General features: G+C 62.8%; 108 protein-coding genes (1 of these 108 cut by a window edge). 23 read left to right on the top strand and 85 right to left on the bottom strand.

The annotated features are described in order from the left end of the window. The first annotated feature begins 238 nt into the window (after positions 1-238). Entirely contained in the window at positions 239-2,263 is a 2,025-nt protein-coding gene (locus ACIPZF_RS02810) for a mechanosensitive ion channel family protein (protein WP_400795028.1), read from the top strand. Between the two features lie 98 nt (positions 2,264-2,361). Here ACIPZF_RS02810 and ACIPZF_RS02815 read toward each other — a convergent pair whose 3' ends face one another. Both ACIPZF_RS02815 and ACIPZF_RS02820 read right to left on the bottom strand, forming a co-directional pair. Beyond that, a complete protein-coding gene (locus ACIPZF_RS02815; protein ID WP_400795030.1) occupies positions 2,362-3,288 on the bottom strand; it encodes a class I SAM-dependent methyltransferase in 927 nt (308 codons plus the stop codon). Positions 3,289-3,319: 31 nt separating this feature from the next. After that, positions 3,320-4,216, bottom strand: a complete 897-nt coding sequence (locus ACIPZF_RS02820; RefSeq protein WP_400795032.1) for a DMT family transporter — start codon at positions 4,214-4,216, stop codon at positions 3,320-3,322. 133 nt (positions 4,217-4,349) lie between these two features. On the opposite strand from ACIPZF_RS02820, the gene ACIPZF_RS02825 reads away from it, so the two are divergent. The 3 genes from ACIPZF_RS02825 (at position 4,350) to ACIPZF_RS02835 (ending at position 7,509) form a co-directional block, all read left to right on the top strand. Beyond that, a complete protein-coding gene (locus tag ACIPZF_RS02825; protein ID WP_400795034.1) occupies positions 4,350-4,787 on the top strand; it encodes an Lrp/AsnC family transcriptional regulator in 438 nt (145 codons plus the stop codon). Positions 4,788-5,237: 450 nt separating this feature from the next. Then, positions 5,238-6,764 (top strand): NCS1 family nucleobase:cation symporter-1, encoded by a 1,527-nt coding sequence (locus tag ACIPZF_RS02830; RefSeq protein WP_400795036.1) that lies wholly within the window; start codon positions 5,238-5,240, stop codon positions 6,762-6,764. Positions 6,765-6,780: 16 nt separating this feature from the next. Then, entirely contained in the window at positions 6,781-7,509 is a 729-nt protein-coding gene (locus ACIPZF_RS02835; protein WP_400795038.1) for an aspartate/glutamate racemase family protein, read from the top strand. Positions 7,510-7,617: 108 nt separating this feature from the next. On the opposite strand, the gene ACIPZF_RS02840 is transcribed toward ACIPZF_RS02835, so the two are convergent. The 3 genes from ACIPZF_RS02840 to ACIPZF_RS02850 form a co-directional block, all read right to left on the bottom strand. Further along, a complete protein-coding gene (locus ACIPZF_RS02840) occupies positions 7,618-8,811 on the bottom strand; it encodes a D-amino acid dehydrogenase (protein ID WP_400795040.1) in 1,194 nt (397 codons plus the stop codon). A 45-nt stretch (positions 8,812-8,856) separates the two neighbouring features. After that, a complete protein-coding gene (locus ACIPZF_RS02845) occupies positions 8,857-9,519 on the bottom strand; it encodes a histidine phosphatase family protein (protein WP_400795041.1) in 663 nt (220 codons plus the stop codon). A 204-nt stretch (positions 9,520-9,723) separates the two neighbouring features. After that, entirely contained in the window at positions 9,724-10,626 is a 903-nt protein-coding gene (locus tag ACIPZF_RS02850; protein WP_400795043.1) for a LysR substrate-binding domain-containing protein, read from the bottom strand. A 123-nt stretch (positions 10,627-10,749) separates the two neighbouring features. On the opposite strand from ACIPZF_RS02850, the gene ACIPZF_RS02855 reads away from it, so the two are divergent. Genes ACIPZF_RS02855 through ACIPZF_RS02875 form a run of 5 tightly spaced genes read left to right on the top strand, consistent with a single transcriptional unit; the run spans position 10,750 to position 17,175 of the window. Continuing rightward, positions 10,750-12,252 carry an MFS transporter gene (locus tag ACIPZF_RS02855; RefSeq protein WP_400795045.1) on the top strand — a complete coding sequence of 501 codons (1,503 nt, stop codon included), beginning with the start codon at positions 10,750-10,752 and terminating at the stop codon, positions 12,250-12,252. 37 nt (positions 12,253-12,289) lie between these two features. Further along, a complete protein-coding gene (locus tag ACIPZF_RS02860; protein WP_400795046.1) occupies positions 12,290-12,979 on the top strand; it encodes a DUF6875 domain-containing protein in 690 nt (229 codons plus the stop codon). Between the two features lie 55 nt (positions 12,980-13,034). Next, entirely contained in the window at positions 13,035-14,420 is a 1,386-nt protein-coding gene (locus tag ACIPZF_RS02865; protein ID WP_400795048.1) for a tryptophanase, read from the top strand. A 29-nt stretch (positions 14,421-14,449) separates the two neighbouring features. Next, complete coding sequence (locus tag ACIPZF_RS02870; protein WP_400795049.1) at positions 14,450-15,700, top strand: hypothetical protein; 1,251 nt, start codon at positions 14,450-14,452, stop codon at positions 15,698-15,700. Between the two features lie 26 nt (positions 15,701-15,726). Further along, on the top strand, positions 15,727-17,175 hold the full coding sequence (locus ACIPZF_RS02875) for a 4-hydroxyphenylacetate 3-hydroxylase family protein (protein WP_400795051.1): 1,449 nt from the start codon (positions 15,727-15,729) through the stop codon (positions 17,173-17,175). Positions 17,176-17,195: 20 nt separating this feature from the next. Here ACIPZF_RS02875 and ACIPZF_RS02880 read toward each other — a convergent pair whose 3' ends face one another. The 14 genes from ACIPZF_RS02880 to ccmA all read right to left on the bottom strand — a co-directional run bounded on the left by ACIPZF_RS02880 (position 17,196) and on the right by ccmA (position 27,433). Then, positions 17,196-17,534, bottom strand: coding sequence for an FKBP-type peptidyl-prolyl cis-trans isomerase (locus tag ACIPZF_RS02880; protein WP_400795053.1), 339 nt, complete (start codon positions 17,532-17,534; stop codon positions 17,196-17,198). A gap of 96 nt (positions 17,535-17,630) precedes the next feature. Continuing rightward, a complete protein-coding gene (locus ACIPZF_RS02885) occupies positions 17,631-18,038 on the bottom strand; it encodes a GFA family protein (RefSeq protein ID WP_400795055.1) in 408 nt (135 codons plus the stop codon). Between the two features lie 77 nt (positions 18,039-18,115). Continuing rightward, complete coding sequence (locus tag ACIPZF_RS02890) at positions 18,116-18,904, bottom strand: PhzF family phenazine biosynthesis protein (protein ID WP_400795057.1); 789 nt, start codon at positions 18,902-18,904, stop codon at positions 18,116-18,118. A 46-nt stretch (positions 18,905-18,950) separates the two neighbouring features. Next, positions 18,951-19,889, bottom strand: a complete 939-nt coding sequence (locus tag ACIPZF_RS02895; protein WP_400795059.1) for a 2-hydroxyacid dehydrogenase — start codon at positions 19,887-19,889, stop codon at positions 18,951-18,953. A gap of 222 nt (positions 19,890-20,111) precedes the next feature. Next, on the bottom strand, positions 20,112-20,534 hold the full coding sequence (locus ACIPZF_RS02900) for a hypothetical protein (protein WP_400795061.1): 423 nt from the start codon (positions 20,532-20,534) through the stop codon (positions 20,112-20,114). A gap of 12 nt (positions 20,535-20,546) precedes the next feature. Next, a complete protein-coding gene (ccmI, locus tag ACIPZF_RS02905) occupies positions 20,547-21,725 on the bottom strand; it encodes a c-type cytochrome biogenesis protein CcmI (RefSeq protein WP_400795063.1) in 1,179 nt (392 codons plus the stop codon). Further along, complete coding sequence (locus ACIPZF_RS02910; RefSeq protein ID WP_400795065.1) at positions 21,718-22,194, bottom strand: cytochrome c-type biogenesis protein; 477 nt, start codon at positions 22,192-22,194, stop codon at positions 21,718-21,720. The genes ccmI and ACIPZF_RS02910 overlap by 8 nt, the downstream gene beginning before the upstream one ends. Beyond that, entirely contained in the window at positions 22,191-22,727 is a 537-nt protein-coding gene (locus tag ACIPZF_RS02915) for a DsbE family thiol:disulfide interchange protein (protein WP_400795067.1), read from the bottom strand. Before ACIPZF_RS02915 ends, ACIPZF_RS02910 begins: the two co-directional genes overlap by 4 nt. Next, entirely contained in the window at positions 22,724-24,697 is a 1,974-nt protein-coding gene (locus ACIPZF_RS02920; protein ID WP_400796074.1) for a heme lyase CcmF/NrfE family subunit, read from the bottom strand. The genes ACIPZF_RS02915 and ACIPZF_RS02920 overlap by 4 nt, the downstream gene beginning before the upstream one ends. 11 nt (positions 24,698-24,708) lie before the next feature. Further along, positions 24,709-25,152: a cytochrome c maturation protein CcmE gene (gene ccmE, locus ACIPZF_RS02925; RefSeq protein WP_400795069.1), complete on the bottom strand. Its 444-nt coding sequence runs from the start codon at positions 25,150-25,152 to the stop codon at positions 24,709-24,711. Beyond that, entirely contained in the window at positions 25,149-25,325 is a 177-nt protein-coding gene (gene ccmD / locus ACIPZF_RS02930) for a heme exporter protein CcmD (RefSeq protein ID WP_400795071.1), read from the bottom strand. Before ccmD ends, ccmE begins: the two co-directional genes overlap by 4 nt. After that, positions 25,325-26,089, bottom strand: coding sequence for a heme ABC transporter permease (locus ACIPZF_RS02935; RefSeq protein ID WP_400795073.1), 765 nt, complete (start codon positions 26,087-26,089; stop codon positions 25,325-25,327). Before ACIPZF_RS02935 ends, ccmD begins: the two co-directional genes overlap by 1 nt. Before the next feature lie 46 nt (positions 26,090-26,135). Beyond that, positions 26,136-26,813 carry a heme exporter protein CcmB gene (gene ccmB / locus ACIPZF_RS02940; RefSeq protein ID WP_400795075.1) on the bottom strand — a complete coding sequence of 226 codons (678 nt, stop codon included), beginning with the start codon at positions 26,811-26,813 and terminating at the stop codon, positions 26,136-26,138. Beyond that, on the bottom strand, positions 26,801-27,433 hold the full coding sequence (gene ccmA, locus ACIPZF_RS02945) for a cytochrome c biogenesis heme-transporting ATPase CcmA (RefSeq protein ID WP_400795077.1): 633 nt from the start codon (positions 27,431-27,433) through the stop codon (positions 26,801-26,803). The genes ccmB and ccmA overlap by 13 nt, the downstream gene beginning before the upstream one ends. 132 nt (positions 27,434-27,565) lie before the next feature. Here ccmA and ACIPZF_RS02950 point away from each other — a divergent pair, with 132 nt between their 5' ends. The 3 genes from ACIPZF_RS02950 (at position 27,566) to ACIPZF_RS02960 (ending at position 32,294) form a co-directional block, all read left to right on the top strand. Beyond that, positions 27,566-29,110, top strand: coding sequence for a flagellar hook-length control protein FliK (locus tag ACIPZF_RS02950; RefSeq protein WP_400795079.1), 1,545 nt, complete (start codon positions 27,566-27,568; stop codon positions 29,108-29,110). Then, complete coding sequence (locus tag ACIPZF_RS02955; protein ID WP_400795081.1) at positions 29,107-29,460, top strand: EscU/YscU/HrcU family type III secretion system export apparatus switch protein; 354 nt, start codon at positions 29,107-29,109, stop codon at positions 29,458-29,460. Before ACIPZF_RS02950 ends, ACIPZF_RS02955 begins: the two co-directional genes overlap by 4 nt. Before the next feature lie 86 nt (positions 29,461-29,546). Next, positions 29,547-32,294: a dermonecrotic toxin domain-containing protein gene (locus tag ACIPZF_RS02960; RefSeq protein WP_400795082.1), complete on the top strand. Its 2,748-nt coding sequence runs from the start codon at positions 29,547-29,549 to the stop codon at positions 32,292-32,294. Between the two features lie 42 nt (positions 32,295-32,336). On the opposite strand, the gene ACIPZF_RS02965 is transcribed toward ACIPZF_RS02960, so the two are convergent. The 61 genes from ACIPZF_RS02965 to ACIPZF_RS03265 form a co-directional block, all read right to left on the bottom strand. Continuing rightward, the gene (locus ACIPZF_RS02965; protein ID WP_400795083.1) at positions 32,337-32,732 is read right to left on the bottom strand and encodes a DUF2802 domain-containing protein; all 396 of its coding nucleotides are present in this window, start codon (positions 32,730-32,732) and stop codon (positions 32,337-32,339) included. A 1-nt stretch (position 32,733) separates the two neighbouring features. Next, positions 32,734-33,213, bottom strand: coding sequence for a chemotaxis protein CheW (locus ACIPZF_RS02970; protein WP_016393802.1), 480 nt, complete (start codon positions 33,211-33,213; stop codon positions 32,734-32,736). A gap of 42 nt (positions 33,214-33,255) precedes the next feature. Next, positions 33,256-34,137 carry a CheW domain-containing protein gene (locus ACIPZF_RS02975; RefSeq protein ID WP_400795084.1) on the bottom strand — a complete coding sequence of 294 codons (882 nt, stop codon included), beginning with the start codon at positions 34,135-34,137 and terminating at the stop codon, positions 33,256-33,258. Next, on the bottom strand, positions 34,134-34,925 hold the full coding sequence (locus ACIPZF_RS02980) for a ParA family protein (protein WP_400795085.1): 792 nt from the start codon (positions 34,923-34,925) through the stop codon (positions 34,134-34,136). The genes ACIPZF_RS02975 and ACIPZF_RS02980 overlap by 4 nt, the downstream gene beginning before the upstream one ends. Positions 34,926-35,065: 140 nt before the next feature. Beyond that, positions 35,066-35,914 (bottom strand): flagellar motor protein MotD, encoded by an 849-nt coding sequence (motD, locus tag ACIPZF_RS02985; RefSeq protein ID WP_400795087.1) that lies wholly within the window; start codon positions 35,912-35,914, stop codon positions 35,066-35,068. Positions 35,915-35,917: 3 nt separating this feature from the next. After that, a complete protein-coding gene (locus ACIPZF_RS02990) occupies positions 35,918-36,658 on the bottom strand; it encodes a flagellar motor protein (protein ID WP_400795089.1) in 741 nt (246 codons plus the stop codon). Beyond that, the gene (locus tag ACIPZF_RS02995) at positions 36,658-37,785 is read right to left on the bottom strand and encodes a chemotaxis response regulator protein-glutamate methylesterase (protein WP_400795091.1); all 1,128 of its coding nucleotides are present in this window, start codon (positions 37,783-37,785) and stop codon (positions 36,658-36,660) included. Before ACIPZF_RS02995 ends, ACIPZF_RS02990 begins: the two co-directional genes overlap by 1 nt. A 46-nt stretch (positions 37,786-37,831) precedes the next feature. After that, positions 37,832-40,033, bottom strand: a complete 2,202-nt coding sequence (locus tag ACIPZF_RS03000; protein WP_400795093.1) for a chemotaxis protein CheA — start codon at positions 40,031-40,033, stop codon at positions 37,832-37,834. Between the two features lie 12 nt (positions 40,034-40,045). After that, positions 40,046-40,834, bottom strand: a complete 789-nt coding sequence (locus ACIPZF_RS03005) for a protein phosphatase CheZ (protein WP_400795095.1) — start codon at positions 40,832-40,834, stop codon at positions 40,046-40,048. 18 nt (positions 40,835-40,852) lie between these two features. Then, entirely contained in the window at positions 40,853-41,227 is a 375-nt protein-coding gene (locus ACIPZF_RS03010; RefSeq protein ID WP_104881405.1) for a chemotaxis response regulator CheY, read from the bottom strand. A 103-nt stretch (positions 41,228-41,330) separates the two neighbouring features. Continuing rightward, a complete protein-coding gene (fliA, locus tag ACIPZF_RS03015) occupies positions 41,331-42,071 on the bottom strand; it encodes an RNA polymerase sigma factor FliA (RefSeq protein ID WP_387527675.1) in 741 nt (246 codons plus the stop codon). Continuing rightward, positions 42,068-42,901 (bottom strand): flagellar synthesis regulator FleN, encoded by an 834-nt coding sequence (gene fleN / locus ACIPZF_RS03020; RefSeq protein ID WP_275637906.1) that lies wholly within the window; start codon positions 42,899-42,901, stop codon positions 42,068-42,070. Before fleN ends, fliA begins: the two co-directional genes overlap by 4 nt. Before the next feature lie 93 nt (positions 42,902-42,994). Beyond that, positions 42,995-44,302, bottom strand: coding sequence for a flagellar biosynthesis protein FlhF (gene flhF / locus ACIPZF_RS03025; protein ID WP_400795098.1), 1,308 nt, complete (start codon positions 44,300-44,302; stop codon positions 42,995-42,997). Positions 44,303-44,313: 11 nt separating this feature from the next. Beyond that, the gene (gene flhA / locus ACIPZF_RS03030) at positions 44,314-46,443 is read right to left on the bottom strand and encodes a flagellar biosynthesis protein FlhA (protein ID WP_400795100.1); all 2,130 of its coding nucleotides are present in this window, start codon (positions 46,441-46,443) and stop codon (positions 44,314-44,316) included. Positions 46,444-46,652: 209 nt separating this feature from the next. After that, on the bottom strand, positions 46,653-47,795 hold the full coding sequence (gene flhB, locus ACIPZF_RS03035; RefSeq protein ID WP_400795101.1) for a flagellar biosynthesis protein FlhB: 1,143 nt from the start codon (positions 47,793-47,795) through the stop codon (positions 46,653-46,655). A gap of 2 nt (positions 47,796-47,797) precedes the next feature. Next, positions 47,798-48,574 carry a flagellar biosynthetic protein FliR gene (fliR, locus tag ACIPZF_RS03040; RefSeq protein ID WP_400795103.1) on the bottom strand — a complete coding sequence of 259 codons (777 nt, stop codon included), beginning with the start codon at positions 48,572-48,574 and terminating at the stop codon, positions 47,798-47,800. 7 nt (positions 48,575-48,581) lie between these two features. After that, the gene (fliQ, locus tag ACIPZF_RS03045) at positions 48,582-48,851 is read right to left on the bottom strand and encodes a flagellar biosynthesis protein FliQ (protein ID WP_400795105.1); all 270 of its coding nucleotides are present in this window, start codon (positions 48,849-48,851) and stop codon (positions 48,582-48,584) included. A gap of 20 nt (positions 48,852-48,871) precedes the next feature. Further along, positions 48,872-49,627: a flagellar type III secretion system pore protein FliP gene (gene fliP, locus ACIPZF_RS03050; protein WP_400795107.1), complete on the bottom strand. Its 756-nt coding sequence runs from the start codon at positions 49,625-49,627 to the stop codon at positions 48,872-48,874. Further along, positions 49,627-50,070, bottom strand: coding sequence for a flagellar biosynthetic protein FliO (gene fliO / locus ACIPZF_RS03055; protein WP_400795109.1), 444 nt, complete (start codon positions 50,068-50,070; stop codon positions 49,627-49,629). The genes fliP and fliO overlap by 1 nt, the downstream gene beginning before the upstream one ends. A gap of 12 nt (positions 50,071-50,082) precedes the next feature. Beyond that, positions 50,083-50,547: a flagellar motor switch protein FliN gene (gene fliN / locus ACIPZF_RS03060; RefSeq protein ID WP_400795111.1), complete on the bottom strand. Its 465-nt coding sequence runs from the start codon at positions 50,545-50,547 to the stop codon at positions 50,083-50,085. A gap of 47 nt (positions 50,548-50,594) precedes the next feature. Beyond that, positions 50,595-51,563 carry a flagellar motor switch protein FliM gene (gene fliM / locus ACIPZF_RS03065; protein ID WP_400795113.1) on the bottom strand — a complete coding sequence of 323 codons (969 nt, stop codon included), beginning with the start codon at positions 51,561-51,563 and terminating at the stop codon, positions 50,595-50,597. A 9-nt stretch (positions 51,564-51,572) separates the two neighbouring features. Continuing rightward, a complete protein-coding gene (fliL, locus tag ACIPZF_RS03070) occupies positions 51,573-52,070 on the bottom strand; it encodes a flagellar basal body-associated protein FliL (protein WP_400795115.1) in 498 nt (165 codons plus the stop codon). 200 nt (positions 52,071-52,270) lie between these two features. After that, positions 52,271-53,560, bottom strand: a complete 1,290-nt coding sequence (locus ACIPZF_RS03075; protein ID WP_400795117.1) for a flagellar hook-length control protein FliK — start codon at positions 53,558-53,560, stop codon at positions 52,271-52,273. Between the two features lie 72 nt (positions 53,561-53,632). Further along, positions 53,633-53,980 (bottom strand): Hpt domain-containing protein, encoded by a 348-nt coding sequence (locus tag ACIPZF_RS03080; RefSeq protein WP_400795119.1) that lies wholly within the window; start codon positions 53,978-53,980, stop codon positions 53,633-53,635. Between the two features lie 60 nt (positions 53,981-54,040). Further along, positions 54,041-55,732, bottom strand: coding sequence for a SpoIIE family protein phosphatase (locus ACIPZF_RS03085; protein WP_400795121.1), 1,692 nt, complete (start codon positions 55,730-55,732; stop codon positions 54,041-54,043). 8 nt (positions 55,733-55,740) lie between these two features. Continuing rightward, positions 55,741-56,046, bottom strand: coding sequence for an STAS domain-containing protein (locus tag ACIPZF_RS03090; RefSeq protein ID WP_400795123.1), 306 nt, complete (start codon positions 56,044-56,046; stop codon positions 55,741-55,743). Between the two features lie 190 nt (positions 56,047-56,236). Next, a complete protein-coding gene (gene fliJ, locus ACIPZF_RS03095) occupies positions 56,237-56,689 on the bottom strand; it encodes a flagellar export protein FliJ (RefSeq protein ID WP_400795125.1) in 453 nt (150 codons plus the stop codon). Positions 56,690-56,692: 3 nt separating this feature from the next. Next, positions 56,693-58,054, bottom strand: a complete 1,362-nt coding sequence (fliI, locus tag ACIPZF_RS03100) for a flagellar protein export ATPase FliI (protein WP_400795127.1) — start codon at positions 58,052-58,054, stop codon at positions 56,693-56,695. Then, positions 58,044-58,808 carry a flagellar assembly protein FliH gene (fliH, locus tag ACIPZF_RS03105; protein ID WP_400795129.1) on the bottom strand — a complete coding sequence of 255 codons (765 nt, stop codon included), beginning with the start codon at positions 58,806-58,808 and terminating at the stop codon, positions 58,044-58,046. The genes fliI and fliH overlap by 11 nt, the downstream gene beginning before the upstream one ends. A 145-nt stretch (positions 58,809-58,953) precedes the next feature. Continuing rightward, the gene (fliG, locus tag ACIPZF_RS03110) at positions 58,954-59,973 is read right to left on the bottom strand and encodes a flagellar motor switch protein FliG (protein ID WP_400795131.1); all 1,020 of its coding nucleotides are present in this window, start codon (positions 59,971-59,973) and stop codon (positions 58,954-58,956) included. After that, on the bottom strand, positions 59,966-61,744 hold the full coding sequence (gene fliF / locus ACIPZF_RS03115; protein ID WP_400795133.1) for a flagellar basal-body MS-ring/collar protein FliF: 1,779 nt from the start codon (positions 61,742-61,744) through the stop codon (positions 59,966-59,968). Before fliF ends, fliG begins: the two co-directional genes overlap by 8 nt. Positions 61,745-61,759: 15 nt before the next feature. After that, positions 61,760-62,092: a flagellar hook-basal body complex protein FliE gene (gene fliE, locus ACIPZF_RS03120; RefSeq protein WP_346613980.1), complete on the bottom strand. Its 333-nt coding sequence runs from the start codon at positions 62,090-62,092 to the stop codon at positions 61,760-61,762. Positions 62,093-62,198: 106 nt separating this feature from the next. After that, positions 62,199-63,560 (bottom strand): sigma-54-dependent transcriptional regulator, encoded by a 1,362-nt coding sequence (locus ACIPZF_RS03125; RefSeq protein WP_400795135.1) that lies wholly within the window; start codon positions 63,558-63,560, stop codon positions 62,199-62,201. After that, positions 63,560-64,777 carry a sensor histidine kinase gene (locus ACIPZF_RS03130; protein ID WP_400795137.1) on the bottom strand — a complete coding sequence of 406 codons (1,218 nt, stop codon included), beginning with the start codon at positions 64,775-64,777 and terminating at the stop codon, positions 63,560-63,562. Before ACIPZF_RS03130 ends, ACIPZF_RS03125 begins: the two co-directional genes overlap by 1 nt. Positions 64,778-65,166: 389 nt before the next feature. Further along, the gene (gene fleQ, locus ACIPZF_RS03135; protein ID WP_400795139.1) at positions 65,167-66,642 is read right to left on the bottom strand and encodes a transcriptional regulator FleQ; all 1,476 of its coding nucleotides are present in this window, start codon (positions 66,640-66,642) and stop codon (positions 65,167-65,169) included. A gap of 165 nt (positions 66,643-66,807) precedes the next feature. Next, entirely contained in the window at positions 66,808-67,104 is a 297-nt protein-coding gene (fliT, locus tag ACIPZF_RS03140; protein ID WP_400795141.1) for a flagellar protein FliT, read from the bottom strand. Positions 67,105-67,118: 14 nt separating this feature from the next. Beyond that, positions 67,119-67,514: a flagellar export chaperone FliS gene (gene fliS / locus ACIPZF_RS03145; protein WP_387527634.1), complete on the bottom strand. Its 396-nt coding sequence runs from the start codon at positions 67,512-67,514 to the stop codon at positions 67,119-67,121. 134 nt (positions 67,515-67,648) lie between these two features. Beyond that, positions 67,649-69,046: a flagellar filament capping protein FliD gene (gene fliD / locus ACIPZF_RS03150; RefSeq protein WP_400795144.1), complete on the bottom strand. Its 1,398-nt coding sequence runs from the start codon at positions 69,044-69,046 to the stop codon at positions 67,649-67,651. 78 nt (positions 69,047-69,124) lie between these two features. Continuing rightward, positions 69,125-69,484, bottom strand: a complete 360-nt coding sequence (locus ACIPZF_RS03155) for a flagellar protein FlaG (RefSeq protein WP_400795146.1) — start codon at positions 69,482-69,484, stop codon at positions 69,125-69,127. Positions 69,485-69,553: 69 nt separating this feature from the next. Beyond that, positions 69,554-70,396 (bottom strand): flagellin domain-containing protein, encoded by an 843-nt coding sequence (locus tag ACIPZF_RS03160; protein ID WP_400795147.1) that lies wholly within the window; start codon positions 70,394-70,396, stop codon positions 69,554-69,556. Positions 70,397-70,568: 172 nt separating this feature from the next. Further along, complete coding sequence (locus ACIPZF_RS03165; RefSeq protein WP_400795149.1) at positions 70,569-74,072, bottom strand: glycosyltransferase family 2 protein; 3,504 nt, start codon at positions 74,070-74,072, stop codon at positions 70,569-70,571. A 48-nt stretch (positions 74,073-74,120) separates the two neighbouring features. Further along, the gene (locus tag ACIPZF_RS03170; protein ID WP_400796077.1) at positions 74,121-75,257 is read right to left on the bottom strand and encodes a DegT/DnrJ/EryC1/StrS family aminotransferase; all 1,137 of its coding nucleotides are present in this window, start codon (positions 75,255-75,257) and stop codon (positions 74,121-74,123) included. A 178-nt stretch (positions 75,258-75,435) separates the two neighbouring features. Continuing rightward, on the bottom strand, positions 75,436-76,017 hold the full coding sequence (locus tag ACIPZF_RS03175) for an acyltransferase (RefSeq protein ID WP_400795151.1): 582 nt from the start codon (positions 76,015-76,017) through the stop codon (positions 75,436-75,438). Positions 76,018-76,054: 37 nt separating this feature from the next. Next, positions 76,055-76,894 carry a hypothetical protein gene (locus ACIPZF_RS03180; protein WP_400795153.1) on the bottom strand — a complete coding sequence of 280 codons (840 nt, stop codon included), beginning with the start codon at positions 76,892-76,894 and terminating at the stop codon, positions 76,055-76,057. 176 nt (positions 76,895-77,070) lie between these two features. Next, positions 77,071-78,018, bottom strand: a complete 948-nt coding sequence (locus ACIPZF_RS03185; RefSeq protein ID WP_400795155.1) for a ketoacyl-ACP synthase III — start codon at positions 78,016-78,018, stop codon at positions 77,071-77,073. 202 nt (positions 78,019-78,220) lie between these two features. Continuing rightward, the gene (locus ACIPZF_RS03190; protein ID WP_400795157.1) at positions 78,221-81,631 is read right to left on the bottom strand and encodes a glycosyltransferase family 2 protein; all 3,411 of its coding nucleotides are present in this window, start codon (positions 81,629-81,631) and stop codon (positions 78,221-78,223) included. Between the two features lie 216 nt (positions 81,632-81,847). Further along, on the bottom strand, positions 81,848-85,414 hold the full coding sequence (locus tag ACIPZF_RS03195) for a glycosyltransferase (RefSeq protein ID WP_400795159.1): 3,567 nt from the start codon (positions 85,412-85,414) through the stop codon (positions 81,848-81,850). A gap of 76 nt (positions 85,415-85,490) precedes the next feature. Next, positions 85,491-87,074: a flagellar hook-associated protein 3 gene (locus ACIPZF_RS03200; protein ID WP_400795161.1), complete on the bottom strand. Its 1,584-nt coding sequence runs from the start codon at positions 87,072-87,074 to the stop codon at positions 85,491-85,493. 13 nt (positions 87,075-87,087) lie between these two features. Continuing rightward, the gene (flgK, locus tag ACIPZF_RS03205; RefSeq protein WP_400795163.1) at positions 87,088-89,121 is read right to left on the bottom strand and encodes a flagellar hook-associated protein FlgK; all 2,034 of its coding nucleotides are present in this window, start codon (positions 89,119-89,121) and stop codon (positions 87,088-87,090) included. A 12-nt stretch (positions 89,122-89,133) separates the two neighbouring features. After that, positions 89,134-90,297: a flagellar assembly peptidoglycan hydrolase FlgJ gene (gene flgJ, locus ACIPZF_RS03210; RefSeq protein WP_400795165.1), complete on the bottom strand. Its 1,164-nt coding sequence runs from the start codon at positions 90,295-90,297 to the stop codon at positions 89,134-89,136. Between the two features lie 11 nt (positions 90,298-90,308). Continuing rightward, positions 90,309-91,418 (bottom strand): flagellar basal body P-ring protein FlgI, encoded by a 1,110-nt coding sequence (locus tag ACIPZF_RS03215; RefSeq protein ID WP_400795167.1) that lies wholly within the window; start codon positions 91,416-91,418, stop codon positions 90,309-90,311. Between the two features lie 12 nt (positions 91,419-91,430). Then, the gene (gene flgH, locus ACIPZF_RS03220) at positions 91,431-92,126 is read right to left on the bottom strand and encodes a flagellar basal body L-ring protein FlgH (protein WP_400795169.1); all 696 of its coding nucleotides are present in this window, start codon (positions 92,124-92,126) and stop codon (positions 91,431-91,433) included. A 36-nt stretch (positions 92,127-92,162) separates the two neighbouring features. Beyond that, positions 92,163-92,948 (bottom strand): flagellar basal-body rod protein FlgG, encoded by a 786-nt coding sequence (flgG, locus tag ACIPZF_RS03225; protein WP_054900084.1) that lies wholly within the window; start codon positions 92,946-92,948, stop codon positions 92,163-92,165. Between the two features lie 47 nt (positions 92,949-92,995). Next, positions 92,996-93,736: a flagellar basal-body rod protein FlgF gene (gene flgF / locus ACIPZF_RS03230; protein ID WP_400795171.1), complete on the bottom strand. Its 741-nt coding sequence runs from the start codon at positions 93,734-93,736 to the stop codon at positions 92,996-92,998. 281 nt (positions 93,737-94,017) lie between these two features. Beyond that, complete coding sequence (locus tag ACIPZF_RS03235; protein ID WP_400795173.1) at positions 94,018-94,203, bottom strand: hypothetical protein; 186 nt, start codon at positions 94,201-94,203, stop codon at positions 94,018-94,020. Between the two features lie 72 nt (positions 94,204-94,275). Then, on the bottom strand, positions 94,276-95,637 hold the full coding sequence (gene flgE, locus ACIPZF_RS03240; protein WP_400795175.1) for a flagellar hook protein FlgE: 1,362 nt from the start codon (positions 95,635-95,637) through the stop codon (positions 94,276-94,278). 30 nt (positions 95,638-95,667) lie between these two features. Further along, the gene (flgD, locus tag ACIPZF_RS03245; protein ID WP_400795177.1) at positions 95,668-96,375 is read right to left on the bottom strand and encodes a flagellar hook assembly protein FlgD; all 708 of its coding nucleotides are present in this window, start codon (positions 96,373-96,375) and stop codon (positions 95,668-95,670) included. A gap of 15 nt (positions 96,376-96,390) precedes the next feature. Then, complete coding sequence (gene flgC / locus ACIPZF_RS03250) at positions 96,391-96,834, bottom strand: flagellar basal body rod protein FlgC (RefSeq protein ID WP_012315561.1); 444 nt, start codon at positions 96,832-96,834, stop codon at positions 96,391-96,393. Between the two features lie 2 nt (positions 96,835-96,836). After that, positions 96,837-97,247 carry a flagellar basal body rod protein FlgB gene (flgB, locus tag ACIPZF_RS03255; protein ID WP_400795179.1) on the bottom strand — a complete coding sequence of 137 codons (411 nt, stop codon included), beginning with the start codon at positions 97,245-97,247 and terminating at the stop codon, positions 96,837-96,839. A 505-nt stretch (positions 97,248-97,752) separates the two neighbouring features. Then, the gene (cheR, locus tag ACIPZF_RS03260; protein ID WP_400795181.1) at positions 97,753-98,580 is read right to left on the bottom strand and encodes a protein-glutamate O-methyltransferase CheR; all 828 of its coding nucleotides are present in this window, start codon (positions 98,578-98,580) and stop codon (positions 97,753-97,755) included. 51 nt (positions 98,581-98,631) lie between these two features. After that, a complete protein-coding gene (locus ACIPZF_RS03265) occupies positions 98,632-99,561 on the bottom strand; it encodes a chemotaxis protein CheV (RefSeq protein ID WP_400795183.1) in 930 nt (309 codons plus the stop codon). A 78-nt stretch (positions 99,562-99,639) separates the two neighbouring features. Between ACIPZF_RS03265 and flgA the strand changes: the two genes are divergently transcribed. The 4 genes from flgA to ACIPZF_RS03285 all read left to right on the top strand — a co-directional run bounded on the left by flgA (position 99,640) and on the right by ACIPZF_RS03285 (position 102,198). Beyond that, positions 99,640-100,392 carry a flagellar basal body P-ring formation chaperone FlgA gene (flgA, locus tag ACIPZF_RS03270; RefSeq protein WP_400795185.1) on the top strand — a complete coding sequence of 251 codons (753 nt, stop codon included), beginning with the start codon at positions 99,640-99,642 and terminating at the stop codon, positions 100,390-100,392. A gap of 150 nt (positions 100,393-100,542) precedes the next feature. Next, complete coding sequence (flgM, locus tag ACIPZF_RS03275; RefSeq protein ID WP_400795187.1) at positions 100,543-100,857, top strand: flagellar biosynthesis anti-sigma factor FlgM; 315 nt, start codon at positions 100,543-100,545, stop codon at positions 100,855-100,857. Positions 100,858-100,906: 49 nt separating this feature from the next. Then, complete coding sequence (locus ACIPZF_RS03280; RefSeq protein WP_400795189.1) at positions 100,907-101,374, top strand: flagella synthesis protein FlgN; 468 nt, start codon at positions 100,907-100,909, stop codon at positions 101,372-101,374. 80 nt (positions 101,375-101,454) lie between these two features. Next, the gene (locus ACIPZF_RS03285) at positions 101,455-102,198 is read left to right on the top strand and encodes a flagellar brake protein (protein ID WP_400795191.1); all 744 of its coding nucleotides are present in this window, start codon (positions 101,455-101,457) and stop codon (positions 102,196-102,198) included. A gap of 178 nt (positions 102,199-102,376) precedes the next feature. Here the strand turns inward: ACIPZF_RS03285 and ACIPZF_RS03290 are convergent, their stop codons facing one another. From ACIPZF_RS03290 to bkdR, 3 genes are all read right to left on the bottom strand, one after another. Next, positions 102,377-103,720, bottom strand: coding sequence for an MFS transporter (locus ACIPZF_RS03290; RefSeq protein WP_400795193.1), 1,344 nt, complete (start codon positions 103,718-103,720; stop codon positions 102,377-102,379). Between the two features lie 127 nt (positions 103,721-103,847). After that, positions 103,848-105,089 (bottom strand): glutamine synthetase family protein, encoded by a 1,242-nt coding sequence (locus tag ACIPZF_RS03295; RefSeq protein WP_400796080.1) that lies wholly within the window; start codon positions 105,087-105,089, stop codon positions 103,848-103,850. 186 nt (positions 105,090-105,275) lie between these two features. Continuing rightward, positions 105,276-105,761, bottom strand: coding sequence for a Bkd operon transcriptional regulator BkdR (gene bkdR, locus ACIPZF_RS03300; RefSeq protein ID WP_400795195.1), 486 nt, complete (start codon positions 105,759-105,761; stop codon positions 105,276-105,278). Between the two features lie 197 nt (positions 105,762-105,958). Here bkdR and ACIPZF_RS03305 point away from each other — a divergent pair, with 197 nt between their 5' ends. From ACIPZF_RS03305 to lpdA, 4 genes are read left to right on the top strand one after another with little or no spacing between them, the layout of a single operon-like run. Beyond that, positions 105,959-107,191 carry a 3-methyl-2-oxobutanoate dehydrogenase (2-methylpropanoyl-transferring) subunit alpha gene (locus ACIPZF_RS03305; RefSeq protein WP_400795197.1) on the top strand — a complete coding sequence of 411 codons (1,233 nt, stop codon included), beginning with the start codon at positions 105,959-105,961 and terminating at the stop codon, positions 107,189-107,191. A 1-nt stretch (position 107,192) separates the two neighbouring features. Beyond that, positions 107,193-108,251: an alpha-ketoacid dehydrogenase subunit beta gene (locus ACIPZF_RS03310; RefSeq protein WP_400795199.1), complete on the top strand. Its 1,059-nt coding sequence runs from the start codon at positions 107,193-107,195 to the stop codon at positions 108,249-108,251. Then, positions 108,252-109,514: a dihydrolipoamide acetyltransferase family protein gene (locus tag ACIPZF_RS03315; RefSeq protein ID WP_400795200.1), complete on the top strand. Its 1,263-nt coding sequence runs from the start codon at positions 108,252-108,254 to the stop codon at positions 109,512-109,514. Between the two features lie 2 nt (positions 109,515-109,516). Continuing rightward, complete coding sequence (lpdA, locus tag ACIPZF_RS03320) at positions 109,517-110,896, top strand: dihydrolipoyl dehydrogenase (RefSeq protein WP_400795202.1); 1,380 nt, start codon at positions 109,517-109,519, stop codon at positions 110,894-110,896. Positions 110,897-111,071: 175 nt separating this feature from the next. On the opposite strand, the gene ACIPZF_RS03325 is transcribed toward lpdA, so the two are convergent. Both ACIPZF_RS03325 and ACIPZF_RS03330 read right to left on the bottom strand, forming a co-directional pair. After that, positions 111,072-112,070, bottom strand: a complete 999-nt coding sequence (locus ACIPZF_RS03325; protein WP_400795204.1) for a diguanylate cyclase domain-containing protein — start codon at positions 112,068-112,070, stop codon at positions 111,072-111,074. Positions 112,071-112,302: 232 nt separating this feature from the next. Beyond that, positions 112,303-113,097: a LysR family transcriptional regulator gene (locus tag ACIPZF_RS03330; RefSeq protein ID WP_400795206.1), complete on the bottom strand. Its 795-nt coding sequence runs from the start codon at positions 113,095-113,097 to the stop codon at positions 112,303-112,305. Between the two features lie 122 nt (positions 113,098-113,219). On the opposite strand from ACIPZF_RS03330, the gene ACIPZF_RS03335 reads away from it, so the two are divergent. The 3 genes from ACIPZF_RS03335 to ACIPZF_RS03345 all read left to right on the top strand — a co-directional run. Continuing rightward, positions 113,220-113,957, top strand: a complete 738-nt coding sequence (locus ACIPZF_RS03335) for an AzlC family ABC transporter permease (protein ID WP_400795208.1) — start codon at positions 113,220-113,222, stop codon at positions 113,955-113,957. Beyond that, positions 113,954-114,280, top strand: a complete 327-nt coding sequence (locus ACIPZF_RS03340) for an AzlD domain-containing protein (protein ID WP_400795210.1) — start codon at positions 113,954-113,956, stop codon at positions 114,278-114,280. The genes ACIPZF_RS03335 and ACIPZF_RS03340 overlap by 4 nt, the downstream gene beginning before the upstream one ends. Before the next feature lie 83 nt (positions 114,281-114,363). After that, positions 114,364-115,060, top strand: partial view of an endonuclease gene (locus tag ACIPZF_RS03345; protein ID WP_400795212.1) — the 5' portion only. It continues 275 nt past the right edge of the window; 697 of the gene's 972 nt are visible here — the first part of the coding sequence; its start codon is at positions 114,364-114,366; the stop codon falls past the right edge of the window.

Raw genomic sequence — 115,060 nt, forward strand, 5'->3', positions numbered from 1 at the left:
AAGCTGCTGCACCTGGTTTACGGGGTGGTGAAGTCGGGGATACCGTTTGACCCCAAAATCGCTCTTGCAGGGTGAGGGTCAAGACGGTATCTACAGGCTCCGCGCGGTACCTGTAGGAGCGGCTTCAGCCGCGATGAGGCCGGAATTAACACCAGATACCATCGAACTTTCCACCCTCACCACCAATCAGTTCCTTGAGTAACCCTGCCCCGCTCATCCCGGCCCAAGGAGTACTCCAGTGCTGCGCTACTTCACCACCCTGCTGCTCGGCTGCCTGCTGAGCACCCACCTGCTGGCCGCAGACCCCGCCCCCGCCGAAGAACCACCCGCCGAACCGGAAGCGGTCCTGCAAGGCGGCCTGCTCGGCGCCCTGGCAGACGGCCTGGACAGCGCCGCCCAGGAGCTGGACCTCGACGCTCACCTGGTCGACGCCTGGCGCCTGCGCACCGACCGCGCCGCCAAGGAAGTGGAACGCCTGGTCGACCGCCATTCGGCCAGCGACTCGCTGCAACTGGCGGGCAACTTCATCCTGCTGACCCTGACCTGGGCCGCCAGCTTCGCCTTGTTGACCACACTCGGCCGCTGGGTCGCCAAGCGCCTGTCAGGCACCCCATGGCTGAGCGCACGCCAACGCGCCAGCAGCCTGCTCGGCTACCTGCTGCCGTATACCTTGCCGGCGCTGGCCAGCCTGCCGTTGACACTCTACGTCAGCCGTTTCCTCGACCCGTCGGTGGCCCGCGCGCTGGGCCTGAGCCTGGCCTATGCGACCAGCAGCGGCCTGTTCTCGACCTCGATCATCCTGTGCCTGGTCACCCTGTTCGATGCCGGCCACAAGCGCGCGGCCGTGGCGGCGATCAAACGTCTGGCGCCGCGGCCGCTGTTTCTGATCGGCTTTCTGGCGGCCTGGAGCGATGCCTTGACCAGCCCGCAGATCGCCCGCCAGCTGGGTGGCAATATCACCGCCAGTATCGCCGTGATCACGGGCCTTGCCGCCACCTTCATCTTCGCCAGCCTGGTACTGCGCCTGCGCCGCCCGGTCGCCCACCTGATACGCAACCGCGACTACAAGGACCGCGTGCAGCACCGCGCCGTGCAGGAGACCCTGCGGATCTTTTCGGTGGTGTGGTACTTGCCGATCCTGCTGATGATTCTGGTTTCGGCCATTCACTTGATCGGCGCAGGCGAAGAAAGCCAGAAGGCGCTGCAGAACGCCTTGCTGACCACGGTACTGCTGGTTTCCACCGTGTTCCTCAGTACCCTGCTGCAACATCTGCTGGCCCCCCGCGAAATAGATCCGGCGCAGCGGGTGCGGCCTTACAAGGAGCTGCTGCGCAGCCTGGCACACGCACTGTTGCGCATCGCCATGGCCGTGGCCTTCATCGAGCTGCTGGGGCGCATCTGGGGTTTCTCGGTCATCGACTTCGCCCTGAGCAACCGCCTGGGCCAGGCGATCAGCAATTCGCTGTCGAGCATAGGCCTGATCCTGCTGGTCACCTGGCTGCTCTGGGTGGTGCTCGATACCGCCATCCAGGAAGCGCTCAAGCCCGCCGTGGGGCGCCGTTCCTCCCGCCAGCCGAGTACGCGGGTGCGGACTATCCTGCCGATGCTGCGCAACGCCATCAAAGTGATCCTGATCGTCATCTGCACCATCACCACCATGGCCAACCTGGGCATCAATGTCGCGCCATTGCTGGCCGGTGCCGGGGTGATCGGCCTGGCCATCGGTTTTGGCTCGCAACAGCTGGTGCAGGATGTGATCACCGGCCTGTTCATCCTGATCGAGGACACCATCTCGATCGGCGACTGGGTGGTGCTCGACTCCGGCCATGCCGGCACCGTCGAGAGCCTGACCATCCGCACCCTGCGCCTGCGCGATGGCAAGGGCTTCGTGCACTCGGTGCCGTTCGGCCAGATCAAGGCGGTCACCAACCAGTCGCGGCAATTCGCCTATGCGTTCTTCTCGGTGCAGTTCACCTATGACAGCGATGTGGACGAGTCACTGGCGTTGATCAATGAGGTGGGGCAATCGATCAGCGACGACCCGCTGCTGCGCATCAACCTGCAGGGGCCGCTGCAAGTGTTCGGGGTCGACCGCATGGACTTGAACGGGTTCGTGCTGACGGCGCAGTTCCGCACCATTTCTGGCGGGCAGTATGCGGTGAGCCGGGCGTTCAACGAACGGCTGAAGAAGCGCGTGGACCAGACGGAGAATGTGAGTTTTGCCCAGGTGTATCCGCTGCCAGTGCGGGCTGTTTCAGCCTGACGGGCCTTTTCGCGGGGCAAGCCCGCTCCCACATTGGAGGGTATGCACTTCATCTGTGGGAGCGGGCTTGCCCCGCGAAGAGGCCGGTACAGGCAAAATCAACGTTGGCGGAAGACCAAAGCCTTCAACCCCCCCGCCGGATCCGCATCTGGGAACTCCGGCGGATTCTCCAGTCGCTCAACGAAGGCCAAGGTCGGCGCCTGCTCGGCCATCCCTTCGATCAGAAACTCCGGCCCGATGCCCGGATCATTCACACACGCCAACACCGTCCCACCCTCGCTCAGCAACTCCGGCAAACGCCGCAGGATCTTCGCGTAATCCTGGGTCAGCACAAAACTGCCCTTCTGGAACGTCGGCGGGTCGATGATGATCAGGTCGTACGGCCCAAACTTGCGCACCTTGCCCCACGACTTGAACAGCTCATGCCCCAGGTACGCCACCCGCGACGCATCGTGGCCATTGAGCCGGTGGTTGTCGCGGCCACGGGACAGCGCCGACTTGGCCATGTCCAGATTGACCACCTGCTCGGCACCCCCGGCAATCGCCGCCACCGAGAAGCCACAGGTATAGGCGAAGAGGTTGAGTACCCGCTTGCCGGCTGCCTGTTCACGCACCCAGCGACGGCCGTAGCGCATGTCGAGGAACAAGCCAATGTTTTGCCGCACACCCAAGTCGAGCAGGTAGGTCAGGCCATCCTCGACCACTTCGCGTTGCTGGCAGGGCTCGCCCCACAGCCATTGGCCAGGGCTGTCTGGCAGGTAGCGGTGCTGCAGCAGGATCGCCTGCCCCGTCCATTGCGGGCGCTGGGCAAGGTTGCGCAACATGGCTTCCAGTTCCTCCAACTGGCCGTCTGGCGGCTCGCGGAATAGCGCCACCGAAAGCACACCCTGCAGCCAGTCCACGGTGACCTGTTCCAGCCCCGGCCAGCAACGGCCGCGGCCATGGAACAGGCGCCGGGTTTCCTGCGGGGCGGGGTCGAGGGCGGTGAGCAGATGCTGTTCGAGGGTCTGGATCGGCGAAGTCATGGCGGGTCGCAAGCTGGTAAAAGGGAGCATTCTACCCTTTGGCCGTAACCTGCGCCGAACGGAACCACCAACCCTGCTGCATCCCCGCCGCCGCCAGCAGGATCAACGCCACGCCCAGCCACTGCAGCGGCGCCAGCCGATGCCCGAACGCGACCCAGTCGACCAGGATCGCGGCAATCGGGTAGATGAACGACAGTGCGCCGGTCAATGCCGTCGGCAGGCGCTGGATGGCGCTGTACAGCAGCACATACATCAGCCCGGTGTGGACGATGCCCAGGGTCAGCAAACTGGCCAGCGCCGAGGGCTCGCCAGGCAGGCCACCGAGCTTGACCCATGGCGCCAGCAACAGCACTCCGGTGGCCACCTGAATCAGAGCGATCAGATGCGGCGGCGTGCCTTTCAGGCGTTTGATGATCAGCGCGGCGACGGCATACAGAAACGCCGCCCCCAAGGCCAGGCCAATGCCCAGCAGGTAGTCCTCACCACTCCCCTGCCCTGTGCCATGGGCGCTGACGATCGCCAGCATGCCGAGGAACGCCACGCTCAGCCAGGTGACTTTGGCAGCGGTGATCTTCTCGCCAAGAAACACTGCCGCCAGCCCTACCAGCATGAACGGCTGGACGTTGTACACCGCCGTACCGATGGCAATCGATGCCCGCGAGTAGGAGGCGAACAGCAGCACCCAGTTGCCGACGATGGCCACGCCGCTGACGATTGCCAAAAGGAAGGCCGTGCGACTGATCACGCCCGGTTTGAGGAAACCAAACGCTGCGCAAATCACCAGTAAGGTGCCGGTGCCGAACACGCAGCGCCAGAACACCACTTCCAGCACCGGCTGCCCGGACACCAGCACGAACCAGCCGATGGTCCCGGAAATCAGCATGGCGGCGACCATTTCCAGCGAGCCACGGCGCAATGAACTGTCCATCTCACACCTCCAATCGAAGATGGCCACAGTATGCAGAGGCCGACCGCCACCCTTCCAGCGGATAACCAAGGTGGTTTGGCCATTAAACCTTTACTATCAAGGCGAATTCCCGATTCAACCTGATGAGGCGCACATGACCGATGCCATCGACCAACTGCTGATCAATGCCCTGATGGAAGACTCCCGCCGCTCGCTGAAAGCGTTGGCGCAAATCAGCGGTCTATCCGCCCCCAGCGTCAGCGAACGCCTGCGCCGTCTGGAAGAACGCGGTGTGCTGCGTGGTTACACCGTGGATGTGGACCCGCGCAGCTTCGGTTACCAGCTGCAGGCGATCGTGCGTATCCGCCCGCTGCCCGGGCAGCTGCAGGAGGTGGAGCGGCAGATCGTGGCCATTCCCGAGTTCACCGAGTGCGACAAGGTCACGGGCGAGGACTGCTTCATCGCCCGGCTGCATGTGCGTTCGATGGAGCAGCTCGACACCCTGCTCGACCGCATCAATGTGCTGGCAGAAACCAACACGGCAATCATCAAGAAAAGCCCCGTCAAGCGACGTCTGCCACCGATGGACTGAGCCAAACAGGAACCTGAGCATTTTTTGTACACATGAATGTCACCTTAGGTGCCATTTTTGTGTGCACGATTGCTAGCAATGCACCGATACGTTACACAACTTTTGCAACTAAATCTGACCACAAGATCAAGTAATTACATATTTCAAAATTAAACCTGTTCATTTGGTCAAGTTATAGTTATTTGATTTCATAAACTTACCTACAGTTAAGATAGATTCTGAATAGTGGCAGCCTGAACACCGGTTTTTGCCTGGCATGGAACTCGCTTTTGTGTGTTCGTGTTTTGTATACACGTCGAACAAAACATAAATACACAAGAACCCGCGACGCCGGACCAACCCCCGGCAGCCGCGCCCAGAACCCAGTGATGCCAACGCTGCACCGACGAGATGGCGAGCCCGTGCGCATGCCCGCTCATCGCAGTCCACGTGCATCAGGAGCCTGCAGGAATGAACCTCGACCTTGCCCCTGAATTATCCGTCGCCAGCACCCATCCCTCCTCCCCATTGGCCGGCCATGCGCCACAACTTGAACTCAGCCCGCGCCTGCACAACCGCGACCTCGCCCCGACCAAGGTCGAAGGCCGCCGTTGGGGCGGTTACAGCATCTTCGCGCTGTGGACCAACGATGTGCACAACATCGCCAACTACTCCTTCGCCATGGGTTTGTTCGCTTTGGGATTGGGTGGTTGGCAGATCCTGTTATCGCTAGCAATCGGTGCGGGGCTGGTGTACTTCTTCATGAACCTTTCCGGCTACATGGGGCAGAAGACCGGCGTACCGTTCCCGGTGATCAGCCGTATCGCCTTCGGTATCCATGGCGCGCAGATCCCGGCGCTGATCCGCGCGGTCATCGCCATTGCCTGGTTCGGCATCCAGACCTACCTGGCCTCGGTGGTGCTGCGGGTGCTGCTCACGGCGGTGTGGCCGCAGCTGGCGGCCTACGACCACAACAGCATCCTCGGCCTTTCAAGCCTGGGCTGGGTGTGCTTCGTAGCGATCTGGCTGGTGCAGCTGGTGATCCTCGCCTACGGCATGGAGATGGTGCGCCGTTACGAGGCCTTCGCCGGCCCGGTGATCCTGCTGACCGTGGCCAGCCTGGCGGTGTTCATGTACTTCAAGGCCGATGCGCGCATCGCCTGGTCGGTGGCCGAGCCGCTGAGCGGTTATGAAATGTGGCGCAACATCTTCGCCGGCGGCGCGCTGTGGCTGGCGATCTACGGCACCCTGGTGCTCAACTTCTGCGACTTCGCCCGCTCTTCGCCGTGCCGCAAGACCATCCGCGTCGGCAACTTCTGGGGCCTGCCGGTGAACATCCTGGTGTTCGCGATGATCACTGTGGTGCTGTGCGGCGCGCAGTTCCAGATCAATGGTCAAATCATCGACAGCCCGACCCAGATCGTCGCCAGCATCCCCGACACTGCGTTCCTGGTACTCGGTTGCCTGGCCTTCCTGATCGTCACCGTGGCGGTGAACATCATGGCCAACTTCGTCGCCCCGGCCTTCGTGCTCAGCAACCTGGCGCCGCGCCACCTGAACTTCAAACGCGCAGGCTTGATCAGCGCCACCCTGGCGGTGCTGATCCTGCCGTGGAACCTCTACAACAGCCCGCTGGTGATCGTCTACTTCCTGTCCGGCCTGGGCGCGCTGCTCGGCCCGCTGTATGGGGTGATCATGGCCGACTACTGGCTGCTGCGAAAAGGCTGCATCAACGTGCCGGAGCTGTACAGCGAACACCCGGCCGGCGCCTACCACTACAGCAAAGGGATCAACCTGCGTGCCGTGGCCGCCTTCGTGCCCGCCGCGCTGCTGGCCATCGTCCTGGCGCTGGTGCCCAACTTCCATGCCATCGCGCCGTTTTCCTGGCTGATCGGTGCCGGCATCGCCGCCGCGCTGTACCTGCTGATCGCCCCGCGCAACCGCCAATACGCTGATGTCAGCGGCGAATGCATCGCCGTCGACCACAGCAGCCACTGATCAAGGAGCAGAGCCCATGCGTATTCTGATCGCCAACGTCAACACCACCGCCGCCATCACCGAAGCCATCGCCGAGCAGGCCCGCAGCGTCGCCTCGCCCGGCACCGAGATCATCGGCCTGACGCCGTGGTTCGGTGCCGAGTCGGTGGAGGGCAATTTCGAGAGTTACCTGGCCGCCATCGCCGTGATGGATCGGGTGCTGGCCTACGAAGGGCCTTACGATGCCGTGATCCAGGCCGGTTATGGCGAACACGGCCGCGAAGGCTTGCAGGAGCTGCTCAACGTGCCGGTGGTGGACATCACCGATGCCGCCGCCAGCACCGCGATGTACCTGGGCCACGCCTACTCGGTGGTGACCACCCTGGACCGTACCGTGCCGCTGATCGAGGACCGGCTGAAGCTTTCCGGGCTGTACGACCGTTGCGCGTCGGTGCGCGCCAGCGGCCTGGCGGTGTTGGAACTGGAGGAAGATCCGCAGCGTGCCGTCGAGGCCATCGTCGAACAGGCCGAGCGTGCGGTGCGCGATGACAAGGCCGAAGTGATCTGCCTGGGCTGCGGCGGCATGGCCGGGCTGGATGAGCAGATCCGCCAGCGTACCGGGGTGCCGGTGGTGGATGGCGTGAGTGCGGCGGTGACCATCGCCGAGTCGCTGGTGCGGATGGGGTTGAGTACCTCCAAGGTGCGGACCTATGCCACACCGAGGGCGAAGAAGGTGGTGGGCTGGCCGATGCAGTTCGGGCGTTAAAAGTATTTCGTCAATACCGGCCTCTTCGCGGGGCAAGCCCGCTCCCACAGGGATTGTGATTGACCTTGTGGGAGCAAGCGGGCTTGCCCCGCGAAAGGGCCGGTACAGTCAGCCCATCATCCTGGCCAGCCGCTGCGCGCTGCCACAGGCCAAGGTAAACCCCAATGCCCCATGCCCCAGGTTCAACCAGAGGTTCCGGTAAGCCGTACTCCCAATGATCGGCACCCCGGTCGGTGTCGCCGGCCGCATCCCCGCCCACTCCACCGCCTGCCCATAATCCGCCGCATCCGGCAACGTCTCCCGAGCCAACCGGCGCATGCTTGCAAGCCGCCGCGCATCCACCGACTCGTCGAAGCCGACGATGTCCACCATCGCCGCCACCCGCAATTGCCGATCCAGGCGTGCATAGACGATCTTGCGCTCGTAATCGGTGATGCTGACCTCGGGCGCTCGATGCGCCATGCTGATTGGCGCCGTCAGGCTGTAGCCCTTGAGCGGATAGACCGGCAATCGCAAACCCGGTAACGCCAGCGCCGCACTGCGATGCCCGGCGCACAACACCAGGCGTTGCACATCGACGCGCTCGTCGCCGCGCTGCAGCGAAACGACCTGATTCTGCTGCGTATCTAACCGCGTCACTGCCTTGCCCAACAGAAATCGACACTGCCCGGATGCGCGCAAGCGCTCGGCCAGGCGTTCGCAGAAACGGTGACAGTCGGCGACTTCCTCATCGGGCGTCAGCACCCCGCCCACGAACGGCGCGTCGGCCAATGCCGGTTCCAAGGCGTTGAGCTCGGTGGCATCGAGTACCCGCTGGCTGAGTGGATCCAGCAAGCGCTCACGCCCATGGGCAAACGCCCGCTCACTGCGAAAAGCAACCAATTTGCCGTTCCGCCGCCAGGCAAAGTCGCCTAACCCATCGTCCTCACGCCAGCGCTCCAATGTGACCTGACTTTCCAGCGCCAACGCCAGCAATTGTTCGCTGTTACGCCGATTGACACTGCTGCGGCATGCCAACACGAACGCCATCAACCAGCGCCACTGCGCCGGGTCCAGGCGCAGGCGCAAACGCAGCGGCGAATCCCCCTGCAGCATCCAGCCCAGCGCCTGCCACGGCACACCGGCATCGGCCAGGGGCGCTACGTAGCGGTACGACAGCTGCCCGCCATTGGCAAAACTGGTGGCAGAGGCCAGGCTGTCGCGCGCCTCTATCAGGTCTACCGACAGGCCCTCGCGCACCAGCGCATAGGCCGTCGTCAGGCCAATCACCCCACCGCCAATGACCGTTACGTTCTGCTTCATGCAATGCCCCTGTTTCGGCTTCCTTGCCGAGACAGTAACAGCGGATCAGGTCGGGCAGCTATGCTCGCCGCCATTCAGGCCCTGGCGCACGTTGCGACTGAGCAGGCTGGCCTTGCCGTCGTGCCAGGTCAGGGTGAGCACATACAGGGTGTCGAAATCATCACCGCTCCAGTCCTCGGTGATCACCCGCTCATCGCCCAGTGCCTTGCCGGCCACGGTGTTGATCAGCTCGGGCAGATAGCCGTGGGACCAGGCCGTGTAGACCGTGGCGTTGCGGTATTTATCGCTGAGCAGTTCGTCAGCGAGGTCTTCAGTATCGTTGGCGCCATAATCGATGTTCACCGGCAGGCCCAGGCGGATGGCGCTGGGGGTGATGGTCATCAGCGGGCGGATGTAGCTGTAGCTTTCGTCGTTGCTACCTTCCTCCACATGCCGTGACGGGTTGGCAGCGAACACGTAATCGGCGTCGCCGAAGCGCTCCGGCAGCAATGTGGCCAAGTCCAGGGCGCGGTTGAGCCCCTGGCAGTTCAACTGTCCCAGTCCCTCGCCGGGTTTTTCGGCATGGCGCAGAAACACCAGCGTCTGGGTGCCGTCGACCGGCTCCGCGCGGCTTTCGACCACATCCAGTGCCAAGGGCACGGCTGCTGCGATGAGCGCGAAGCTCAGCAGCAGATGGCGACGGCGTCGAAGGAATGTTGGCAACTTCATGTAGGCAGGCTCTTTGGCAGACAGTATCGGGTTGACCCGCAGCGGGCTGTCCCTGCTGTGGATGCCATCCATGGCCAACGAGTAGGTGTCAGAGTGCCTTCAACCCGTTTGGTTCCTCGGTGAGTACATATGCCGTTCCCTGGGCAATGCACAGGGTAGAGCCGCTGTGTTGCTGAATGATGTCCGCCAAGGCCTGCGCCGGGCTCAGCGCATCTGCTCGGCCCAGCACTTTTCTATCCAGTCCCCCAGTGCCCGCACGCGTTTGGCTTCGTAGCGATTGTTCAAACGCACCAGGTGCACCGGTAAACCAACCAGCCCCCACTCCGGCAGCAACTCGACCAATTCGCCGCAACGAATGCCCTCCTCGAACAACCAGCGAGGCCCTGGATGGATGCCGGCTCCTTGGCGCACCGCCTCGAGGATCGCCCCGGCATTGTTGAGGTAGAACACCCCGTGAAGCTCGACGCACACTTCCTTGCCATTGCGGCTCAAGCGCAAGCGAGTGCGATGCCGCTCCTGGCCCAGGGAGTAGAGGATCGCCCGGTGGCCAATCAGCTCCTGTGGCCTGGCAGGCCGCCCGTGCGCCTGCACATAACTGCGGCTGGCGCACAGCACGTTGGGCATGTCGCCGATCTTGCGGGCGACCAGGTCGGAGACCGGCAACTCCCCCACCCGCAGCGCCAGGTCGATGGCTTCGCCGCTCAGGTCCAGCCGGGAATCGGACAGCACCAGGTCGATGATCACCTGTGGGTGCAGTTGCTGAAACGCCGTCAGCCACGGCACCAGGTGCCGTTCGCCGAAGTTGACCGGGGCGGTCATGCGGATGGCGCCAGCGATCTGCGGCGAGCCACCGTCGAGGTCCGCGATCACCCCTTCCATCTCGTCGATCAGCGGGCGCATCTGTTCATACGCCCGCGACCCCGCCTCCGAGAGCGTGACCTGCCGGGTGGTGCGGTTGAGCAGCCGCACGTTCAGGCGCTTTTCCAACGCAGCGATGCGTCGGCTCACCGAGGACGGTTCCAGGTCGAAGTCATCGGCGGCCTTGGTCAGGCTGCCGCGCTCGACGATACGGAAAAACAAGCGCCATAGCGAAATGTCATCATTCATGCACGAACCGCAATTCTCTTTTGATTATTGTTCCCTTCAAGTGCATTTATCCCTCAAATACCATCGCCAAGTCCAGGAACAGACAAGTTAAGGAACCAAGGAATGGCGGCCCGGAACGACTCCATGCGGCGTGCATTGGTATTACTGGCAGTGTGCACGGCCGGTTTGATATTGCCTCTCGAATACACCGGGCCGGCGATGGCCCTGTCGGCGATCGGCAACGACCTGGGCGGCAGCGCGATCGCCCTGGCCTGGGTGGTCAATGCGTTCGCCCTGAGTTTCGGCAGCGCGATCATGGCGGCCGGCACCCTCGCCGACCTGTACGGTCGCAAACGCATGTTCTGCTGGGGCATCGGCAGCTTCACGATTCTCTCGGTCATCGTCAGTTGCGCCCAGGATGTGGTGTTCCTCGACGTGCTGCGGGGGCTCCAGGGCATCGCAGCGGCGCTGACCATGGCCGGGGGATCGGCCACCCTGGCGCAGGAATTCGAAGGCCATGCCAGGACCAAGGCCTACGGCCTGCTGGGCACCGCGTTCGGCCTTGGCCTGGCCTTCGGGCCGGTGATTTCGGGCCTGCTGGTCGAGTTCTTCAACTGGCGTGCGATATTCCTGCTGGGCGCCGTATTCGGCGGCCTGGCCTGGCTCCTGGCCGCGCCACGGATGCGCGAAACCCGCGATCCTGGCGCACGCCACCTGGACTGGGCCGGCGTGCTGGCCTTCAGTGCCATGCTGGTGGTACTGACCTTCGCCATCATGCAGATTCCGGCCCATGGCTGGTACAGCGTCACCGTGCTTGCCCTGCTCGGCGCTGCGGTTCTGCTGTTGCTGCTGTTCATCCGCATCGAGCAGCGCCAACCACGCCCGATGCTCGATCTTTCGCTGTTCGGCGACCGGCGTTTCGTTGGCGTTCAGTTGCTGCCCATCGCCACGGCCCTGAGTTTCATCGTCTTGCTGATCCTGCTGCCGCTGCGTTTCGTCGGTGTCGAATCGCTGGGTACCGGGCAGGCCGGCCTGCTGATGATGGCGCTGTCGCTGCCGATGCTGATGGTGCCGTTCCTCTCGGCGATGCTCGCCCGCCATATCGCCGCCGCCAACCTCTGTTTCGTCGGCTTGCTTCTGGCCGGTATGGGCCTGATCTGGCTGGCCACCGTCGATGTCGGCAGCCACTGGCTGGTGTTCTGCTGGCCGATGCTGCTGATCGGTGTCGGCTCGGCGATCCCCTGGGGGCTGATGGACGACCTGTCGATCAAGGTGGTATCGGTCGAACGCGCAGGCATGGCGACCGGCATCTTCACCACCATGCGCGCCTGCGGCGAGGCGGTTTGCGTGGCGGCGGCACTGGCCGTGCTCAACAGCCTGCTGCAAGGCCAGCTCGCGGGCGCCCTGCCAGGGCAGGACGTTGCCATGGTCGCGGCGGAGCTTGCGACCGGCAACTTCGCGGCGGCGCAGTCGAGCAGCCAGCCCCTGCCCGCTTCCGGGCTCATGAGCCTCTACTCGCAGGCGTTCCAGACACTGTGCTACGGCCTGGCCGCGTTGACACTGACCGCAGCGTTGGTCAGCCGCTGGGCGCTGCGTGAAATCGCTCCTGTGCCCACCCCCCATGCCGCGCCGCGCACTGGCCGGTAAAGGTCTGCAAGTTCACCGACCTGTTAAGGAAGTCATGATGGAACGTGACAACAACGCTTGTGGCCAGCTCACCCTGGTCCCGATTGCCCGTGCCTTGGAAGGCGTATCCGATGTCTGCTCCGAGCAGATGGCCGAGATCGCCCAGTGGTGTGTCTCGTACCTGTGCAACCCGCACCCGGAACTGGGCCGCACAGGGGCCGTGTGCCCGTGGACCCCGCCCTCGATCAAACGCGAAACCTTCTGGCTGGTCGATATCGACTTCACGGGCCGGGCGGAGCAGGCGGTGTGCCGGGACATTCTCGGCCTCATCGAAAGCTTCAAGCACCATGCGCCCCAGGCTGGCAACGCCAGCCAGTTCAAGGCGATCGTCGGTGTGCTGCATGGCCTTGAAGACCCCGCGCGGGTGAACCACTTTCACGCCCTGCTCAAGCCTCAGTTCCTCGAAGCGGGCCTGATGCTGGGCGAATTCTATTCGCTGTGCCCCAAGCCCGGGTTGCGCAGCGACACCTTCAATCCGCTTCGCTCACCGGTGCCGCTGCTGGTCATTCGGGAAATGGTCGAACTCGACATCGCCTTTCTCGCCGACCAGCCGCAATTCGTCGAAGCCTACCTGCGTGCCCATGGCATGCGCGCGAAAGTCGGCATCAACGCCGTGCTGCACCAGCAAAGCCGCCTGTGCCTGAGCCCCGAGCAGGTGGATGTGCTGCGGCGCATCGTCGCCAGCTGAGTACCTTGGACACTATCGATCCCATAGCCATGGAGGCCTGGAAATGCCCGTACGCATGCCTGAACCGTTTCGAATCAAGATGGTTGAACCGCTGAAGACCACCACCCGCGAATACCGCGAGCACGCCCTGCGCCAGGCGGGCCTGAACCCTTTCCTGCTGCGCGCCGAAGATGTGTTCATCGACCTGCTCACCGACAGCGGCACCGGTGCCATGAGCGACCGGCAATGGGCCGCGATGATGACCGCCGACGAGTCGTACGCCGGCAGCAAGAGCTTCTTCAGGCTCAGCGACACCGTGCAGCGCCTGTTCGGCTACCCCTACACCATCCCGGTGCACCAGGGCCGTGGTGCCGAACAGATCCTCTTCCCCTGCCTGGTGGAGCGGGCCAGAGCGCGCGGTGCATCGGCGCCGGTGTTCCTCTCCAATCACCACTTCGATACCACCAAGGCGCATGTGGAGATCGCCGGTGCGCAGGTCAGAAACCTGATCTGCCCCGCCGCCCTGGACACCGCCCGGCATGATGACTGGAAAGGCAATTTCGATCTCCAGGCGCTGGCGAGCGAGATCGAAATGAGCGGTGCTCACCAGGTCGCCGGCGTGGTGATCACCATCACCTGCAACAGCGTAGGTGGCCAGCCGGTGGCGATGGACAACATCCGTGACGCCGCTTCGATGGCACGCCAGCACGGCATCCCGGTGATCATCGATGCCGCCCGGTTCGCCGAGAATGCCTATTTCATCAAGCAGCGCGATGCCCGCTACCGCGACCACTCCATCACCCAGATCGTCTGGGAGATGTTCCAGCACGCCGATATCTTCACCATGTCGGCGAAGAAGGATGCGATGGTCAACATCGGCGGCTTGTGCTGTTTCCGGGAAGACCAGGCGCTGTTCGCCGAGGCGCAGCTGCGTTGCGTGCCCATGGAAGGTTTCATCACCTACGGTGGCCTGGCCGGGCGTGATATCGATGCCATGGCCGTAGGTCTCGAGGAAGCCTGCGACGAACACCACTTGGCCAGCCGCATCCACCAGGTGAGCTACCTGGCCGATCGCCTGCAACAGGCCGGCGTGCCGATCCAGACGCCAGTGGGTGGCCACGCCGTGTTCGTCGACGCCGGCAAGATTCGCCCGGACGTGGCGGGGCATCACTTCCCGGCGCAGATGCTGGTCAACGCGCTGTATCTCGAAAGCGGTGTGCGCGCAACGGAGATCGGTTCGCTGATGATGGGCCGGCATCCCGTGACCCGCGACCAGGAACCGGCGCTGTTCGAGCTGATGCGCCTGACCATCCCGCGACGCACCTACACCGATAACCACATGGACTTCGTCGCCGACTCGCTGATCGAGGTGGTCGACCGCGCGGCCTCGCTGCGCCCGCTCGACTTCGTCTACGAGCCTGCGGTACTGCGCCAGTTCACCGCGCGCTTCAAGGAAGTCTGAACCCCAGCCAACGAATCAGGAAGATTCCCATGGGCCAACCGAATACCCGTTTGACCACCGCCTTAGCTGCCAACCGCACGGTCGAGGAGTTCATCGAGCTGGCGCGGGAAATGCGCCACAAGCTCCGTGAAGAACAGGAGGTGAGCGACGCGCAAGGCACCTACAGCCCAGCCCTGGACGAATGGTTCCGGGAGCATGGCTTCTATCGGTTGCTGCAACCGAAAGGTTATGGCGGATTCGAACTCGGCCTGGCCGATTTCTACCGGATCATGATCGAGATATCCCGCGGCCACCCCGCCCTGGGCTGGAACCTGACGTTGGGCGCCGCCCATAGCCTGACCTTCGCCTCCCACTGGCCGAAGGAGGTACAGGATGAAGTGTTCGGCGCCGATGGCCATTTCGTCGCACCTCACCGGGCGTTTCCCGGCGGCACCTGCCACCGGGCACGGGGTGGCTACCGGCTCAGCGGCACCTTCAACTACTGCACCGGCGTGACCTATTCGACGCACGTCATCGTCACCGTGGTCGACGCGGATGCCGGCCCCGCTGCACCTCACCTCAACTGCCTGGTGCCGCGTTCCGACTACAGCATCCTCAAGGACTGGGGCGGCAGCGAAACCTTGGGGATGCGTGCCAGTGGCTCGAACAGCATCCGCCTGGACGATGTGTTCGTGCCTGAACGCATGGTGACTGCCTTCTCGGGGTTCTTCGCCGGCCAGGATGTCACCACGGGCACCCACGGCACACGCTTGCACGGCAACCCATTGTACCTCGGCTACCTGATGCTGCCGTACCACGCCAATCTGCTGGCACCGGTGATCGGCGCCGCCCGTGCCGCGCTGGACGAATACAAGGCCCTGATCAAGGCCACGCCACAACCGTTCGCACCGCAGCATAAACGCGCCGAAGACCCGAACTTCCAACGCGCCTACGGTCAGGCCATCGTCCTCACCGAGGCGGCCGAAGCCACCTTGCTGCAGGTCTGCGAGCAGCACCAGCGCCTGGCCCACCGTTGGCGCGAACGCGGGCAAGGCATTTCGGTCGTGGAAAACGTCAGGGCCTGGGGCACGCTGCAGCAGGCCGGCAGGCAGGCCTGCGAGGCGGTCGAGCTGCTGTTCCGAACGGCCGGCACTGCGCAGGCGCGCTGCGATTCCAGATTACTGCGCTACTTCAGCGACGTGTCGATGTACCGCGGCCACGTTGGCGCGCAGTGGGAAACCTTTGCAACCTATGTCGCCCGCGCCGAACTGGGAATGCCCCTGGAGTTTCTTCAGCTATGAACAGTGCACCCACTCAAGGAGCGTCGATGTCTCGAACCGGCAAGCAGTACCTGAACGCTGTAGACGATGGGCGCGAAGTCTTCATCAACGGCGAATGCATCACCCGCCACAGCCACCACCCGGCCTTCCGTGGAGCGGTCGAATCGGTGGCGCAACTCTACGATTATCAGGCCAGCAACCTGCAAGAGATGACCTTCGAGACCGATCGGGGGCTGCGGGTCAGCAAGGCCTGGGAGCTGCCGCAACGGGCCGAGCAGCTGGTCGGCCGCGCCCACGCGTCATTGGCCTGGGCACGCCAGAGCATGGGCTGGCTGGGCCGCAGCCCGGATCACGTGTCGGCGGCCCTGGCGGGCATGATGACCCACCTCGAGGTGTTCGAGGCTTACTCGCCAGACCGCGCAGCGGCACTGAAGGCCTATTTCGAATACGCCCGCGACCGTGACCTGTACCTGACCTACACCATCGTCAACCCGCAAGGCGACCGCTCTCGAAGCCCGGGTGAACATGAGCGCAACCTCTACCACACGCTGGGCGTGGTCAAGGAAACCGACGCCGGCATCATCGTCAAGGGCGCCAAGATGCTCGGCACCGCGGCGGTGCTGGCGGACGAATTGCTGGTGGGCGTGCAGAACCCATTGAAAGCGGGGGTCGATGACCGCTATGCACTGTCGTTCGCCATGCCGCTGAATGCCCCCGGCATCAGGATCCTCTCGCGCAACTCCTACGCGGAAGGCAAGAACAGCTTCGATCACCCGCTGAGCAGCCGCTTCGACGAGAACGACGCCTTGATCTACTTCGACGATGTGCTGGTGCCCTGGGAGCGGGTGTTCGTGTACCGCGACACCGCCATGTGCCGCCGCCAGTTCCACGGCACCGCCGCCGAAGTGCTGATGGACACCCAGAGCCTGGCGCGGCTCACGGCCAAGCTGCATTTCCTCACCGGCCTGGCCCAGCGCATGACGGAAATCACCGGGGTCAGCGACTTCCCGGCCGTGCGCGAAATACTCGGCGAACTGGCCTGCAACACCCTGATGATCGAGGGGCTGTTCAAGGCGTTGGTGCACTGCCCGGTGCAGCACGGCAAATATCAGGTTCCGGATAAAAAGCACCTGTACATGTGCCAGGCGGTCGCGCAAACCGTGTACCCGAAATTCATCGAGGCCATTCGCAAGCTGGCGGGTGGCGGCGTGATCATGCTGCCGTCGAGCATCCACGACCTGTCGCACCCGCAGGCCCGTGAGCTGATCGAGCAAACCCAGTATTCATCGATAGCCACGCCCGTGGAACGGGTGCAGTTGATGAAGCTGGCCTGGGACGCCATTGGTTCGGAGTTCGGCTCGCGCCACCTGCAATACGAGATGTTCTACTCCGGGCCGCATTTCGTGGCCCTTTCCCGGGTCCACAGCGAGTACGACTGGGAAGCCGCCAAGCGCCTTGCGGCGTCGGCCCTGGCGGATGCTTCCACCTACCAGTAAATCCTCATGACGCGGGCTGATCAGTCATCCCGCGTCAACACTTCGAGCAGTTCGATTTCGAAAATCAGGTCCGAATTCGGCGGGATCGCACCCACGCTACGCTCGCCGTAGCCCAACTGCGCTGGCACCTGCAGCTTGCGCTTGCCGCCCACGCGCATGCCCATCAGGCCTTGATCCCAGCCCTTGATCACGCGGCCGGTGCCGATCACGCACTGGAAGGGTTTGCCGCGTGACCAGGACGAATCGAACTCGCTGCCATCGGCCAGCCAGCCGGTGTACTGGGTGGTGATCAAGGCACCTTTGACGGCAGCCTTGCCGTCGCCCTCGACGAGGTCGGTGATCTGCAGTTCGCTGCTCATGGGCATGCTCCAACGGTAAAAATCAGGGGCGCCGTTTTCTCAGGAATGCACGGATTTGGCAAGCATGCTGGGCGACCAGATGTCTTACCAGGAATCTCAGCCGAGTTGCTCGAAGGCTTGTTCGCCTGTCAGCTCGGTGGTCTGGTTGGCGAAGCAGTACCAGGCCGGTTTTTGCTCGATGAAAATCTGCAGCTTGAATTCCCAGCCCTCGTCGCCGTCCAGCAGCCCCACGGGTATCGCGTAGGAATTCTTGTCTTTGAGCCGGTAGTAAAGGTGTGTGCCACAGCGGCCACAAAAGCCTCGCTGGGCCCACTCGGAGGAGTCGTAGACGCTGGCAGCACGCCCCTCGAAGCGTGGCGGCTGGCTGCAATCCACGACCAGCAATGGACCGCCTGTCCACTTGCGGCACATGCTGCAATGGCAGGCGCTGACGTGGTTGTTGTCGAGGGTAACGTGCAGGTGGGTCTCGCCGCAGAGGCAACTGCCGTGCTTTTCCTGGGCCATGGTAGGGCTCCTCGCATCGGGTGGGAGGACAAGTATAGATTGCCTGCGCGATACGGCTTGCCCCACCACCGTTTCGATCAGATGAACACGCTGCCGCGCAGATACAAGGCCGCCCGCCCGCTGATGATCACTCGGCCGTTGCCTGGCAGTTCACACAGCAACTGGCCCTTGCGCGCGCCGCCCTGCTCGCAACGCAGGGTGCTCATGCCCAACCGGTCCGCCCATACAGGTGCCAGCGATGTGTGCGCAGAGCCTGTGACCGGATCCTCGTTGACCCCCACCCGCGGGCCGAACCAGCGAGTAACGAAATCGTAGCCACGCCCTTGCGCAGTCACGGCAATGCCACGTACATCAAAGGTCGACAAGGCGACGAAATCGGGCTGCAGCGAGTCGAGCAGCGAGGCGTCATCGATCACCACCACATAGTCGTCGGACCGATACACGGTGTTTGCACGGCTCAAGCCCAGCGCCTTCAGCAACCCTGCAGGGACTTCAACTGCCACCGGCTGTTTTGCCGGGAAGTCCATGCTCAACAACCCATCGTGGCCTCGACTGACGCGCAGTTCGCCGCTGCGGGTGTTGAAGCGCAGCACCTGGGTTTGCTCACCCAGCTGTTCGAACAGCACATAGGCCGACCCCAGCGTGGCATGACCGCACAGGTCGACTTCGACCGTTGGTGTGAACCAGCGCAGGTCGAAACTTTCACCGTTACGTACGAAGTAAGCCGTTTCCGACAGATTGTTTTCTTCGGCGATACGTTGCAGCACGGCGTCCGGCAGCCAGCTGTCCAGCGCAATCACTGCAGCAGGATTGCCACCGAACGGCTCGGCGGAAAAGGCATCGACCTGGAAGATTTCGAGTTGCATGCAAACGCTCCTTGTAGCCCGGGCGGCGCCGGGTGGATTGAAAGTGTTACGCGTGAACAGGCGTGAGTACCGGCTCACCGGCAAAAAAGGCCTGCAGGTTGCGCAGCACCAGGGTCACGGTATCGCGCGCGGCTTCCGGCGACTGGCCAGCAACATGAGGGGTGAGCACAGTATTGGCGAGGGCCTTGAGGGCGTCGGGCACGTGCGGCTCGTCATCGAACACGTCGAGCGCGGCACCGGCGAGCTGGCCGTGCTGCAGGGCGGCAATCAGGGCCTGGGTGTCAACCACGCTGGCGCGGGCGATGTTCACCAGGTAGCCCTCGGCGCCCAGTGCGTCGAGCACTTGAGCATCGACCAGGTGTCGAGTATTCGCGCCACCGGGGGTTGCTACCACCAGAATGTCGACGGCATCGGCCAGGTGCTGCGGGCTGTCGTACCAGGTGTAAGGGACGTCCTGGCGCGGTGTGCGGCTGTGGTAGCTGATGTGCATGTCGAAGCCGAGGCTGGCACGTTTGGCGATGGCCAGGCCGACGGCGCCCAGGCCGAGAATGCCGAGGCGCTTGCCACTCACCGAAGGGCTGATCACCCGATTCCACTCGCCTCGACGGGTGCTGGCATCGGCGCTGGGGATATTGCGCAACAGCGCCAGCAGCATGGCCAGGGTGTGGTCGGCCACAGCGGCGGCATTGGCACCGGCGCCGTTGGTGACGGTGATGCCACGGGCCGCGGCGGCGGTCAGGTCGACCTGTTCGTAACCGGCGCCGATGACGCAGATGATCTGCAACTTGGGCAATGCTTCGATTTCGTCCGCGGTCAGGCCCAAGGGGCCACGCGTGAGTACGGCATCGATTTCAGCAGCATGGCGCACAATGGCGTCGGCACGGAGTTGCGGGGACGGGGCACGGATCAGACGGTAGCCGGCCTGTTCGAGCAGGGGCAGGTAATCGTCGACGGTTTCTACCAGTACCAGGACTGTTTTGCTCATGCCGCTCCTCCTTGGAGATCAAAGGGCATTATGCGCAATCTGCGGGTGCATGCCGATGGGTTTTTGGCGCTCTTGAGATCGAGCGCCGCCCGCGCGGCGCATCGCGGATGAATCCGCTCCTACATTTTTTGCCGTGGGAGCGGATTTATCCGCGATGCGCCGCGCGGGCGGCGCTCGATCTCAAAGGCGTCACGTGATCTGTGCAAGCACCAACCGTCAAACCTACTGCGCGAACGCCCGCCCCAGCCCGCCCGGCACACCACTGCTATCGGTCTCCTGCCATGGGCCATCCGGGCTCAGCGACCAGCTCCAGCCGTTATTCTCATAGCGGTAATAGGTGCGCTGCCGGTAGAAGGTGTTGGGCTTTTTCTCAAGCACATAAACACCCAGTTTGGGGTCCCAATGGCTGGCACCGCCCGGTGGCGGCGCAAAGCTCGCGGACGTCCGTGGCATCGGTTTTGGAATGGCCGCTGGCTTGCTCGGCTGCGTGGAGGGCTGGCCGCCGGGCAAGGGCTTGACCACCGGCCCCTTCTGCGGCGGCACCGTCTCGATGGGCGGTGCCGGCTGTTCGTACGGCTCACGCACGGTACACGCGGACAAACCCAGGGCCAGGGTGATCAAGGTCAGGCGGACGGCGTTTCGCATGGCAGGGTTCTCTTACTGGTCTGGGCTGTCGATGGTCAGGTGCTGGGTGCCCTGGGTGCTGGTGGCCAACGGTGCGCCCTGGCCGATCCACTCGCCCCGGGTGGGCTGGCCGGCGCGCGATACACGTGCAACCAGTTGGACTTCGGCGAAGTCGGACAGTTTCATCTGCGGCATCATCGCATCGGCGTCAGACAGCTCGACCTCCAGCGGCAGCTGCGCCACGGTCACCCGCTTGGCTGCCAGCGGCATCGGTGGGCCATTGCTGGCGCGAGCGAAGATGAACACCGTGTCGTCAGGTTTGACCTTGTCCTTCAGCGCCGCCGCCAGCTCCACGCGTACTTTCAGGCGCGCGGCAACCGAGGCCGCAGGTTTGCCCAGGCGCTCGGCCGCTCGGTCGATGCCGCCTTGCAGCGCCGCACGCGAAGCGTCGCCCTCAGGGAGTTGCGCCAGCAGGCGCTTCCAATAGTCGATGGCCTCCTGGTAGCGCTCGCCTTCAAATGCAGCGATGCCGCGCAGGCCAAGGCTGGTGACCTCGTTCGGATCAGCCTTGAGCGCCTCGTCGGTCAGCGCCTGCACCTGCGCGCTCCATTGTTTGTTAGCGGCGAAATACAAGGCCTGGGCCAACTGGCCCAGCAGTTCAGGCTGGCGCCCGGCCAACGCCAGGGCCCGCTCGTAAGCCTTGGCCGCATCCGCCGGGCGCTGCTCGGCCATGTAGGCACGGCCGAGGAAGTAAAGGCCTTCGGCGGAGTCCGGCTGGGCCTCGACGGCGCGCTCCAGGCGCGTGGTCATCTCTTCCATCGACTTGGGCGCGGCGGCGAACTCCTGGGTCAGTTCGACCTTGTCGGCGGCACCAAAATGCAGGTAAAGCCCCAGCGCCATCACCGGCACCAGCACGGCGGCCAGCAATGGCAGCACCTTGCCCAAGTGGCCTTGGCGCGGTGCCTCGGCGCCTTCCGTGTCGGCCAACAGTTCACGGGCAGCTTCGTCGCGGCCTGTGGCCAGTTGCGTTGCGTCCAGCACACCGGCGGCCTGCTGGGCCGCCAGCTCGGCAACGCGTTCCTGGTACAGGGCAACGTTCAGTGCGGTTCGGTCTTCTTCCTGCTGACGGCCACGGCCGCGCAGGATCGGGATCAGCAAAAAGCCGAGGGCGGCGAGCAGCAACAGGCCCGCGCTAAGCCAGAATTCAGTCATGGTTGCGTTCTTTTTCCAGCAGTTTGGCGAGACGCTCGCGTTCTTCGACGGACAGCTCATGCGAGCCTTGGGCAACCGGGGTGCGGCGCCTGCGGACGATCACCGCCAGGGCCACGAAGCCACCAACCAGTAGCAGACCCGGGCCGAACCAGAGCAGCCAGGTTCGCCCGCTGAGCGCTGGCTTGTAGCGCACGAAATCACCGTAGCGGTCGACCATGAAGTCGACGATCTGCTGGTTGCTCTTGCCTTCGCCGAGCATGCGGAAGATCTCGCGGCGCAGGTCGGCGGCGATCGGTGCGTTGGAATCGGCGATGTCCTGGTTCTGGCACTTGGGGCAGCGCAGTTCCTTGGTCAGTTGCTGATAACGCTCACGCTCGGCGTCGTCGCGGAACTGGTAGGTATCGATGGCCGCCTTGGCCACGCCAACCAGGCTCAAACCGAGCACGGCGGCGGCAAGCCAGCGCTTCATCGCTTGGCCTCGTCGACCAGGCCCTGGTACAGCGGCGCCAGCTGCTCACGCCACACCGAGGCATCGACGATGCCGACGTGCTTGTAGCGGATGATGCCTTTGGCGTCGATCAGGAAGGTTTCCGGCGCGCCGTACACGCCCAGGTCCAGGCCCAGGCTACCCTGCTCGTCGCGGATATCCAGCTGGTACGGGTTGTGGAAATCGGCCAGCCACTTAACCGCTGCGGCATTGTCGTCCTTGTAATTGATGCCGTAGATCACCACGCCCTGCTGGGCCAGCTGGTTGAGGTACGGGTGCTCGACCTTGCACGACGGGCACCAGGTGGCCCAGACGTTGACCAGCGCCGGGCGCCCCTGCAGGTCGGCCTGGGTCAGGGTGCGGTCACCCTGGGTCGAGGCCAGGGAAAACGCCGGGAATGGCTTGCCGATCATTGCCGAAGGCAGCTCGTCTGGCTTGAGGAACAGCCCTTTGTAGAGGAAAACCGCCATCAGCAGAAACACCGCCAACGGCACCACCATGATCCAACGCTTCATGCAGCTGCTCCAGACACGCCCAGGACATCACGCACCCGGGTCTTGACCTTGACGCGGTAGCGTCGGTCGAAGGCCGCCAGCAAACCGCCCAGGCCGGTCAGCAGACCGCCCAGCCAGATCCAGCGAACGTAAGGCTTGATATGCACGCGCACGGCCCAGGCGCCGTTATCCAGCGGCTCGCCGAGGGCGACGTAGAGGTCGCGGGTGAAGCCGGCATCGATGCCGGCCTCGGTCATCATCGACTGTTGCACCGTGTACAGGCGCTTCTCCGGATGCAGCGTGGTCACTTCACGGCCGTCGCGGCTGACCACGATGGTGCCTTTGTCGGAAATGAAGTTCGGGCCTTCGAAGTGCTTGGCGCCCTGGAACAGGAATTGGTAACCGCCCAGTTCCACGCTTTCGCCCGGGGCCAGGCGCAGGTCACGCTCGGCGCTGTTGTTGCTCGACAGCACCACGCCCAACGCACACACCGCCAGGCCCAGGTGCGCCAGCTGCATGCCCCAGTAGCTGCGGGTGAGGCCGCGCACGCCTTTGGCCAGGCCTTTGTGGCGGGTCTTGTCAAATATGTCGCGCAGGCCACTGAGCACCACCCAGGCGGCCAGGGCGAAGGCGGTGAGCGTTGGCCAGTCGAAATCGTCGACGATGAAACCAGCTACCGGCGCCAGCACCGCGCTGCCGATCAGCACCGGGGTCAGCATGCTGGCCAGCCATTTGCCGGGTGTGTCCTTCCAACGCACGACCACGCCGACACCGAGGACGATCATCAGCAGCGCCATCAGCGGCAGGAACAGCGCGTCGAAGTACGGCGGGCCGACCGACAGCTTGGCTCCGGTCAGGGCATCGAGCACCAGCGGGTAGAGCGTGCCGAGCAGGATCATCGACGCCGCTACCACCAGCACCAGGTTGTTGGCCAGCAGCAACGTCTCGCGCGACCACAGGGCAAAGCCGACCTGGCTCTTGACCACCGGAGCGCGCAGGGCGAACAGGGTCAGCGAACCACCCACCACGAACAGCAGGAAGATCAGGATGAACACGCCGCGCGACGGGTCGGCGGCAAAGGCATGCACCGAGGTCAGCACGCCGGAACGCACCAGGAAGGTCCCCAGCAGGCTCAGCGAGAAGGCGGCGATGGCCAGCAGCACGGTCCAGCTTTTGAACACCCCGCGTTTTTCCGTCACTGCCAGCGAGTGGATCAGCGCGGTGCCCACCAGCCAGGGCATGAACGAGGCGTTTTCCACCGGGTCCCAGAACCACCAGCCGCCCCAGCCCAATTCGTAGTAGGCCCACCAGGAGCCCAGGGTGATACCCACGCCGAGAAACGCCCAGGCGACGATGGTCCAGGGTCGCGACCAGCGTGCCCAGGCGGCATCCAGGCGCCCACCCAATAACGCGGCGATGGCGAAGGCGAAGGCCACCGAGAAGCCCACGTAGCCCATGTACAGCATCGGCGGGTGGACGATCAGGCCGAAGTCCTGCAGCAGTGGGTTGAGGTCGCGGCCATCGGTCGGCACTTGCGGCAACAGGCGCTGGAACGGGTTTGAGGTAATGATTAGGAAGCTCAGGAAGCCCACGCTGATCATGCCCATCACCGCCAGCACACGCGCCAGCATCACCTGCGGCAACTGGCGCGAGAATACCGACACGGCAAAGGTCCAACCGCCGAGGATCAGCGCCCACAACAGCAACGAGCCTTCATGCGCGCCCCACACGGCGCTGAACTTGTAGTACCAGGGCAAGGCGCTGTTGGAGTTGCTGGCCACATAGGCGACCGAGAAGTTGTCGGTCATGAAGGCGTGGGTGAGGCAGGCGAAGGCGAAGGCCAGGAAGGCAAACTGCCCCCAGGCCGCCGGGCGCGCCAGGCTCATCCACAGGCTGTCGCCGCGCCAGGCGCCGAGCAGCGGTACCGTGGCCTGCACGACGGCAAAGCAGATCGCCAGGATCATCGCCAGCTGGCCGAGTTCGGGGATCACCAATGCGGCGTTCATGGCTTGGCCTCCGCCTGGCCGCTCTCTTTCAGGGCCTTGGTGACCTCTGGCGGCATGTATTTCTCATCGTGCTTGGCCAGCACCTCATCGGCCACCACCACGCCCTCGGCATTGAGCTTGCCCAGGGCGACGATGCCCTGCCCTTCGCGGAACAGGTCGGGCAGGATGCCACGGTAGGTGATCGGCACCGATTTGTTGAAATCGGTGACCACGAAGCGCACGTCGAGCGAATCGCCCGAGCGCTGCAGCGAGCCCTTCTCGACCATGCCGCCAGCGCGAATGCGGGTGTCCAGCGGCGCCTCGCCATTGGCGATCTGCGTCGGGGTGTAGAACAGGTTGATGTTCTGTTGCAGGGCGCTCAAGGCAAAGCCGACGGCCACCGCGACCCCGGCCAGCAGGCCGAGGATCAGGAACAGGCGTTTCTTGCGCTGCGGATTCACAGGTTGTTCTCCCGGCGCAAACGGCGCGCCTCTTCTTGCAGGTAGCGACGGCGGGCCAGCAGAGGCGCTGCGACATTCACCGCCAGCACCGCCAGGCAGATGCCATAGGCCGACCAGACGTACAGGCCATGGTGGCCCATGGCGAGGAAATCGCCGAATGAAGAAAAGCTCATCACGCGGCCCTCCGACCCAGGCTGTTCATCACTTCTTCTTTGACCCAACTGGCACGCGCTTCGCGTTTGAGCACTTCAAGGCGCATGCGCAGCAGCAGCACGGCGCCAAAGAAGCAATAGAAGCCCAGCGCCGTGCACAGCAGCGGCAGCCACATTTCGGCGGGCATCGCCGGCTTTTCGGTGAGGGTGAAGGTGGCGCCCTGATGCAGGGTGTTCCACCACTCCACCGAGTACTTGATGATCGGGATGTTGATTACCCCGACGATTGCCAGTACCGCACAGGCCTTGGCCGCGCTGTCGCGGTTACTGATCGCCTGGCCCAGGGCGATGATGCCGAAGTACAGGAACAGCAAAATCAGCATCGAGGTCAGGCGTGCGTCCCACACCCACCAGCTGCCCCAGGTCGGCTTGCCCCAGATGGCACCGGTGACCAGCGCCACGGCGGTCATCCAGGCGCCGATGGGCGCTGCGCATTGCAAAGCGACATCGGCCAGCTTCATCTTCCACACCAGCCCCACCACCCCGGCCACCGCCAGCAGCACATAGCAGGACTGCGCCAGCATCGCCGCCGGCACGTGAATATAGATGATGCGGAAGCTGTTGCCCTGCTGGTAATCCTCGGGGGCGAAAGCCAGGCCCCAGACCACGCCGGTGACCAGCAGCAGGATGGCGGAAACGGCCAGCCACGGCAGCATGCGGCCGCTGATGGCATAGAACCATTTCGGGGAGCCCAGTTTGTGGAACCACGTCCAACTTATTTTCATCAGGGTACATCCAGGGTATTAGCCGGGCTTGAGAGCCCAGGACTCGTTATTCGCCGACGCTGATCTTCAGGCCGGCCGCTATCGCAAAGGGTGCCAGGGTGACCGCCAGGGCCGTGAGGCTGGCCAGCCAGAACAGATGGCCGGTGGCCGGCATATTCTGCAATGCCGCCTGCAACGCACCACTGCCCAGGATCAATACAGGGATATACAACGGCAGAATCAGCAACGCCAGCAGCAAGCCGCCACGCTTGAGGCCAACGGTCAGCGCCGCGCCGACCGCACCCAGCAGGCTCAGCACCGGGGTGCCCAGCAGCAGCGAGCCGAGCAGCACCGGCAGGCAATGGCTTGGCAGCCCGAGCATCAGCGCCAGCAGTGGCGCCAACAATACCAGCGCCAGCCCGGAAAAGATCCAGTGCGCCAACACCTTGGCCAGCACCAGCAGGGCCAGCGGGTGCGGCGACAGCACCCACTGCTCCAGCGAGCCGTCCTCGAAATCGCTGCGAAACAGGCCGTCGAGCGACAGCAGCACGGCCAGCAAGGCAGCGACCCAGACAAGCCCGGGCGACAAGGTTTGCAACAATTGGCTTTCCGGGCCAACCGCCAGCGGGAACAATGCAACGACGATGGCGAAGAACACCAACGGGTTGGCCAACTCCGCCGGGCGGCGGAACAACAGGCGCGCTTCGCGGCGCAGCAACAGGATGAATACGCTCATGCCGCCCATTGCCCCAGGTTCAGTTCACGGTAGCCGGAGGGCTTGCATTCGAGGCTGTGATGCGTCGTCAGCACCACCGTGCCGCCTTGCTCGCAGTGGGCTGCCAAGTGCGCTTCGAGCTGGGCCACGCCCTGTTTGTCGAGGGCGGTGAAGGGTTCATCGAGGATCCACAGCGGCGGGCTGTGCAGATACAACCGAGCGAGCGCCACCCGACGTTGCTGGCCAGCGGACAGGGTATGACAGGGAACGTCTTCGAAACCGCGCAGGCCGACGGCCGCCAGTGCCGCCCAGATCGCCTCGCCAGTCGCGGGCTGGTGCAGGGCGCACAGCCAGGTCAGGTTCTCTTCGGCGGTGAGCAGGTCCTTGATGCCAGCGGCGTGGCCAATCCACAGCAGGATGCTGGCCAGGGCGTGGCGCTGTTCGCCCAGTGGCTGGCCGCCCAGCAGAATCTGCCCGGCAGTCGGCTGCATCAAACCGGCAAGCAAACGCAGCAGGCTGGTCTTGCCGCTGCCGTTGGGCCCGCTGATCTGCAGCATGTCGCCTGGCCGCAGCTCGAAATCGAGGTGCTCGAACAGCAGGCGCCAGTCGCGCTCGCAGGCCAGGCCCACGGCTTGGAGGTGAAGGGTCACGGTTTCGCCTTATCTATATGCTTCTCAAGTCGTCCCCCACGCTGCCGTTATACTGGCACTGGCGAACGGCGGGCATTATTACATGCGCTGCCACGCTGCCAAGAGGGCGGGCCTCACAGGTTGTATACAATCATGACTGAAATCAATAGTCTCAGTGCACAAACCGCTGTCAATGCGCAGGCGATCAAGGCCCAGCTGACCGGCGAACTGCTCAACCTGACCCAGGCGCAGCCAGGCCTGCTCAAGCCAGGCGAAACCGCGCAGGCCAACGTACTGGCCCTGCGTCAGACCGGCAGTACCTTTCAATTGCTGCTGCAGGTGCTGCAAGCCAATGGCAACCAGGCCCAGGTCCAGGCCACGGCCAACCAGCCGATCCCCCAGGGCAGCCAGATCACCGTCAGCCAGCCAGAAAGCAACCGCCTGGCGGTTCTGCTGCAACAGGCCCACGCCAGCAATGTCGCCACCCTCACCCAGCTCGACACCAGCAAGGTTGCGCTCGGTACCCTGCTGCAGGGCAAGGTCCTGACCAGCCTGGCACTGCCCACGAACCCCGGCGAGGCGGCCAGTTTCCGTTCGCTGGTCAGCCTGTTGAACACGGCCCAGGCCGGCGCCACGCTGACCCTCGACAGCCCGCGCCCGCTGCCCATCGGCAGTCTGCTCAGCGCCGTGGTGCAGGGCGACCAGTCGCTGCGCTTCGTGCCGCTCAGCGGTCGTCAGGAGCAGTTGAACGTCGCCCAGCAACTGCTCACCCAGCAAGGCCGCCAGGCTTCCCTGCCCGGTTTGCTCAGCGCCCTGCAGCAGATCGCCAGCAACCCCACCAGCGCTGGCGAATTACGCAGCACCGCCAACAGTCTGCTGGCCGGCCTCACGGATGCACGCCAGCTCAGTGACGGCAAAGCGCTCGCCCAGGCCTTCAACAACAGCGGCGCCTTCCTTGAGGCAAAGCTGCTCAATGGCCTGAGCGCCAGCGTCGCCACCGATCTCAAGGCACACCTGCTGCAGCTGATGACCCAGGCCTCGGTGAACGCCCCCGCCAGCCCGCTCACCCTGGCCCAGGTAATGCCGGCCATGGCCCGCGGTGCGCTGGGCATGCTGGAGCGGGTCAGCCCAAAGCCCGCACCGGGCGCCTTCCCATTGCCCTCACGGCTGTTGCAGGCCATGGAAAACGAAGGTGATCTGCAACAACTGCTGCGCCTGGCCGCCGCCGCCATCTCGCGCTTGCAGAGCCACGCCCTGAGCAGCCTGCAACAGACCGGCACGCTGGAAAACGGCAACCAGCAGACCACCTGGCAGACGGAAATCCCGGTGCGCCACGGCCAGGAATTCATCCCCCTGCAGGTCAAGCTGCAGCGTGAGGAAACGCCGCAGCAACAGGCTGACCGCCGGCGCGAGCCGCAGGATCCGCTGCAGGCACTGTGGCGCATCGAGCTGGCCTTCGACCTGGCGCCGCTTGGGCCTTTGCACGTTCAGGCGCAATTGGCCCAGGGCCGCCTGTCTGGCCAGCTGTGGGCCGAACGTGAGCAGACTGCGCGACTGATCGACGGCCAACTCGGCCAACTGCGCGAACGCCTGCTGGCCCGCGGCCTGGATGTCGGCGACCTGGAATGCCACCCTGGCATCCCACCACAAGGCCCACGCACACGGGTGGAACAACGCTGGGTAGACGAGACCGCATGATGGACAAGCCCATTCGCCAGGCCATTGCCCTGAGTTACGACGGCCAGCAGGCCCCCACGCTCACCGCCAAAGGTGACGACGAACTGGCCGAAGCCATTCTGGCCCTGGCGCGTGAGCATGAAGTGCCAATTTATGAAAACGCCGAGCTGGTCAGCCTGCTGGCACGCCTGGAGCTGGGTGATCAGATACCCGAAGCGCTGTACCTGACCATCGCCGAAATCATTGCCTTCGCCTGGCAGCTTCAAGGCAAGGCACCGCCAGGCTTCAGCGATCCAGCAGCGCCAAGCCGGGACATCACCCCCCAGTGCGCCTTGCTGACCTACGAGGCGGACCCCACCCGCCCGAGCTGACACACCCGGCAGGTGTTAATTAGTTAACGCAGCCTTCGACCACGCCGCTCGCACAGTGCTCACCTTCGAACAACGCAGGTGACATCATGAGCATCCCTTACCTCCAGAACAGCGGAACAGACTTCGTTCGCGCTCACCTTACCCATTTTCCTCGCCCAGACCAGGCGGCAAGCCAAGCGATCGAACGCTGGAGCGCCAAGCAAGGGGTGAAGCTGGATATCGCCAATACCGATGTGGTGACCTTGCACTACCAGACTGACGGCCAAGCTGGCTGGAACGCCGTGGTGGCGCAGCGCATGAGCCTGACCGAAGCATTGCTCGGCAATTGGCAAGGCGAGTCGGACAACAACCTTGTCGGCGCACTGCTGCACGAGCCTTGGGCCGGTCACCTGCCCGGCACGCTGCACATTGTCGACAAGCTCCAGGTACCAGACGCGCTGACCAACAGCACCGGCTACGAAGTGTTCAATGGCCTGTTTCGGCGCGAATCCGAGCAACGCTACAACAGCGAAACACACATTCCGATAGCGGCCGAAACCTTTCAGACCTTCATCTGGAACCTGGATTTTCATACCACCTACCAGAGCATGCTCGACAGCTACTGGCAGGACCATGCGCATGATCACAGTGTCAGCGAGCGTATCAACTTCATCGCCGCTTGCAACAAACAGGTCGCCGAAGGCAGCCTGAGCCACAATGCCGCTTTGCTGGCATGGCGCGTTGCTGGCCTGATTGCCAGCCCCACCATCGTGCAGGCACGGCCATTGAACGTGTACGGCTACACGGCGACCGACCTGATCTGCTTCAAGGACAAAGCCAGCGGCCTGACGCTTCTGTATGCCCCCGGCAACTCCTCACCTTTGCAAGAGTTCAGCACGGAACGGCACCTGAAGGGGTGGTTCGCCGAACAATGCAAGGACCCGCAAAAGCGCCTGGCCCTCGAGGCTCACTTCCCCATCGACGAGCGCGCCGATGGCCTGAGCTACAGCGGCCTGCACACGGCGCTCGATGGCCTGGCCGCCTACCCAGAGCGCAATCAGCTGTCGTCCAACCGCCCGGGATTCACTACCGAAGGCGTGTGGGCGCCAGACACCTATGTCAACTACAAGGTCAAAACGTACAGCCTCCCCATCACTGGCGACCTGTTTGAGGCACTGGCCGAGCGCCAGCGCTTGCGCAGTTACCGTGACGCCGATGCGCTGATCACCACCGCTGGCCAGGTGGAAAAGGTGCGGTGGCTCGGCTATCTGCGCACCGCCTGCAACCTGCTCGCACCGTTGGCGCTGGTGGTGCCGGAACTGGCTATCGTGTTTGCCGTCGGTGGTGTGGCCCAGTTTGGCCTGGGGCTCGATCAGGCAATCAACGGCAAGAGCGCAGAGCAGAAAGCTTCAGGGGTCGGCGATGCGGTCTACGGCTTGCTCAACGCAGCGCCGCTGGCACATGCCCTGGCCAGCGAGCGGTCGCTGCTATTCCGCTACCACAGCGACCGCTTCGTTGCCCCTCGCGAACTCAATGGTCGCATGGGTTACCCATTGAGCCCCATGGACCCACCGCACTTCGCAGAGCCGCAAGGGGTGGTGTTTTTCCGCCGTGACGACAACGTCATCGAAGCCGTGGCAGGTGGCGATCCCGCCACCGCGGCTGCCATTCAACGAATACCCAGGTATGACGGCGAGCCCGATGTGATGAAAGCCTCGATAGGAGGCTATTTCAGCGATGTGGTTTATGACATAGAAGCAGACGCATTTCTGACTGCAGCAGACCAGAACGAGGTTTTACCTACTTACTACCGGGCGACCCTCGATTCGCAGAACCTGCGGCCAGTCACTGGCCCTCGGACGGTCAGCGACCAGACCCGCATGGCTACACTGCGCGCCCTCGGTATCGACCTGCACCTGCCTGTCGACCTGCAAAATGTGCCTGCACAAGCCCCAGCTGAGTTGCCCATGCACATCTCGGGTATCTGGGTCGGCGACAAGGTCATGGAAACCGACCTGCTGACCAACATCGGCCGCAACGCCCAGTTGCTCGAGGGCACACCCTGGACGTACCGCCTCTACCTCAGCAACGCCAGCACGGAGGCTTACGAGAGAAACCTGCAGTTGCTGACCGAGCACGCACCCGGCTTGCACGTCCTGCCGCTGGAATCGCAGCCTTGGTTCGAGCTCTTCAGCCAGACCCCCAACCATGCACAGTACCAGGCCGCAATCGAAGGCAATGGTGGATTGGCGCGCAACTACGCCTCCGCGTCGGACCTGTTGCGCTATCACCTGCTTTATCATGAAGGCGGGATTTACATGGACCTCGATGACAGCTTCCTCGCCCCAGGCGAGTTGCCCCAGGGCGAAGCCATGGGGTTCGCCGGCCGACCGCTGGCCGACTTGCGCCTGACATGCTCCGAGCAAGGGTTGCTGCTGCCCTACCCGTTGTCCAACGAGAAGCTTGGAATGAATGGCTTGTTCAACAACAGCCTCATCGCCAGCCAAGCCGGCAATCCGACACTGCTGGCCATCGGCGCCGAGATGAACGAGCGCTGGCTGGCAGACCCGACCTTCTACATGCACAAGCCGGACCCGCTGGTGGATCCCGAGGCGTTCACCCAGTACGCCCGGCGCTTGAGTTACCTCACCGGGCCGCGCCTGCTCAGTGACATGGTCGATCGCCAGCTCCCTGCCTTGGCCCAGCTGCGCCAACTGTGGAACCTGCATGGCATCACGACGATCAACAAGCATTACATCGCCTCGCCCGAGGCGATCCTGACCGCGTTCGATCAAGGCTTCCCGCTCAGCCGCCTGGCTCGGATCGGTGGGGCTCAGTCGTGGTTGCACACCTGAGATCTAGACACCCAGGGGAGCACCTGCTCGGGTGACTCCCCTTCAATCCGCCCGGTGCAGCTTGCTCATCAACTCCGCCTCGGCCTGGGTCAGGCCGCAGGTTTCGGTCAGCTCCGAGACGCTGGCGCCCATGCCCACCAGCCTGGCCGCCTGGCTGAAGGTGACGCTGCTCGGGTCGCGCTGCTCCAGGCGCTCCAGGCGGTCTGGCACGCTGGCCACCGCCGCACGCAGCTCGTGAATGGCTTCACCCATGCGCACGGTGCCGTTCTGGTAGTCATCCAGGCGCTTGGCCAGGTCCTTGATGCGCTGGTCGCGCAGCGCATCGCCCACGGCCTGCTGCGCGGCCAATTCGCGCTGGCGCTTGCTGTAGTTGAGGAAAAACCACAGGCTCACTGCCCACAGCAGCGCCAGGAAGATGACAGCAACCTCGAAGATCAACTCAGATGTTCTCCAGCTCGGACCACTCTTCCTCGGTCATCATTTTGTCCAGTTCGACCAGGATCAGCAGCTCGCCGTTCTTGTTGCACACGCCCTGGATGAACTTGGCCGACTCTTCGTTACCCACGTTCGGCGCGGTTTCGATTTCCGATTGGCGCAGGTAAACCACCTCGGCCACGCTGTCGACCAGGATGCCAACCACTTGCTTGTCGGCCTCGATGATAACGATACGGGTGTTATCGGTGACGTCCGACGGCATCAGGCCGAAGCGCTGGCGGGTGTCGATCACCGTCACCACATTGCCGCGCAGGTTGATGATGCCCAGCACGTAGCTCGGCGCGCCCGGCACCGGGGCGATCTCGGTGTAGCGCAGCACTTCCTGCACCTGCATCACGTTGATGCCGTAGGACTCGTTGTCCAGACGGAAGGTTACCCATTGCAGGATTGGATCTTCGGAACCCTGTGCAGACGACTTTTTCATTCCCCTAGCCCTCAAAATCCGCCATTGGCGGTGTGTTCGCAGTTATTTGTGGTTGGCGTGCAGCTGCTTGACCGCGCCGCTGGCGATCAGCTCGGCCAGTTCGGCGACGTCGAGCAGTGCACACATGTGTTCGATGACCGTGCCGGCCAGCCACGGGCGCTGGCCACGCTGGCTGCGCCATTTGATCTCGGCCGGGTCCAGGCGCAGCGAGCGGCTGACCTGATGCACGGCCAGGCCCCATTCGTAGCCCTGCACGGAAATCACGTAGTTCAGGCCCTGGCGGAAGTCGTCCCGGTAACGGTCGGGCATCACCCAGCGCGCAGTGTCCAGCACCTTCAGGTTGCCCGCCTGGCAGGTCAGGATGCCGAGGAACCAGTCCGGCTGGCCGAACAGCGGCGTCAGCTCCTGGCCTTGCAGGCTGTAGATCGAGCCGAGGCACACCAGCGGCACCGCCAGGGTAAGGCCGGCGACGTCGAACAGCAGGCATTCGAACGGCTCGGCCGCCCACAGCGGACGGCCATCGACCGTGGCTGGCGGGGCGGGCACGTTCGGCGCGGGCAGGTGTACTTCGACCAGTGGCGCGACCGGTTCGGGCGCCTGGACTTCGGTCAGCACCGGAATGCTGGCTTCCGCCACCACTTCGGTCTCGACCACCGCAACCACCGGTTCTTCGACCGGCAGTACAGTGGGCAGCACTTTCAATTGCGGTTCAGCGAAAGGCCTTGGCGTTGGCGTACTGACGGGCGTCTCGGTGCGCTGGCGGGCATCACGGGCCTGCTCTTCACGCACAGCGTCGGCGAACTCGTCGCGGGCCGCCGGTGCCGGCAAGTCGAGGAGATCGTCGGCCTCGGTGGCCTCCTGCAGCAGGCCGTCGAGGTAGGACTGCAGGGCCAATTGCGGCCGGCTGCCGGTCTTGATCGTCATGACGCCACCTGCACGGCTGTCTTGTAGGTGAGCAGGTGCTTGAGCAGGGCGCGGTAAGCGATCACCCCACGGCTCTTGCCGTCGAACTGCGATGGCGTGACGCCACTGCGGCTGGCATCGCGCAGGCGCGTATCGACCGGGATATAGCCCTGCCACACTTGATGTTCATAGGTATCGCGCAGCACCTTGAGCGTGCCCAGCGAGGCCTGGGTACGGCGGTCGAACAGGGTCGGCACGATCTGGTAGGGCAAGGCCTGCTTGCGCGAGCGGTTGACCATGGTCAGGGTACCGATCATGCGCTCCAGGCCTTTGACCGCGAGGAACTCGGTCTGTACCGGCACCACCAGCTGCTGGCTGGCGGCCAGGGCATTGACCATCAGCACGCCGAGCAACGGCGGGCTGTCGATCAGGGCGAAGTCGAAGTCCTGCCACAGCTGCGCCAGACTCTTGGCGATCACCAGGCCCAGGCCACTCTGCCCGGGCGACTGGCGCTCCAGCACCGCCAATGCGGTACTGGACGGCAGCAGCGAGATACGCTCGTGGCTGGTCGGCAGCAACAGTTGTCCCGGCAAGCCTTCCGGCACCTGGCCCTTGTGCAGGAACAGGTCGTAGCAGCTGTGCTCCAGGGCATCGGGGTTGTGCCCGAAATAACTGGTCATCGAGCCATGCGGGTCGAGGTCGACGACGACCACGCGCTTGCCCGCCTCGGCCAGCAGGCCGGCCAGGGCGATAGTGGTGGTGGTCTTGCCGACCCCGCCTTTTTGATTGGCTACTGCCCAGACTCTCATAGACAACTCTGACTCATGATTTTCGCGCCCCACCCCTGTGGGAGCGGGCTTGTCCCGCGAACACGGGCGTAGCCCGTGCCATCCAATCGCGTCGCTTCGTTCGCGGGACAAGCCCGCTCCCACAGTGACAGAGAATTGACTTAGTTACTGCCGCCTGCTGCCGGTGCACTTTGTGTGCCAGCCCGACGCAGCGCGGCGTCCGGGCTGGCATTGGCAGTGCCGGAACCCGTGAGGCTGCGGCGCACTTCGAGGTTGCGGGAAATCACCAGCACCACCCGGCGGTTGCGCGCGCGCCCTTCGGCGGTGTCGTTGCTGGCCAGCGGCTGATACTCACCGTAACCGACCGACGCCATGCGCGCCGGGTTGACCCCTTCCATCGCCAGCAGGCGGACGATGCTCGCCGCCCGCGCCGAAGACAGCTCCCAGTTGGTCGGGTACTGCGCGGTACGAATCGGCAGGTTGTCGGTGAAGCCTTCGACGTGCACCGGGTTGGCGAACGGTTTGAGGATGTTGGCCACCTTTTCGATGATGTCGAACGCCTTGTCGCTGGGCATCGCATCGCCACTGCCGAACAGCAACGAAGAGTTGAGCTCGATCTCCACCCACAACTCGTTGCCGCGCACGGTCATCTGGTCGGACTTGATCAGGTCGCCGAAAGCATCGCGCACGTCATCGCTGATGGCTTTCAGCGGGTCGACGCTGCTCTGCGCCAGGCCCGCGTCAGTCTGTTCGCTGTCCTTGATCAACGGCTCGGCTGGCTTGACGCTCAGCGGCTGCTCATCGCCGATGGGGATCGGCTTCATGCTCCGCTCAGGGTCGTTGAACACTCCCAGCAGCGCCTGGGAGATGACCTTGTACTTGCCCTCGTTGATCGAGGAAATCGAATACATGACCACGAAAAAGGCGAACAGCAAGGTGATGAAGTCGGCGTACGACACCAGCCAGCGCTCGTGATTCTCATGTTCCTCGGTATGGCGACGGCGACGCATGGGTTACTCCATGAAGCCTTGCAGCTTCAGTTCGATCGAGCGCGGGTTTTCACCCTCGGCAATCGACAACAGGCCCTCGAGGAGCATCTCGCGGTAGCGCGACTGGCGCATGACGATGGCCTTGAGCTTGTTGGCGACCGGCAGCAGGATCAGGTTGGCGCTGGCAACGCCGTAGATGGTGGCGACGAAGGCCACGGCGATGCCGGTGCCCAGCTGCGACGGGTCGGCCAGGTTGCCCATCACGTGGATCAGGCCCATCACCGCACCGATGATGCCGATGGTCGGCGCATAGCCGCCCATGCTTTCGAACACTTTGGCGGCCTGGATATCGCGGCTTTCCTGGGTCAGGAAGTCGACTTCGAGGATGCTGCGGATGGCCTCGGGCTCGGCGCCGTCCACCAGCAGTTGCAGGCCTTTGCGCGCATACGGGTCGGGCTCGCCATCGGCCACGCCTTCCAGGCCCAGCAGGCCTTCCTTGCGCGCGGTCAGGCTCCAGTTCACCACCCGGTCGATGCCACCGGCCAGGTCGACCCGTGGCGGGAAGATGATCCAGCGGACAATCTGCATGGCGCGCTTGAACGACGACAGCGGCGATTGCAGCAACGCCGCCGCCAGGGTGCCGCCGAGCACGATCAATGCCGCCGGGCCGTTGATCAGCGCACCGACGTGGCCGCCTTCGAGGAAGTTGCCGCCGATGATGGCGACGAAGGCCAGGATCAGGCCAATCAGGCTAAGGACATCCATCAGACGCAGGCCTCGACCAGGTGCTTGCCGATCTCATCCAGGCTGTACACCGCATCGGCCAGGTTGGCCTTGACGATGGCCATGGGCATGCCATAGATCACGCAGCTGGCTTCGTCCTGGGCCCACACGGTACTGCCGCCCTGCTTGAGCAGGCGCGCGCCTTCACGGCCGTCAGCGCCCATGCCGGTGAGCACCACCGAGAGCACCTTGTCGCCGTAGGATTTCGCCGCCGAACCGAAGGTGATGTCCACGCACGGTTTGTAGTTGAGGCGCTCGTCACCGGGCAGGATTTTCACCGTGCCACGGCCATCGATCATCATCTGCTTGCCACCGGGGGCCAACAGCGCCAGGCCGGGGCGCAGCAGGTCGCCATCTTCGGCTTCCTTGACGGTGATCTTGCACAGCTTGTCGAGGCGCTCGGCAAAGGCCTTGGTGAACGCCGCCGGCATGTGCTGGATCAGCACGATCGGCGCCGGAAAACCTGCTGGCAGCTGGGTCAGCACGCGTTGCAGCGCTACCGGGCCACCGGTGGACGTACCAATGGCCACCAGCTTGTAAGGCTTGCGCTTGGGCGCTGGCGAATGTGCAGTCGCCGCTGGCGCAGTGCGGGCAGGCGCCGCCGTGCGCGCCGGGGCGTGGCTGGCAAGGCTGCTGACCGGAGCCGGAGCGCTGCTGGCAGGTGCCGGCGCGGCGACCGGCGCCGGGCTTGCGTAGCCACCAAAACGGCGGTTGCTGCGCGAAATGGTATGGACCTTTTCGCACAGCATCTGCTTGACCTTCTCCGGGTTGCGCGAGATGTCTTCGAAGTTCTTCGGCAGGTAATCCACCGCGCCGGCGTCCAAGGCATCGAGGGTCACCCGGGCGCCTTCGTGGGTCAGCGAAGAGAACATCAGCACCGGCGTCGGGCAGCGCTGCATGATGTGCCGCACAGCGGTGATGCCATCCATCATGGGCATTTCGTAGTCCATGGTGATGACATCGGGCTTGAGCGCCACTGCCTGGTCGATCGCTTCCCGGCCGTTGGTCGCGGTACCCACGACCTGGATCGTCGGGTCGGCCGAGAGGATTTCCGAGACGCGGCGGCGGAAGAAACCGGAATCATCCACCACCAGGACCTTGACTGCCATAAACACTCCATTAGGCGGCGCAGCCCGTCAGGCCGCGCCACCGAAATCAAATACGCCGCGCCGCGTAACGCTTGAGCATGCTCGGAACGTCGAGGATCAGCGCAATGCGACCGTCGCCGGTGATGGTGGCGCCGGACATGCCCGGGGTGCCCTGCAGCATCTTGCCCAACGGCTTGATCACCACCTCCTCCTGGCCCACCAGCTGGTCGACCACGAAGCCGATACGCTGGGTGCCGACCGAGAGGATCACCACATGGCCCTCGCGCTGCTCTTCGTGCACCTGGCCCTGGACCAGCCAGCGCTTGAGGTAGAACAGCGGCAGTGCCTTGTCGCGCACGATCACCACTTCCTGGCCGTCGACCACGTTGGTGCGCGACAGGTCGAGGTGGAAGATCTCGTTGACGTTGACCAGCGGGAAAGCGAATGCCTGGTTGCCCAGCATCACCATCAGGGTCGGCATGATCGCCAGGGTCAGCGGCACCTTGATGACGATCTTCGAGCCCTGGCCCTTGGCCGAGAAGATGTTGATCGAGCCGTTGAGCTGGGAAATCTTGGTTTTCACCACGTCCATGCCGACGCCACGGCCGGACACGTCGGAAATTTCCGTTTTGGTCGAGAAGCCCGGGGCGAAGATCAGGTTGTAGCAGTCCGACTCGCTCAGGCGCTCGGCGGCGTCCTTGTCCATCAGGCCTTTTTCCACGGCCTTGGCGCGAAGGATGTTGGGGTCCATGCCCTTGCCATCGTCAGAAATCGACAGCAGGATGTGGTCGCCTTCCTGTTCCGCCGACAGCACCACGCGGCCGGTGCGCGCCTTGCCCGAGGCTTCACGCTCGTCGGGCATTTCGACGCCATGGTCGACGGCGTTGCGCACCAGGTGCACCAACGGGTCGGCCAGGGCCTCGACCAGGTTCTTGTCGAGGTCGGTCTCTTCACCGACCAGCTCCAGGTTGATCTCTTTCTTGAGCTGGCGGGCCAGGTCGCGGACCAGGCGCGGGAAGCGGCCGAAGACTTTCTTGATCGGCTGCATGCGGGTTTTCATCACCGCGGTCTGCAGGTCGGCGGTAACCACGTCGAGGTTCGACACGGCCTTGGACATGGCCTCGTCGCCGCTGTTCAAGCCCAGGCGTACCAGGCGGTTACGCACCAGCACCAGCTCGCCGACCATGTTCATGATCTCGTCCAGCCGCGCGGTATCGACGCGCACGGTGGTTTCCGCCTCGCTGACGTGCTTTTCCGCGGCCGGGGCCGGGGTACGGGCCGGCGCGGCGGGCTTGGCCACAGCAGCGGGTGCCGGCTGAGCGACAGGCTGGCTTTGCGGCTTGGCGGCGACAGGCGCAGCAACCGCAGCCGGCGCTTCGGCGGTGACGGCATCGCCAGAAAACTTGCCTTTGCCATGCAGCTGGTCGAGCAGTGCTTCGAACTCGTGTTCGCTGATCTCATCGCCGCTGGCGGCAGCCGGTGCAGCGTTGACCTGTGCAGGCGCGGCAACCGGCAGCGCATCGGCCTGGAAGGTGCCTTTGCCGTGCAGTTGGTCCAGCAGCGACTCGAATTCTTCGTCGGTGATCTCATCGCTGGCCGGTGCACTGGCAGCGACGGCAACCGGCTCGCTGGCAACCACTTCAGCCGAGAACTGGCCCTTGCCGTGCAACTGGTCGAGCAGCGATTCGAACTCGGCGTCGGTGATCTCGTCGCCGGCGCCGCTCACGGTTTCGCCTTGAAGCTGCTGCTCTGCAGCGGCAGCTTCGGCCTTGACCGCGTCGAGCGAGTCGAGCAACTGTTCGAATTCGGTATCGGTGATGTCCGCCTCGGCAGCAGGCTCGGTCGCAGCCTCCACCACCGCGGCAGGGGCTGGCGCACTCCCTGGCTCGGCCAGGCGCGACAATGCCGCCAGCAGCTCGGGCGTGGCCGGGGTCACTTCGCTGCGTTCGCGCACCTGGCCGAACATGCTGTTGACCGTGTCGAGCGCTTCGAGCACCACGTCCATCAGTTCCGCATCGACCCGGCGCTCACCTTTGCGCAGGATGTCGAACACGTTCTCGGCGATATGGCAGCACTCCACCAGCTCGTTGAGCTGGAGGAAGCCGGCGCCCCCTTTTACAGTGTGGAAACCGCGAAAGATCGCATTGAGCAGGTCGGCATCGTCGGGCCGGCTTTCCAGCTCGACCAGTTGCTCGGACAGTTGCTCAAGAATTTCGCCGGCTTCTACCAGGAAATCCTGAAGGATTTCTTCATCGGCGCCGAAGCTCATTAAACGTGCTCCTCAAAAACCCAGGCTGGACAGCAGATCATCGACATCGTCCTGACCGGACACGACGTCTTCACGCTTATCGGCATGAATCTGCGGACCTTCACCCCGAGCCGGATATTTTTCTTCATCTTTTTCAGCACGCAGCTGCTGGTGGTCATGTTCGATACCGGCAAAGCGGTCGACCTGACTGGCCATCAGCACGAGCTTGAGCAGATTGCTTTCGACTTCGGTCACCAACGCGGTCACCCGCTTGATCACCTGCCCGGTCAGGTCCTGATAGTCCTGGGCCAGCAGAATGTCATTGAGGTGGCCGGAAACCTTGCGGTTGCCTTCGGCGCTATGCGTCAGAAAACTGTCGACGCGCTTGACCAGATCACGGAACTCCGGCGCGGCAACTTCGCGGCGCATGAAGCGCTGCCAGTCGACACTCAGGCTCTGCGCCTCGGTCGCCAGGTCGTTGAGCACCGGGGTGCTCTCCTCGACCAGGTCCATGGTGCGGTTGGCGGCGCCTTCGGTCAGTTTGACCACATAGGACAAACGCTCGGTGGCGTCGGTGATCTGCGAGACTTCCTCGGCCTGCGGCATGCGCGGGTCGATCTGGAAGCTGACGATCGCGCTGTGCAGCTCACGGGTCAGCTTGCCGACTTCCTGATACAGGCCACGGTCGCGGGTCTGATTGAGCTGATGAATCAGCTGCACGGCCTCGCCGAACTGCCCCTTCTCCAGGCTTTCGACCAACTGCTGGGCATGCTTCTTCAGGGTCGATTCGAACTCCCCCAAAGACGTTTGTGATGATTCCATGGCGCCCCCTGAGCTGATTCAGCCGTTGACGCGTTCGAAGATCTTTTCGATCTTTTCTTTGAGAACCTGCGCGGTGAACGGCTTGACCACGTAACCATTGACGCCGGCCTGGGCCGCTTCGATGATCTGGTCGCGCTTGGCTTCGGCGGTCACCATCAGCACCGGCATGCCCTTCAGACGGTCATGCGCGCGCACCTTGCGCAGCAGGTCGATACCGGACATGCCCGGCATGTTCCAGTCGGTCACCAGGAAGTCGTAGTGGCCGCTTTCGAGCATCGGCAGCGCCGTGGTGCCGTCGTCGGCTTCGTCGGTGTTGGTGAAGCCCAGATCACGCAGCAGGTTCTTGATGATCCGCCGCATCGTCGAAAAGTCGTCAACGATGAGGATTTTCATGTCTTTGTTCAATTAGACCTCCAAGCAGTCTCTAACGCGCTCGGCCCCGAGCGCGCATTCAATCAATTCGGTACAACGTGAAACGACTGCAACGACTTCAGGCTCAACGCGCCCGCCATTCCCCCAGGCGGCTGCGCAGGCGCGCGGCACACTGGCTGTGCAGCTGGCTGACACGCGATTCGCTGACCCCCAGCACCTCACCGATTTCCTTGAGGTTCAGCTCTTCGTCGTAGTACAGCGCCAGGACCAGCCGCTCACGCTCCGGCAGGTTGGCGATGGCATCGGTCAGGGCAGCCTGGAAGCGCTCGTCTTCCAGGTCGCGCGACGGCTCGACCTGGCCACTGGCGCCATCCTCGTGCAGCCCTTCGTGTTCGCCGTCCTGCAACAGGTCGTCGAAACTGAACAGGCGGCTGCCCAGGGTATCGTTCAAAATCCCGTAGTAATCATCGAGACTCAATTGGAGTTCGGCAGCAACTTCATGATCTTTAGCGTCGCGACCGGTTCTGGCTTCCACGGCGCGCATCGCGTCGCTGACCATGCGGGTGTTGCGGTGCACCGAACGCGGCGCCCAATCCCCTTTTCGCACCTCGTCGAGCATGGCCCCGCGGATGCGGATGCCGGCGTAGGTTTCGAAGCTCGCACCCTTGCTGGCGTCATACTTGTTGGCGACTTCCAGCAGGCCGATCATGCCGGCCTGGATCAGGTCTTCGACCTGCACATTGGCCGGCAGGCGCGCCAGCAAATGGTAGGCAATGCGCTTGACCAGCGGAGCGTAGCGTTCGATCAGTTCGTACTGGGCGTCCTTGGACGCTTTGCTGTACATCTTGAAACCGCTCGCACTCATAACACTGGCCCTGCACTGGTGGGCTGCACCAGGCGCTCGACGAAGAACTCCAGGTGCCCGCGCGGGTTGGCTGGCAACGGCCAGCTGTCGACCTTCTGCGCAATGGCCTTGAACGCCAGTGCGCATTTGGAACGTGGGAACGCCTCGTAGACGGCCCGTTGTTTCTGCACCGCCTTGCGCACGCACTCGTCGTAGGGCACGGCGCCGACGTATTGCAGGGCGACGTCGAGGAAGCGGTCGGTGACCTTGGTCAGCTTGGCGAACAGGTTGCGCCCTTCCTGCGGGCTCTGCGCCATGTTGGCCAGCACGCGGAAACGGTTCATCCCGTAGTCGCGGTTGAGCAGCTTGATCAGCGCGTAGGCGTCGGTGATCGAGGTGGGTTCGTCGCACACCACCAGCAGCACTTCCTGCGCCGCGCGGACGAAGCTGACCACCGAATCACCAATGCCCGCAGCGGTGTCGATGACCAGCACGTCGAGGTTGTCGCCAATCTCGCTGAACGCCTGGATCAGCCCGGCATGCTGGGCCGGGGCCAGGTGCACCATGCTCTGAGTGCCGGAGGCCGCCGGCACGATGCGCACACCGCCCGGCCCCTGCAACAGCACGTCGCGCAGTTCGCAACGCCCCTCGATGACATCGGCCAGGGTGCGTTTCGGCGCCAGGCCCAGCAACACGTCGACATTGGCCAGGCCCAGGTCGGCGTCCAGCAGCATGACCCGGCGGCCGAGCTCGGCCAGTGCCAGGGACAGGTTCACTGAAACGTTAGTCTTGCCGACGCCACCTTTGCCACCGGTTACGGCGATCACCTGTACGGGATGCATGCTACCCATGTTCGTTGTTTACCTTGTCTCGCTTGGACCCAAGCCACACGAGGGGCAATACGCCAGCCCCCTTGATGTAGGTATTTTGCACACGCTTCATCATCAACCCGCTCGCCGCGGGTTGTGATAGAGATCAGCGAACATATCGGCCATGGCCTCTTCGCTGGGCTCGTCCTGCAACTGCACATTCACCGCGCGAGTCACCAACTGGTGCGCCCGTGGCAGGTGCAGGTCGTCAGGAATGCGCGGGCCATCGGTGAGGTAGGCCACGGGCAGTTCATGACTGATGGCCAGGCTCAGCACATCGCCGAGGCTCGCCGTTTCATCGAGTTTGGTCAGGATGCAACCGGCCAGGCCGCAGCGCTTGTAGCTGTGGTAGGCGGCGGTCAGCACCTGCTTCTGGCTGGTAGTGGCCAGTACCAGGTAGTTTTTCGAGGCGATGCCACGACTGGCCAGGCTTTCCAGCTGCATGCGCAGGGCCGGGTCGCTGGCCTGCAGGCCGGCGGTATCGATCAGCACCACGCGCTTGCGCAGCAGCGGCTCCAGCGCCTGGGCCAGCGACTGGCCCGGGTCGACGTAGGTCACCGGCACGTTGAGGATGCGCCCCAGGGTCTTGAGCTGCTCCTGGGCTCCGATGCGGAAGCTGTCCATGCTCACCAGTGCCAGGTTCTGCGGGCCGTACTTGAGCACGTAGCGCGCGGCCAGCTTGGCCAGGGTGGTGGTCTTGCCCATGCCGGCGGGGCCGACCATGGCGATCACACCGCCCTCTTCGATCGGCTCGACCTCGGGCACGTCGATCATCCGCGCCAGGTGCGCCAGCAGCATGCGCCAGGCATGGCGCGGCTCTTCGATCTCCTGGGTGAGCTCGAGCAGTTCGCGGGCAATCGGGCCGGACAGGCCGATGCGCTGCAAGCGGCGCCAGAGGTTGGCCTGGGCCGGCTTGCTGCCTTGCAGCTGGTTCCAGGCCAGCGAACCGAGCTGCACTTCGAGCAGCTCGCGCAGGCCCGACAGTTCCGAGCGCATGGCATCGAACAGGCGTGGATCGACCGGCGCCGGGGCGGCCGGGGCGGCTGCGGCGGGTGCCTCCACGTACGGGTCGATCAATGGCTCCGACGCGGTCAGCGACTGGCCGGCGAACAATTGGCGACTGCCTTCGCTGGCCTCGCTGCGGTTGTCCAGCTCGGCCTGGGCGGTGGCGATACGCGTCTGGGTCTTGCGCAGCTCTTCTTCGAGCTCGGCATTGGGCACGCGGGGGGCCAGCGCGGACAGCTTGTAGTCCAGCGCGGCCGTCAATTCGACACCGCCGGCGATGCGGCGGTTACCGATGATGGCGGCATCGGAGCCCAGCTCATCACGAACCAGCTTCATGGCCTGACGCATATCGGCGGCGAAAAAACGCTTAACTTGCATAACCCACTACCTCAGCCGTTGGGGCCCACGGTGGCAACGATGGTGACTTGCTTGTTATCCGGTATTTCCTGATACGCCAGAACATGCAAATTCGGTACAGCCAGGCGGCCGAAGCGCGACAGCATGGCACGGATCGGGCCAGCAACCAGGAGGATGGCCGGCTGGCCTTGCATCTCCTGGCGCTGAGCCGCTTCGATCAACGAACGCTGCAGCTTTTCGGCCATGCTCGGTTCCAGAAGAACACCGTCTTCCTGACCCTGCCCGGCCCTTTGCAGACTATTGAGCAAAATCTGTTCCAACCTTGGCTCAAGGGTGATCACAGGCAGCTCGGACTCAACGCCGACAATGCTTTGCACGATGGCACGACACAATCCGACGCGCACTGCCGCGACCAACGCGGCGGTATCTTGACTCTTGCCGGCATTGTTGGCGATCGCCTCGGCAATGCTGCGGATGTCACGCACCGGCACTTGCTCGGCGAGCAACGCTTGCAGGACCTTGAGCAACCCCGACAAGGAAATGACACCGGGCACCAATTCTTCTGCAAGTTTAGGCGAAGCCTTGCCCAGTACCTGCAGCAATTGCTGAACCTCTTCGTGGCCAATCAGCTCATGGCAATGCTTCTGCAGAATCTGGTTGAGGTGGGTGGCCACCACGGTACTGGCGTCAACCACGGTATAGCCCAGAGACTGCGCCTGGGCGCGCTGGGCGATGTCGACCCACACCGCCTCCAGGCCGAAAGCCGGGTCGCGGGCGGCGATGCCGTTGAGGGTGCCGAATACCTGGCCAGGGTTGATCGCAAGTTCGCGGTCGGGGTAGATCTCGGCCTCGGCCAGGATCACCCCCATCAGTGTCAGGCGGTAGGCGCTGGGCTGCAGGTCGAGGTTGTCGCGAATGTGCACGGTGGGCATGAGGAAGCCCAGGTCCTGGGAAAGCTTCTTGCGCACCCCCTTGATCCGCGCCAGCAACTGGCCGCCCTGGTTGCGATCGACCAGCGGGATGAGGCGGTAGCCGACTTCCAGGCCGATCATGTCGATCGGCGTCACGTCGTCCCAGCCCAGCTCCTTGGTTTCCATCGCTCGTTGCGGCGACGGCAGCAGGTCCTGCTGGCGCTGCGCCTCCTGCAGCGCGACGGCCTTGGCCTTCTGCTGCTTCTTCCACACCAGGTACGCACCACCGCCGGCCAACAGGCCGAGGCTGAGGAAGGCGACGTGCGGCATGCCCGGCACCAGGCCCATGACGATCATCAAGCCTGCCGACACCCCCAACGCCTTCGGCGAATCGAACATCTGCCGGTTAATCAGCTTGCCCATGTCCTCGGAGCCCGAAGCACGGGTAACCATGATCGCGGCGGCGGTGGACAGCAACAGTGATGGCAATTGCGCCACCAAACCGTCACCGATGGTCAGCAGGGCGTAGACCTTGCCGGCTTCACTGAACGACATGTTGTGCTGGAGCATGCCGATGAGCATGCCGCCGATCAGGTTGATGAACAGGATCAACAGGCCGGCAATGGCGTCACCACGGACGAACTTGCTGGCACCGTCCATGGAGCCATAGAACTCGGCCTCCTGGGCCACCTCGGCGCGACGTGACTTGGCCTGGGCCTGATCGATCAAGCCGGCATTGAGGTCGGCATCGATGGCCATCTGCTTGCCAGGCATGGCGTCGAGGGTGAAGCGGGCGCTCACTTCGGAGATACGCCCGGCACCCTTGGTCACCACCACGAAGTTGATGATCATGAGGATGGCGAACACCACCGCACCGACCACGTAGTTGCCGCCGATCACCACTTCACCAAAGGCCTGGATCACCTTACCGGCGGCGCCATGGCCCTCCTGGCCGTGGAGCATGACCACGCGCGTGGAGGCGACGTTCAGCGCCAACCGCAGCAGCGTGGCGACCAGCAAGATCGTGGGGAACGCGGCGAAGTCGAGTGGGCGCAGGGCGTACACGCAGACCAGCAGGACCACGATCGACAGGGCGATGTTGAAGGTGAAGAAGACGTCGAGCAGGAACGGCGGTATCGGCAACATCATCATTGCCAACATCACCAGCAGCAACAGCGGCACACCCAGGTTGCCCCGGCCGAGACCGGCCAGGTTATGGCGTGCGTTGCTGATTAACTGAGTGCGATCCACCGGGTGTCCTCTTCAAGCAAAACTTTGACGCCCAAGGGGCGCTTGGGCGTGGCTTTGCAAGAAGCTTTCCAACTTTGGGCTTTGTGCGCTCAGCACTGGCCTCTTCGCGGGCAAGCCCGCTCCCACAGGGAGTGCACAAAGCTCAAGAACTGTGATGCACCTGTGGGAGCGGGCTGGCCCGCGAAGGGGCCAGAAGCGACAACATCAAATCAATTGTCGCGGCGCAGATCCGGCGGTATTGGCAAATCCTCTTTCAACGGCTCCGGCCGCTTGCCCCTGCCCGAGCGGTACTGGCGAATCTGGAACACATACGCCAGCACCTGCGCCACCGCCAGGTACAGCCCCGCCGGGATTTCCTGCTCAAGCTCGGTGGAGTAATAGATCGCCCGCGCCAGCGCCGGCGACTCAAGGATCTGCACCTTGTGCTCAACGCCAATTTCGCGAATCTTCAAGGCGATGAAGTCCGTCCCCTTGGCCAAGAGCAAGGGTGCCGCCCCGCCCTTCTCCGGGTCATATTGCAACGCCACCGCATAGTGCGTCGGGTTGGTGATGATCACATCCGCCTCGGGCACTGCGGCCATCATCCGTCGCTGCGAAGCCTCACGCTGCAACTGACGAATACGCTGCTTGACCTCGGGCTTGCCTTCACTGTCCTTGTACTCGTCCTTGATCTCCTGCTTGGTCATCTTCAGCTTCTGGTGCGTCTGGTACAGCTGGAACGGCACATCCGCCGCGGCAATGATCAACAGGCCGGCGGCCATCCACAGCGCACTCCAGCCAACCACCTGCAGGCTGTGAATGATTGCCTGCTCCAGCGGTTCGTTGGCGATCGCCAGCAGTGCCTGGCGGTCGTTGCTGAGCACCACCAGCGCCACGATCAGGATCATGAAGAACTTGGCCATCGCCTTCAGCAATTCTGTCAGCGAGTTCATCGAAAACATCCGCTTGATCCCGGACAACGGATTCATGCGGCTGAATTTAGGCTGCAGCAGGCTGCCAGAGAAAATGAACCCTCCCAAGGCGATGGGTGAGATCAAGGCAATGATGAACAACAGCACCAATATCGGCTGTACCGCCCAGATGGCCATCTTGCCCGAAGCGAGCAGAAACATGCCCATCGAACGCTCATCGGTCAGCACATCGCGTGTCAGCGAAAAGTTCATCCGCATCAAGGTCATCAGGGTTTCTGCCAGGTTACCCCCAAAGGCCAGCAAGGCCCCGGCACCACCCAGTGTCGATGCGACGGTATTGAGCTCCTTGGAACGGGCGATCTCACCTTTCTTTCGCGCGTCGGTCTTGCGCTTGTCGGTGGGGTCCTCTGTCTTGTCCTGACCGCTCTCGCTCTCTGCCATGCTCAGCGCGCCCTGGCAAGTTCACGCAGCCATTGCAGCGCTTCGCTGGCCAATGCCTGGTAATGGGAAAGAATATCGGCCAGGCCGACCCAGAAAATGCCGATGCCCAGCACCAGCGTAAGCGGAAAACCAATGGAGAAGATGTTCAACTGGGGCGCCGCACGAGTCATTACGCCAAAGGCGATGTTGACCACCAGCAGCGCGGCGATCGCCGGCAGGATCAACAGCAGCCCGGCACCGAACACCCAACTCAGGCGCCCTGCCATCTCCCAGAAGTGATTGACCACCAGCGCATGGCCCACTGGCAAGGTGGTGAAGCTCTCGGTCAGCACCTCGAACACCACCAGGTGGCCATTCATCAGCAGAAACAGCACGCTCACCAGCATGGTCATGAACTGGCTGACCACTGCGACGTTGACGCCGTTTGCCGGATCGACCATAGAGGCGAAGGCCATGCCCATCTGTATCGCGACGATCTGCCCGGCAATGACGAACGCCTGGAACAGCAACTGCAACGAAAAACCGAACAACGCGCCGACGATGATCTGCTCACCGCACAGCAGCAGGCCGCGCAGGCTCAAAGGATCGAATTCGGGCAAGGGTGGCAGCGCTGGCACTATCACCACGGTGATCGCCACCGCCGCATACAGACGCACGCGCGCCGGCAGCATGCGGGTCCCGAAGATCGGCATGGTCATCAGCACTGCGGTCACCCGGAACAGCGGCAGCAGGAACGTGGCGACCCAGGTGCCGATCTGCGCATCGGTCAGCTCCAGCATGGCCGCCTCAACCGATCAGCTGCGGGATGCTGGTGTACAGGCTGATGAAGTACTCCATGAACTTCTGCGTCAGCCACGGCCCGGCCACGATCAGTGTCACCAGCATCACCAGCAGGCGCGGCAAGAAGCTCAGGGTCTGTTCGTTGATCTGCGTGGCGGCCTGGAACATGGCTACCACCAGGCCGATCAACAGGCTCGGCACCACCAGGATGGCAACCATCAGCGTGGTCAGCCAAAGGGCGTCACGGAACAGGTCGACGGCAACTTCAGGTGTCATGCAAGCTCTCCTTGGCAGCGTCAGACGCCGCCGAAACTGCCGGCCAGGGTGCCCATGATCAACGCCCAGCCATCGACCAGGACGAACAGCATGATCTTGAACGGCAGCGAGATGATCAGCGGCGACAGCATCATCATACCCATGGCCATCAGCACGCTGGCGACCACCATGTCGATGATCAGGAACGGGATGAAGATCATGAAGCCGATCTGGAACGCGGTCTTGAGCTCCGAGGTGACGAACGCCGGCACCAGAATGGTCAGCGGCACCTGGTCAGGGCCAGCGATGTCGGTGCGCTTCGACAGGCGCATGAACAGGTCCAGGTCGCTTTGCCGGGTCTGCGCCAGCATGAAGTCCTTGAGCGGCCCCTGGGCCTTGTCGATGGCCTGCTGAGCGGTCATCTGCTCCTTCAGGTACGGCTGTACGGCGTCCTGGTTCACCCGGTCGAACACCGGCGCCATGATGAACAGGGTCAGGAACAGCGCCATGCCGGTCAGCACCTGGTTCGATGGCGTCTGCTGCAGGCCCAGGGCCTGGCGCAGGATCGAGAAGACGATGATGATGCGGGTGAAGCTGGTCATCAGGATGACGAACGCTGGAATGAAGCTCAGCGCCGTCATGATCATCAGGATCTGCAGGCTGACCGAATACTCCTGCTGCCCGTCCGGGCCGTTGGACAGGGTAATGGCCGGGATCGACAGCGGGTCGGCGCCCAGGGCCAGCGGTGCGGCCAGCAGCAGCGCCAGGGTCAGTACGATGCGCAGCGCGCCACTCATCACTTCTTGTCCTTCTGATCCTTGCCCATCAGCTCCATCAGCCGCTGGGCGAATTCGGGCGTCGCCTGGCGGGCGCTGGCCGGCACTTCCACGGGTTCGGCCATGACATGCAAGGCCTCGATGCTGCCAGGGGTATGGCCGATGAGAATCTGCTCTTTGCCGACCTGCACCAGCAGCAACCGGTCACGCGGGCCGAGGGCACGGCTGCCGACGATCTCGATCACCTGGCCGCCCTTGGGCGCGGCGCCCTGCATGCGCCGCAGCAGCCACGCCAGGAAGAAGATCAGGCCCACTACCAGCAACAGGCCCAGGACCATCTGCGCCAACTGTCCGCCGAGGCTGCCGGGTGCGGCAGCGGGTGGCGTGGCCGGCACGGCCGGGGCGGCAGCGGCGATCACCACTTCGCTGACCAGCAGCGTGACCAGGGCGGTGACGGCCCGCATCGTGCCCTTCACTCAGCGCAGCTTCTTGATACGTTCGCTGGGGCTGATCACGTCGGTCAGGCGGATGCCGAACTTCTCGTTGACCACCACCACTTCGCCGTGGGCGATCAGCGTGCCGTTGACCAGCACATCGAGCGGCTCACCGGCCAGGCGGTCGAGCTCGATCACCGAGCCCTGGTTGAGCTGCAGGAGGTTGCGGATGTTGATCTCGGTGCTGCCCACTTCCATGGAGATGTTCACCGGGATGTCCAGGATCACGTCCAGGTTCGGGCCTTCCAGGCTGACGTTTTCCTTTGGCTTCGGGGAGCTTGCGAACTCCTCCATCGGCAGCCGGCCAGCGCCAGCGCTGCCGCTGTCGCCGCCCAACAGCGCGTCGATGTCCGCCTGGCCGGCATCACCGGTTTCTTCCAGTGCTGCGGCCCACTCGTCGGCCAGGGCCTGGTCTTCCGGGGAGGTGATCTCGTTTTCGTTAGCCATGATGTCCTCGACAGGCATTCAATTCGTAGTGAGCGACCGGCACGCCGTCAGCGGCGTTCGATCGGGTCAATGATCTGCAGGGCCAGGTTGCCCTTGTGCGAACCCAGACGCGCCTTGAACGACGGCACGCCGTTGGCGCGCACCACCAGGTGCTCGGGCAGCTCCACCGGAATCACATCGCCAGGCTGCATGTGCAGCACATCGCGCAGTTTCAGCTGGCGGCGGGCAACCGTGGCGCTCAATGGCACCGAAACGTCCAGCACGTCTTCGCGCAGGGCCTTGACCCAGCGTTCGTCCTGATCATCCAGGTCGGACTGGAAACCGGCATCGAGCATTTCCCGTACCGGCTCGATCATCGAGTACGGCATGGTCACGTGCAGGTCGCCGCCGCCTCCGTCCAGTTCGATATGGAAGGTCGACACCACCACCGCTTCGCTGGGGCCGACGATGTTGGCCATGGCCGGGTTGACCTCGGAGTTCATGTACTCGAAGTTGACCGGCATGATCGCCTGCCAGGCTTCCTTGAGGTCGATGAAGCACTGGTCCAGCACCATGCGCACCACGCGCAGCTCGGTTGGAGTGAACTCGCGGCCTTCGATCTTGGCGTGACGGCCGTCACCGCCGAAGAAGTTGTCCACCAGCTTGAACACCAGCTTGGCGTCGAGGATGAACAGCGAGGTGCCGCGCAGCGGTTTGATCTTGACCAGGTTGAGGCTGGTCGGCACGTACAGCGAATGCACGTATTCGCCGAACTTCATCACCTGCACGCCGCCGACCGCCACGTCCGCCGAGCGGCGCAGCAGGTTGAACATGCTGATGCGGGTATAGCGGGCGAAGCGCTCGTTGATCATCTCGAGGGTCGGCATGCGACCGCGCACGATCCGATCCTGACTGGTCAGGTCATAGCTCTTGATGCTGCCGGGCTCGGCAGCGCTTTCGGTCTGTACCAGCCCATCATCGACGCCGTGCAACAGGGCATCGATCTCATCCTGGGACAGCAGGTCCTGTACGGCCATTGCGGACTCCTACTGCAATACGAAATTGGTGAACAACAGTTGATCGACCACCGGCTTGCCGACTTCCTTCTGTGCGACTTCCTGCACCACTGCGGTGGCTTTCTGACGCAGCATTTCCTGGCCCACCGGGCTGCCGGCCAAGGTGTCGAAGCCTTGCCCGGAGAACATCATCACCAGGTTGTTGCGGATCACCGGCATGTGCACCTTGAGGGCATCCAGGTCCGCCTGGCTGCGGCCTTGCAGGGTGATGCTCACCTGCATGTAGCGCTGGCGACCGTTCTGGTTGAAGTTGACCACGAAGGCCGGGGCCAGAGGCTCGTAGATCGCGGCCGGCTTGATATTGGCCGCGGCCGGATCGGCTGCCGGGGCTTGCTCGCTCTTGTGCATGAAGAACCAGGTGGCGCCCACCGACAGCCCGACCGCCAGCAACAGGGCCAGCACCAGTAACAGGATCAGCTTGAGTTTGCCTTTAGCGGCGGGGTCTTTCACTGCGTCGCTCTTCGCCATGCCAATAATCCGTCGTCCATCGGGGGTTCAAATGAGGATGACGTGGCTTGAGCAAGTGTTATGCCAGAACTGATGTTTTACCTGAACTGGCCTCTTCGCGGGACAAGCCCGCTCCCACAGGTTCACCACTGGCTTGAGTACGGTGCTGAACCTGTGGGAGCGGGCTTGTCCCGCGAAGAGGCCAGCATAGACACTCGCAATCAAGCGTAGAAATCAACCGCACTGTCGCCAATTACCACCTGCTGTTCAACAGCCCGGCTAGCATCAGCCAACTCCCCCTGCTCACCTCCACCGCCACTCTGCGCCCGCCGCGCCGCCACCCCAGACAACTGCGCCCCCTCCTGCTGCGCCTGCTGCTGTTGCTGCCCCCGCGACTGGTCCGCCACGTTGACATCCGGCTGCGCCAGCCCCTGCTGGGCGAACAGTTCGCGCAGGCGATGCACCTGGCTGTCCAGCGCGTCACGCACCCCCGCATGACCGCTGATGAACGTCACCTGGGTGGACTGATCCGCCGCCACATTGACGCGAATGTCCAGGCGCCCAAGTTCAGCCGGCTCCAGCTGGATATCCGCCGACTTGAGGTTCTGGCTGGACAAGTACATCACCCGATTGACCAGGCCTTCGGTCCAGGCGTTCTGGTTCATCGGCAGGGGCTGGTGCAGCGGGCTGCTGCTCACCGGCACGGCATTGGCGGTCTTGGCCGTGGCCGCCTGAGTCAGGTTGGCCAGGCGGTTGGCAAAGTCATCGATACGCGTATCGCTGCTCGCCTGCTTGGTGTCCTTGAGGCCATATTCGAGCAATGCACCGAAGGCCTTGTCGCCCGTCTCGGACTGCCCCGCCTCGGCTTCGATCTTGTCCATCAAGGTCGCCAATGGATTGACGGCCGCCGCCTGTCCCTCGTCGGCCTGAGGCTGGGCGGCATGGGTCGAGGTCGTACCTTTGGCCTGGGCACTTTGCTCCAGAGCCAGGCGCAGGCCTGGGAGATTGGCCAACGGGTCGGCATCGGGATCGAAAGCCTCGGCGACGGCCTCTTCCGGCAATGGCGCGGCAATCGGCGCTGGTGGCTGCTGTACAGCAGCTTGCAAGACCGGCGCGACTGCTTCTGCCTGGGCCTGCAGCAATTGCGCCCCAGGCTGTGCATCGGTGATTTGCCCGGCCACCAGGTTGGCGTCGACCGAGCTCGAGTCGGCACTACCGGCTTGCGCCTGTTCATCAGATGGCAATTTGTTGCCATCATCGGCAATCGCCGGGTTGTCGGCAGTTTCTTTTTTGCCGCTCTGGGCAGGCTCAGGCTTGTCCTTTGGCTTGGCCTGGGCGACCTTGTCATCGCGCACAGGTGCCTTGTCACGGGCCTGGCCAGCCATGACCTGATCGAAGCCGCTACCCTGCGTGCCCGCAGCCTGCGCCGGCTTGTCCGCCAACGAAACACCCGTGCGCGACGGCTTGCTCAAGGTGCTGGCTTGCAATAATGGATTAGGTGCGACAGGCATTGATGGGTCTCCGCGCCAGAAACAAAACTATCGTCTGGACACAGACAGGCAAAAGTCGCGCCAACTGCTCGATCAGCCCGCGGAAACCCGCTCGCGCTCTCCCCGGTAGAAACGTTGCACCTCCAGGTACTCCTGGTCGATGCGATTGACCAGGTCTTCGATGCCATACAGCGGCCGCTCCTTGACCCGCTCCTCCAGCTGATGACACAGCTGCGCCAGACCAACAGCGCCCATGTTGCTGCTGCTGCCCTTGAAGCTGTGCGCGGCCATGCCGAGTTCGTCGGCGTTTCGGGCGCCGTGCAACTGGCTCAGACGCCGCTCGGAGTCCTCAAGAAAGGTTTCCAGCAACTGCAGGTAGCCATCTTCCATGACCTCCTGCAGGTCACTGAGCACTTTGTGGTCAATATGCTTGTCAGTCACTTGCTCGCTCCTTGATCAAGCCAGATTATGCCTCAGCCGCCAAACAGCTCACCAGGCGGCTCACCAATCAAACTGTACCCAGGCGCAACGACCGCCTTCGCGCCACCCGGCATCGCTGCCAAGCTGCCGCACCAGGTTCAGGCCTCGCCCGCTCAAGCCCCGCTCGCGAGCCGGGCGTGACAGAACCTGTTGCACGTCGAACCCCGCCCCGCTGTCACGAACCTCGATGATCAGACGTCCACCGCCAGCCTGCGGTTCCACCTTCAGGTCGATGCTCACAAAACCTTCGACCATGGCTGCCAAGCGCCGGGCGCGCTCCTGATAGTAGTCGGCAAACCCGTGGACATCCTGTTTGAGCCGCGAATCCAGGCCCAGCACGCCATGCTCCAGCGCATTGGAGTAGAGCTCGCTGAGCACACTGTGGAGGGCTCCAGTACGAGGCCGCAGGCCATGGATCTCCTGCAACAACTGGACCAGGTAAGGCACCGGGTTGAAGCGCTTGAGGCTCTCACCGCGCAAGGTGAACCCCAGCGACCAGTCCAGGGGGCTGGAACGCCCACTATCAGAATAGATGGTCGGCGCTGGCACCCGCTCCTCGGCGGTGAACATGCGGATGTCGCACAGGCTGATATCGTCCCGCGGCCTCCCGCCAAAGCGCGCCAGGGCCTGCATCATTTCATCGAACAGCTGTACCGGATCGCGGTTGGCGGCCAGCACGGCACGCAAGCGCTCGACACCGAACAGGCACTCCTGCTCATCCGCCGTGTCCACCACGCCATCGGACAGCAACAATAGCCGCTCATCTGGCGCGAGCGGCAGCACCTCGGTGCTGTCGTCAAAGCGTTCGGCAGACAGGATACCCAACGGCAGATGGCGCGAGGCCAGGGTCGCGAGCACCTCGCCTTCGGCCGACAGCCGGTAGCCATCTGGCATGCCGCCGTTCCACACTTCCACCGAGCCGCGCTGCACGCTCAGGTTGAGCAGCAGTGCGCAACAGAACATGTCCACCGGCAAGATGCGTTTGAGCTTGGCATTCATCTCGCGCAGCATTTGCGCCAAGCCATAGCCCTTGGCCGTCATGCCGTAGAACACTTCAGCCAGGGGCATGGCGCCGACTGCGGCGGGCAGCCCGTGGCCGGTGAAATCGCCGAGCAGCACATGCATGTCGCCCGACGGAGTGAAGGCGGCCAGCAGCAAGTCGCCGTTGAACAACGCATAGGGCGACTGCAGATAACGAATATTGGGCGCCGTGATGCAGCCAGAATGAGCAACCTTGTCGAAGACTGCCTTGGCCACCCGTTGCTCGTTGAGCAGGTGATGATGGTGGCGGGTAATCAGGTCGCGCTGCTCCAGCACGGTCGCCTGCAATCGCCGCAAGCGGTCCATGGCGCGAATTTTGGCGGCGAGAATCACCGCGCTGTAGGGCTTGGCCATGAAATCGTCGCCACCGGCCTCCAGGCAGCGCACCAAGGCATCCTCCTCGTTGAGCGAGGTGAGAAAGATGATCGGCACCAGCGCTTCGCCAGCCAGTTCCTTGATCTGCCGCGCCGCCTCGAAACCGTCCATAACCGGCATCAAGGCGTCGAGCAGCACCAGCTGCGGACGTTTTTCGGCGAAAAGCGCCACCGCCTGCTCGCCGTTTTCCGCCGTGAAAACATGATGGCCCTGCCGTCGGACAATTTGCGCCAGCAACAGGCGGTCCGTAGCCCCATCCTCGGCCACCAGCACGGTCAATGGCTGATCAGCCGGCATCTCCGTGCTCAACTGATGTCGAACAGTTTTTCGAAATTGGAGATCGCCAGGATCTTGCGCACGTCGGAACTGGCATGCACCACACGCACGTCCGATTCGTCGCCGCCGGCGTGATCGCGCAACAGCAGCAACATGCCAAGCGCCGAGCTGTCCAGATAAGTGGTGTCTTTCAGGTCGACGACCACCGAGTCGGGCCGCCCCGCCTGGCGTTCGTAAGCATCGCGAAACTCCTGATGCTTGCCGAAATCGAAGCGCCCCTTGACCTTGATCGTGAGCTTTTTCCCGTCCTGCGAAAAATCAGTCTCGACTGCCATGCTAGCGATTCCTTCGATGATGGCGAATGCAACTCTTCAAGGTTTAGCAGGGAGTGGCAAGTGTGGCAAATGGGTGAAACAGTGCCGGCCTCTTCGCGGGGCAAGCCCGCTCCCACAGGTTCTCTGCAAAACTCAAGGGCGACACAGGACCTGTGGGAGCGGGCTTGCCCCGCGAAGAGGCCGGCACTGCCTACAGATGCCCCTGCCGGGGCAAGCGCTGCGACAACTCATCCAGCAAGCGCTGCTCACGCTTGTCTTCCGCCCGCCGCGCTTCGTCCATGTAGCGCTGCACCAACTTGCGCAGCCCCTCCACCCGGGCATAGGCCTGCTGCCAGGTCCCCCGGGCATTGTTCAGGTTGTTCTGGTGCCAGGTCAGGCTCTGGCGCTGCTGGGTCATGGCCGTTTCCAGCTGCCCCAGAAAACGCTGGTAGTTGACCAGCCAGCTGCCGTTGACGCCCTGGCCACCGCGGTTGATCCACTGCGCCTGGTAGCCCTCGCGGAATGACTCGAGCTCCGCCAGTTTGGCCTGGGCCTGGGCCACCAGCTGCTGGAAATGCCCAAGCCGCTGCGCGGCCTTGCGCTCGGCCTCTTCGGCCATGTTCACCACCGGCGCCAGGCGCGCGGCACGGCTGGGCAGGCTCATGGCTTATCCGCCGCTGGCCGGCGGCATGAACACTGCCCCCAGCTGCTGACGGCTCTGGCCCATGCCGACATTCTCGTCCAGGCCCTGGCGCAGGAAGTCCACCAGTTTGGGCTGAAGAGCAATGGCCAGGTCGGTCTCCGGGTCGCCGCCGGCCACATAGGCGCCAACGCTGATCAGGTCGCGGCTCTGCGACAGGCGCGACCACAGCTGCTTGAACTTCTGCGCCTGACGCAGGTGGTCGGCATCCACAACCTGCGGCATGACCCGGCTGATCGAGGCTTCGATGTCGATGGCCGGGTAATGGCCTGCTTCAGCCAGACGCCGAGACAACACGAAGTGGCCGTCGAGCACGCCGCGCGCCGAGTCGGCGATCGGGTCCTGCTGGTCGTCGCCTTCGGACAGCACCGTGTAGAACGCAGTGATCGAGCCACCACCCGCTTCGCCATTGCCGGCACGCTCCACCAGCTTGGGCAGCTTGGCGAACACCGACGGCGGATAGCCACGGGTGGCCGGCGGCTCACCGATGGCCAGGGCGATCTCCCGCTGGGCCTGGGCGAAACGGGTCAGCGAATCCATCAGCAGCAGGACATTCTTGCCCTTGTCACGGAAATATTCGGCGATGCGCGTGCAGTACATGGCCGCACGCAACCGCATCAGCGGCGCATCGTCAGCCGGCGATGCAACCACCACCGAGCGCTTGAGGCCCTCTTCACCGAGGATGTGCTCGATGAACTCCTTTACCTCGCGGCCCCGCTCGCCAATCAGGCCGACCACGATGATCTCGGCCTCAGTGAAGCGGGTCATCATGCCCAGCAGCACCGACTTACCCACACCGGTACCGGCGAACAGGCCCAAACGTTGCCCGCGACCCACGGTCAGCAGGCCGTTGATGCTGCGGATGCCCACATCCAGCGGTTGGCTGATCGGGTCGCGATTGAGCGGGTTGATGATCGGGCCGTCCATCGGCACCCAGTCTTCGGCCTTCATCCCGCCCTTGCCGTCCAGGGCGCGGCCGGCGCCGTCCAGCACCCGGCCGAGCATGCTCATGCCCATCGGCAGGCGACCGCTGTCGTCCAGCGCCACCACCCGCGCGCCCGGCGCGATGCCGGCGATGCTGCCAACCGGCATGAGGAATACTTTGCTGCCGGCGAAGCCCATGACCTCGGCCTCGACCTGCACCGGGTGGTAGCTGTCGTCGTTGATCACCAGGCAGCGCGCGCCCACGGCGGCGCGCAGGCCCTCAGCCTCCAGGGTCAGGCCGACCATGCGCAGCAGGCGACCTTCGACCACCGGCTGCACCGGCAGCGCGATCGCCTCGGCGTAGCCGCCCAGGCGCTTGCCGAAGCTGGTACGGTCAAGGCGCATCGGTAGCGCCCAGCTCGATCGAGACATCCGGCGCCGCCGGATGCAGGGATTGGTCGTGCAGCTGGTCGAACAACTGGGCCACGGCCTTTTCGATACGGGTTTCCATGGTCGCATCGATGCGGCTGTGCGCGGTCTCGATGCGGCAACCGCCCGGTAACAACGCATCGTCTTCGAGCAGCTTCCAGTTTTCCTCATGGCGCTCGCGCAATGCCTTGGCCAGTTCGAAATCCTGCGGATTGAGATGAATGCGGATGTTGTCCGCCCCCATCGGCAGCAGCTTCAAGGCTTCACGCAGCACCTGGGTGATCTGGCTGGAATCGCTGCGCAGCTCGCGGCCAATGACCTGGCGGGCCATGTGCGCGACCAGGTGCACGAGGGTTTTCTCGATCTGCGTGTCCTGCTCGGCGATGGGGTCGAGCAGGTGCACCATCAATTGCTCAAGGTCCGCCAGTTTGGCGCTGAGCGCTTCCTCGGCCTCCTGACGCACCTTCAGCTGGGTGCTATGAAAGCCCTCACGCTCACCGGTGGCGAAGCCTTCGTTGTAGGCCTCCTGGCGGATCGCTTCGAGTTCTTCGAGGGTCAACGGCTGGACTTCCTCCAGCGGCACTTCCTCGACTTCTTCCTCGATGATCTCGGGCTCAGGTTCCGGCTCGGGTTCCGGTTCCGGGTCGAAGCTGGGCAATGCCCAGACATCGACGCCCTCCAGGTCACGGGCACGAATCAGGTCGCTGGGGTGGTGTTCTTTGGTGGACATGTTTTCAGTTACTCAACAACGACCGGTGCAGTCTTTGTGGGAGCGGGCTTGACCCGCGAACACCGGCGGAGCCGGTGCCATACCCTACGGCGCCTGCTTCGCGGGGCAAGCCCGCTCCCACAGGTGATTCATGCTGCCTGCAGGATCAGATCATTTCCTCGGCACCCTTGCCACCGAGCACGATTTCGCCGGCCTCGGCCATGCGTCGGGCGATGGTAAGGATTTCCTTCTGCGCCGTTTCCACGTCGCTGACGCGCACCGGGCCTTTGGCTTCGAGGTCGTCGCGCAGCAGCTCGGAGGCACGCTTGGACATGTTCTTGAAGATCTTGTCCTTGACCCGCTCGTCGGCGCCCTTGAGCGACACCACCAGCACGTCGGAAGACACTTCGCGCAGCAACGCCTGAATGCCGCGGTCGTCGACGTCGGCCAGGTTGTTGAAGACGAACATCAGGTCTTCGATCTGCTCCGAGAGGTCGTTGTCGATCTCGCGGATCGAGTCCATCAGCGCACCTTCCACGGAGCTGTCGAGGAAGTTCATGATGTCGGCGGCACGCTTGATGCCCCCCAGGGTGGTGCGCGCGGCGTTGGAGTTGCCCGAGAACTGCTTCTCGAGGATCTGGTTCAGCTCCTTAAGTGCTGCCGGCTGCACGGTGTTGAGCGAGGAGACGCGCAAGATGATATCCAGGCGCACCTTGTGGTCGAAATTGCTCAGCACTTCACCGGCCTGGTCGGGGTCGAGGTACGCGACCACGATAGCCTGGATCTGCGGGTGCTCGTAGCGGATGACGTCGGCCACGGCACGCGGCTCCATCCACTTGAGGCTGTCCAGGCCGCTGGTGTTGCCACCGAGCAGGATGCGGTCGATCAGGCCGTTGGCCTTGTCCTCGCCGAGGGCCTGGTTGAGCATCTTGCGGATGTAGCCGTCGGAACCTACGCCCAGGCTGGTCTGGTCGCCGACGATCTCGACGAACTCGCTCATCACCTGCTGCACCTGATCGCGGTGCACGGTGCCCATCTGCGCCATGGCCACGCCGACCCGCTGCACTTCCTTCGGGCCCATGTGGCGCAGCACCTGGGCAGCATCGGTCTCACCCAGCGAGAGCAGGAGGATCGCCGCCTTGTCGGTGCGGCTCAGCTTGGCGGTAACGGCTCGGTTGTCACTCATCGGCGTTGATCCACTCTTTCACGACCTGGGCCACGCGGCCCGGGTCTTCGGCCACAAGGCCTTTGATTGCGTTGAGCTGTGCCTCGTAACCCTCGCTTGGGCTTGGCAACAGAATGCTTGTCGGGCCACCCAAGCTGACGCGGTCGTTGGCCAGTTCGCCATCCAGACCGATCATGCCGCCCAGCTCCATGTCGCTGTCCGTCGCAGCAGCTTGCTTGCCGCCGCCAGTGATGTTGTTGAGTACCGGGCGCAGCACGCCGAATACCAGTACCAGGATGAACACCACGCCCAGCACTTGCTTGACGATGTCCCAGAACCACGGCTGCTGATAGAACGCGATTTCTGCGATCTCTTCGCCGCGGTCGGCGGCAAATGGCACGTTGATCACGGTCACGCTGTCGCCGCGGCTGGCATCGAAGCCCACCGCGTCCTGCACCAGGCGAGTGAAGCGCGCCAGGTCTTCGGCGCCCCACGGCGCGCGAGTGGCCTCGCCATTGGCGTCGAGCTTGACCTGGTCATCGACCACCACCGCCACCGACAGGCGGCTCAGACGACCCTGCTGTTGGCGAGTGTGGCTGATCGAGCGGTCCAGCTCGAAATTCTTGGTGGTTTGCACACGCTTGTCAGCCGGGTACGGCGCGAGCATCGGCTGGCCGGTGGCCGGGTCCATGATCTGCTGACCGTTGGCATCCACCAGCGGTTGCCCCGGCTGGATGGCGCCAGCGGCCGGCGCGGCGGCGGTGGCATTTTCCGGTGCCGAAGCGCCGGCCGGTGGCTGGTTGCTCAGCGCACCCGGCACGCCTTGCGGGCCAGAACTGCTGGAGCGTTGCTCATTGACCGCCTGCTCGCTGCGCAGCGCCGGCTGGTCCGGGTTGAACTGCTCGGACGTGGATTCGGTCGCGCTGAAGTCGAGGTCGGCGGAGACTTCGGCCTTGTAGCGGTCGTTGCCCAGCACCGGCTGCAGAATGTTGTGTACGCGCTGGGTGAGCATGCTCTCCATGCGGCGGCTGTAGTCGAACTGCTTGCCGGCCATGGTCAGTGCGGTGTCCTGCAACTGTTCGGAGAGCAGGTTGCCTTTCTGGTCGACCACGGTGACTTGCGATTTGTCCAGCTCAGGGACGCTGGTAGCGACCAGGTTGACGATGGCCATCACCTGCCCGGCTTCCAGCGCACGGCCTGGATACAGCTCGACCAGTACGGAAGCGCTTGGCTTGCGCTCGTCACGCACGAACACCGAACTTTTCGGGATCGCCAGGTGCACGCGCGCGGCCTTGACGTTGTTCAGGCTGGAGACGGTGCGGGCCAGTTCGCCTTCGAGGCTGCGACGATAACGGGTGGCTTCCATGAACTGGCTGGTACCCAGGCCCTGCTCCTTGTCGAGCAGCTCGAAGCCGACGTTGCCGTCGCTCGGCGCCACGCCCGCAGCCGCCAGTTTCAGGCGCGCACGGGAGAGGTCGTCGGCCTTGACCAGCAGAGCACCGGAATTGGGCTCGACATTGTAGGGGATGTCCGCGGCGGCCAGGGTGTCCATGACCTGCTTGGTGTCCATGCCGGCCAGGCTGCCATACAGCGGCCGGTAGTCCGGCTGCTGCGACCACAGCACCACGGCGAAGCCTATCGCCACGCTCGCCGCCAACCCGACCAGCAGGCCGACCTGACGCAGCATGGGCATCTGCGAGATGTTTTCCAGGAATGACATACCGAACAGCGGCGGTTTGGACGCTGGCGGGCCACTCTTGGCGGGGGGGTTATCGACGACTGCTTCAGCCATGACTTACTTCCGTCCTCAAACCGGCATCTGCATGATGTCCTGGTACGCCTGAACCAGCTTGTTGCGTACCTGGGTCAGCGCTTGCATGGACACACTGGCTTTCTGCGAGGCGATCATCACGTCGGTCAGGTCGACACCACTCTTGCCGATCTCGAAGGCATTGGCGAGCTGGGTCGACGCTTGCTGGGTTTCGTGCACCTTGCCGATGGCCTGGCCGAGCATGTCGGCAAAGCTGCTTTGGCCTGGGGCCAGCTCAGGCGCAGCAGTGGCTTTGGGCAACGACATGGCATCGGCCTGCATGGCCCGCATGTCCAGCATCAGACGGTTGAATTCAACACCTTGGCTCATGAACTTCTCTCTCCGGCGGCCGCATTTTTTTGACACTCATGCGGCGGATAGCCCAGAGCTAGCAACAAGAGTGCCAGCCCGCTGCGCACATCTTTAATTAACTGAATCAGCCGTACAGGCTGGCTTCCACATCGAGCCCGGCATCGCGCATCTGCGCCAGCTTGTAGCGCAGGGTGCGCGGGCTGATACCCAGACGCTCGGCTGCCTCTTTGCGGCGGCCACGCTCGGCGCGCAGGGTGTCGATGATCATCTGGAACTCGCGGCGACGCAGGTCGTCGCCCAAGGCGCTGGAATCGCTCACCGGTTCGATGGCCACGGGCGCTGCTGCCGACAAGGGAATGACGCCTGCCAGACAGAAATCCGCCGCCTCGATCACACCGCCCTGCTGCAGGATCAGCGCCCGTTGCAAGGCGTTATCCAGTTCGCGCACGTTGCCCGGCCAGGCATAGGCCTGCAGGCAGGCCTGCGCAGCGGCGGACAGGCGCACCGGCGCGTGTTTCATTTTCGCCACGTGCCGCGCGAGCAGGCGCTCGGCCAGCGGCAGGATGTCGCCACTGCGCTCGCGCAGCGGCTGCCAGGCCAGCGGGAACACCGAGAGGCGGTAGAACAGGTCCTCACGGAACCGCCCCGCCGCCACCTCACCGGCCATGTCACGGTTGGTGGTGGCAACGACGCGGATATCCAGCGCAATCGGCTTGCGCCCGCCCACCCGCTCCACTTCACGCTCCTGCAAGACGCGCAACAGCTTGGCCTGCAAAGCAAGCGGCATTTCGGAAATCTCGTCGAGCAGCAAGGTGCCGCCCTCGGCCTGCTCGAACTTGCCGGCCTGCGCAGCGATGGCGCCGGTGAAGGCACCCTTCTCATGGCCGAACAGGGTGGCTTCGAGCATGTTGTCAGGGATGGCCGCGCAGTTGATCGCGACGAAGGGCTGCGCTGCCCGTGGCGACTGCTGGTGGATGTAGCGTGCGAGCACTTCCTTGCCAGTGCCCGACTCACCCGAAATAAGCACGGTAGAATCGCTGCGCGCGACACGCGAGGCCAACTCCAGCAGTTGTCGGCTGGCCACTTCGCAGGCCACCGGGCCCTCGCTGTCGGCCCCACCCAGGCGCCCGGCAGCGTGACGCTCGACCAGGCTCAACAGCGCATTGGGCTCGAATGGCTTGACCAGGTAATCCACAGCGCCCTGGCGCATGGCCTCCACGGCGCGCTCCACCGCAGCGTGGGCGGTCATCAGCAGCACCGGCAGGTGCGGATGGTGGCGGCGCAGCTGCGCCAGCAGTTGATGCCCATCCATCCCCGGCATGTTCACATCGCTGACCACCAGGCTGTACGCCTCGCATTCCACAGCTTCCAATGCCTCTTCGGCACTGCCCACGGCACGATAGGCGAAGCCGCCAATCTCCAAGGTATCGCCCAGCGCCTGGCGCAACACGCGGTCATCTTCGACCAGCAGCACCTTGATGGCCATTAAACGACCTCCACAGGCTGCCCGCCAATCAACGGCAACTCAACCGTGACACAGGTGCCGCGCCCTACCTTCGAACGCAGCCGCAATGTGCCCTGGTGCGCACGCACCACGGCCTTGACCACCGCCAGACCAAGACCGGTGCCGGTGGCCTTGGTGGTGAGGAACGGCTCCCCCAGACGGCCCAGCAGATCAGCATCGATGCCACTGCCGGCATCACTGACGCACAGCCGCAGGGTGTGCCCGCGGCGGAACAGGTGCACTTTGAGCCGCGCCTCGCCATCACTGGCCTGCAGGGCGTTCTCGATCAGGTTGAGCAAGGCACCGACCAGGGTGTCGCGGTTGCACAGTAATTCGCCCAGGTGGCTGTCGCACTGCCAGCGCACGGCATGCCCCTGCACGTGCGGCTGGGCGGCTTGCTGCAAGGCCTGGAACAGCCCCTTGGGGGTCAGCCGATCGCCCAGCGGTAACTCGCCACGGGCAAACACCAGCATGTCGCGCACCTGGTGCTCCAGCTCGTGCAGGCGCTCCTTGAGGCTGCCGGCGAAGCGCTGACGGGTCTCTGGCGCCAGTTCGCGCTCGGTATCGGCCAGGTGGCTGGCGTACAGCATGGCCGCCGACAGCGGCGTGCGGATCTGGTGGGCCAGCGAGGCGACCATGCGCCCCAGCGAAGACAGGCGCTCGTGCCGCGCCAACTGGCCTTGCAGGCGACGGGTTTCAGTCAGGTCGTTGAGCAGCACCAGTTGGCCGGGCTCGGCGTCCAGCGAGCGAGTGGCAATCGACAGGCGCCGGCCATCGCGCAGCGAGACTTCGTGACCGTCATCCTTGCGCGGGGCGAAACTGCGCGCGATCACTTCACGCCACAGCTGGCCGATCAAAGGCTCACCGAGCAGTTCGCAGGCCGCCGGATTGGCTTCGCGCACGCGGCCCTGCTCATCGATCACGATCACCCCACCCGGCAGCAGGTCGAGCAGGTTTTGCAGGCGGTTGGCAAGGCGCTCTTTTTCGTTGAGTTCAGCCATGCGCTGGGCGCCGACCACCGCCAGCTCGCCCTTGAGCTCGCTGACGCGGGCTTCGAGCAAGCTGTAGGACTGGTTGAGCTGGGTGGATACCTGGTTGAACAGGGCGAATGCCTGCTCCAGCCCCTGTCGACTCTCCTGTTCGACCGGGGTGCGCCCCTGTAGATCAGGGGCTCGGGAAAAGTGGGCGGCCTGGGGCATCGTGCTCTCTCGCGTGGCTGACCGTCATAAAAACGGTGTGGTGCGAGCGGTGTAGCAATAGGCGTGCCGGGGATGGGGGGTTGGGGGGGGGTCGGGGGCATCGGTGCATGTCTTGAGATTTGCAGTGATGCACAGATCGAGCGCCGCCCGCGCGGCGCATCGCGAGCAACGCTCGCTCCTACGTTTGTTTCTGGCCAATAACGCCAGTGACAGGCGCGCGCGACCGCCTTGCAGGTACGACTCGATATCGCGTCAAGCACCAAGGCGTTCGCGCGCAAACCCCACAGGCATAACTGGCCAAAAACAAACGTAGGAGCGAGCGTTGCTCGCGATGCGCCGCGCGGGCGGCGCTCGATCTCAAGGGCGCCAGAGCACTCAAGCCAAGCCCCTCAATCCTCCGCCTGGTCCTCACCCCCCTGCCGGCTCATCCCATACTTGCGCATCTTCTCCACCAAGGTGGTACGGCGAATCCGCAACCGCTCGGCCGCCCGCGCCACGATCCCATTGGCGTCGTCCAGCGCCTGCTGAATCAACCCCTGCTCCAGACTGCCGAGATAGTCCTTCAGATCCAACCCTTCAGGCGGCAGCATGGCATGGCTGGAGAAGCTCGGCGCATGACCGTTGATCGCCACACGCTCTTCGAGATCACTGCGCAGGCTGTCTACCAGCTGCTCGTCCTCGTCGTCGATGTAGCGGAATTTCTTCGGCAGCTCCGACACGCCGATCACCCCGTACGGATGCATGATCGCCATGCGCTCGACCAGGTTGGCCAGCTCGCGCACGTTGCCCGGCCAACCATGCCGGCACAGCGACATGATCGCAGCGGAGTTGAAGCGGATCGAACCGCGCTTCTCGTGCTCCATGCGTGAAATCAGCTCGTTCATCAGCAGCGGAATGTCTTCCACGCGCTCACGCAACGGCGCCATCTCGATCGGGAACACGTTCAGGCGGTAGTACAGGTCTTCGCGGAAGGTACCGTCCTCGATCATGCTTTCGAGGTTCTTGTGCGTCGCGGCGATGATGCGCACGTCGATGCTCTGGGTCTTGTTGCTGCCGACCCGCTCGAATGTACGCTCCTGGAGCACGCGCAGCAGCTTGACCTGCATCGGCAGCGGCATGTCGCCAATCTCGTCGAGGAACAGCGTACCGCCGTTGGCCAGCTCGAAGCGCCCGGCACGGCTGGTGATGGCACCGGTAAAGGCGCCCTTCTCATGGCCGAACAGTTCGCTTTCGAGCAACTCGGCGGGGATTGCCCCGCAGTTGACCGGCACGAACGGCGCTTCGCGGCGCTTGGAGTGATAATGCAGGTTGCGCGCCACCACTTCCTTGCCCGTGCCGGACTCGCCGAGAATCAGCACGCTGGCGTCGGTATCGGCCACCTGTTGCATCATCTGCCGCACATGCTGAATGGCACGGCTGGTGCCGACCAGGCTGCGGAACAGGTTGGGCTCGCGCTGACGACCGCGCTCACGGGCCTGGTCGTACATCTCGCGATAGACCTGGGCACGGTGCAGCGAATCGAGCAACTGGCTGTAGCTCGGCGGCATCTCGAGGTTGGACAGCACGCGACGGCGCAGCTCTTCCGGGAAGTCCGCAGAAGAAATTTCGCCAATCAGCAACACCGGAAGGAACTCATCCCAACCGGCCACTGTCTTAAGCAACCCCAGCACATTGCCTGGAGCATTCACGGTTCCGATCAGCACGCAGAGGACTTCACGGCTCGAAGACAACGACTCCACCACCTGCTGCCAATCCTGGCTCGAGCAGGGCAGGTTTTCTTCGCCGAGAAAGTTCAGGACCACCGCCAGATCGCGGCGGCGGGCGCTGTCGTCATCGATCAGGAGAATCTTGGTTTCACGCCACATGCAATAGCAACTTCCCTAGTCATATCGGCGCCCGAAGGCGTGCTCGACATCATTCTGACTGAATGGTCAGTGGTCGGACGTCTGAAATACGAAAACAGCCACTAGTAAAGTCAAAAAAAAGCATACAGTCAAATTAATGGCGCACGACTTTTAGGACATCTGTGGTCAACTGAACAGATGGTATACCTTGGCTGCGTTTTTCGCCTGACGGATTTGCATCATTTCATCGACCAAGGATTGACGTTCGCCACTTGCAACCTCGATTAACTGCCGATAGACGGCCAGCAATTGCTCCAGGCTGTCGCGCACATCCGCCTCCTGGCCCTGCGCCTCGGCCAGCACATCATTGATCCGCAGGCGGCACTCCAGGTCCAGCTCGCCCACCGCATCCCAATCGCGGCTGGCCAGGGCGGCCAGTAGCAACTCGCGGGTCTGTTCGATACGGGTAATTACCTCGCTCATGGCATCCTCCTTGATCAGGGGGCCGGCGACTGGTCGCCGATCGCGTCCCAACCTTCCTTTACGGTGATCAGCAGGCGCGCCACTTCGTCGATGATGGCGGGGTCGCTTTTCACGTTGGCTTCGATCAGTCGGCGGCTCATGTACGTGTACAGGCTATCCAGCTCTGCCAGACTGTCGGCGTGGTTTTCCAGGTCCAGGCCTTCACGCAGGCCACCGATGATGTCGATGGCCTTGCCGATCAGGATGCCCTTCTGCGCAATGTCGTTACGCGCGATGGCACCCTTGGCCTGGGCCATGCGATCAAGACCGCCCTGCATGAGCATCTGTACCAAACGGTGCGGGCTGGCTTCGGATGTCTGCGCAGCGCCGTTGACTTTCTGGTATTGCCGAAGGGCCAACATCGGGTTCATGGATCTGCCTCGTTGCAGCGAAAAAGGTTGCTTGTACCTGCTATATCGCCGCCACGTCAAAAAACTTTAAGCAGAAAAGCAAAAAGCCCGGGGCGTCTGACAGACACCGCCGGGCTTTTGGCAGGCTCAACCGATCAGGATTTCTTGGCCTGGGCGTTGATCGCGTCGAAAATCGAAGTGATCTGGTCGGCTTGGGCCTTCATCTTGCCCAGCGCGGTATCGAGCGCGACATACTTCTTGGTCAAGGATTCGGTCAACGAGTCCGTGCGTCGGTCCAGGGCCGCCTGTTGCTCAGCCAGATTGGACGCCACCTTGTCCAGGCTCGCTTTGCGTGTGGCCAGCGAACCGTCAGTCGCATTGTAGGGCTCGATGGCTTTGTTCATGCGCTCGAATATGCCGTCGGTCCCGGTGAACAGGTTCTGCACTTCGCCACCGAGCTTCTTGTCGTTCATCGCCGCAGTGAACTTGGTGCTATTGAACTCCAACGTACCATCGCGCTGAGTGTTGATACCCAGCTGGCTCAGGGTGGTCAGACGATCCCCACCCCCCACTTCCGACAGCACGCCGCGCACATCGGCCAGCAGTGAGCGCGTGGTGGGGTCGTTGGTCAGCGACCCGAGTACCGTGTTGCCATCCTCATCCTTGGACGTGCTGGTGAGCGAGGTAATCGCTTTCTGCAAGGTATTGAACGCGTCGACGAACGATTGAATGGAGGTTTTCAAACCATCGTTGTTGGCCGCCACGGTAACCTTGGTGGCCACGCCTGCTGCACTGGCGCCATTGAGCTCGAGCTTGATGCCACTGATGGCATCGTCGACGGTATTGGAAGCACTCTTCACTTCCAGACCGTCGATCAGCACCACGGCATCCTTGGCAGGCGCTGTGATGTAACCCGCACCGCTGCCTGTCATCGACTTTGTACCGTCGATATCCAGGCCCAGGCCGCTGACGGAAATATCGCTCCCGGCACCGGTGGTGGTGGAACCCAGCACCAGGCGAGCCCCTCCGTCACCTGTGATGATGTTGGCGGAAAAACCACTGCCACCGAGCTCTTTGTTGATCTGGTCACGCACCGTCTGCAGCGTGGCGCCGGCACCCACCTTGATGGTGTAGTCCTTGCCGCCCTGACTGATGACCAGATCTCCTTCCGGAATGCTCGAGCTCGCACCACCCGCAAAGGCCTGACTCGCCACCTTGGAGCTGGTCGCGAGGTTCTTCACTTCGACATTGTATGTACCCGCCACGGCCGTGTTGCTGGCGGTTGCCTTGACCACCGTATCGCTGGCCGAAGTGGCGGCGAAAGCGTTGAAAGAGGGGGCGGTCTTGTCGTTGAGCTTACCCATCGCCGTGGTAAATGCCGTGAGCGCACTGCGCAGCGCGCCAACCCCGGAAATATACGCAGTATTGTTGGCGGTCTGGCGGGTGATCTGCGCCTGCTTGGCGGCAGTATCCGACTTCACCAGAACGCTCACGATTTCGGTAATGTTAAGACCAGACCCCAGGCCAGTGCTGGAAGTTAGCGGGCTTGCCATGCTGTTGTCCCTCTCGTCAACGCGTCAGCCCACTCCTGTGGGACAGACATGTTTCGCTTCATTGGTGCTCGCCGCCGGTCACACCTTGGCGTCGAACAAAACACTTTTGACATCGCTCAGACTGTGGGCGATCCGCAAGGCCTCCTCGGAGGGCAACTGGCGTATCAGCTCACCACTGTCGGTCGCGATGACCTTGACCACGATCTTGCCGGATTCTTCATCCGTGGAGAACTCCAGATTGCGCTGAGACGCCTTCAGGAACTTCTCGATCTCCGAAACGGCATTTTTGACCTTGTCCGCCTGCTGCACTGACGAAGCCTTTTTGCTGTCTTCTTCGGGTTTTGCTTGCTCCGCCGACCGGACAACCGGTTTATCGGCAACCTGCTCGGCCGGACGTGCGGCCGGGTAAGACAGGTTCAGCTTGACGCTCATGTCCATGTCCACCACCTCGCAATGAAAAAGCGGGGAAGTGCGGCAAGCGCACTTCCCCGCCAGCAACTAGGCAGATTAGCCCAGCAGCTTCAGCACTGCCGACGGCAGCTGGTTGGCCTGGGCCAGAACCGAAGTCGAAGCTTGCTGCAGGGTCTGCTGCTTGGTCAGCTGGGCAGTTTCGGCAGCGAAGTCGGTGTCCTGAACGCGGCTGCGGGCAGCCTCGGCGTTTTCGTTGATGTTTTGCAGGTTGTTGATGGTGCTGGTCAGACGGTTCTGTACGGCACCGAGGTCAGCACGCTGGGTGTTGATGTTCTGCAGTGCGGTGTCGATGGCGTCGACAGCGGCGCTGAAGTTGGCGCCGATGTCAGCATCAGCACCGGAGATGGCGATAGTGCCGCTGTCAACCGACAGGGTGGCGGCGGTCAGGTCAGCCAGGGTGATGGAGATCTGGTTCTCGGAACCGGTGTTCGAACCCACCTGGAACGACATGGTGGCGCTGGTGTTCAGCAGGTTCTTGCCGTTCAGCTGGGTGCTGTTGGCGATACGGGTCAGTTCGTCCGACATCGAAGCGAACTCTTTGTTCAGAGCGTTACGGTCTTCTTCGCTGTTCGACGAGTTGTTCGCCTGAACAGCCAGTTCACGCATACGCTGCAGAATGTTGGTCTGCTCCTGCATCGCGCCTTCAGCGGTCTGGGCGATCGAGATACCGTCGTTGGCGTTTTTGATCGCCATGGTCTGGCCACGGATCTGCGAAGTCATGCGGGTTGCGATCTGCAGGCCAGCAGCGTCGTCTTTGGCGCTGTTGATTTTCAGGCCGGACGACAGACGGCTCATCGAAGTGGACAGTGCGTCGGAAGCACGGTTCAGGTTTTTCTGAACGCCCAGCGAAGTGGTGTTGGTGTTTACGGTCAAAGCCATGACGAAATCCTCGTTGGTTGGGTACTGCGGCTTCCGGCCCTGGCATCTGCCGGGTGTGGCCTAGAGAACCTTCGTAATGTTTATCGTCGCTGTTGCAGGTTGCTTTAGGCCTGTTTGCAAAAAAAATTACTGGCAACCTGCCACACCAATGAAATCAACGAGTTGCTTACCCCTATGCCCCCTGACGCCGGGCCCACCCTTGCGCCCACAGTGCGGCACTCGCGCCATCGAAGACCCATTGCTGCCTTACTTGCGCGCGTAAATTGCTCGCCTGCCGCATCGATGCATGCGGGTCCGCCAGGTGGCACTGGATCGCCCTCAGCCAATCCTCAGGCGTGTTCTCGACCCGGGATACGTCGAGGTCATTCTGATATGCCGAAGAATTACTGCAGATGACCGGGTAACCGCAGGCACCATAGCGCAGCAAGGCCAGTGGCGAGCGACAGGCATCGAGCCCACTGCTACCCAGCGGAGCGAGCGCCAGGTCAAGACGCAGCTCGACCAGGCGTTGCGGATCATTATCCGGCGCCCCTTCCTGGACTTCACAGGCCAACGCCCGCACTGCATCGGGAACCTCGCCCCACAGCACCCAATCCACGCGGTCGGACAAATCCTGAATGACAGTGGTCAGCAGTTGCGGATCGAGACTGGTCGAAGGTTCGAATGCGCAGCCAATTCGCGCCTTGCCTTGTCGCACTGGCTTGTCCGGCAGCTCACCCCAGTCATCGCCCAGACGGGTTTGCAAAAGGCGAACATCGCGATGCAGAGGTGCAAAGGCATCTGCCAAGGCCTGCGTGGGAACCACGATGCAATCGACCAGGCTGGCGGCTTCGCTCAACTGATTCCAGCGCACTTGCGGGTCAAGGGGCGCGCTGCAAGGCGCAAGTGAAAGAAACGCATGCACATCCAGGATGAAAAACGCATCCGACTGGCGCCGCCACTGGCGCAAGGTGTCCAGCGGCAAGACCGTCAGGTTGTCCTGAAGAACCACTACATCCGGCTTCAACCGCTCCAATTCGAAGGGGCCCAGCCACTCGCTACTCGACACACCGTCGATCAAGCCCGCACCGCACATTGCCCGTAGCGGCGTGATCAAGCGCGATTCCTGCGCTTCGCGCTCAAGGTTGGCGATGGCAAGCACAACCGGCAGCGGCCGCCACGCCAGTGGGCGCCAGTTCAGCGATGCACGTCGCTCCAGTTCAAAAGCCTTGCCACTCAAGGCCAAGTTGGCGTTGTATGCCGGGTCGCTGGCCAGCACCCCAAGCCAACGGGCAGTCATGGACTCACGATCAGCTTCAGTAACCCGCGTCGGTTGCCTGAGTTCTTGCACAAGCGTTGCATGCGGCGTCCACACCGTCAGGTAGCCCAGTTGCGCAATTTTGCAACACAGATCGAAGCCCGCCATCTCGCCCATTGGCATAGCAGAATCCAGACCACCAACGTCTTCAAACAAGCCCCTGCGCACCATCATGCAGGATGGCGAGACCGCGCTGAAATTCTGCTCGACCAGTTGCCGCTGCATAAAGCCCGGCTGGTGACTTTTTACACCCTCGAATGCCCCACCAACCGAGCCGTGCAAGCCACCGATCAAGCCCGCTTGCAGCACCCGGCCATCGGTAGCCACCAGCCTGCCCCCTACTATGGCCACTTCCTCACGCTGCGCATGGTTGAGCAACTGCTCAAGCCAATCGTCGTGAATCGCGCAGGTATCGCCCTCGAGCAGAACGAGATAATCCCCCCTCGCCTGACGCGCAGCGTTGTTCGTCGCCACCGCCAGACTATCGCCTGGCTGCGTGAGAACGATCTGGAGTTTGCCACCGCCAATCCGCTGCAAGTCTTGCAGCCAATCCCGCGTCGAAGCATCTCGCACTTGATGCCCGAGAACGCAGATTTCAAAGAAGGGATAGCGGGTTTTCGACAGCAAACTGTCCAGACAGCGCTGCAACACGGCCAACGGATAATCGCCGAACAGCAGGATGGAAACGAACGGCTGATCAGGATGGGCATAGTCGATGCGATAGCGCCGACCGCCGGTTTGCATCACTTTCGCATCCCTGTAGCCGCGCCGCGCCAGGTGCCGCATCAAGCTGGCAACTTCATCAGCATTCGGCGCAGTGCCCGGGGCATTGGTAATCATCAACGGTTCAGCCAGGTGCGTGATACCGTGCAAACCCTGCGCTTCTATCAGACGCAAGATCAGGTCGAACTCAACGGCATCCTTGACGCTGCCATCAAACCCGCCGACCTGTAAGGCAGGGGCTCGACGCAGTAACCAGTGCCCAGCCATAACCGCCGGAAGACTTAGCAGGTAATCAAGATTGGGCGCAGGGCGTAGCGCCAGATGCAGATCATGTCGAGTGCGATACAGCTCGTCGCAATAAACAAGATGAGCATCGCCAGCATCAGCCAAGTGCAGATCCAGCATGAGCGTGCCTGAAGGCAGAAGCTCGTCCCCAGCGCGCAGAATCAACAACCACTCACTGTCGCTACCACTGAGAATGGCGTTCAACCGCTCGACGCCGCCTTGCGCATTGTCGCTGACAAGGTGCTGCTCCAGACGGGACGTGGTAACGCCCGCCCAGGCCTCCAAGCTCGCAAGGGTAACCTGCAGCGCCTCATCCACGTCATCATCAGCCAGCACAACCACACTGATGCTTGCCTGACCTGCGATACGCTGTCGCTGCTGGTCGACCAGCCGCTGCTGGACGGGTGTCAGGGTGCGTTCGGCCAGCCAGTCTTTGACCGGCATGTGCGACGCCTGCGGGTGAGACCACGCCTGCAAGTCGGGGTTGCCCATGGGCAGTACGCCGCCAGAGCTGAAATAGTCGGCCAGATGGAGGTCATGGAACAGCTCTGGCCGCTGAAGCGTGGCCACCTTGACCGTGCCGTTGAGCTCCGCTGGACGCATCCACCCAAGCGCCCTCACGGCTTTGCCATACCGCTCGTAGGGCACAGCAGCAACGTGAGGCGTATCGCGTGCGATCTGGCTGGTCTGGAGGGTGGAAACACGGAAACACGCCAACGTATCGGCGAGCATGACCAAATCACCTTGGCGCAACAACTTCAAGTACAGGGTCAGGTCACCCAGCCACTCCATGAGCTGGCCGTTGATGCCCATGATATCGGCACCAAACGCCAGTACGTCAGCGCGTCGGCACATCACCGAACTGGGTTCGCCAATGAAGTTGTAGATATGCTGACCCAGAAACGAGGCGAGCTCTTTTCCGTCGAGGATGACATCTTCCTTGAAGGGAAACAGGGTAAGCAGGCTCTCCCCCATTGGCTTGCCTTCATGGTCGATCATCCGCCGCCTGGCCGACGCCATGATGGCACGCGGATGGGCGCGCAGTGCGCTGAGTAATGACCCTACTGCATTGGGCATCAGCAAGTCGTCGTCATACAGGAACTTGACGTACTCGCCCCGTGCCTCGCTGACCCCGCGAGCCAGGTTGCCAGGCTCCAGCAAGGGTGTCTCGTTGTGCAGGTAGCGGATCGGAAAACGGCTTTTGCTGCGATTGCGCTCGACGATAGTGGCAATGGCATCACTTCGGCAGTCATCGCATACGACAATCTCGATCGCATCGTAGTGCTGAAGCATGGCGCTGATCAGCGCTTTTTCAAAAAACTCCGGCTTGTACGCCGGTATCACGATACTGACCAGTTCGGAGGTGTTCATCGAACGTCCTGAGAAATGAAAAAATTGCCATCAGGGCCACGTGCACATCTACACGCGTTCAAGGGTCCGCTCGGCACCACACGCCAGAGCGATATCGATGATGCTCTGCTGCGAGTCGATAGGCAGCTGCGGGAAGATGGGCAGGCACAACACCTGACGCGACACGTGCAGTGCATTGGGCTGGCCCGATAATGCAGCGCTGGGCAAGCCGCGATACATCGGGAACTCGCTGATCAACGGATAGAAGTAGCGCCGTACCAGGATGTTCTGTTCACGGTAACGGTCGTACAGGTCATCACGACTGCAGCCAAAGCGTTGCTCATCAATCAACACCGGGCAGTAAGCGTAGTTCCAGTCAAGACCCGCCGGCGGCTCAAGCAGACTGATGCCTTCGACGCCTGCGAAACCCTCACGATAGCGCTCAAACACCGCGCGGCGCTGGTCCAGGGCACTGTCGATATGACGCAACTGCAACAAGCCGAATGCCGCCTGAACTTCATTCATCTTGCCATTGATGCCAGGCGCCATGACCGTTGTTTCGTCAGCGAAACCAAAGTTCTTCAGATAATCGATGCGCTGCTTGATCTTGGCATCCGGGCAGATGATGGCTCCGCCCTCAAAGGTGTTGAATACTTTGGTGGCGTGAAAACTCAAGATCGAGAGGTCGCCATGATTGAGAATGCTCACGCCGTCCTGACGCACGCCAAAGGCATGAGCGGCATCGTAAATAACTTTGAGCCCATACGTATCCGCCACACGCTGGATGCCCTCGACATCGCAAGGTATACCGTAGCAGTGCACAGGAAGAATCGCGGTGGTAGCAGGCGTGATCGCCTCTTCAATCCGGTTGGGATCCAGATTCTTGCTCACCGGATCGATATCCACGAACACTGGCTTGAGGTTGTTCCAGAGCAGTGAATGGGCGGTGGCGACAAAGGAGTAGGGCGTGGTGATGACCTCACCGGTAATTCGCAACGCCTGCAACGCCGCCACCAGGGCGAGGGTGCCGTTGCAAAACAACGAAAGGTGTTTTACCCCTAAATAGTCGGCAAGTTCTTTTTCCAGCTGCTCGTGAAAGGGCCCGCCATTGGTCAGCCTTTTGCTGTCCCAAATCTCCTGCAAGTAGGGCAAGAACTCCTCGAGGGGCGGCAGCAGGGGGCTGGTGACAGTGATCAAATCGGCCATGACAACGAGTCGCTCATGATTGCAGGGTGAGTGATTCATGGCGCAGCGGCCGTGATCAACATTGACCTGCTTGCGCGTCATGAACCTGACGTTTGCCTAGGCCGAGCAAAAAACCGGCCAACATCAGGTAGCGCTTCAGGCGATTTCGGTAAAATCACTCGTCAAATGACACCCCCACTCACCCCCGCCCCCGCTCACCCTCGCCCTTCAGAAATTGGGCCTCCAGCTCCAGAAGGCTCTGCTTGCGCTCCTTGATCCGCTTTGCAGGTACGCCCGAGTAGATGCCGAAGGCCGGGCAGCATTTCGACACCAGGCTCAATGCCCCGACGGCGACGCCCTCTTCCAGAACAGCGCCCGGCAACAAGACACTACCCGAACCGACAATCACATGCCGCCCCAGGAAGACATCCGCATCGACCACCCCTTTGAATTCGTCAGGGATGGTGGGATTGGTCAAGCTCGCGCCACTGTAATCATCACTGCTGCTGTAAACCGACACCCTTGATGAGAGGCCACTGAAGTCACCCAGGGTAATCTTGCCGGCACCGGTCAACAGGCAATAAACGGCTATATGCACGTAGCTGTGGATTTCAATGCCGCCCGCACCCGCTGAAATGACGCAAAAATCGTCTATGCGTACATTGTCGCCAATGGAAATACCGGCGCAATTGTAATAAGAGGCCTTGTCTGAAAGTTGCACATTCTTTCCGACGCAAGCGAAACCCATTGCCTCGATTTCGATCCGGCTCAAAAACCCCATACGCCCTCCTCTCGACGTCTACAAACGCAAATGCTGGTCAAGCAGAGGTGCCGGCATCGATCGCCCGCTGGATGCTCGACGTCAGTAAACCCACCCCTTGCCCGGTAGGCAAAAGGTGATCGAAATCACCGAAGAACTCGTCTTTGTACGCAGTATCATCAAAGGCGTTCAGCACTTCCACGTCGAGAGAAGGCAACTTTCTGCCAAATACCTCGAGCATAGCGAAGAGGCTGGCGAAAAGATCAGGAACAGGCAGACTGCATGCCTGCCTGTAGTCCTCACGCACAGGGGGCAGCACGATGATTACCTTGTGCCCCAGGGCATCAGCCAGCGACAGTATCTGCCCCAGGTCCACATTCGCCTCGTCAGAACGGTTCAGCTTCAGATGATCGGCTGCACGACGCTCGGCACCGTAGGCGCTAGGGATGAAATCCTTCTCGGTAGATGGGAAGAACCCGGCGCGTCCGTCGAGGCTGATCGAAACTTCATCGAGCTGCCCCTTTATCAAGGCAGCAAGCTCAGCGAGATGGGGGTCTTGATAGGTAATATCCAATCCGAAAATCTCATTCAGTGCCGGGCATATTTCTCGCTCCGCGGGACTGAGTTCCATGATATTGCCCGGTGAAAATACCGAATAAAAAACGACCAGATTACGTATTCCCGGCATTGTTTCGCACAGGCGGCGATACAAGTGGAAAGAATGTTTCAAATCCTGGGAGCGGCAGCACAGATTGAACGACCCGGGACAATAGCCGGGATCGAAACCAAAATCGCCATGAGAAGAGCCAACCACCAGCGTTTCCACACCGCCCAGCTCCTGCAGCATCTTTCGCTTGGCTCCAAACAAAATGATGGAGCTTTTGAAGAGTGGACCCATGACTTGCCTCTTCTAAAGATTGACAAAATATCTCTGCGCCGTCGATGACACACCGCAGCACAGCGGCAGACATTAGCTCAAGCTTTTGCCAACAGCCAAGCTAACCCTCGCGCGCAGCCCCCCCCAAAAAAAAGCGCCACCAGAACCTGGCGGCGCTTTATGTCGACTACTCGAGACTACTCGACACGCTGCAATATAGCCGAGCCCCATGACAACCCGACACCGAAGCCGCTAATCGCCACACGTTTGAAACCGGAGCCGAGTACGTGCTTCTCAAGAAGCAAGGGAATGCTGGAAGAAACGGTGTTACCCGTCTCAACCATATCCTTGAGGAACCGATCCTTGAGCGCGTCATCTTCACCGGCCTCTCCAAAACGCCGCGCTACCGCATCGACAATCGCGGCGCTGCCCTGGTGAATGCAGAACGCGTCGATATCCCGGGCCTGCAACTCAGATGCCTGCAACAATTCCTGCAAGTGCGCCGGCACTTTGACGAGAGCGAAGTTGAAGACCTGGCGGCCGTTCATGAAGAAGACGCCATCGCTCACTTTCAAGTGCGGCGCGCCGGCGCCATCGGTACCGAAAGCGGCTTTACCCAGCTGCCAGCGGGCATCTTCACCCATCCAGGTAGCCGTCGCCGCATCACCGAACAGCATCGCGGTATTGCGATCTTCTGAATCGACGATCTTCGAGTATGGGTCGGCGGTAATCAGCAATCCATTCTTCAGACCCGCTGCCTCCATGAACCCTTTGAGTGCATACAGACCGTAAACGTAGCCTGAGCACCCGAGCGATACATCGAAGGCCGCCACGCGCGTGGTCAAGCCGAGCTTGTCCTGCACGATGGCCGCGGTGTGTGGCAGACCTTCCTCATCGCCGTTCTGCGTAACCACGATCAACGCATCGATGTCTTCACGCGACAGCTGAGGGTTGGCTGCGAACAAGGCATTGGCTGCCTCTACGCAAAGATCGGAGGTTTCCTGCTCATCGGATTTGCGCGGCAGGAACGCCGAACCGATCTTGCCAAGAATGAATGTTTCATCCTTGCCGAAATGTGCACCCTGCTGGTAATTATCCGTGCCTTGTGCCGGCACGTAGCTCGCAATGCTCTTGATGCCAATCATCATGGCTTCCCAATAATATTAGCTGCTCTATATCCATGCTCGGCCCGAGGGCCGGCAAGCCCACGAGCAGCAAACGACTGCAGGCCGCTGGCCAGCAGCATCGACCGGCCAGAGGCCCCCGTAATGGTATAGAGATGCACCTAGTGACCCGCAAGTCACACCATGGGTCAACCATCTCATATTTACAGCACTCACGCACGCGCTAGGGCAAGCACGCCTGCAACTGCTCAGCAGTGAGCGGTGCTTGAGCCAACCCCCGCTCCGAAGGCTCGGCAACGCCCTTCAACAGCGCTGGCACCACACGCACATCTTCATGCAACCCTTCCAGCCTCTGCACCAGCTGCAAATCGGCTACCAGCACCCGATCAACGAACGGCAAGGCTGCCCGAACGTGTCCTGGCAGCTCCTCTGTGCCATCCCCGTCGAGAGAGGCCAACGCGGTCAAGTCCAATATCTTGATACCTGAGTAGTATTGACCGAACAGGGACAGCACCACTGTGTCCCACTGGCCAATCTGCCCCGGCACCACCACAACATTCGGCGCCATTCGCAACAGTTCTGCAATCTGCAGGTTATGCGGCCCTACCACCACCGATGCGGTTGCCCGCAAGGCAGACCAGGCGCACGCGATGTCGGCGGTTTGGCCCCGGCTATTGAGCAGCAGCACCAGCGGCTTGGTCCGCAGCTCTGGCTCGGTCAACGGCTTGTCATCGATTCCGAAACCGTTGCCATCCAGGGACAAATGACGATTATAAGCAGGGTCATTGACCAGCATCGGCATCCAGCGCTCGTAGAACGCGCGTTGTTCCTGGACGAACCGCAGCCGTTTGGCGCTCTTGTTATGCGGATCGAGCGCCACTTGGCTGACACTGCCTTCGTGCATGACCACCGCTCGCTGCGCCCAAACCGTCAGATACCCGGCCTGCCCCACTTTCAGGCACAAATCCACATCGTTGTAGGAAACGCCAAACGCCTGCTCGTCCAGCCCGCCAACCTGCTCATACACCGATTTGCGAATCATCAAGCAAGCCGCAGTAACCGCACTGAAGTTTTGATCCAGCTGGCTACGGCCCATATAGCTAGGCGCTTCGGGGTCAAGGCCGAGCCAAGGATGCTCCGCCGGACCACGCAGCCCCAGCACAACACCCGCGTGCTGCAGTTTTCCGCTCGGATAGTGAAGACGAGCACCGACGACCCCTACCTCCGGACGCAACGCGTGGTTGAGCAACTCGTCCAGCCAGTTGGCGTCGATCACTTCAGTATCGTTGTTGAGCAGCAGCAGGTATTCACCCCGAGCCGCCGCTGCCGCCTGATTGTTCATGGCGGAAAAATTGAATGGATGAGGATAGTGCAGCACACGCAGCCTGGCACTCGGCATCGCTTCCAGCCCCGCCAACCAATGCCTGGCCGCCTCTGTTTCACTCTGGTTGTCAATCAGGATGACTTCGAAGTGCGGATAACGCGTTCGCTCGAAGATACTTTCCACACAGCGCGATACCATTGCCAACTGATCGCGTGTCGGCACGAGAATCGAAACCAGCGGGCGCTCGGCATGACCGTAGCGCAGGTGATAGGCACGTGGCCGTGGCTGCAACACCACGCCCCGTTCGTATCCCCGAGCAACCAGGTGGCGCCGCAATGTCCCGATTTCGTCGTGGTTGCTCTCACGCACATCATGATCACTGATCAGCAGAAGCTCATCACTGTGACCAATACCGGACATACCTCCGGCCTCGATCAGACGCAAAATGAAGTCGAATGCCGTAGCGTGCGGATAACGGCCACTGTACCCACCCAGCTCGACGAATACCTGACGGCGAACGAACCAGTGTTGCGCCATGGTTCGTGGCGATGACAACAGCAGGTCGAGGTTGAACGAGGGGCGGAACAGCGACGTCAATGTGCCCGATGGCAGGCGCTGCAGTTCGTCGCAATAAACCGCACGACAACCATCGGCGTGCTGCAGTTCGACGGCCACTTTCAGCAAGCCATAAGGCGTGAAGGTGACACCATTTTCTGCAACCAGCAGCCACTCCCAACCTGCCTTCTGCACCAGATCGTTGAGTTGCTGCTGCCAATCCAGCGGTTGCACCCTGACAAAATGCAGGCGATCAGACGGCTGGGTCGATACCGGCGGGATCGAGGTTGTCAGGACGATGATCTGATAGTGGGTGAATTCACCTTCGAGCAGGCTGTCGAGCGATGCCTGCAACTTGTCCATGTCCCCTTCTAGGTCAAGCAGCACAAGCCCCAGCAACGTGCCCTGAAATTGCTTGGCCATCATCTGCAACTGCTGCTCTTCGGGCTGCCAGTCATGTAGCCGCTGATACAGCAAGCCGCTCAGGCTCTGTTCAAAAATCGCCGCCGCACCGCCGCGCTGAGCCTGCTCAAGCCGCTGCAACCACGCCTCGAGCCGCCGAACCAGCCCAGGTTCGCCGCTGCGCTGCAGATTCGCCAAGACCTGCCGTCCCAGGCCAGCATCGTATGGGTAAAGGTCGAATGCCTCTTCCAGACGTTCGCTGCGATGCTCTGCGCTCTGGCCCTTGCGGGGCCTTGCGCGCTCCCGCTGCTCAAGCAGGGTGGGCTCTAGCGCCTTCGTCTGTACCGCCCCATCAGGCAAGGCATGTACGAGGAACTCGATACGCTCCAGCACCTCAAAAAAGTCCCGATTGTAAAAGGGCATTTCCATGTACTGCACGGGCTGGAAGCGATGCTGAGCACCCCCTCGCCAACTCGACTCTGCGCTGAAGATCTCTTGCAGCGTCAGGGATAGCTTGTCCGCCAGCGATTGCCCGATCTCGTCCACTGACAGCCGTACCAGCTCACCCTGCCCTTGCAAGCCGGGCACCGCGCTCATGGCATCGATGAATCGCTCGCGAGCCGCCACGGCATCGGGCTCAGTACCAAGCAGCTTACGCTCGATACGCACCTCGGCCTCTGCTTCGGGGTAATTGAGCGCGCGCACGCCATAGGCCACTGGCAGCACTCGGGCTTTGGCGTGGCACAGGAAGTACAGGGTTTGGCCGACTGCAAGGAACTCATCGTCCAGTGCCGGCGCCTGTGCATGCCAACGGGCGAACAGGTCGGTGCGCACTACTGCGTCGAGCACCGGACGGAAGTGCCTGGCCTGGCTGAGCATACGCTGGGCGGGCTGTTCCTGTGCATGGTCTTCAGGCCCCCTGCGCTGGCGCAGACAGAAGCGGATGCTCGTCGCCGAAGCGAGATAGCCCAAGCCATACCCCTGACAAAAACCGTAGTCAGGGTTGGCTTCGAGAAAATCCACGCACTGATCGAGCGCTTCACCCACCAGAAAATCTACGTCATCGATGAACGCCACGAACGGTGTCTGCACACGCTGCGCAGCGTAGGCATGACGCGCCTGATCGCTCAGCGATGCGAGCTCCGGGGCATGGTGATAGTCGACGTGCGCCTGATACTCGCCCACTGCGCACGAAGCTTGCGTGGACATATCCACGACCATGAGGCGATCCACCAGCGCGGCATGATGTTGCAGCGCTCGACGAAGCGCCACCGGCCGCTCCCGCGTCATCACCACCAATGTCAAACGTTCGCCGCAACCCTTGCGCCCGCGATGCTCTGAGAGACCTTGCATACGATAAATTCTTCCCCGAGGAATACGCGCCAGGCTAACTACGGCCCAGCGCCTTGCCATGGGTCAGCCCATGGCATGATTGTTCACATTCAGGTCATTCAACGCGCGCTCCCACTGCCAGGCAGCGGTACACCTGGAGACGAGTTTATGACGCTTATCGGCACCGTTGCAGGAAGTGCGCCAATAGCTTTGGAAATGCAAGGGAGTACGCTGGCTTCAGTCCGCCAACCAACCCCACTGCCAATGCCGCAGGTTATCAGCATGCAGCATGAAATCTCGATGCACGGCCTCGCGCAACTCAGTGCCCAAGCGGCGACTTGCATCGGGGTCGCGCAAATGCATGCGAATGGCATCGATCCATTCCTGGGTACTGTTGCTGAGCACGCGCGTGCAAGGCAGGTCGCCGCGATAGGCCGCGGTATCGGTGCAGATCACCGGATAGCCGCAGGCGCCGTATTCAAGCAGGCGCAAGTTGCTCTTGCAGTCATTGAAGATATGGAACTCCAACGGCGCCAGCGCCAAATCCAGATTCAGGCTCGCCAGCTTCGCTGGATAGGCCTGCAGCCCTACCAACGGGTGGAATTCATGCACATAGGGGCGCAGCGCTTGCGGGCACATACCGAAGAACACCCACTCCACCTCCCCGGCCAGCGCGCGCACCACGTCGACAATGACTTCCAGGTCACCGCTGTGGCTGGTGCCGCCACCCCAGCCTACTCGGGGTTTGCTGGACGTCCCGCGGCGCCCCTGCAGCCCCGCCCATTGCCGAGGGTCAAGCATGTTTGGCACGACGCGGATGTCCTGGTGCATATCCGACAGTACGTCAGCCAAGGCCTGAGTCGTCACCACTACCCGATCGCACAGGCCAATGCCACGACGCAGGTGCTGTTCGATGTCGCCAGGCTTGTTGCGCGCGTGCGTGTTCTTCTTTGGCGTGTCGACCACATAGTCGTCTATCTCATAGATGCGCCGGGCATTGGAAAAGCGCGCCAGCCGCGCAATCTCGCGCACGGTGCTTTCGCTGTGCCGCAACTGCACGACAATGACATCAGGATCCAGACGCGCCAGCTGCACATTACTGGGCATTTCGTATGACATACGGCCAATGACCTGGCCAGCCGCCTCCAGCTCACGCAGTGGCTGAATGACGCGATATTGCCCCACCGCCGATGCATTGACCGGCAACGCCAGCACACTTGGCACGGCGCGCGCGCAGAATGGATTCCAAGTGCCGTGCTGCCCGGGGTCGAGGCTGAAATTCGCCAGCATCAGGTTCAAGTTCGGGTTATAGGCCGGGTCGCGGGCAACGGCAGGCAGCCACCGTTCGCAGAACGTTTCTTCCTCGACCGCTCGATCCGCAGCCGGCGCCTGCAGCAATACCTGTGCCTGGCTATGCAGGGTGGCATGCGGGGTCCAGACAACGAGGTAACCCTGGCGCCCGGCACGCATGCACAGATCGACCTCCGCCAGCCCCGAGGAAAATCTCAGCGTATCAAGGCCGCCCAGCTCGTCGAACACCGCCTTGCGCACCATCATGCAGGCGCCCGAGACCGCGCTCCAGTTCTGCACCACCTGCAAGCGCTGAAGGTAGCCGCGCCCTCGCCCATCCTCGCCGACACAGACCGGCCCCACCGCATCATTGACACCCAGCACCATGCCAGCGTGCACAACCCTGCCAAAGCCATTGAGCACCCGGCCACCCACCACGGCCACCTCCGGGCGTTGAGCCTGCTGTAGCAATTCGTCCAGCCAATGGCCCTCGAGCACGTGCAGATCGGCATCCACCATCACCAGATAGCTGCCACGAGCATGGGCACTGGCGGCATTCACCCATTGAGCTGCATTGCCGCCCAGGCCAGGCCCCAGCACCCGCAATTTCGAGCTGCCGACTTCGGCCATCGCCACCAGCCAGGCCGCCATGGCTGGCTGTACATCGTCACCAGCCACCAGCAGCAGTTCGTAATGCGCGTAGCTGGTTGTTTCCATGACACTCATCACGCAGCGTTGCAGCGCGCCCAGGTCACCGCCACAACGGACGATTATGGAAACCTTGGGTCGCTCGGCGTGCAGGTAATGTACGCGGTTGAGTACCGGCAAGGACTCCACTTCGATCCGATGGGCAACGCCCATCCGCTCAAGATGCGCGGCAATGACCCGCGAACTTTGCTCGATCACAGCCTCCAGCGACAGCCACTGGGAGAAGCTGAACTGCGACTGGAGTTGCAGTTCGCCAATGTGCTCGATGACCTGTGGCCCTTGGCTTTCCACCAAACGCCAAAGCACATCGTGTGGCGCCAGCTCGCCGTAGGCTGAATCGAAGCCGCCCAAGGCACGCAGTGCTTCGCAGCCGAAGGCCAGGGCACGCCCGACATAGGGATAGCTGCGCATCAGGTCGATATTGAAATCAGGCTTGAAGATCGGCTCGCAAGGCCCGCCGTCGCTCCAGGCGCCCTCGTCACTGTAGATGCACGCCACACCCGATAGCACGGCAATGCGCTCGGCCAGTACCAGCAGTGCCGATTCGCTGAGCCGATCACCGGCTCTGAGCAGGTACACCCAGTCTTCAACGCCGCAGGTCTCGACCAGTGAGTTCAATTGAGCTGGCCAATCGGCCTGCAGGGCGAGAGGCGTGACGCCTGGGACATGCATCGGCTCTTCATTGGATAGCACCACGCAGCGGTGCGCGGGATAGAGCTGATGATCGAGGCTGAGCAGGGTTTGACGCAACGACTCAGGCTCGCCCTGCGGGTCGAGGATGAACACGTGAATGCGAGGTCGTCGAGGCCAGGAATGCAGGGTCGCAGGCAACTGTTGGCGCTGCCCCGCGCTGAGTTGACGCGCCTCGATCCACTGTTGATAGAGCTGCTCGTAACTCTCGCAATCGCTGCCGATGCGCCCGAGCATGGTGGTTTGCCAGTTGCTCAGCAGCAATACCATCCCCAGCTCCTGCCAGGTTCGCGGCGATGCGGCGGCGTCGACCAGCGGTACGTAACGGACCCAGCCGTCTGCCGGCGCTGCCTCACCGCCTCGCTGCGAAAGCATCTGCTGCAACCAGCCCCATTCCTGCAGCAAAGCATCGACAACGGGTGCTTGCTTGCTGAGCCGCTGCGGATGCAAGCGCTCGACCACCAGCACGTCGCTGAGCATTACCACGTTGCCCCGACGCAACAGGCAGCAGAACAGCGCTTGGTCGAGCAGGGCGACAAAGCCGCTTTCATGCTGCGTCAGCGCCTGCAGAAATGCCAGGGCCGGTTCACGCCGCATCAACGCCGAGGAGAAGTTACCGAGAAAATTCAGCGGCCGCCCATCGAGCAACGCCAGCATGTCGCCACCCTTGAACAAGGTATCCGTGCTTGCGAAGCGGGTGTTGGCCAGGCGCATGGGCAGTACATAATTACTGGCGTCGGCGAACATGCGCTGCGCCATCACCAGCGCTACTTCGTCATGGGTTTGCAGCACCTTGACCTGACGCTCGACGCACAGGGGAAACAACCTGTCGTCATCGCACAGCACCTTGACCAGGTCGGCGCGGGCCAACTCCATCGCGCGAATGACATTCTGTCCGAACCCAAGCCGGTGCGGGTTGCGCACGTAGCGCAGAGTGACAGTGTCAGGGACCTCAACCGCCGCGACCAGCGCCTCGATCTCGTCTGCCTCGCTGTCATCGCACACCACTACCTCAAGCCCCTGCTGCGTTTGCATGAGCGCGCTGTTCAGCGCCATGGCGAAATGACGCGGGTTATAGGCGGGGATGACGATACTGACGACAGGAAGCTCAGTCACAGCGCAAGACCTTGAAGAATGACCGCGCGCCATGCCGGGCGGCATGGCGCACAAAGGTGGACCGGCGGGCTGCCGATCAGATGTAGTTGACCAACGACAGGCTGGAAACCTTGGCATAGGCCTGCAGGGAGGCTTGCAGCATGTTGGTCTGCATCTGCAGGCGCAGCATCACTTCGGCCGGATCGCTTTCACGGATCGAGCTCTGGGTCTTGAGGTTTTCGGTGCTGAGCGCTTCGTTGGTTTCGGCTTGCACATCCAGCGCCTGACCACGACCACCAATGGCGCTGATCGACGAAGACACCTGGTTGGTAGCGCTAGCGATGTTGCCGACAGCCGAATCCAGGGATGCCAGGAAGTTCTGCCGGGCGACCGGGTCTTTGTCTTGCGGCGTGGTCAGCGCAGTACGCAGTTTGCTGATCGTATCGAGCACGTTCTGGTTCTGATGCGTATCGACCTTGACCGCAAAAGAATCGCCAGCATTCGGCGCCCCGGACAGCTCGAAGCTGACACCCATCGCCGTGGCAGTCGTACCGTTCGCCCCACCCAGGCTTCCCGACGCAAGTGGACGACTGCTGTCGGTCACGGGCGCAGCATACAGTTCAAAGGTATTGGTACCGGTGAATTTGAGCACTGCGCCGCCGGACGGGAACGCAGCCTTGTAGGCGGCCTGGTCAGTGATGCTGGCGTCCGTTACCTGCTCCGACGAGGTGTTGCCTGGGCTACGGATACCAGCAACGTCATCGGCCTTCGAGCTCAGGCTGAAGGTGTGGCCCGCGATGGCGGCGTCTTCATTGCCCTTGTCGGCGTCCTTGAAGGTGATGTCCAGACGCAAGTCGACGCCGCGGAAGCTGATCGTGCCGTTGTCGGCAGCAGGATCGAACTTGCCGCCCTGGCTGGCTTCGAGGGTGACATCATTGTTGTTGGCGTCGGTGATCTTGTACTCCGTGCTGCTGATGAACTCGATCTTGTACGGCTCGCCGCTGCGGAAGCGGTCGTTGTAGGTCGAGCTGCCCGACACCTGGCCATTGGACAGGCTGACACGGCCATCGTCGGTGGCCGGCGCGATCAGTTTGGTCTCGCTGCGGCTGGTGTTGAGCGCCTGTTCGAAGGCATCGTAGCCGGTCTCGTTGGCGGCCAGGCTCAGCATGTCACCCACCTGCAGATTCAGCTTGCCCTGGTCGCCCTGGTAGCTGTAGGTGCCGTCGGCATTGCGCGCATAAGGCGGGGTATCGCCCTTGGAGCCGGAGAACAGGTACTTGCCATTCTCGTCCTTGCTGTTCATCAGCGAGAACAGCTGGTCTTCCAGGGACGACAACTCATCGGCATTGGCCTTGCGGTCAGCATCGGTGAAGCTGCCGTTGCCGGAGCTGAGAGCCAGCTCGTTGACGCGCTGCAAAATGGTACCGATCGAGTTCAGCGTACTCTCTGCCGAACCCAGTGCATTTCGCACATTGGTCATATTGCTCGAATACTGCTTGAGCATGTTCTGCTGCTGCTCCAGCTGCAGCAGGCGCGCGGCCCCGACCGGGTCGTCCTTGGCCGAGCGCACGCGAATACCATCGCTGGCTTCCTGCTGAGTCTTCACCGTATTGGCGAAGTTCTTCTGATAGTTGGCGCTGTTGGTGTTGTAGAACTGCGAAGTAGAGATGCGTACGCTCACGATCTACGGCTCCTTAAAGACTGTTGATCAGGGTGGCGAAGGTTTCCTGGGCCGCCTTGATGATCTGCGACGACGCGGTGTAGTACTGCTGGAACTTGATCAGGTTGCCGGTCTCTTCGTCGATCGACACGCCCGACAGGCCGTTGCGGCTGTCCAGTGCAGAGGTGTGCAGCGCCGTGGTGGCATCGCTGTCCATCTGCGCCTGGCCAGCTTTGCCGCCGACGTTGGACACAAGCTTTGCGTAAGCATCGGTGAAGCTGATGCCCTTGCCGTCAGCGCCGACCTCGACGGTGGACTTGGTCTGCAGGTCGATCACCGACTGGCCGTTGCGGTTGTCCGCCGAACCTGCGCCGGTGAGCGCCACGGTGTAGCTGTCGCCGTTCTTCGGGGCGCCGGAGACGCTCATCTCGAAGGTGAAATTGCTGCCCAGCGAGTTGCCGTTGGCATCGACCATCGGCACCGACAGCTGCAGCTTGTTTTCCTGGCCCGGCACGATGGTGCCGCTGCCGATTTCGGTGCCCTTGGCGTCGTACATCTTGTACGCCTGGGGCGAGGTGGCCTCGTCACCGAACACCAGCTTGACCGGGGTCGAATACTTCAGGCCATTCTGCAGCTGGGTGCGCTGGGCGGCGTCGTAGATATCCAGCTCGGAGGTCAGCGTCGGCTGGGTGATCACGCCCGTGCCCTTGTTGCCGGAGCCGCTGGTGGCGGTCAGCGGCGACGCCAGCGCCAGGCGCTTGGGGTCGGTGAGCACGGTGTCGATGTTGGCCGCGGCGTTACGGGTCGGGGTGATCTTGAAGCTGTCACCGGCGCTGAGGCCACCACCATTGAGCGACAGGGTGAAGCCGTCGATCACCGGCGGCGGGTTGTCGGTCAGGTCGAAGCTGCCCATGTCGGTGCCGTCTGGCAGCTTGCGCACGTTGTAGCCGGTGGCGCTGGTGAAGGTCACCTGGTAGTCGCTGGTGGACAGCTTGCCGGTGTCCTTGATGGTCACATCGAGGTTGCCGGAGCCGGCGCTGTTGCCGGTCTTGGCGATGCTGCGCTGGGCGATGGCGGCGGCGCTGTTGATGTCGCCGAACAAGGTGGCGCCGAAGTCGCCATTCTTGTCGATGCCCTGGGCCAGCTGGCTGTTGATCGCGTCGGCCACCACCAGCGCCACGCGGCCCAGCTCGTTGAGCGCAGGGTCGAGGGTTTCCTTGCGGTAGCGCAGCAGGCCGCCGATTTCACCACCGCTGGTGCTGCTGGTGATGTCCATCTTGGTCGAGCCGCGGTTGAGGATCAGGCTCATGCGGGTCGGGTCGGTGGCACTCGCTTCGACGCCGATGGTCTGGGTGGTGTTGCCCAGCACCAGCGCCTGGCCGTTCTTCAGGTAGATGTCGTAGTTGCCGTTCTTCTGCTCCACCACATCGGCGCCGATCAGCGCCGTCAATTCGCGCACCGCGCCATCGCGCTGGTCGAGCAGGTCATTGGGCTGGCCGTTGACGGCGGTCAGCTTGGAGATCTGGCCGTTGAGGTCGGCGATGGTCTTGGTCAGGTTGTTGACCTGAGTGGCCATCGACCCCAGGTTGGCGTTGATGTTGCTGTTCTGCTGGTTGAGCTGCGACGACAGGGTGTTGAAGCGCTTGGCCAGGGACTGGGCGCTGGTCAGCAGCAGCTGGCGCGAGGCGTCTTCGGTCGGCTTGGCAGCGGCATCCTGCATGGCCGTGAAGAAGCTCTGCAGCGCGGCGGTGATGCCCGTGTCACTGCTGGACAGGGCGGTGTCCAGCGGCGTGATCTGGTCCAGGTACGAGGAGGCCTCGCTGCTCAGCGACGTGGTGGTGCGCAGCTGGTTCTCGAGGAACGCGTTGTACACCCGGCGCACATCGGCCAGCGTGGTACCGCTGCCGATGAAGACCTGGCCGACCTGCTGGCCGCCCTTGGTCTTCTGCACGTTCTGCTGGCGCGAATAGCTCTCGACGTCGGCGTTGGCGATGTTGTTACCGAGGGTGTACATCCCCGATTGCGCGGCGCCAAGCCCCGACATACCAATATTGATCAGACTCGCCATGGTTCCATGCCCTTAAAGTTTCGTTGTGGTACCGAGCGTTGCGTATTGCTCGTACGACTGCATCTGCTTTGCTATCTGCGAGATCTTGCTGGCGTAATTCGGGTCGGTGGCGTACCCGGCCTTTTGCAACTCTTGCACGAACTGTTCTGGTTTATCGGCTGCCTTCACCGCATCTTGATAGCGGGAGTTGTTCTGCAGCAGGCTGACCAGGTCGTGGAAGCTGTCCTGGTAGGAATCGTAGGAACGGAACGCCGCGGTCTCCTTGACGAACTGGCCGTCGCGGAACTCGCTGGTAATCGCCCGCGCCGAATCGCCTTGCCAGTTGCCGCTGGCCTTGATGCCGAACAGGTTGTGGCTGCTGCTGCCATCGCTGTTGCGCATCACCGACTTGCCCCAGCCGGTTTCCAGCGCCGCCTGGGCCACCAGGTAGCGGGGGTCGATACCGATGCGCTTGGCGGCCTGCTCGGCCATCGGCAGCATGGTGGCGACGAATTCGTCGCTGTCGGCAAAGGCCTTCTTCGGCGCCAGCGGTGGCTGCGCCACGGCGCGGCCGGTGATGCGCAGACCATTGTCCGGGACGGCGATGGCCCTGGCCACTTGCTGCCCATCCCGTGCCGGCACGGCGGCGGTATTGGTGCTGGCAGCCGGGTTGGTAGCCGAAGGCACGATACCCGCGAGCAGGCGGTCGGTGAGCTTGCCTGGCAACGCCAGGCGCCGCGAATTGAGTGCGGCGACGTCGTTGCGCGTAGCCGACTGAGCGGCGTGCACCGGCTCGGCCACCTTGTTGCCCCACAGCGTCGGGGCATTGCCCTCGATGCGTGGGAACGGGCTGGTGTTGGCCGGGGTGCTCTTGTTCTTCGACAGCTGGCGCACCAGCACGTCCTGCAGGCCGATACCACCGCCCTCGCGGGACATGCTCACGGCCAGCTGCTGGTCGTACATGTCGCGGTACTGCTTGACCGTCTCGCTGTTCATCGGGTTGTCGTCGGCCAGCACATCGCTGGCCTTGCGCGAGGCCTTGAGCATCTCGCTGATGAACAGCGACTCGAATTCCTGAGCCACCTTGCGCACGTTGGCGTCGCTGTCGCGGTCGCCGTGCTTGAGCGAGCTCAGGCGATTGAGGTCGGTGTAGGCGCCGCTGTCGGCGGTGCTGGAAACCAGGCTTTTCGAATTCATCCGTGGCGTCCTCAGATCACGATCAGGTCGGCCTGCAAGGCGCCGGCCTGTTTCAGGGCTTCGAGGATCGCCATCAGGTCGCTGGGCGCCGCGCCGACCTGGTTCACCGCGCGGACGATTTCATCCAGCGTGGTGCCCGGGCCGAACTTGAACATCGGCTTGGCTTCCTGTTGCGCGTTGACCCGCGAGCGCGGCACCACGGCGGTCTCACCGTTGGAGAACGGCCCCGGCTGGCTGACGATCGGGTCTTCGGTAATGGTCACGGTCAGGCTGCCGTGGGTCACCGCTGCCGGCGAGACCTTGACGTTCTGGCCGATGACGATGGTGCCGGTCCGCGAGTTGATGATGACCTTGGCCACGGCCTGGCCTGGGTCGATCTCCAGGTTTTCGAGGATCGACAGGTAATCGACGCGCTGGGTCGGGTCCATTGGCGCGCTGACACGCACCGAACCGCCATCCACGGCCTGGGCCACACCAGGGCCGAGCAGTTCGTTGACCTTGTCGACGATGCGCTTGGCGGTGGTGAAGTCGGGGCGGTTGAGGTTCAAGGTCAGGGTGTTGCCCTGGTTGAAGCCGCTCGGCACGGCACGCTCGACCGAGGCGCCGCCAGGGATGCGGCCCGCCGACGGAACGTTGACGGTGATCTTCGAGCCGTCGCGGCCTTCGGCGTCGAAGCCGCCGACCACCAGGTTGCCCTGGGCGATCGCATAGACGTTGCCGTCGATACCCTTGAGCGGGGTCATCAGCAGGCTGCCGCCGCGCAGGCTCTTGGAGTTACCGATCGACGACACGGTGATGTCGACGACCTGGCCGGGTTTGGCGAACGCCGGCAGGTCGGCATGCACCGACACTGCGGCGACGTTTTTCAGCTGCACGTTACCGGAGCCGGCCGGCACCTTGATGCCGAACTGCGACAGCATGTTGTTGAAGGTCTGCAGGGTGAACGGCGTCTGGGTGGTCTGGTCACCCGTGCCGTTGAGCCCGACCACCAGGCCGTAGCCGATCAACTGGTTGGAGCGCACGCCAGAAATGCTGGCGATGTCTTTAAGGCGCTCGGCATGGGCGCCGAACGCACAGGACAGAAGCAAGGTTGCGGCAATCAGCTGCCTGACGTTGAACATGTTCATCCGTACTCAGAAAGGCCAAAGCGGGCTGATGAAGAAGCGGTCGAGCCAACCGGGCTGGCTGGCATCAGCGAACGAGCCGGTGCCCGAATAGGTGATGCGCGCATCGGCCACGCGGGTGGACGGCACGGTGTTGTCGGTGGCGATGTCGTCGGCGCGGATCAGGCCGGCGATGCGCACCAGCTCCTCGCCGGTGTTGAGGGTCAGCCATTTCTCACCGCGCACGGCGATGATGCCGTTGGGCAGCACTTCGGCGACGGTCACGGTGACCGAGCCGGTCAGGGTGTTGCCCTGGGTGGCCTTGCTGTCGCCCTTGGTGGTGCGGTCACCGCTGTAGCCCGCTTCGAGCGACAGGTCGCCACCGCCGAACGGGTTGTTGGTGTTCGGCGTGGCGCCGAACAGCGAGGTCAGGCCGATGTCTGCCTTGCTGTTCTTCTGGATCTGCGAACCGGCATTCTTGCTCGCCGAAGTTCGCTCGTTGAGGGTGATAGTGATGATGTCACCCACCCGGAACGCCTTGCGGTCGGTGTACAGGTTCTGGTCGAAGCCGGCCTGGTAGATCGAACCGTTGTTGGCCGCGGCCGGCAATGGGGTGCGCGGCAGGACCGGCGCATAGTACGGGTCGTTGGGCTTGGGCGTCGGCGCGACGCAACCAGCCAGAACCACCACCCCCCCCAGGGCGAATACGGACAACAAACGCTTCATGACGCATACCTCACGGTGTAACGGAACCTGGTGGGCTTACAGCTGCTGGGTGACGAACGACAGCATCTGGTCGGCGGTGGAAATGACCTTGGAGTTCATTTCGTAGGCGCGCTGGGTGGTGATCATGTTCACCAGCTCTTCCACGGTGCTGACGTTGGAGTTTTCCAGGGTCTGCTGCAGGGTGGTGCCGAAGCCGTTCAGGCCTGGAGTACCGACCTGTGGCGCGCCGCTGGCGGCGGTTTCCAGGAACAGGTTTTCGCCGATCGCCTGCAGGCCGGCCGGGTTGATGAAGTCGGCGGTCTGGATGTTGCCGATGACCTGCGCGGCCGGGTTGCCGGCGGTGGTGATCGACACGGTGCCGTCCTGGCCGACGGTGAAGGTCTGGGCGTCGTTCGGCACGACGATCGCAGGCTCCAGGGCAAAGCCGTTGGCGGTGACGATCTGGCCATCGGAGTTCAGATGGAAGGTACCGTCACGGGTGTACGAAACGGTGCCGTCCGGCTGCAGAACCTGGAAGAAGCCACGGCCATTGACCGCCATGTCCAGCGGGTTTTCGGTGGTCTGCAGGCTGCCGGTCTGGAAGTTTTTCTGGGTGCCGACGATGCGCACACCGGTACCGACCTGCAGGCCCGACGGCAGTTCGCTGTCCTGGGTGGACTGCGCGCCTGGCTGGCGTTTGATCTGGTACAGCAGGTCCTGGAATTCAGCGCGGTCGCGCTTGAAACCGGTGGTCGAAACGTTGGCCAGGTTGTTGGAAATGACCGTGAGGTTGGTGTCCTGGGCGGACAGGCCGGTTTTAGCGACCCAAAGAGCCGGAAGCATCAGTATTCTCCTCGTGCGCCTGTTTTACGGCACCCGTTCAAGTGTGGTTAGCCGATTTGCAAAACACGCGCCATGGCTTCATCGCCTTCCTTGGCCGCGTTCATCATCTTCACGTGCAGTTCGAATTGGCGGGACAGCGCCAGCACCGAGGTCATTTCCTCGACGGCGTTGACGTTGCTGCCTTCGAGGAAGCCCGACACCACCTTGACGTTGACGTCGGCTGCCGCTGGCTGGCCATTGGTGGTGTGGATCAAGCCGTCGAGGCCCTTGGTCATGCCCTTGGTATCCGGGTTGACCAGCTTGATGCGGTCGACCTCGGCCATCACCCGCGGGTCTTCACCCATGGAGCGGATGCTGATGGTGCCATCGGAGCCGACTTCGACTTTCTGCTCTGGCGGAATGGCGATCGGGCCGCCGTTGCCGATCACCGGCATGCCATTGCCGGCGCGCAATACGCCGAGGGCATCGATGTTCAGGCTGCCGGTGCGCACGTAGGCTTCGCTGCCGTCCGGGGCCTGCACGGCGATGAAGCCCTGGCCACTCACGGCCACGTCCAGGTCGCGCCCGGTCTCGATCATCGGCCCTTCGCTGAAGTCGGTGGCGGGGCGTTCGGTCATGGCGAACGCTCGCGACGGAAAGCTGTCGCCGAACACCGGCATCGAGCGCGCCTGCTCCAGGTCACGCTGGAAACCATTGGTGGAAATGTTCGCCAGGTTGTTGGCATGGGCCTTCTGCGCCAGCGCGTTCTGGCTGGCGCCGGTCATGGCCACGTAAAGCATCTTGTCCACAGTCATCCTCCGCTGCACTGGCGATCGCTTGCCGCTCGCCGTTGCTGTGCAGGCACTAAAGCAAGTTCCGAACCAACTTTCTGAAATTGAGAAAAAGCCCGTGATTACGGGCTTATGCGGGATACGGTGATGAGAGGAACGCCGGTTATCCGGCGCCAGGTTGCCGATTGCGGCAAACCTGTACCGGCCTCTTCGCGGGGCAAGCCCGCTCCCACAGGTATTGCGTTGCCCACTCCAACCTGTGGGAGCGGGCTTGCCCCGCGAAGAGGCCGGCACTGGGTTCACCGATCCCGGCACCCACCATTGTTGTAGGGCCCGGCAAACCGCTTCCAGCCCTCCCCCGGCGGCCACTGCGAGCACACCAGGCGCCCATCCACCTGACTCTCCCAACGCCACCAGGGCGCTGGACCTGCCTGCACCTGATACAGACAGAACATCGCCAGCAATGCCACAAACCACTTCTTCATGCTGCCTCCGGCAAAAACGACGAACCCCTTCACGACAAAGGGGTTCGCCTTCACGCCATCAACCCGCGACCATCAGGTCATCTGGATGATGGTCTGCATGATGGTGCTTTCGGTGGAGATGGTCTTGGCGTTCGCCTGGTAGTTGCTCTGCGCCTTGATCAGCTCGACCAGCTCCTGGGTCAGGTTGACGTTGGAGCCTTCCAGCGCGTTGGACTCCACGCTGCCCAATGTACCGGTCTTCGGCGCATCGATGCCGGGGATGCCGGACGAGTAGGTTTCGGTCCAGCGGGTACCGCCGATCTGCTGCAAGCCCTGCTCATTGGCGAAGCTGGCCAGGGCCACCTGGCCGATGGCGCGCGACTGCTGGTTGCTGAAGCTGGCGAACAGCACGCCGGTGCTGTCGATGCTCAGGCTCGACAGGATGCCGGTGGCGTAACCGTCCTGGGACTGCGACATGCGCGCGGTCTCGGTGTTGTAGGAGGTTGTGCTGTTCATCGACAGCTTCATGCCGTCGGCATTGCCGGTGGCACCGTTGGACGCCCAGTTGCCCGACGCGTCTTCGACCGCGGGCACCCAACCGGTCATGGTGAAGATGTTGTTGGTCACGGTGAACGACGAACCGGTCGGGTGGCCGGTGTTGTCAGCCGACATGCTTTTCACCGAGCCATCGCTGTTGAAGCTGATGGTGCCGGTCAGCGGCGCGGTGGAGGACGGGTCGAACGGGTTGCGGCCGTCGACCAGGGTGTACATGGTCCACTCGTTGGTGCCGGTCTTGCGGTAGTACTGCTCCATGGTGTGCTCGTTACCCTGGCTGTCGTACACCTTGGTCGGGAACGACTTGGTGTAAGTGGTTTCGTCAGACGGGTCGAACACTTTGTTAGGCACCAGCACCGGCGGGGTGCTGTCGTCATAAACCTGCAGCGGGATATCGGTGGCCGAGGAATTCAGGTTGATGCCCTGGTCGATCAGCGACGTGGACTTGGGCTGCAGTGCCGAGGTGTCGATCTGCAGGTCGGTCAGCACGCCCTTGGCGATCTTGCCGGTGGAATCGGCGGCGTAGCCTTGCAGGCGCAGGCCGTCCGAGGTGACCACGAAGTTGTCCTTGTCAGCCTGGAAGGCACCGGCACGGGTATAGACGCGCGAGCCGTTGTCGGACAGCACGAAGAAGCCCTGGCCCTGGATGCCCATGTCCAGCACGTTGCCGGTGGTGTTGACGTCACCCTGGGTGAACTGCTGCGACACCGCCGCCAGGCGCACGCCGTTGCCGACCTGGTTCTTGCCCACGCCCAGGCGGTTGGCGCCGGCGTAGACGTCGGCGAACTCGGCGCGCGACGATTTGAAACCGGTGGTGTTGACGTTGGCGATGTTGTTGCCGGTAACGTCCAGCTGCTTGTTGGCTGCGTACAGACCGCTAAGGCCGATATTGAAAGACATGAATTCGCTCCTGTGCCGCGCTAGCGGGCCTTAGATACCGATGGTTTGTACGTCGGAGAGGGAAACTTTGCCGACACCCGCGAGGTTGAGCACCATTTCGCCGGTGGCGTTGAAGCTGACACTGGTCACCTTGGCCGGCAGCAGGGTATTCATCTGCACCGACTGGCCATCCACGGTGGTGCTGGCGGTGAAGGTATAGGTACCTGGGTCGACCTTGGTGCCACTGTTGTTGGTGCCGTCCCAGATGAAGTCGGCATAACCCGCCTTCTGCTCGCCCAGCTCGATGGTCTTGACGGTGTTGCCGTCCTTGTCCTTGATGGTGATCTTCGCTTCGCTGATCGCCTGCGGCACCACGAACTGCGCATTGAAGCTCTCGGCGGTATCGACCACGGCCTTGTCGTTCTGCACGACCACCGAACGGCCGACCAGCGACGAAGCCTGCAGCGCCTGGGACGAGGCCATGGCGTTGGTGATGCTGGTGACCGAATCGTTCAGCGAGGTGATGCCTTCAAGGCTGCTGAACTGCGCCAACTGCGCCACGAACTCGCCGTTGTCCTGCGGGTCCAGCGGGTTCTGGTGCTGCATCTGGGTAACCAGCAGCTGCAGGAACGCGTCCTTGCCGAGCGTGTCGGTACCGGTCTTGGAAGCGGTATCGGCGGTTTTCTTGGTGGTCCCGCCTACACCCGATGCCGTCAGGACATCGTTGAGGTTCACACCGCTGGTGCTATCGACTGCCATGGTCTGGATTCCTTATCACTGACCCAGGGTCAGGACTTTCTGCATCATGTTCTTGGCGGTGTTCATCAGCTCGGCATTGGTCTGGAACGCCCGACTGGCGGAGATCATGTCAGCCATCTCCTCGACCACGTTGACGTTCGGGTAATAGACGTAGCCGTCCTTGTTCGCCGCCGGATGATTGGGCTCGTAGCGCGCCTCCAGATTGCTCTGGTCTTCGATGATGCCCTTGACCTGCACGCCCTGCCCTGCCTCGCCCTGGTCTTCGAACAGCGACTGGCTGCCGCCGGCCTGGGCGTTCTGGAAGGTGGTGGCGAACACCGGATGGCGCGCGCGGTAGGTCTGGTCGATGCTCGACGAGACGGTCTCGGCGTTGGCGATGTTCGAGGCGACGGTGTTGAGGCGGGTGTTCTGCGCACTCATGCCGCTACCGGCAATGTTGAAAACGCTGGACAGGGACATGGTTATTCTCCGCGCAGGGCCGATACCAGCCCTTTGAATTTGCTGTTGAGCAGGGTGAAGCTGGCCTGGAAGCCCATGGCGTTTTCCGTGTAGTTCGCTTGCTCGACCTGGGCGTCGACGGTGTTCTGGTCGATCGACGGCTGGGTCGGCGTGCGGTACTGCAGCGTGTCGTCGGCCATCGCCAGGCCTTCAGCCTCGATATGTCGGCTGTTGGTGCGGTCCATGGCGAAGCGGCCACCGGTTTGCTGCTTCTGGCTTTCGGCGGCGAGCACCGAAGAGAAGTCCATGTCACGCGCCTTGTAGTTGGGCGTGTCGGCGTTGGCGATGTTGTTGGCCAGCACTTCGGCGCGCTGGGCGCGGAAGCCCAGGGCCTTTTCATGGATGCCAAGCGCCTTGTCGAAACTGATGCTCATGTCGGGGAAACCTTCGAAGGTTGACCGGAAACTCGTTGGCCAAGCTATAGCAAGGGCTGTGCCAACAGCTTCAAAGCCCGAAAATACGGGGCTGCGACGCGCATCACTGACTGGCTGCTGCCAGAAAAGCGGCAAAGTGCTTCCGCTTGATGAGGGGAAAGCGGCAATTGCCGGGTGGCAAAAGCGGCAAAACAAAAAATTGACGTGCTAGCCGGGAGGGTGTTGGCGCCCTTGAGATCGAGCGCCGCCCGCGCGGCGCATCGCGGATAAAATCCGCTCCTACGTTTGTTTCGGGCCAGTAACGTCAGTGACAGACGCGCGCGAACGCCTTGTGCGTGCGACTCGGTATCGCGTCAGGCGCCAAGGCGGCCGCGCGCAAATCTCACTGACATAATTGGCCTGAAACAAACGTAGGAGCGGATTTTATCCGCGATGCGCCGCGCGGGCGGCGCTCGATTGCATGGGCACTGCAAAACTACCGACTTACACCTAGCGGCCCACACATTTACTTGGCCTGGTAGATGATCCCCGGACTGCACTGGACCATCTGATAATGATCCGGCAACCCATTCAGCGCCTCGGAGGCCCCCAGGAACAGATACCCACCCGGCTTCAGGGTGCTGTGAATCCGCAGCAGAATGTCCTTCTTCACCTGCGCCGAGAAGTAGATCAGCACATTGCGGCAGAACACGATGTCGAACTTGCCCAACGCCGCATAACTGTCGAGCAGGTTGAACGACCGGAATTCAACCCGGCTGCGAATGGCCGGCTTGACCGCCCAACGCCCAGGCCCCTTGGTGTCGAAGTAGCGCTGCAAACGCTCCTGGGACAGGCCGCGGGCAATCGCCAGGCTGTCGTACTCCCCGGTCTTGCAGTTGTTCAGCATCGAGCCGGACAAGTCGGTGGCGACGATCTGCGCCCCCATCTTCAACTGGCCGAGATTGCCGCGCTCGAACTCGTCGATGGCCATCGAGATAGAGTAAGGCTCCTGCCCCGACGAGCAGGCCGCCGACCACATGCGCAGGCGCTGGCCGGGGTTGTTCTTGATGAACTCGGGAATGACCTTGTTCTTCAGCACTTCAAACGGGTAGGTGTCGCGAAACCACAGGGTTTCGTTGGTGGTCATCGCATCCACCACCTGCTCGCGCAGGCCGCCACGCGGCTGGGCCTGGATGCGTTGCACCAGTTCGCCCAGGCTCTTGATGCCCTGCTGCTCCATCAGCTTGTTCAGGCGGCTGGCCACCAGGTACTGCTTATTCTCGCCCAGCAGGATGCCACAGGCTTTCTCCAGGAAGACCCGGAACTGTTCGAAATCCAAATTACCCGTAGACACTACTGCGGCCTCTTTTCAATCACTGGTGCCGGGAGCGAGCCCCCGGCGGCTTCAATGCGTTGCCTTGATCCGGTCGACCACGCGCTGGGCCAGGTCGTCCGGCTTGAACTTGGCCAGGAAGTCATCGGCGCCGACTTTCTTCACCATCGCCTGGTTGAATACCCCGGACAGCGAAGTATGCAGGCAGATGTGCAATTTTTGCATGCGTGGATCGCTGCGGATCTCCGCCGTCAGGGTGTAGCCGTCCATTTCCGGCATTTCAATGTCGGAAATCATCATCAGGAACTCTTCTTCCGGCTTCTTGCCCTCGTCCACCAGCTTGCGCAGGTAGTCCAGGGCCTGACGGCCGTCGTTGAGCGCCACCACCTCGACGCCAACGGTCTGCAGACAGCGGCTGACCTGCTTGCGCGCCACCGACGAGTCGTCAACGGTCAAGACCCGCAGCAGCACGGCTTTGTCCTGGGTCTCGGCATCGACCACGCCAACCGACACCTGCTCGGACGACGGTGCCACCTCGGCCAGCACCTTTTCCACGTCGATGATCTCGACCATGCGGTCGTCCACCCGGGTGACCGCGGTCAGGTAGTGGTCACGCCCAGTGCCCTTGGGTGGCGGATGGATCGCTTCCCAGTTCATGTTGACGATGCGCTCGACCGAATGCACCAGAAAACCCTGGGTCTTGGTGTTGTACTCGGTGATGATCACGAAGCTGTTGCGTGTATCTTCCTTCAACCCGGGCAGCCCGGTGGCCATCGACAGGTCGAGGATCGGGATGGTTGCCCCGCGTATATTGGCCACACCGCGCACCACCGGGTGGGACTTGGGCAGCACGGTCAGCTCCGGGCACTGCAAAACTTCGCGGACCTTGAACACGTTTATGCCGTACAGCTGCGCGCCATTGAGGCGGAACAGCAACAATTCCAGGCGATTCTGCCCAACCAGCTGTGTGCGCTGGTTGACTGAATCCATTACCCCCGCCATGCCTGACTCCTTCTTCTCTGTGCCATTTCGTAGCAACTCCTACAACGAGTCGGCACGGGCTTTGCTTTTTTGAGCGCCATGCACATGAAAACGACAATTTCCCGACGACTGACGCGCCTGCTGAGCGGCTCACTGGCCATGCTCTGCTTGCTGACGCCCGGCGCGCGTACGCTGGCGGACGCGGTTACCTTGCCTGAACAGCTTATCGGTGTCACCCAAGGGTTTCTTGAATTCACCGTCGAGGATTACCTGGCCACCACCCAGACGCCTGGGCGCTACGAAATTCAGGTCAACCCGCTGGACCCGCGCCTGCGCATGCCGCTGTGCAGCCAGCAGCTGGACGCCTCGCTGGAAAGCCCGGCGCAGCCCCTGGGCCGAGTAACCGTGCGGGTACGTTGCGATGGCAGCGCACCGTGGACCATTTTTGTGCCGGCAACCGTGCGCCTGTTCCGCGACGTGGTGGTGGTGACCCGCCCGCTCAGGCGCCAGGATATCGTCGGTGAAAATGACGTAGCCCTGCGCGAACGCGACGTTGGCACCCTCACCCAGGGCTTTCTCAGCGAGCTCGACCAGGCCGTGGGCATGAAGATGCTGCGCCCGACCGTGATCGACCAGGTACTGACTCCGCAACACCTGGAACAGGCTGAAGTAGTGCGCAAGGGCGACCATGTGGTGATCATCGCCCGCAGCGGCAGCCTCAGTGTGCGCATGCCCGGCGAGGCTTTGAGCAAGGGCGGCCAGAACGAACAGATCCGCGTGCGCAACCTCAATTCGCAACGGGTGGTGAAGGCCCGGGTAACCGGCCCTGGACAGGTCGAGGTGGCCATGTAGATTCAGCTGGCAGTGTGGAACCGCATTTCCTAAACTGTGTCAGAACACGGGTTCGCGAGCTTGCCGACAGGCGTGAGCATTTGTGCCTAAAGTTTCTTTCGGGCTGGCCGAAAACAAGGTAAGCGTCCAAATACCCAGAGGTTTCTGATCATGGTCATCGACTTCAGTCGTTTGAATAACTCTCCGTCCATCACGGGCGGCGTTCGCGGCAATGCCGCACCCGGCACCGCCGACAAGCCCGGCGAAACCGGTGAAGCGCCGAAAAGCGCCAGCGCCAGCGGAGAAGCGGTACACCTCAGCCAAGAGGCCCAGCAGTTGCAGAAGATCAGCGACAAGCTGCGCGACCAGCCCGTTGTCGACAATGCCCGCGTGGCACAGTTGAAACAGGCGATCGCAGACGGCAGCTACCAGGTCGATGCCGGCCGGGTCGCCAGCAAACTGCTCGATTTCGAAGCCCAGCGCTGACCGTTCGGCGCGCTGACTTCACGGACGCTAGAAAAGCCAAGAGTTAGCCATGCACGACATCACATTGCTGCAACTGATCGAAGACGACATCGCCCCAACTCAGGAACTGCTCGACCTGCTGCAGCAGGAAGCAGTCGCCCTGCACGGCCGCGACATGGCACCGCTGGAGGGCATCCTGGCCCGCAAGCAGTCGCTGATCGTCCTGCTCGAGCAGCAAGGCATACGCCGCAACAACCTGCTCGCCAGCCTCGGCCTCAGCGCCGACCGCGCCGGGGTGCAGGCCGTGGCCGCGCAGTCGCCCAATGGTGAAGTGATCATGCAGCAGCTCAATGCGCTGACCCAGTTGATGGACGCCTGCCAGAAGGTCAACGAGACCAATGGCCGGATCATCCAGGTTCAGCAACATGTCACGGCCAACCAGATCAGAATCCTCATGGGTGGCGATTCGCCGTCGCTCTACGACAGCCGTGGCGCCACTTCACCACTGGCCAAGCCCCGGGCGCTCAGCCAAGTGTGATTAGTTCTATCAAGGCACGGAACATACTGGCAAAATGCCGTTACTTGCGTGTGCCGTTTTTGCCTGGAGATTGATAACCCGTGTTCAATGAGACCGATGCCCCGCAACCGCCGAAGGTGCTGAACACGCCTTTGGAGATCGCGGCCAACCTGCGCCAGCTGCAGGACAGCCACGACCCTCTGATCATCACTTTCCATGAGCGCAGCCAGCGGTTCCAGAGCTACGTGGTGCACGTGGACCGTGACAGCAACACCCTGGCGCTGGATGAAATGATCCCCCGCGATGGCGAAAAGTACATCGAGAACGGCGAACCGTTCCGCGTTGAAGGTTTCCATGATGGCGTGCGCATCGCCTGGGAATGCAACCACGAACTGAGGGTTACCGAGGTCGACGGCCACCGTTCGTACCGTGGCGCCATGCCCGAAGAGATGACCTACCACCAGCGCCGCAATGCTTTCCGCGCCGCACTGAAACTGTCGCAGCTGGTCGATGTGATCCTCGATGGCACTCACCTCAAGGGCAATGGTGCCCTGCGCGGCAAGCTGCTGGATATCTCCGCCACCGGTTGCAAGCTGCGTTTCGACGGCAATGTCGAAGACCGCCTGCAACTGGGCCAGGTGTACGAACGCTTCAAGGCCGGCAACCCGCTGGGCTTGGTCGACATCATGGTCGAACTGCGCCACTTGCATTATGAAGAACGCATCAACACCACCTTTGCCGGCGTGCGCTTCCATAACCTCAATGGGCAGGCGCAGCGCAAGATCGAAAGCTTCGTGTACCAGCTGCAGCGTGAGGCGCGGCGGTTCGATAAAGACGATTATTGATCGTTGGCTGAATGTGCGAACGCCACCTATTGGGTGGCGTTTTTGTTTGCTAAGTGCCTGTGCTGGCCTCTTCGCGGGGCAAGCCCGCTCCCACAGGTTATCTGCAGACTTCATGACTCCGGTAATTCTGTGGGAGCGGGCTTGCCCCGCGAAGAGGCTGGCACACACAGCACAAGGCTCAAACCGACTTACTCACTTCATCCCCTACCGAGGACTCAGCCACAGGCTCAGCCTTCTCCTCCACCTCAGTATCCTCAGCCGCCACCGGCGCCTGCATCACGTCCTGCACGGTCTGCTCATCCACCCTAGGGTCCAGTGCCGCCGACAACGGCGAACCCGCCGCCGGCATCGCCACGTGCCCCAACGGCGCATCTTGCACCTGGTGCAGCCCGGTAACGGCTTTCGGCCGAATCCGCCACACCAGCACCAGGGCGAAGAACACGAAGAAGGCATAGAGCATCTGCGCCCCCAGCACCTTCATCAGCACCCCCGCAGCCAGCGGCCCGATACACGCCCCTACGCCATAGGTGACCAACAGCATGGCGGTCAGCGAAACACGCCGCTCGCTTTCCACATGGTCATTGGAAAAGGCCACCGCCAGCGGGTAAAGGCCGAACTGCAACAGCGAAATCAAGAAACCAATACCAAACAGCAATTCCAGTGGCACGCTCGGCAAAATGGCCAGCGGCGCCGCGGCCAGCGCCAAGCCCACCGCCACGCTGCGAATAAGCACAGCACGGTCGTAACGATCGGACAGCCAGCCCAGCGGCCACTGCACCACCAGACCGGCAAAGATGCAGCTACCCATGAACAGACCGATCTGTTCGGTCGACAATCCCTGGCTGGTGGCATACAGCGGCGCCAGGCCGTAGAACGAGCCAACGATCAACCCTGACCCCAGCACCGTGCTCAACGACTGCGGCACCCGCTTGATGAAGAACTTCGGCTCCATCGGCGCCGGGCGCAACGGTGCCGGGTGGATGCGCCGAGTCATCGCCACCGGCACCAGGCACAGGGCGAAGCACATGGCGACCAGCATCAACAGTTCAGGCCCCAGCTCGGGATGCACCACCAGGATCAGCTGGCCGAGCACCAGCCCCAAGTAGGAGGCGATCATGTACCCGCTGAACACCGCACCGCGGTGCTTGGCATCGGCCTGCTCATTGAGCCAGCTCTCGATGACCATGTACTGGCACATCATCCCGAGGCCGACGATCATCCGCAGCCCGACCCAGGCTGGCAGCCAGTTGGTCATGCCGTGGCCGAGCACCGCCGCGCAGACGATACCGGCACAAGTGGTGTAAGCGCGGATATGGCCAACCCGGCCGATCAGCCGATGGCCGACCTTGCCGCCAACGGCCAGGCCGAAGTAGTTGGCCGCCATCAGCGCACCGACCCACAGGCTGTCGACATGATCGGCCGCCAGGCGCAGGGCCAGGTAGGTACTGAGCAGGCCCGAGCCGATCAGCATCATCAAGGCAGCGAAATACAGCGACTGAAACGGCTTCCAGATGTTTCGCATACGTCCCGTCGGGCTCCCTGGTCAGGTGGCGTTGGCCTGGCAAGCATAAAAGCAATTGTGTCGCCGTGCAGTCCCCCGCCGGCAAAATCGCCGAACAGGGGCGCGTCCAGTGCCGGTCGTGTCGCGATCAGGCTTGCGCGGCCAACACGCGTCGCTCCCATGGCGTGATCTCGTCGAAGAAATCGGTCAACTCCAAGGTCTTGGTAGCGACGTAGCCTTCGATGAACTCACTGCCGAACAGTTCCCGTGCCAGCGCGCTGCGCTTCAAACGTTCCAGTGCCGCATGCATGGTGCACGGCAGGCTCAGGTGTTCGGGCACCTCGAACTCACCCTGGATGGCCGCTGCTGGCTGCAGGCGCTGTTCGATGCCATGCAGGCCGGCGGCCAGGCTGGCGGCGATGGCCAGGTAGGGGTTCGCATCGGCCCCAGGCAGGCGGTTTTCGACGCGCCGCGCCACCGGGGCACTGGCCGGGATGCGCAGGCCTGCGGCGCGGTTGTCCTCGGACCAGCAGGCATTGTTCGGCGAGGCGTAGGGATGGCAAAGCCGCTGGTAGGAGTTGACGTTGGGCGCGAACAGGGCGGTAAAGTCAGCCATGCACGCTTGCAGGCCACCAATGAAGTGGTAGAAGACATCGGACGGCTGGCCCTGGGCATCGCTGAACACATTACGCCCGGTGGCGATCTCCACCAGGCTCTGGTGGATGTGCATCGAACTGCCCGGGGTATGCGCCAGTGGCTTGGCCATGCACACCACGCTCAGGCCGTGCTTGAGCGCCACTTCCTTGAGCAGGTGCTTGAACAGGAAGGTCTGGTCGGCCAGCTGCAGCGGGTCGCCGTGCAGCAGGTTGATCTCGAATTGGCTGACACCCATTTCGTGCATGAAGGTGTCGCGCGGCAGGCCCAAAGCAGCCATGCACTGGTAAACCTCCTGAAAGAACGGGCGCAGGCCGTTGTTGGAGCTGACGCTGAACGCGCAGTGGCCGAGTTCGCGGCGGCCATCCTTGCCCAACGGCGGCAGGAACGGCTGCTGCGGGTCGCTGTTGGGGGCGAAGACGAAGAACTCCAGTTCGGTCGCCACCACGGGTGCCAGGCCGAGGGCTGCGTAACGGGCGATCACCGCCTTCAACAGCCCGCGCGTGGACAAGCCCGAGGGGCGGCCATCGAGTTCGTTGGCATCGCAGATCGCCAGGGCCAGGCCTTCATCGCTCCAGGGCAGCCGATGGATCTGCGCCGGCTCGGCCACCAGCGCCAGGTCGCCATCGTCGCTGCCATAGAACCGCGCAGGCGGGTAGCCGCCCATGATGCATTGCAGCAGCACGCCGCGCGCCATCTGCAGGCGGCGGCCTTCGAGGAAGCCTTCGGCGGTCATCACCTTGCCGCGGGGTACACCATTGAGGTCGGGGGTGACGCATTCGATCTGGTCGATGCCCTGGAGGTGCTCGGCAAGTGAGCGCTGGGCTGCGGTGGTCATGACGCTTGTCCTTGTTGTTTTAGGCTGACCACAACATAGGCTGGGGGTGTTTAAAATATCAAGCACCCCGCGCTGGCAAATGCGCTACTCGCGCAAGGTCATGCCATTTGCAGGCAACGGCAGTGCCGTCTTGTAGCGCACCTGCTTCAAGGCAAAGCTCGAGCGAATGTTCGCCACCCCCGGCAAACGCGTCAGGTAATCGAGAAACCGCTCCAGCGCCTGGATGCTCGGCAACAGCACCCGCAAGAGGTAATCCGGGTCACCTGTCATCAGGTAGCACTCCATCACCTCCGGACGTTCCGCAATCTCTTCCTCGAAGCGGTGCAGCGCCGTTTCAACCTGCTTCTCCAGGCTGACGTGGATGAACACATTGACGTCCAGCCCCAGCACCTCTGGCGATAGCAGGGTCACCTGCTGGCGGATCACCCCCAGCTCTTCCATGGCCTTGACCCGGTTGAAACAGGGGGTCGGCGACAGGTTCACCGAACGCGCAAGCTCCGCGTTGGTGATGCGGGCGTTGTCCTGCAGGCTGTTGAGAATGCCGATGTCGGTACGATCGAGTTTGCGCATGAGACAAATTCACCGGTTTTTTGTGTTTATGCGGAATGTTTATCTGCGCCGTGCGCCAAAGGCAACAAACTTGAGAGAAAAATTCTCCCCAGCTGTCACTACTATGTAATTGACGCTGACCTGCCAGTCACAAGCCGGCAGTCAGCGGCGACCGCTTCAGAGCTCACAAAAACAACATCCGAGCGAGCGTAAAAAGCATGAACGAGTACGCCCCCCTGCGTTTGCATGTGCCCGAGCCTACCGGCCGGCCAGGCTGCCAGACCGATTTTTCCTACCTGCGCCTGAACGACGCGGGTCAAGTCCGTAAACCCCCCATCGATGTCGAAGCTGCCGACACCGCCGACCTGTCCAACAGCCTGATCCGCGTGCTCGACGCGCAGGGCGATGCGCTGGGCCCCTGGGCCGAAGACATCGACCCGCAGGTGTTGCGCCAAGGCATGCGCGCCATGCTCAAGACGCGCATATTCGACAGCCGCATGGTGGTCGCCCAGCGCCAGAAGAAGATGTCCTTCTACATGCAGAGCCTGGGCGAGGAAGCCATCGGCAGCGCCCAGGCGCTGGCCCTCAACCGCACCGACATGTGCTTCCCCACCTACCGCCAGCAGAGCATCCTGATGGCCCGCGACGTGTCGCTGGTGGAGATGATCTGCCAGTTGCTGTCGAACGAGCGCGACCCGCTCAAGGGCCGCCAGTTGCCCATCATGTATTCGGTGCGCGAGGCTGGCTTCTTCACCATCAGCGGCAACCTGGCGACCCAGTTCGTGCAGGCCGTCGGCTGGGCCATGGCCTCGGCGATCAAGGGCGATACCAAGATCGCCTCGGCCTGGATTGGCGACGGCGCTACTGCAGAATCCGACTTCCACACCGCGCTGACCTTCGCTCACGTGTACCGCGCCCCGGTGATCCTCAACGTGGTCAACAACCAGTGGGCGATCTCCACCTTCCAGGCCATCGCCGGCGGTGAATCGACCACCTTCGCCGGCCGTGGCGTAGGCTGCGGCATCGCCTCATTGCGCGTAGACGGCAACGACTTCGTCGCCGTGTACGCCGCCTCGCGCTGGGCCGCCGAGCGCGCCCGCCGTGGCCTTGGCCCGTGCCTGATCGAGTGGGTCACCTACCGCGCCGGCCCGCACTCCACCTCCGACGACCCGTCCAAATACCGCCCAGCCGACGACTGGAGCCACTTCCCGCTGGGCGACCCGATCGCCCGCCTGAAGCAGCACCTGATCAAGATCGGCCACTGGTCCGAGGACGAACACCAGGCGGTCACCGCCGAGTTCGAGGCCGCGGTCATCGCCGCGCAGAAGGAGGCCGAACAGTACGGCACCCTGGCCAACGGCCACATCCCGAGCGCCGCCTCGATGTTCGAGGACGTGTACAAGGAAATGCCCGACCACCTGCGCCGTCAGCGCCAGGAACTGGGGGTTTGAGATGAACGACCACAACAACTGCATCAACCCGGAAACCGCCATGGCCACCACCACCATGACCATGATCCAGGCCCTGCGCTCGGCCATGGACGTCATGCTAGAGCGCGACGACAACGTGGTGATCTACGGCCAGGACGTCGGTTACTTCGGCGGCGTGTTCCGCTGCACCGAAGGCCTGCAGAACAAGTACGGCAAGTCGCGGGTATTCGATGCGCCGATTTCCGAGAGCGGCATCGTCGGCACCGCCGTCGGCATGGGCGCCTATGGCCTGCGGCCGGTGGTGGAAATCCAGTTCGCCGACTACTTCTACCCAGCTTCCGACCAGATCGTCTCCGAGATGGCCCGCCTGCGCTATCGCTCGGCCGGCGAGTTCATCGCCCCGCTGACCCTGCGCATGCCCTGCGGTGGCGGTATCTACGGCGGCCAGACGCACAGCCAGAGCCCAGAAGCGATGTTCACCCAGGTGTGCGGCCTGCGCACGGTGATGCCGTCCAATCCGTACGACGCCAAAGGCCTGCTGATCGCCTCGATCGAGTCCGACGACCCGGTGATCTTCCTCGAACCCAAGCGTCTGTACAACGGCCCATTCGACGGCCACCACGACCGCCCGGTAACCCCGTGGTCGAAACACCCGCACAGCGCCGTACCGGACGGCTACTACACGGTACCGCTGGACAAGGCCGCCATCACCCGGCCAGGCAATGACGTCACCGTGCTGACCTACGGCACCACGGTGTATGTGGCCCAAGTGGCCGCCGAAGAGACGGGCGTCGACGCGGAAGTCATCGACCTGCGCAGCCTTTGGCCGCTGGACCTGGACACCATCGTCGCGTCGGTGAAGAAGACCGGCCGCTGCGTGGTCGTGCATGAAGCCACCCGCACCTGCGGCTTCGGTGCCGAACTGGTGTCTCTGGTGCAGGAGCATTGCTTCCATCACCTCGAAGCGCCGATCGAGCGCGTCACCGGTTGGGACACCCCCTACCCTCACGCACAGGAATGGGCGTACTTCCCAGGCCCTTCGCGGGTAGGCGCGGCATTGAAACGGGTCATGGAGGTCTGAATGGGCACGCACGTCATCAAGATGCCGGACATCGGCGAAGGCATCGCGCAGGTCGAGTTGGTCGAGTGGTTCGTCAAGGTCGGCGATGTGATCGCCGAAGATCAGGTGGTGGCCGATGTCATGACCGACAAGGCCACCGTGGAAATCCCTTCGCCGGTCAGCGGCAAGGTGCTGGCCCTGGGCGGCCAGCCAGGTGAAGTGATGGCGGTCGGCAGCGAGCTGATCCGCATCGAAGTGGAAGGCAGCGGCAACCATGTGGATGTGCCGCACGCCAAACCGGTGGAAGCGCCGGTCGCGGCCAGGCCTGCACCGCAAGCCGAAGCACAGCCAGCAGCGTACCAAGCGCCCGCAGGGCATGAGCCGGCGCCGATCGTACCGCGCCAGGCCGACGAAAAACCGCTGGCCTCCCCGGCCGTGCGCAAGCGCGCCCTGGATGCCGGTATCGAACTGCGTTACGTGCACGGCAGCGGGCCGGCCGGGCGCATCCTGCATGAAGACCTCGACGCCTTCATCAGCAAACCGCAGAGCGCTGCCGGCCAGGCGCCTGGCGGCTATGCCAAGCGCACCGACAGCGAGCAGGTGCAAGTGATCGGCCTGCGCCGCAAGATCGCCCAGCGCATGCAGGACGCCAAACGCCGCGTCGCGCATTTCAGCTACGTCGAGGAAATCGACGTGACGGCGCTGGAGGCCCTGCGCCAGCAACTCAACAGCAAGCACGGTGACAGCCGCGGCAAGCTGACCCTGCTGCCGTTCCTGGTCCGCGCCCTGGTCGTCGCCCTGCGCGACTTCCCACAGATCAACGCCACCTACGACGACGAAGCCCAGGTCATCACCCGCCACGGCGCGGTGCATGTGGGCATCGCCACGCAAGGCGACAATGGCCTGATGGTGCCGGTGCTGCGCCACGCCGAGGCCGGCAGCCTGTGGGGCAATGCCGGCGAGATTTCGCGCCTGGCGAACGCCGCCCGCAACAACAAGGCCAGCCGCGAGGAACTGTCCGGCTCGACCATCACCCTGACCAGCCTCGGCGCCCTGGGTGGCATCGTCAGCACACCGGTGGTCAACACCCCGGAAGTGGCGATCGTCGGCGTCAACCGCATGGTCGAGCGGCCAATGGTGATCGATGGCCAGATCGTGATCCGCAAGATGATGAACCTGTCCAGCTCGTTCGACCACCGGGTGGTCGATGGCATGGATGCTGCGCTGTTCATCCAGGCCGTGCGCGGCCTGCTTGAGCAACCCGCCTGCCTGTTCGTGGAGTGAGCATGAGCCAGACTATCGACACCACACTGCTGATCATCGGCGGCGGCCCCGGTGGCTACGTGGCCGCCATCCGTGCCGGGCAGCTGGGCATCCCCACCGTGCTGGTGGAGGGCCAGGCGCTGGGCGGTACCTGCCTGAACATCGGCTGCATTCCGTCCAAGGCACTGATCCATGTGGCCGAGCAGTTCCACCAGGCCTCCCGTTACACCGCCCCGTCCGAACTGGGCATCAGCGTTACCTCAGCGCAGCTGGACATTGGCCGCAGCGTGGCCTGGAAGGACGGCATCGTCGACCGGCTGACCACTGGCGTCGCCGCACTGCTGAAAAAGCACGGCGTCAAGGTGATCCACGGCTGGGCGAAAATCCTCGACGGCAAGCACGTCGACGTCGACGGCCAGCGCATCCAGTGCGAACACCTGCTGCTGGCCACCGGCTCGAACAGCGTCGAGCTGCCGATGCTGCCGCTCGGCGGGCCGGTCATCTCTTCGACCGAGGCCTTGGCCCCACAGGCGCTACCCAAACACCTGGTGGTGGTGGGTGGCGGCTACATTGGCCTGGAGCTGGGCATCGCCTACCGCAAACTGGGGGCGCAGGTCAGTGTGGTGGAAGCACGCGATCGCATCCTGCCGACTTACGACAGCGAGTTGACCGCGCCGGTGGCCGAGTCATTGAAGAGACTGGGCATTGTCCTGCACCTGGGGCACAGCGTCGAAGGCTATAGCGACGGGTGCCTGCTGGCCAGCGATGGCCAAGGTGGGCAATTGCGCCTGGAAGCCGACCGAGTGCTGGTGGCCGTGGGCCGTCGCCCGCGCACCCAGGGTTTCAACCTGGAAAGCCTGGAGCTGAAGATGAACGGTGCCGCAATCGCCATCGACGAACGCTGCCAGACCAGCATGCGCAATGTCTGGGCCATTGGCGATGTGGCCGGTGAACCGATGCTGGCGCACCGGGCCATGGCGCAAGGCGAGATGGTTGCCGAGATCATCGCCGGCAAGGCGCGACGCTTCGAGCCCAGCGCGATTGCGGCGGTGTGTTTCACCGACCCGGAAGTGTTGGTGGTTGGCAAGACACCGGACCAGGCCGACGAGCAAGGGCTGGACTGCATCGTCGCGCAGTTCCCGTTCGCGGCTAACGGCAGGGCCATGAGCCTGGAGTCGAAAAGCGGTTTCGTACGGGTGGTGGCGCGCCGTGACAATCACCTGATCGTGGGGTGGCAGGCGGTGGGCGTGGCGGTTTCGGAGCTGTCCACGGCCTTTGCCCAGTCGCTGGAGATGGGCGCTCGCCTGGAAGATATCGCCGGTACCATTCACGCTCACCCGACCCTGGGCGAGGCGGTGCAGGAAGCGGCCTTGCGCGCGCTGGGCCACGCTCTGCACATCTGACACTGAAGCGGCTTAGGCCGATTTGGCCCGTGGCGCCCACAAGGTGTCGCGGGTCTTTTTTTATTCAGTACCGGCCTCTTCGCGGGCAAGCCCGCTCCCACAGGTACACCACTGGTTTCAAAGTCAGTGGGATACCTGTGGGAGCGGGCTTGCCCGCGAAGAGGCCGATACAGGATCACTCGGAAATGGCGTTTTTCCCCAAACCCTTGGCCCGATACAAAGCCTTGTCAGCCCGCCCGAGCAGATCATCCTGATCCTCCCCTTCCTGCCACTGCACCACGCCATAACTCAAGGTCAGCCGGCACTCGCCAATCGGCTCGACCTGCACCATTGCTCGACGTAACTGCGCCGCCACCTCCAAAGCCTCGTCCAACGTGGTCTGCGGCAACACCATGACAAACTCGTCCCCGCCCCAACGCGCCAGCAGATCCTGGTCACGCAGGCAGGTCTGCAGGTTCTCGACGACCTGGACCAGAGCCGCATCACCCTGGGCATGGCCATACCTATCATTGATCGGCTTGAAGTCGTCCACGTCCATGGCAATCACCGCCAACGGCTCACGGAAGCGCTGGGCGCGCCTGCACTCCTGCTGCAGCGATTTTTCCAAGCGGTAACGATTGGCGATGCGGGTCAGCGCATCACGCTCGGCCAACTCGCGATTTTCGTCCAGCTGGCGCTGCAACTGCTGGTTGACCCAGGACAGCTCGCGGGTGCGCTCCGCCACTTGGGCCTCCAGCGACTGATTCTTCTGTTCGAGCTCGGCCACCAGGCGCTTACCGGCATCGATGTTGCGGTGTGCGCCGAGCATGCGCGCCACCGAGCCGTCTTGGTTGCGCGCGATGATGTGGCCACTGTCCTCGATCCACAGGTAGCTGCCATCCTGGCAGCGGCAGCGGTACTCGATGCGATAGCGCTCGTTGCGCTGATTGATGTATGCCTCGAAATGCGCCATCACCCGCGGGTAGTCCTCGGGGTGGATCACGCTCTCCCAGGTCAGTACGCTGTTGGCCATGGAATGGCTGGCGTATCCCAGCATGGCGTACCAGCCAGGGTTGCGATAGACGTAGCCGGTGTTGGCATTCCAGTCCCAGATGCCATCGCTGATCAATTCGAACAACATCTGCAGCTGCTGTTCACTGAAGCCGGCGGGCACCGGCCTGGATTCGTTACTCATGGACGCTCTCCCTGGTGTCCAGCAACTGCGCTCCCGGTCAAGGTGCTGCCGACGGTGCTCGTAGATTGCCGCTGGCGGCAATACCGTTCCTCTGCCGGCTGAGCATATGCCGAGCACAAGGCAAGCGAAATAGCCCAGGCGCCCTATTTTCACGCCAACTGCAAAAGGGCCTCTTCAACCGCCGCCACTCGTTGGTTGCCAGCCGCGCCGGGCAGCCGCCAAGCAGCAATGGTCAATTCCAGCGGCACCGGTCGATCAAGTGGCGCAACCAGTTCGCCGCTGTCGAGGTACGGCTGCACAGGCTTTTGCGGCCAATAAGCACACCAGCCCCAAGCAACGCTTGCTGCAAGGCAATCGAGTACAGGGAAAACCCTGGTCCACTGGCGACGAAGTGCTGTTCGGGCAGGACCGCCTTGGACCACACATCCCAATCCCGCCAGCCGACATCCTTGATGCATCGCGCGCTGGCCAGGTCCCGCGCGCCGCTGATCCGCCCGGCCAGCGCAGGGCTGCAGACCGGCAGCACCTGTTCCTCGGCGATCTTGCGCTGGCCGCGCTCGAGACGCTCGACATAGAACAGGCACAGGTCGAACGGGCTGCGCTTGAGGTTGGGCGGCTCGTCGACCGCAGTGACCGATATTTCGATAGGTGCGAGCATTTCAGTCAGACGCGGCAGCCGTGGCCCTATCCACAATTGCGCCAGGGCTGGCGATGTGACGATGTGCACCCGCTGCGGCGCCGCCAGCCGGCGCAGCGTGCGTGCAGCCGCTTCGACGGCATCGAATGCCTCGGTGAACTGGGCACTCACGCTTTCGCCCAGCGGGGTCAGCCGCACACCTTTCGCATGGCGCTCGAACAGGGCGGCCCCGTATTGGGTTTCCAGCGTCTTGACCAGCGCCGCAATTGCACCGGGGGTGACTTTCAATTCCTGGGCGGCACGGGAGAAACCGCCGAGCCGAGCGGATGCTTCGAAAGCCCGCAGGGCGTTGAGCTGCAAGATGTGCCGTGTGGGGGAGTCTAGAGACATGATCCGAGCCTGAGTTTTTCTAGGCCTAATATTTCAGAAATCTGCGTTGTTACCAAGTATGTAAGCGCTTTACCTTGAAGCGCTCATACAAAGGCTTTCGCAGCAATTCTCAAGGACTTCTCATGCATTATCGATGTGGGATGCACGCGTTCGTGGACGGTGCCCGCGGTGTTCTCCCATTGACCACCGGCGTGGTGCCATTCGGCCTGATCACCGGCGTGACCGCAGTCGGCATGGGCATGTCGCCGCTGGATACTCTGGGCATGACCTTGCTGTTCTACTCCGGCTCCGCGCAGATGGTCGTGCTCCAGCTGATGCAAAACGGCGCGCTGCCCATGACAATGGTGGTCACGGCCCTGGTGATCAACCTGCGCTTTCTGATGTACAGCGCTGCGCTTGCCCCTCACCTCAGCGCCCAGCCCCGGCGCCGTACGTGGCCATTGGCCTACCTGCTTTCAGATCAATCGTTCGCCCTGTGCAGCCTGAAGTTCGCAGCGGGTGGGTTAGGCCACTTCGCATTCCCCTACTACGTGGGCACCGCAGTACCGATGTGGCTTGGCTGGAACCTGGCGGTGCTGGCAGGCGTGTTTCTGGGCAGCGGGATACCTGAGTCATGGTCATTGGGCTTTGCCATTCCCTTGTCTTTTCTGGCGCTGCTCATCCCCGGCATCCGCAACCCGGCCACCCTCGGCGCCGCGATAGTCGGTGGGGCACTCGCGGTACTCGCACACGACCTGCCCTACAACCTGGGGTTGCTGGTCGCCTCCATCGGCGGCGTGGCGACCGGCCTGACCCTTGAACAGATACGTAAAAGCGCGCCTGTTACGCACAACGATGACGCCAAGGCGGAGGCACCATGAGCGAACTGGCACAATGGACCACTTTCTTGTTGATCGGCGCTGGCACCTTCGCCATCCGCTTGTCCTTCATCGAGTTCTACGGCGCCCTGCGCTTGCCGCCCCTGCTCAGACGCGCACTGGTGTACGTACCGGCCAGCGTGCTGGCCGCACTGGTAATGCCGGCGGTGGTGTTTCAGGATGCGCACAGCGGTTTCGCCTGGAGCAATCCGCAGATTCCTGCCGCGGTCGTCGCCGGTTTGGTGGCCTGGCGTACGCGCAGCACCCTGCTGACCCTGGGTGTTGGCATGGCGGCGCTATGGGGGCTAAAGCATCTTGGCCTGTAGGCCAGGTGCCATAATGTTAGGGCATTAATCGACGTGGGTAGGCCGTATAATCGCGGCCCCCTGTAATCCGATGATGCTTTCTCATGAAGAAACTGCTGTACGTCGTAACCCTCGCCCTCGCTGCCATTCCCAGTGCTTTCGCCAACCCTCCCGCGACCTTCACCGAAGCCAAGGTCATCGCCAAGCAGAAGATTTATCAGGACCAGGCCAACAGCTCGATGGGCGAGTTGTACTGTGGCTGCAAATGGACCTGGGTGGGCAAGTCCGGCGGCCGAGTCGACGCTGAGTCCTGCGGCTATGAGACCCGCAAACTGCAAACCCGGGCCGAGCGCACCGAGTGGGAACATATCGTGCCGGCCTGGACCTTTGGTCATCAGCGTCAGTGTTGGCAGAATGGCGGGCGCAAGCAGTGTGTCGATAAAGACCCTACCTTCCGCGCCATGGAGGCCGACCTGTTCAACCTTTACCCCTCCGTGGGTGAAGTGAACGGTGACCGCAGCAATTTCAACTACGGCATGGTTTCGGGCGTGGCCCCGCAGTATGGCCAGTGCACCACCAAAGTCGACTTCCAGCAGAAAATTGCCGAGCCACGGGATGAGGTGAAGGGCCTGGTTGCCCGTACGACCTTCTACATGTTCGATCGTTACCGGCTAAACATGTCGCGCCAGCAGCAGCAACTGCTCATGGCCTGGGACAGGCAGCATCCGGTATCGGCGTGGGAAAAACAGCGGGAACAGCGCATTGCCGCGGTCATGGGCCACTCCAACCCTTTCGTCACTG

This window comes from Pseudomonas sp. NPDC089752 (assembly GCF_044748725.1).
Lineage (GTDB): Bacteria > Pseudomonadota > Gammaproteobacteria > Pseudomonadales > Pseudomonadaceae > Aquipseudomonas.

Bases quoted from the DNA above. Each gene is read 5' to 3' on its own strand.
- ACIPZF_RS02815 (WP_400795030.1), bottom strand. From the start codon at position 3,288: ATGACTTCGCCGATCCAGACCCTCGAACAGCATCTGCTCACCGCCCTC.
- ACIPZF_RS02820 (WP_400795032.1), bottom strand. From the start codon at position 4,216: ATGGACAGTTCATTGCGCCGTGGCTCGCTGGAAATGGTCGCCGCCATG.
- ACIPZF_RS02825 (WP_400795034.1), top strand. From the start codon at position 4,350: ATGACCGATGCCATCGACCAACTGCTGATCAATGCCCTGATGGAAGAC.
- ACIPZF_RS02830 (WP_400795036.1), top strand. From the start codon at position 5,238: ATGAACCTCGACCTTGCCCCTGAATTATCCGTCGCCAGCACCCATCCC.
- ACIPZF_RS02835 (WP_400795038.1), top strand. From the start codon at position 6,781: ATGCGTATTCTGATCGCCAACGTCAACACCACCGCCGCCATCACCGAA.
- ACIPZF_RS02840 (WP_400795040.1), bottom strand. From the start codon at position 8,811: ATGAAGCAGAACGTAACGGTCATTGGCGGTGGGGTGATTGGCCTGACG.
- ACIPZF_RS02845 (WP_400795041.1), bottom strand. From the start codon at position 9,519: ATGAAGTTGCCAACATTCCTTCGACGCCGTCGCCATCTGCTGCTGAGC.
- ACIPZF_RS02850 (WP_400795043.1), bottom strand. From the start codon at position 10,626: ATGAATGATGACATTTCGCTATGGCGCTTGTTTTTCCGTATCGTCGAG.
- ACIPZF_RS02855 (WP_400795045.1), top strand. From the start codon at position 10,750: ATGCGGCGTGCATTGGTATTACTGGCAGTGTGCACGGCCGGTTTGATA.
- ACIPZF_RS02860 (WP_400795046.1), top strand. From the start codon at position 12,290: ATGGAACGTGACAACAACGCTTGTGGCCAGCTCACCCTGGTCCCGATT.
- ACIPZF_RS02865 (WP_400795048.1), top strand. From the start codon at position 13,035: ATGCCTGAACCGTTTCGAATCAAGATGGTTGAACCGCTGAAGACCACC.
- ACIPZF_RS02870 (WP_400795049.1), top strand. From the start codon at position 14,450: ATGGGCCAACCGAATACCCGTTTGACCACCGCCTTAGCTGCCAACCGC.
- ACIPZF_RS02875 (WP_400795051.1), top strand. From the start codon at position 15,727: ATGTCTCGAACCGGCAAGCAGTACCTGAACGCTGTAGACGATGGGCGC.
- ACIPZF_RS02880 (WP_400795053.1), bottom strand. From the start codon at position 17,534: ATGAGCAGCGAACTGCAGATCACCGACCTCGTCGAGGGCGACGGCAAG.
- ACIPZF_RS02885 (WP_400795055.1), bottom strand. From the start codon at position 18,038: ATGGCCCAGGAAAAGCACGGCAGTTGCCTCTGCGGCGAGACCCACCTG.
- ACIPZF_RS02890 (WP_400795057.1), bottom strand. From the start codon at position 18,904: ATGCAACTCGAAATCTTCCAGGTCGATGCCTTTTCCGCCGAGCCGTTC.
- ACIPZF_RS02895 (WP_400795059.1), bottom strand. From the start codon at position 19,889: ATGAGCAAAACAGTCCTGGTACTGGTAGAAACCGTCGACGATTACCTG.
- ACIPZF_RS02900 (WP_400795061.1), bottom strand. From the start codon at position 20,534: ATGCGAAACGCCGTCCGCCTGACCTTGATCACCCTGGCCCTGGGTTTG.
- ccmI (WP_400795063.1), bottom strand. From the start codon at position 21,725: ATGACTGAATTCTGGCTTAGCGCGGGCCTGTTGCTGCTCGCCGCCCTC.
- ACIPZF_RS02910 (WP_400795065.1), bottom strand. From the start codon at position 22,194: ATGAAGCGCTGGCTTGCCGCCGCCGTGCTCGGTTTGAGCCTGGTTGGC.
- ACIPZF_RS02915 (WP_400795067.1), bottom strand. From the start codon at position 22,727: ATGAAGCGTTGGATCATGGTGGTGCCGTTGGCGGTGTTTCTGCTGATG.
- ccmD (WP_400795071.1), bottom strand. From the start codon at position 25,325: ATGAGCTTTTCTTCATTCGGCGATTTCCTCGCCATGGGCCACCATGGC.
- ACIPZF_RS02935 (WP_400795073.1), bottom strand. From the start codon at position 26,089: ATGAAAATAAGTTGGACGTGGTTCCACAAACTGGGCTCCCCGAAATGG.
- ccmB (WP_400795075.1), bottom strand. From the start codon at position 26,813: ATGGGCGGCATGAGCGTATTCATCCTGTTGCTGCGCCGCGAAGCGCGC.
- ACIPZF_RS02950 (WP_400795079.1), top strand. From the start codon at position 27,566: ATGACTGAAATCAATAGTCTCAGTGCACAAACCGCTGTCAATGCGCAG.
- ACIPZF_RS02955 (WP_400795081.1), top strand. From the start codon at position 29,107: ATGATGGACAAGCCCATTCGCCAGGCCATTGCCCTGAGTTACGACGGC.
- ACIPZF_RS02960 (WP_400795082.1), top strand. From the start codon at position 29,547: ATGAGCATCCCTTACCTCCAGAACAGCGGAACAGACTTCGTTCGCGCT.
- ACIPZF_RS02970 (WP_016393802.1), bottom strand. From the start codon at position 33,213: ATGAAAAAGTCGTCTGCACAGGGTTCCGAAGATCCAATCCTGCAATGG.
- ACIPZF_RS02975 (WP_400795084.1), bottom strand. From the start codon at position 34,137: ATGACGATCAAGACCGGCAGCCGGCCGCAATTGGCCCTGCAGTCCTAC.
- ACIPZF_RS02980 (WP_400795085.1), bottom strand. From the start codon at position 34,925: ATGAGAGTCTGGGCAGTAGCCAATCAAAAAGGCGGGGTCGGCAAGACC.
- motD (WP_400795087.1), bottom strand. From the start codon at position 35,914: ATGCGTCGCCGTCGCCATACCGAGGAACATGAGAATCACGAGCGCTGG.
- ACIPZF_RS02990 (WP_400795089.1), bottom strand. From the start codon at position 36,658: ATGGATGTCCTTAGCCTGATTGGCCTGATCCTGGCCTTCGTCGCCATC.
- ACIPZF_RS02995 (WP_400795091.1), bottom strand. From the start codon at position 37,785: ATGGCAGTCAAGGTCCTGGTGGTGGATGATTCCGGTTTCTTCCGCCGC.
- ACIPZF_RS03000 (WP_400795093.1), bottom strand. From the start codon at position 40,033: ATGAGCTTCGGCGCCGATGAAGAAATCCTTCAGGATTTCCTGGTAGAA.
- ACIPZF_RS03005 (WP_400795095.1), bottom strand. From the start codon at position 40,834: ATGGAATCATCACAAACGTCTTTGGGGGAGTTCGAATCGACCCTGAAG.
- ACIPZF_RS03010 (WP_104881405.1), bottom strand. From the start codon at position 41,227: ATGAAAATCCTCATCGTTGACGACTTTTCGACGATGCGGCGGATCATC.
- fliA (WP_387527675.1), bottom strand. From the start codon at position 42,071: ATGAGTGCGAGCGGTTTCAAGATGTACAGCAAAGCGTCCAAGGACGCC.
- fleN (WP_275637906.1), bottom strand. From the start codon at position 42,901: ATGGGTAGCATGCATCCCGTACAGGTGATCGCCGTAACCGGTGGCAAA.
- flhF (WP_400795098.1), bottom strand. From the start codon at position 44,302: ATGCAAGTTAAGCGTTTTTTCGCCGCCGATATGCGTCAGGCCATGAAG.
- flhB (WP_400795101.1), bottom strand. From the start codon at position 47,795: ATGGCAGAGAGCGAGAGCGGTCAGGACAAGACAGAGGACCCCACCGAC.
- fliR (WP_400795103.1), bottom strand. From the start codon at position 48,574: ATGCTGGAGCTGACCGATGCGCAGATCGGCACCTGGGTCGCCACGTTC.
- fliQ (WP_400795105.1), bottom strand. From the start codon at position 48,851: ATGACACCTGAAGTTGCCGTCGACCTGTTCCGTGACGCCCTTTGGCTG.
- fliP (WP_400795107.1), bottom strand. From the start codon at position 49,627: ATGAGTGGCGCGCTGCGCATCGTACTGACCCTGGCGCTGCTGCTGGCC.
- fliO (WP_400795109.1), bottom strand. From the start codon at position 50,070: ATGCGGGCCGTCACCGCCCTGGTCACGCTGCTGGTCAGCGAAGTGGTG.
- fliN (WP_400795111.1), bottom strand. From the start codon at position 50,547: ATGGCTAACGAAAACGAGATCACCTCCCCGGAAGACCAGGCCCTGGCC.
- fliM (WP_400795113.1), bottom strand. From the start codon at position 51,563: ATGGCCGTACAGGACCTGCTGTCCCAGGATGAGATCGATGCCCTGTTG.
- fliL (WP_400795115.1), bottom strand. From the start codon at position 52,070: ATGGCGAAGAGCGACGCAGTGAAAGACCCCGCCGCTAAAGGCAAACTC.
- ACIPZF_RS03075 (WP_400795117.1), bottom strand. From the start codon at position 53,560: ATGCCTGTCGCACCTAATCCATTATTGCAAGCCAGCACCTTGAGCAAG.
- ACIPZF_RS03085 (WP_400795121.1), bottom strand. From the start codon at position 55,732: ATGCCGGCTGATCAGCCATTGACCGTGCTGGTGGCCGAGGATGGGGCT.
- ACIPZF_RS03090 (WP_400795123.1), bottom strand. From the start codon at position 56,046: ATGGCAGTCGAGACTGATTTTTCGCAGGACGGGAAAAAGCTCACGATC.
- fliJ (WP_400795125.1), bottom strand. From the start codon at position 56,689: ATGAGCCTGCCCAGCCGTGCCGCGCGCCTGGCGCCGGTGGTGAACATG.
- fliI (WP_400795127.1), bottom strand. From the start codon at position 58,054: ATGCGCCTTGACCGTACCAGCTTCGGCAAGCGCCTGGGCGGCTACGCC.
- fliH (WP_400795129.1), bottom strand. From the start codon at position 58,808: ATGTCCACCAAAGAACACCACCCCAGCGACCTGATTCGTGCCCGTGAC.
- fliG (WP_400795131.1), bottom strand. From the start codon at position 59,973: ATGAGTGACAACCGAGCCGTTACCGCCAAGCTGAGCCGCACCGACAAG.
- fliF (WP_400795133.1), bottom strand. From the start codon at position 61,744: ATGGCTGAAGCAGTCGTCGATAACCCCCCCGCCAAGAGTGGCCCGCCA.
- fliE (WP_346613980.1), bottom strand. From the start codon at position 62,092: ATGAGCCAAGGTGTTGAATTCAACCGTCTGATGCTGGACATGCGGGCC.
- ACIPZF_RS03125 (WP_400795135.1), bottom strand. From the start codon at position 63,560: ATGGCCATCAAGGTGCTGCTGGTCGAAGATGACCGCGTGTTGCGCCAG.
- ACIPZF_RS03130 (WP_400795137.1), bottom strand. From the start codon at position 64,777: ATGCCCCAGGCCGCCCACTTTTCCCGAGCCCCTGATCTACAGGGGCGC.
- fleQ (WP_400795139.1), bottom strand. From the start codon at position 66,642: ATGTGGCGTGAAACCAAGATTCTCCTGATCGATGACGACAGCGCCCGC.
- fliT (WP_400795141.1), bottom strand. From the start codon at position 67,104: ATGAGCGAGGTAATTACCCGTATCGAACAGACCCGCGAGTTGCTACTG.
- fliS (WP_387527634.1), bottom strand. From the start codon at position 67,514: ATGAACCCGATGTTGGCCCTTCGGCAATACCAGAAAGTCAACGGCGCT.
- fliD (WP_400795144.1), bottom strand. From the start codon at position 69,046: ATGGCAAGCCCGCTAACTTCCAGCACTGGCCTGGGGTCTGGTCTTAAC.
- ACIPZF_RS03155 (WP_400795146.1), bottom strand. From the start codon at position 69,484: ATGGACATGAGCGTCAAGCTGAACCTGTCTTACCCGGCCGCACGTCCG.
- ACIPZF_RS03160 (WP_400795147.1), bottom strand. From the start codon at position 70,396: ATGGCTTTGACCGTAAACACCAACACCACTTCGCTGGGCGTTCAGAAA.
- ACIPZF_RS03165 (WP_400795149.1), bottom strand. From the start codon at position 74,072: ATGAACACCTCCGAACTGGTCAGTATCGTGATACCGGCGTACAAGCCG.
- ACIPZF_RS03170 (WP_400796077.1), bottom strand. From the start codon at position 75,257: ATGGCCGATTTGATCACTGTCACCAGCCCCCTGCTGCCGCCCCTCGAG.
- ACIPZF_RS03175 (WP_400795151.1), bottom strand. From the start codon at position 76,017: ATGGGGTTTTTGAGCCGGATCGAAATCGAGGCAATGGGTTTCGCTTGC.
- ACIPZF_RS03180 (WP_400795153.1), bottom strand. From the start codon at position 76,894: ATGGGTCCACTCTTCAAAAGCTCCATCATTTTGTTTGGAGCCAAGCGA.
- ACIPZF_RS03185 (WP_400795155.1), bottom strand. From the start codon at position 78,018: ATGATTGGCATCAAGAGCATTGCGAGCTACGTGCCGGCACAAGGCACG.
- ACIPZF_RS03190 (WP_400795157.1), bottom strand. From the start codon at position 81,631: ATGCAAGGTCTCTCAGAGCATCGCGGGCGCAAGGGTTGCGGCGAACGT.
- flgK (WP_400795163.1), bottom strand. From the start codon at position 89,121: ATGGCGAGTCTGATCAATATTGGTATGTCGGGGCTTGGCGCCGCGCAA.
- flgJ (WP_400795165.1), bottom strand. From the start codon at position 90,297: ATGAATTCGAAAAGCCTGGTTTCCAGCACCGCCGACAGCGGCGCCTAC.
- ACIPZF_RS03215 (WP_400795167.1), bottom strand. From the start codon at position 91,418: ATGTTCAACGTCAGGCAGCTGATTGCCGCAACCTTGCTTCTGTCCTGT.
- flgH (WP_400795169.1), bottom strand. From the start codon at position 92,126: ATGAAGCGTTTGTTGTCCGTATTCGCCCTGGGGGGGGTGGTGGTTCTG.
- flgG (WP_054900084.1), bottom strand. From the start codon at position 92,948: ATGCTTCCGGCTCTTTGGGTCGCTAAAACCGGCCTGTCCGCCCAGGAC.
- ACIPZF_RS03235 (WP_400795173.1), bottom strand. From the start codon at position 94,203: ATGAAGAAGTGGTTTGTGGCATTGCTGGCGATGTTCTGTCTGTATCAG.
- flgE (WP_400795175.1), bottom strand. From the start codon at position 95,637: ATGTCTTTCAATATCGGCCTTAGCGGTCTGTACGCAGCCAACAAGCAG.
- flgD (WP_400795177.1), bottom strand. From the start codon at position 96,375: ATGGCAGTCGATAGCACCAGCGGTGTGAACCTCAACGATGTCCTGACG.
- flgC (WP_012315561.1), bottom strand. From the start codon at position 96,834: ATGTCCCTGTCCAGCGTTTTCAACATTGCCGGTAGCGGCATGAGTGCG.
- flgB (WP_400795179.1), bottom strand. From the start codon at position 97,247: ATGAGCATCAGTTTCGACAAGGCGCTTGGCATCCATGAAAAGGCCCTG.
- ACIPZF_RS03265 (WP_400795183.1), bottom strand. From the start codon at position 99,561: ATGGCGGGGGTAATGGATTCAGTCAACCAGCGCACACAGCTGGTTGGG.
- flgA (WP_400795185.1), top strand. From the start codon at position 99,640: ATGCACATGAAAACGACAATTTCCCGACGACTGACGCGCCTGCTGAGC.
- flgM (WP_400795187.1), top strand. From the start codon at position 100,543: ATGGTCATCGACTTCAGTCGTTTGAATAACTCTCCGTCCATCACGGGC.
- ACIPZF_RS03280 (WP_400795189.1), top strand. From the start codon at position 100,907: ATGCACGACATCACATTGCTGCAACTGATCGAAGACGACATCGCCCCA.
- ACIPZF_RS03290 (WP_400795193.1), bottom strand. From the start codon at position 103,720: ATGCGAAACATCTGGAAGCCGTTTCAGTCGCTGTATTTCGCTGCCTTG.
- ACIPZF_RS03295 (WP_400796080.1), bottom strand. From the start codon at position 105,089: ATGACCGCCGAAGGCTTCCTCGAAGGCCGCCGCCTGCAGATGGCGCGC.
- bkdR (WP_400795195.1), bottom strand. From the start codon at position 105,761: ATGCGCAAACTCGATCGTACCGACATCGGCATTCTCAACAGCCTGCAG.
- ACIPZF_RS03305 (WP_400795197.1), top strand. From the start codon at position 105,959: ATGAACGAGTACGCCCCCCTGCGTTTGCATGTGCCCGAGCCTACCGGC.
- ACIPZF_RS03310 (WP_400795199.1), top strand. From the start codon at position 107,193: ATGAACGACCACAACAACTGCATCAACCCGGAAACCGCCATGGCCACC.
- ACIPZF_RS03315 (WP_400795200.1), top strand. From the start codon at position 108,252: ATGGGCACGCACGTCATCAAGATGCCGGACATCGGCGAAGGCATCGCG.
- lpdA (WP_400795202.1), top strand. From the start codon at position 109,517: ATGAGCCAGACTATCGACACCACACTGCTGATCATCGGCGGCGGCCCC.
- ACIPZF_RS03325 (WP_400795204.1), bottom strand. From the start codon at position 112,070: ATGAGTAACGAATCCAGGCCGGTGCCCGCCGGCTTCAGTGAACAGCAG.
- ACIPZF_RS03330 (WP_400795206.1), bottom strand. From the start codon at position 113,097: ATGTCTCTAGACTCCCCCACACGGCACATCTTGCAGCTCAACGCCCTG.
- ACIPZF_RS03335 (WP_400795208.1), top strand. From the start codon at position 113,220: ATGCATTATCGATGTGGGATGCACGCGTTCGTGGACGGTGCCCGCGGT.
- ACIPZF_RS03340 (WP_400795210.1), top strand. From the start codon at position 113,954: ATGAGCGAACTGGCACAATGGACCACTTTCTTGTTGATCGGCGCTGGC.